At 71.9% G+C, this 115343-nt stretch carries 103 protein-coding genes (2 of these 103 only partly in view); 33 read left to right on the plus strand and 70 right to left on the minus strand.

Annotated features, from left to right (window positions below; genetic code table 11):
- Positions 1-1056, minus strand: partial view of an SGNH/GDSL hydrolase family protein gene (locus L2K70_RS11345; protein ID WP_236401948.1) — the 5' portion only. 69 nt of this gene lie to the left of the window's left edge; the window shows 1056 of its 1125 coding nt (coding positions 1-1056); its start codon is at positions 1054-1056; its stop codon lies beyond the left edge, outside the window.
- Complete coding sequence (locus L2K70_RS11350; RefSeq protein WP_236401949.1) at positions 1053-1631, minus strand: TetR/AcrR family transcriptional regulator; 579 nt, start codon at positions 1629-1631, stop codon at positions 1053-1055. Before L2K70_RS11350 ends, L2K70_RS11345 begins: the two co-directional genes overlap by 4 nt.
- Positions 1632-1745: 114 nt before the next feature.
- Here L2K70_RS11350 and xylB point away from each other — a divergent pair, with 114 nt between their 5' ends.
- The 3 genes from xylB to L2K70_RS11365 all read left to right on the plus strand — a co-directional run bounded on the left by xylB (position 1746) and on the right by L2K70_RS11365 (position 5577).
- Entirely contained in the window at positions 1746-3134 is a 1389-nt protein-coding gene (xylB, locus tag L2K70_RS11355) for a xylulokinase (RefSeq protein WP_236401950.1), read from the plus strand.
- Between the two features lie 86 nt (positions 3135-3220).
- Positions 3221-4387 carry a xylose isomerase gene (gene xylA, locus L2K70_RS11360; protein WP_236401951.1) on the plus strand — a complete coding sequence of 389 codons (1167 nt, stop codon included), beginning with the start codon at positions 3221-3223 and terminating at the stop codon, positions 4385-4387.
- 2 nt (positions 4388-4389) lie between these two features.
- The gene (locus L2K70_RS11365) at positions 4390-5577 is read left to right on the plus strand and encodes an ROK family transcriptional regulator (protein ID WP_236401952.1); all 1188 of its coding nucleotides are present in this window, start codon (positions 4390-4392) and stop codon (positions 5575-5577) included.
- A gap of 20 nt (positions 5578-5597) precedes the next feature.
- Here L2K70_RS11365 and L2K70_RS11370 read toward each other — a convergent pair whose 3' ends face one another.
- The 5 genes from L2K70_RS11370 to L2K70_RS11390 all read right to left on the minus strand — a co-directional run bounded on the left by L2K70_RS11370 (position 5598) and on the right by L2K70_RS11390 (position 11559).
- A complete protein-coding gene (locus L2K70_RS11370) occupies positions 5598-6827 on the minus strand; it encodes an ROK family transcriptional regulator (RefSeq protein WP_236401953.1) in 1230 nt (409 codons plus the stop codon).
- A gap of 11 nt (positions 6828-6838) precedes the next feature.
- Complete coding sequence (locus L2K70_RS11375) at positions 6839-8116, minus strand: sugar ABC transporter permease (RefSeq protein WP_236401954.1); 1278 nt, start codon at positions 8114-8116, stop codon at positions 6839-6841.
- A 20-nt stretch (positions 8117-8136) separates the two neighbouring features.
- A complete protein-coding gene (locus L2K70_RS11380; protein ID WP_236401955.1) occupies positions 8137-8910 on the minus strand; it encodes an ATP-binding cassette domain-containing protein in 774 nt (257 codons plus the stop codon).
- 123 nt (positions 8911-9033) lie between these two features.
- On the minus strand, positions 9034-10131 hold the full coding sequence (locus tag L2K70_RS11385; protein WP_236401956.1) for a sugar ABC transporter substrate-binding protein: 1098 nt from the start codon (positions 10129-10131) through the stop codon (positions 9034-9036).
- Between the two features lie 213 nt (positions 10132-10344).
- Complete coding sequence (locus tag L2K70_RS11390; protein ID WP_236401957.1) at positions 10345-11559, minus strand: hypothetical protein; 1215 nt, start codon at positions 11557-11559, stop codon at positions 10345-10347.
- Between the two features lie 58 nt (positions 11560-11617).
- Between L2K70_RS11390 and L2K70_RS11395 the strand changes: the two genes are divergently transcribed.
- On the plus strand, positions 11618-12052 hold the full coding sequence (locus L2K70_RS11395) for an SRPBCC family protein (protein ID WP_236401958.1): 435 nt from the start codon (positions 11618-11620) through the stop codon (positions 12050-12052).
- A 1-nt stretch (position 12053) separates the two neighbouring features.
- Here L2K70_RS11395 and L2K70_RS11400 read toward each other — a convergent pair whose 3' ends face one another.
- Positions 12054-12536, minus strand: a complete 483-nt coding sequence (locus L2K70_RS11400) for a DUF6328 family protein (RefSeq protein WP_236401959.1) — start codon at positions 12534-12536, stop codon at positions 12054-12056.
- An 85-nt stretch (positions 12537-12621) separates the two neighbouring features.
- Between L2K70_RS11400 and L2K70_RS11405 the strand changes: the two genes are divergently transcribed.
- Positions 12622-12900 (plus strand): DUF7218 family protein, encoded by a 279-nt coding sequence (locus tag L2K70_RS11405; RefSeq protein WP_236401960.1) that lies wholly within the window; start codon positions 12622-12624, stop codon positions 12898-12900.
- Between the two features lie 22 nt (positions 12901-12922).
- On the opposite strand, the gene L2K70_RS11410 is transcribed toward L2K70_RS11405, so the two are convergent.
- On the minus strand, positions 12923-13759 hold the full coding sequence (locus L2K70_RS11410; protein ID WP_236401961.1) for a DICT sensory domain-containing protein: 837 nt from the start codon (positions 13757-13759) through the stop codon (positions 12923-12925).
- 107 nt (positions 13760-13866) lie between these two features.
- Between L2K70_RS11410 and L2K70_RS11415 the strand changes: the two genes are divergently transcribed.
- The 8 genes from L2K70_RS11415 (at position 13867) to L2K70_RS11445 (ending at position 24281) form a co-directional block, all read left to right on the plus strand.
- On the plus strand, positions 13867-14043 hold the full coding sequence (locus tag L2K70_RS11415; protein ID WP_236401962.1) for a hypothetical protein: 177 nt from the start codon (positions 13867-13869) through the stop codon (positions 14041-14043).
- 99 nt (positions 14044-14142) lie between these two features.
- Positions 14143-14316, plus strand: coding sequence for a CsbD family protein (locus tag L2K70_RS11420; RefSeq protein ID WP_236401963.1), 174 nt, complete (start codon positions 14143-14145; stop codon positions 14314-14316).
- Between the two features lie 91 nt (positions 14317-14407).
- The gene (locus L2K70_RS11425) at positions 14408-14887 is read left to right on the plus strand and encodes a CinA family protein (protein WP_236401964.1); all 480 of its coding nucleotides are present in this window, start codon (positions 14408-14410) and stop codon (positions 14885-14887) included.
- Positions 14888-14944: 57 nt separating this feature from the next.
- Positions 14945-15079 carry a hypothetical protein gene (locus tag L2K70_RS21165; RefSeq protein WP_268930482.1) on the plus strand — a complete coding sequence of 45 codons (135 nt, stop codon included), beginning with the start codon at positions 14945-14947 and terminating at the stop codon, positions 15077-15079.
- Positions 15080-15115: 36 nt separating this feature from the next.
- Entirely contained in the window at positions 15116-18478 is a 3363-nt protein-coding gene (recC, locus tag L2K70_RS11430; protein ID WP_236401965.1) for an exodeoxyribonuclease V subunit gamma, read from the plus strand.
- Between the two features lies 1 nt (position 18479).
- Complete coding sequence (locus L2K70_RS11435; protein ID WP_236401966.1) at positions 18480-21851, plus strand: UvrD-helicase domain-containing protein; 3372 nt, start codon at positions 18480-18482, stop codon at positions 21849-21851.
- Between the two features lie 13 nt (positions 21852-21864).
- Entirely contained in the window at positions 21865-23622 is a 1758-nt protein-coding gene (gene recD, locus L2K70_RS11440; protein ID WP_236401967.1) for an exodeoxyribonuclease V subunit alpha, read from the plus strand.
- 62 nt (positions 23623-23684) lie between these two features.
- Positions 23685-24281, plus strand: a complete 597-nt coding sequence (locus tag L2K70_RS11445; RefSeq protein ID WP_236401968.1) for an ACT domain-containing protein — start codon at positions 23685-23687, stop codon at positions 24279-24281.
- A gap of 180 nt (positions 24282-24461) precedes the next feature.
- Here the strand turns inward: L2K70_RS11445 and L2K70_RS11450 are convergent, their stop codons facing one another.
- On the minus strand, positions 24462-25778 hold the full coding sequence (locus tag L2K70_RS11450) for an MFS transporter (RefSeq protein ID WP_236401969.1): 1317 nt from the start codon (positions 25776-25778) through the stop codon (positions 24462-24464).
- A 103-nt stretch (positions 25779-25881) separates the two neighbouring features.
- Here L2K70_RS11450 and L2K70_RS11455 point away from each other — a divergent pair, with 103 nt between their 5' ends.
- Together L2K70_RS11455 and L2K70_RS11460 are read left to right on the plus strand one after the other, a co-directional pair.
- On the plus strand, positions 25882-26064 hold the full coding sequence (locus L2K70_RS11455; protein WP_236401970.1) for a hypothetical protein: 183 nt from the start codon (positions 25882-25884) through the stop codon (positions 26062-26064).
- Positions 26065-26176: 112 nt separating this feature from the next.
- The gene (locus L2K70_RS11460; RefSeq protein WP_236401971.1) at positions 26177-27880 is read left to right on the plus strand and encodes a sensor histidine kinase; all 1704 of its coding nucleotides are present in this window, start codon (positions 26177-26179) and stop codon (positions 27878-27880) included.
- A 192-nt stretch (positions 27881-28072) separates the two neighbouring features.
- On the opposite strand, the gene L2K70_RS11465 is transcribed toward L2K70_RS11460, so the two are convergent.
- The 29 genes from L2K70_RS11465 to L2K70_RS11605 form a co-directional block, all read right to left on the minus strand.
- Positions 28073-30118: a flagellar biosynthesis protein FlhA gene (locus L2K70_RS11465; protein ID WP_236401972.1), complete on the minus strand. Its 2046-nt coding sequence runs from the start codon at positions 30116-30118 to the stop codon at positions 28073-28075.
- 82 nt (positions 30119-30200) lie between these two features.
- Entirely contained in the window at positions 30201-31367 is a 1167-nt protein-coding gene (locus L2K70_RS11470) for an EscU/YscU/HrcU family type III secretion system export apparatus switch protein (RefSeq protein WP_236401973.1), read from the minus strand.
- Between the two features lie 3 nt (positions 31368-31370).
- The gene (locus L2K70_RS11475; protein ID WP_236401974.1) at positions 31371-32135 is read right to left on the minus strand and encodes a flagellar biosynthetic protein FliR; all 765 of its coding nucleotides are present in this window, start codon (positions 32133-32135) and stop codon (positions 31371-31373) included.
- Positions 32136-32138: 3 nt separating this feature from the next.
- Positions 32139-32408, minus strand: a complete 270-nt coding sequence (gene fliQ, locus L2K70_RS11480; RefSeq protein ID WP_236401975.1) for a flagellar biosynthesis protein FliQ — start codon at positions 32406-32408, stop codon at positions 32139-32141.
- 6 nt (positions 32409-32414) lie between these two features.
- The gene (gene fliP / locus L2K70_RS11485; RefSeq protein ID WP_236401978.1) at positions 32415-33326 is read right to left on the minus strand and encodes a flagellar type III secretion system pore protein FliP; all 912 of its coding nucleotides are present in this window, start codon (positions 33324-33326) and stop codon (positions 32415-32417) included.
- Positions 33323-33901, minus strand: a complete 579-nt coding sequence (locus tag L2K70_RS11490) for a FliO/MopB family protein (protein ID WP_236401980.1) — start codon at positions 33899-33901, stop codon at positions 33323-33325. The genes fliP and L2K70_RS11490 overlap by 4 nt, the downstream gene beginning before the upstream one ends.
- A 1-nt stretch (position 33902) precedes the next feature.
- Entirely contained in the window at positions 33903-34661 is a 759-nt protein-coding gene (gene fliN / locus L2K70_RS11495) for a flagellar motor switch protein FliN (protein WP_236401989.1), read from the minus strand.
- Positions 34658-35632, minus strand: coding sequence for a flagellar motor switch protein FliM (locus L2K70_RS11500; protein WP_236401990.1), 975 nt, complete (start codon positions 35630-35632; stop codon positions 34658-34660). Before L2K70_RS11500 ends, fliN begins: the two co-directional genes overlap by 4 nt.
- Before the next feature lie 59 nt (positions 35633-35691).
- Positions 35692-36129 carry a flagellar basal body-associated FliL family protein gene (locus L2K70_RS11505; protein ID WP_236401992.1) on the minus strand — a complete coding sequence of 146 codons (438 nt, stop codon included), beginning with the start codon at positions 36127-36129 and terminating at the stop codon, positions 35692-35694.
- On the minus strand, positions 36126-37028 hold the full coding sequence (locus L2K70_RS11510) for an OmpA/MotB family protein (protein ID WP_236401994.1): 903 nt from the start codon (positions 37026-37028) through the stop codon (positions 36126-36128). Before L2K70_RS11510 ends, L2K70_RS11505 begins: the two co-directional genes overlap by 4 nt.
- A gap of 1 nt (position 37029) precedes the next feature.
- Positions 37030-37800: a motility protein A gene (locus L2K70_RS11515; RefSeq protein ID WP_236401997.1), complete on the minus strand. Its 771-nt coding sequence runs from the start codon at positions 37798-37800 to the stop codon at positions 37030-37032.
- Entirely contained in the window at positions 37800-38075 is a 276-nt protein-coding gene (locus L2K70_RS11520) for a flagellar FlbD family protein (protein ID WP_236401998.1), read from the minus strand. The genes L2K70_RS11515 and L2K70_RS11520 overlap by 1 nt, the downstream gene beginning before the upstream one ends.
- A gap of 116 nt (positions 38076-38191) precedes the next feature.
- The gene (locus tag L2K70_RS11525; protein WP_236402000.1) at positions 38192-39031 is read right to left on the minus strand and encodes a flagellar hook-basal body complex protein; all 840 of its coding nucleotides are present in this window, start codon (positions 39029-39031) and stop codon (positions 38192-38194) included.
- Between the two features lie 24 nt (positions 39032-39055).
- Positions 39056-39532 (minus strand): flagellar hook assembly protein FlgD, encoded by a 477-nt coding sequence (locus tag L2K70_RS11530; protein WP_236402002.1) that lies wholly within the window; start codon positions 39530-39532, stop codon positions 39056-39058.
- Positions 39533-39541: 9 nt separating this feature from the next.
- The gene (locus tag L2K70_RS11535; RefSeq protein ID WP_236402004.1) at positions 39542-40909 is read right to left on the minus strand and encodes a flagellar hook-length control protein FliK; all 1368 of its coding nucleotides are present in this window, start codon (positions 40907-40909) and stop codon (positions 39542-39544) included.
- Positions 40906-41889, minus strand: a complete 984-nt coding sequence (locus tag L2K70_RS11540) for a transglycosylase SLT domain-containing protein (RefSeq protein ID WP_236402006.1) — start codon at positions 41887-41889, stop codon at positions 40906-40908. The genes L2K70_RS11535 and L2K70_RS11540 overlap by 4 nt, the downstream gene beginning before the upstream one ends.
- The gene (locus tag L2K70_RS11545) at positions 41886-42356 is read right to left on the minus strand and encodes a flagellar FliJ family protein (RefSeq protein WP_236402008.1); all 471 of its coding nucleotides are present in this window, start codon (positions 42354-42356) and stop codon (positions 41886-41888) included. The genes L2K70_RS11540 and L2K70_RS11545 overlap by 4 nt, the downstream gene beginning before the upstream one ends.
- Positions 42356-43657, minus strand: a complete 1302-nt coding sequence (locus tag L2K70_RS11550; RefSeq protein WP_236402010.1) for a FliI/YscN family ATPase — start codon at positions 43655-43657, stop codon at positions 42356-42358. The genes L2K70_RS11545 and L2K70_RS11550 overlap by 1 nt, the downstream gene beginning before the upstream one ends.
- Positions 43654-44232: a FliH/SctL family protein gene (locus L2K70_RS11555; protein WP_236402012.1), complete on the minus strand. Its 579-nt coding sequence runs from the start codon at positions 44230-44232 to the stop codon at positions 43654-43656. Before L2K70_RS11555 ends, L2K70_RS11550 begins: the two co-directional genes overlap by 4 nt.
- Before the next feature lie 4 nt (positions 44233-44236).
- A complete protein-coding gene (fliG, locus tag L2K70_RS11560) occupies positions 44237-45247 on the minus strand; it encodes a flagellar motor switch protein FliG (RefSeq protein ID WP_236402021.1) in 1011 nt (336 codons plus the stop codon).
- Complete coding sequence (gene fliF, locus L2K70_RS11565; protein ID WP_236402031.1) at positions 45247-46854, minus strand: flagellar basal-body MS-ring/collar protein FliF; 1608 nt, start codon at positions 46852-46854, stop codon at positions 45247-45249. The genes fliG and fliF overlap by 1 nt, the downstream gene beginning before the upstream one ends.
- Positions 46851-47168: a flagellar hook-basal body complex protein FliE gene (fliE, locus tag L2K70_RS11570; protein WP_236402033.1), complete on the minus strand. Its 318-nt coding sequence runs from the start codon at positions 47166-47168 to the stop codon at positions 46851-46853. Before fliE ends, fliF begins: the two co-directional genes overlap by 4 nt.
- Complete coding sequence (locus tag L2K70_RS11575; protein WP_236402035.1) at positions 47168-47560, minus strand: flagellar basal body rod protein FlgC; 393 nt, start codon at positions 47558-47560, stop codon at positions 47168-47170. The genes fliE and L2K70_RS11575 overlap by 1 nt, the downstream gene beginning before the upstream one ends.
- Entirely contained in the window at positions 47560-47919 is a 360-nt protein-coding gene (locus L2K70_RS11580; RefSeq protein ID WP_236402044.1) for a flagellar basal body rod protein FlgB, read from the minus strand. The genes L2K70_RS11575 and L2K70_RS11580 overlap by 1 nt, the downstream gene beginning before the upstream one ends.
- A 207-nt stretch (positions 47920-48126) precedes the next feature.
- A complete protein-coding gene (locus L2K70_RS11585) occupies positions 48127-48495 on the minus strand; it encodes a hypothetical protein (protein WP_236402046.1) in 369 nt (122 codons plus the stop codon).
- Complete coding sequence (gene fliS, locus L2K70_RS11590) at positions 48492-48875, minus strand: flagellar export chaperone FliS (RefSeq protein WP_236402061.1); 384 nt, start codon at positions 48873-48875, stop codon at positions 48492-48494. Before fliS ends, L2K70_RS11585 begins: the two co-directional genes overlap by 4 nt.
- A gap of 11 nt (positions 48876-48886) precedes the next feature.
- Positions 48887-50221, minus strand: a complete 1335-nt coding sequence (gene fliD, locus L2K70_RS11595) for a flagellar filament capping protein FliD (RefSeq protein ID WP_236402067.1) — start codon at positions 50219-50221, stop codon at positions 48887-48889.
- Between the two features lie 115 nt (positions 50222-50336).
- Positions 50337-51161 carry a flagellin N-terminal helical domain-containing protein gene (locus L2K70_RS11600; RefSeq protein WP_236402068.1) on the minus strand — a complete coding sequence of 275 codons (825 nt, stop codon included), beginning with the start codon at positions 51159-51161 and terminating at the stop codon, positions 50337-50339.
- A gap of 151 nt (positions 51162-51312) precedes the next feature.
- Entirely contained in the window at positions 51313-52236 is a 924-nt protein-coding gene (locus L2K70_RS11605) for a sigma-70 family RNA polymerase sigma factor (RefSeq protein WP_236402069.1), read from the minus strand.
- A gap of 221 nt (positions 52237-52457) precedes the next feature.
- Here L2K70_RS11605 and flgN point away from each other — a divergent pair, with 221 nt between their 5' ends.
- Genes flgN through csrA form a run of 5 tightly spaced genes read left to right on the plus strand, consistent with a single transcriptional unit; the run spans position 52458 to position 55952 of the window.
- Entirely contained in the window at positions 52458-52964 is a 507-nt protein-coding gene (gene flgN / locus L2K70_RS11610; protein WP_236402071.1) for a flagellar export chaperone FlgN, read from the plus strand.
- A 1-nt stretch (position 52965) separates the two neighbouring features.
- Positions 52966-54366, plus strand: a complete 1401-nt coding sequence (flgK, locus tag L2K70_RS11615; RefSeq protein ID WP_236402072.1) for a flagellar hook-associated protein FlgK — start codon at positions 52966-52968, stop codon at positions 54364-54366.
- Positions 54366-55265: a flagellar hook-associated protein FlgL gene (flgL, locus tag L2K70_RS11620; protein ID WP_236402074.1), complete on the plus strand. Its 900-nt coding sequence runs from the start codon at positions 54366-54368 to the stop codon at positions 55263-55265. Before flgK ends, flgL begins: the two co-directional genes overlap by 1 nt.
- An 8-nt stretch (positions 55266-55273) precedes the next feature.
- Complete coding sequence (gene fliW / locus L2K70_RS11625; protein WP_236402075.1) at positions 55274-55684, plus strand: flagellar assembly protein FliW; 411 nt, start codon at positions 55274-55276, stop codon at positions 55682-55684.
- Between the two features lie 31 nt (positions 55685-55715).
- Positions 55716-55952, plus strand: coding sequence for a carbon storage regulator CsrA (gene csrA / locus L2K70_RS11630; RefSeq protein WP_236402076.1), 237 nt, complete (start codon positions 55716-55718; stop codon positions 55950-55952).
- A gap of 27 nt (positions 55953-55979) precedes the next feature.
- Here the strand turns inward: csrA and L2K70_RS11635 are convergent, their stop codons facing one another.
- A complete protein-coding gene (locus L2K70_RS11635) occupies positions 55980-56636 on the minus strand; it encodes a response regulator (RefSeq protein ID WP_236402077.1) in 657 nt (218 codons plus the stop codon).
- Positions 56637-56745: 109 nt separating this feature from the next.
- Positions 56746-57183: a nitroreductase family deazaflavin-dependent oxidoreductase gene (locus L2K70_RS11640; RefSeq protein WP_236402078.1), complete on the minus strand. Its 438-nt coding sequence runs from the start codon at positions 57181-57183 to the stop codon at positions 56746-56748.
- Positions 57184-57324: 141 nt separating this feature from the next.
- Here L2K70_RS11640 and L2K70_RS11645 point away from each other — a divergent pair, with 141 nt between their 5' ends.
- The 3 genes from L2K70_RS11645 to L2K70_RS11655 all read left to right on the plus strand — a co-directional run bounded on the left by L2K70_RS11645 (position 57325) and on the right by L2K70_RS11655 (position 62633).
- Positions 57325-58260: a 1,4-dihydroxy-2-naphthoyl-CoA synthase gene (locus tag L2K70_RS11645; RefSeq protein ID WP_236402079.1), complete on the plus strand. Its 936-nt coding sequence runs from the start codon at positions 57325-57327 to the stop codon at positions 58258-58260.
- A 174-nt stretch (positions 58261-58434) separates the two neighbouring features.
- Positions 58435-58740, plus strand: coding sequence for a hypothetical protein (locus tag L2K70_RS11650; RefSeq protein ID WP_236402080.1), 306 nt, complete (start codon positions 58435-58437; stop codon positions 58738-58740).
- 119 nt (positions 58741-58859) lie between these two features.
- Positions 58860-62633: an adenylate/guanylate cyclase domain-containing protein gene (locus L2K70_RS11655; protein ID WP_236402081.1), complete on the plus strand. Its 3774-nt coding sequence runs from the start codon at positions 58860-58862 to the stop codon at positions 62631-62633.
- 6 nt (positions 62634-62639) lie between these two features.
- On the opposite strand, the gene L2K70_RS11660 is transcribed toward L2K70_RS11655, so the two are convergent.
- Positions 62640-63638, minus strand: coding sequence for a hypothetical protein (locus L2K70_RS11660; protein ID WP_236402082.1), 999 nt, complete (start codon positions 63636-63638; stop codon positions 62640-62642).
- Between the two features lie 275 nt (positions 63639-63913).
- Between L2K70_RS11660 and L2K70_RS11665 the strand changes: the two genes are divergently transcribed.
- On the plus strand, positions 63914-67057 hold the full coding sequence (locus tag L2K70_RS11665; RefSeq protein ID WP_236402083.1) for an MFS transporter: 3144 nt from the start codon (positions 63914-63916) through the stop codon (positions 67055-67057).
- A gap of 22 nt (positions 67058-67079) precedes the next feature.
- Here L2K70_RS11665 and L2K70_RS11670 read toward each other — a convergent pair whose 3' ends face one another.
- Genes L2K70_RS11670 through L2K70_RS11685 form a run of 4 tightly spaced genes read right to left on the minus strand, consistent with a single transcriptional unit; the run spans position 67080 to position 70958 of the window.
- Positions 67080-67913 carry an MBL fold metallo-hydrolase gene (locus tag L2K70_RS11670; protein ID WP_236402085.1) on the minus strand — a complete coding sequence of 278 codons (834 nt, stop codon included), beginning with the start codon at positions 67911-67913 and terminating at the stop codon, positions 67080-67082.
- 32 nt (positions 67914-67945) lie between these two features.
- Entirely contained in the window at positions 67946-68986 is a 1041-nt protein-coding gene (locus L2K70_RS11675; protein WP_236402086.1) for a glutathione synthetase, read from the minus strand.
- Positions 68983-70161, minus strand: a complete 1179-nt coding sequence (locus tag L2K70_RS11680; RefSeq protein ID WP_236402088.1) for a peptidase MATCAP family protein — start codon at positions 70159-70161, stop codon at positions 68983-68985. The genes L2K70_RS11675 and L2K70_RS11680 overlap by 4 nt, the downstream gene beginning before the upstream one ends.
- A complete protein-coding gene (locus L2K70_RS11685) occupies positions 70158-70958 on the minus strand; it encodes an N-formylglutamate amidohydrolase (protein ID WP_236402090.1) in 801 nt (266 codons plus the stop codon). Before L2K70_RS11685 ends, L2K70_RS11680 begins: the two co-directional genes overlap by 4 nt.
- Before the next feature lie 90 nt (positions 70959-71048).
- Between L2K70_RS11685 and L2K70_RS11690 the strand changes: the two genes are divergently transcribed.
- Positions 71049-71747, plus strand: coding sequence for an NAD-dependent deacylase (locus L2K70_RS11690; RefSeq protein WP_236402092.1), 699 nt, complete (start codon positions 71049-71051; stop codon positions 71745-71747).
- On the opposite strand, the gene L2K70_RS11695 is transcribed toward L2K70_RS11690, so the two are convergent.
- Together L2K70_RS11695 and L2K70_RS21675 are read right to left on the minus strand one after the other, a co-directional pair.
- A complete protein-coding gene (locus L2K70_RS11695) occupies positions 71672-73459 on the minus strand; it encodes a sensor histidine kinase (protein WP_236402094.1) in 1788 nt (595 codons plus the stop codon). The two genes, L2K70_RS11690 and L2K70_RS11695, sit on opposite strands and share 76 nt — an antisense overlap.
- Positions 73460-73708: 249 nt before the next feature.
- Positions 73709-75475: a sensor histidine kinase gene (locus L2K70_RS21675; RefSeq protein WP_236402096.1), complete on the minus strand. Its 1767-nt coding sequence runs from the start codon at positions 75473-75475 to the stop codon at positions 73709-73711.
- Positions 75476-75599: 124 nt separating this feature from the next.
- On the opposite strand from L2K70_RS21675, the gene L2K70_RS11705 reads away from it, so the two are divergent.
- Together L2K70_RS11705 and L2K70_RS11710 are read left to right on the plus strand one after the other, a co-directional pair.
- On the plus strand, positions 75600-76745 hold the full coding sequence (locus L2K70_RS11705; protein WP_236402098.1) for an acyl-CoA dehydrogenase family protein: 1146 nt from the start codon (positions 75600-75602) through the stop codon (positions 76743-76745).
- Positions 76746-76909: 164 nt separating this feature from the next.
- On the plus strand, positions 76910-77641 hold the full coding sequence (locus L2K70_RS11710) for a VIT1/CCC1 transporter family protein (protein WP_236402100.1): 732 nt from the start codon (positions 76910-76912) through the stop codon (positions 77639-77641).
- A gap of 97 nt (positions 77642-77738) precedes the next feature.
- On the opposite strand, the gene pntB is transcribed toward L2K70_RS11710, so the two are convergent.
- From pntB to L2K70_RS11725, 3 genes are all read right to left on the minus strand, one after another.
- On the minus strand, positions 77739-79157 hold the full coding sequence (gene pntB, locus L2K70_RS11715; RefSeq protein WP_236402103.1) for a Re/Si-specific NAD(P)(+) transhydrogenase subunit beta: 1419 nt from the start codon (positions 79155-79157) through the stop codon (positions 77739-77741).
- Positions 79158-79161: 4 nt separating this feature from the next.
- On the minus strand, positions 79162-80694 hold the full coding sequence (locus L2K70_RS11720; RefSeq protein WP_236402105.1) for a Re/Si-specific NAD(P)(+) transhydrogenase subunit alpha: 1533 nt from the start codon (positions 80692-80694) through the stop codon (positions 79162-79164).
- Between the two features lie 200 nt (positions 80695-80894).
- Positions 80895-84590 carry a glycosyl hydrolase gene (locus L2K70_RS11725; RefSeq protein ID WP_236402107.1) on the minus strand — a complete coding sequence of 1232 codons (3696 nt, stop codon included), beginning with the start codon at positions 84588-84590 and terminating at the stop codon, positions 80895-80897.
- Positions 84591-84909: 319 nt separating this feature from the next.
- Here L2K70_RS11725 and L2K70_RS11730 point away from each other — a divergent pair, with 319 nt between their 5' ends.
- Positions 84910-85857: a LysR family transcriptional regulator gene (locus tag L2K70_RS11730; RefSeq protein WP_236402109.1), complete on the plus strand. Its 948-nt coding sequence runs from the start codon at positions 84910-84912 to the stop codon at positions 85855-85857.
- A 73-nt stretch (positions 85858-85930) separates the two neighbouring features.
- On the opposite strand, the gene L2K70_RS11735 is transcribed toward L2K70_RS11730, so the two are convergent.
- Positions 85931-89011, minus strand: coding sequence for an alpha-L-rhamnosidase C-terminal domain-containing protein (locus L2K70_RS11735; RefSeq protein WP_236402111.1), 3081 nt, complete (start codon positions 89009-89011; stop codon positions 85931-85933).
- Positions 89012-89222: 211 nt separating this feature from the next.
- Complete coding sequence (locus L2K70_RS11740) at positions 89223-92771, minus strand: glycosyl hydrolase (RefSeq protein WP_236402113.1); 3549 nt, start codon at positions 92769-92771, stop codon at positions 89223-89225.
- A 511-nt stretch (positions 92772-93282) separates the two neighbouring features.
- On the opposite strand from L2K70_RS11740, the gene L2K70_RS11745 reads away from it, so the two are divergent.
- The gene (locus tag L2K70_RS11745) at positions 93283-94248 is read left to right on the plus strand and encodes a helix-turn-helix domain-containing protein (RefSeq protein WP_236402115.1); all 966 of its coding nucleotides are present in this window, start codon (positions 93283-93285) and stop codon (positions 94246-94248) included.
- A gap of 63 nt (positions 94249-94311) precedes the next feature.
- Here L2K70_RS11745 and L2K70_RS11750 read toward each other — a convergent pair whose 3' ends face one another.
- From L2K70_RS11750 to L2K70_RS11805, 12 genes are all read right to left on the minus strand, one after another.
- Positions 94312-94899, minus strand: a complete 588-nt coding sequence (locus L2K70_RS11750) for a LutC/YkgG family protein (RefSeq protein WP_236402117.1) — start codon at positions 94897-94899, stop codon at positions 94312-94314.
- A complete protein-coding gene (locus L2K70_RS11755; RefSeq protein ID WP_236402118.1) occupies positions 94896-96386 on the minus strand; it encodes a lactate utilization protein B in 1491 nt (496 codons plus the stop codon). Before L2K70_RS11755 ends, L2K70_RS11750 begins: the two co-directional genes overlap by 4 nt.
- On the minus strand, positions 96383-97168 hold the full coding sequence (locus L2K70_RS11760; protein ID WP_308195795.1) for a (Fe-S)-binding protein: 786 nt from the start codon (positions 97166-97168) through the stop codon (positions 96383-96385). Before L2K70_RS11760 ends, L2K70_RS11755 begins: the two co-directional genes overlap by 4 nt.
- Positions 97169-97205: 37 nt before the next feature.
- Entirely contained in the window at positions 97206-97430 is a 225-nt protein-coding gene (locus L2K70_RS11765) for a LuxR C-terminal-related transcriptional regulator (RefSeq protein WP_236402119.1), read from the minus strand.
- Positions 97431-97433: 3 nt separating this feature from the next.
- Complete coding sequence (locus tag L2K70_RS11770; protein WP_236402120.1) at positions 97434-98942, minus strand: rhamnulokinase; 1509 nt, start codon at positions 98940-98942, stop codon at positions 97434-97436.
- Between the two features lie 21 nt (positions 98943-98963).
- On the minus strand, positions 98964-101006 hold the full coding sequence (locus tag L2K70_RS11775; RefSeq protein WP_236402122.1) for a bifunctional aldolase/short-chain dehydrogenase: 2043 nt from the start codon (positions 101004-101006) through the stop codon (positions 98964-98966).
- Between the two features lie 45 nt (positions 101007-101051).
- Positions 101052-102233, minus strand: a complete 1182-nt coding sequence (gene rhaI / locus L2K70_RS11780) for an L-rhamnose isomerase (RefSeq protein ID WP_236402123.1) — start codon at positions 102231-102233, stop codon at positions 101052-101054.
- Positions 102230-102616 carry an L-rhamnose mutarotase gene (locus L2K70_RS11785; RefSeq protein WP_236402124.1) on the minus strand — a complete coding sequence of 129 codons (387 nt, stop codon included), beginning with the start codon at positions 102614-102616 and terminating at the stop codon, positions 102230-102232. The genes rhaI and L2K70_RS11785 overlap by 4 nt, the downstream gene beginning before the upstream one ends.
- 204 nt (positions 102617-102820) lie before the next feature.
- The gene (gene rhaS, locus L2K70_RS11790; protein ID WP_236402125.1) at positions 102821-103876 is read right to left on the minus strand and encodes a rhamnose ABC transporter substrate-binding protein; all 1056 of its coding nucleotides are present in this window, start codon (positions 103874-103876) and stop codon (positions 102821-102823) included.
- A complete protein-coding gene (locus L2K70_RS11795) occupies positions 103873-104967 on the minus strand; it encodes an ABC transporter permease (RefSeq protein ID WP_236402127.1) in 1095 nt (364 codons plus the stop codon). The genes rhaS and L2K70_RS11795 overlap by 4 nt, the downstream gene beginning before the upstream one ends.
- On the minus strand, positions 104967-106049 hold the full coding sequence (locus L2K70_RS11800; protein ID WP_236402129.1) for an ABC transporter permease: 1083 nt from the start codon (positions 106047-106049) through the stop codon (positions 104967-104969). The genes L2K70_RS11795 and L2K70_RS11800 overlap by 1 nt, the downstream gene beginning before the upstream one ends.
- A complete protein-coding gene (locus L2K70_RS11805; RefSeq protein WP_236402131.1) occupies positions 106046-107563 on the minus strand; it encodes a sugar ABC transporter ATP-binding protein in 1518 nt (505 codons plus the stop codon). The genes L2K70_RS11800 and L2K70_RS11805 overlap by 4 nt, the downstream gene beginning before the upstream one ends.
- Positions 107564-107721: 158 nt before the next feature.
- Here L2K70_RS11805 and L2K70_RS11810 point away from each other — a divergent pair, with 158 nt between their 5' ends.
- Positions 107722-108762 (plus strand): LacI family DNA-binding transcriptional regulator, encoded by a 1041-nt coding sequence (locus L2K70_RS11810; protein WP_236402133.1) that lies wholly within the window; start codon positions 107722-107724, stop codon positions 108760-108762.
- 15 nt (positions 108763-108777) lie between these two features.
- Here L2K70_RS11810 and upp read toward each other — a convergent pair whose 3' ends face one another.
- A complete protein-coding gene (upp, locus tag L2K70_RS11815) occupies positions 108778-109419 on the minus strand; it encodes a uracil phosphoribosyltransferase (RefSeq protein ID WP_236402134.1) in 642 nt (213 codons plus the stop codon).
- A 93-nt stretch (positions 109420-109512) separates the two neighbouring features.
- Between upp and L2K70_RS11820 the strand changes: the two genes are divergently transcribed.
- The 3 genes from L2K70_RS11820 to L2K70_RS11830 are packed head-to-tail and all read left to right on the plus strand — an operon-like array spanning position 109513 to position 110917.
- Entirely contained in the window at positions 109513-109998 is a 486-nt protein-coding gene (locus tag L2K70_RS11820; RefSeq protein WP_236402136.1) for a tRNA adenosine deaminase-associated protein, read from the plus strand.
- Complete coding sequence (locus L2K70_RS11825; RefSeq protein WP_504928247.1) at positions 109995-110450, plus strand: nucleoside deaminase; 456 nt, start codon at positions 109995-109997, stop codon at positions 110448-110450. Before L2K70_RS11820 ends, L2K70_RS11825 begins: the two co-directional genes overlap by 4 nt.
- Complete coding sequence (locus L2K70_RS11830) at positions 110447-110917, plus strand: GNAT family N-acetyltransferase (protein ID WP_236402140.1); 471 nt, start codon at positions 110447-110449, stop codon at positions 110915-110917. Before L2K70_RS11825 ends, L2K70_RS11830 begins: the two co-directional genes overlap by 4 nt.
- Positions 110918-111025: 108 nt before the next feature.
- Here L2K70_RS11830 and lhgD read toward each other — a convergent pair whose 3' ends face one another.
- The 4 genes in view from lhgD to L2K70_RS11850 are tightly spaced (at most 25 nt apart) and all read right to left on the minus strand, a layout consistent with a single transcriptional unit that may run on beyond the window.
- On the minus strand, positions 111026-112216 hold the full coding sequence (gene lhgD, locus L2K70_RS11835; RefSeq protein WP_236402147.1) for an L-2-hydroxyglutarate dehydrogenase: 1191 nt from the start codon (positions 112214-112216) through the stop codon (positions 111026-111028).
- Between the two features lie 25 nt (positions 112217-112241).
- Positions 112242-113657, minus strand: a complete 1416-nt coding sequence (locus L2K70_RS11840) for a wax ester/triacylglycerol synthase domain-containing protein (protein ID WP_236402149.1) — start codon at positions 113655-113657, stop codon at positions 112242-112244.
- The gene (locus tag L2K70_RS11845; protein WP_236402151.1) at positions 113642-115078 is read right to left on the minus strand and encodes an HAD-IB family hydrolase; all 1437 of its coding nucleotides are present in this window, start codon (positions 115076-115078) and stop codon (positions 113642-113644) included. The genes L2K70_RS11840 and L2K70_RS11845 overlap by 16 nt, the downstream gene beginning before the upstream one ends.
- 7 nt (positions 115079-115085) lie before the next feature.
- Positions 115086-115343, minus strand: partial view of a lysophospholipid acyltransferase gene (locus L2K70_RS11850; protein ID WP_236402153.1) — the 3' end only. The gene runs 1644 nt beyond the window's last position; 258 of the gene's 1902 nt are visible here — the last part of the coding sequence; its start codon lies beyond the right edge, outside the window; the stop codon is at positions 115086-115088.

A 115343-nucleotide genomic window follows, 5' to 3' on the forward strand; every position in this document is an offset into this window, starting at 1 on the left:
GGGGTGCAGGTTGTCGGGCAGCGGGAGCCGCTCGGCGTCCTCCGCGCCGTAGAGCGCGAGCCCGTCGACGTAGGACAGGTGCGGGTCGCCGCGCCGCTCGACCACCTCCGCCAGGACCTCGCGGACCACCTCGAGGGTGAGGGCGCCACCCGCGACCGAGGCCGGGTCACCGGTCGCGAGGAACGCCAGCCGGCCCTCGGCGAGCGCCGTCATGTCCGGGCCGCTCGGCCCGGGCGTCGACTCGTGGATCGCGCAGTGGATCGGCGAGACCAGCCGGAGCGGCGTCTCCGGGTGGCCGTCGCGGATGGTGTCGAGCCACCCGTGGACGGCCGGGCCCAGCGCCCGACGCCGGAGCAGGTCCTGGTTGACGAGGTTGATGCCGAGCTTGACCGAGATCAGGTCGGCGGGGGTGTCCCGGATCGTCCGGGCGACGAACGGGTCGAGCAGCGCGCTGCCGCCGAGCCCGAGGTTGACCAGGTCGAGGCCGGCCAGTCGCGCGGCCACGACCGGCCACGTCTCGCTCGGGTGGGTCGCCATCGACCCGTGGCTGATCGAGCTGCCGTGGTGGACCCACCGGGGCCGGTCGTCGGGCACCGGCCCGACCGCGGCGTCGGCGCGCAGGTCGACCAGCTCGGTCTGCTCGTCGTGGGGCAGCCAGACCTCGACCCGCTTGTCGCCGGCGGGCAGGTCGATGGTGAGCGTCGTCGGGTCGCCGGGGGTGAACGTGCTCGCCCCGGTCATCATCTCGACGTCCAGGACGTTGCCGCCCGGCGCCTGGAGCCGCTGCGCGAGCTCGCCGTCGACCAGGACGTCGTACCACCCGTCGGGGCGCGGCGGCGTGCCGGCGTAGCGGCGCTTCGTGGGCAGCACGTCCAGCTCGAGGCGGGTGGCGGTGGTGCGCAGGGCGAGGCGTACGCCGGCTGGCTGCACCTCGACGAGGTGGAGCTGCGCGTCGTCGGTCTGCGCGCGCGCCCAGGCGGGGAGCCGGTGCGGCAGCAGGCCGCGGTCGGTGCGCTCGAGCTCGAGCGCACCTGTCACGAGGGTCGGGTCGATCATCGGTCCTCCCAGGACGTCAGCAGGGTGTCGAGCCCGTCGACGACGCGCTCCCAGGTCTCGTCGGAGGTCGGCACGCCGTGACCGCCGTGGCCGAAGGCGCCGGCCGCGTCGAGGGCCGCGTAGCCGTGGAAGGTCGCTCCGACCAGCCGCACCGCGTGGGTGGCGTCGTCCTCCGAGAGCGCATAGCCCCGCAGCGACGCGCGGCTCAGCTCCGCGTGGCGCGGGCCCGCGCTCGTCCGCGCGGTGTCGGCGTCGAGCGGCAGCCGGGTCGCGGCGTAACGGCCGGGGTGCGCGACGGCGTAGGACCGCCAGACGCCGCCGACGGCGGCGAGCGCCTCCCGCCTGCTCACGCCGGCGAGTGCAGTGGCGACCAGGTCGGCCGTCTCGTCGAGGGCGAGCAGCGCGACCCGGACCCGGACGTCGGCGGTGCTGCGGACGTGCGAGTAGAGGCTGGGGGCGGCGACGTCGAAGCGTCGCGCGAGCGCGCTCAGGGTGACGGCGTCGAGACCGACCTCGTCGGCGAGCCCGGCGGCCGCTTCGGCGACCCGCGCGGTGGTGAGTCCGGATCTCGGCATTCCCACTCCTTTTGTTAGTAGGTCAAACCCTACGACACATAGGTTCTGGTGTCCATTTCCCAGCCTGACCGCACCGGGCTTGACATTAGTTCGAGTCGCATACTTAATAGTGACGTGGCTCTCACCCTCGGCATCGACTCCTCCACCCAGTCGACCAAGGCCCTGCTGGTGGACGCCGACTCGGGCGAGGTCGTCGAGACGCGCACGGCGCCGCACCCGCCCGGCACCGAGGTCGACCCGCGTGCCTGGCTGGCCGCCGTCGACGACGCGACCGCGGGCCTCCTCGAGCGGGCCGACGCGGTCGCCGTGGGCGGCCAGCAGCACGGCATGGTGGCGCTCGACGAGGGCGGCACGCCCGTGCGCGACGCCCTGCTGTGGAACGACACCCGCTCGGCCCGTGCGGCGCTGGAGCTGATCGAGGAGATGGGCGGCCCGCAGGCGTGCGCCGACGCCATCGGCAGCGTCCTGGTGGCGTCCTTCACCTCCGCCAAGCTGCGCTGGCTCCGCGACCACGAGCCCGACCACGCCGCACGCGTCGCACGCGTGCTGCTCCCCCACGACTACGTCTCGCACCACCTCGCCGCCGACGGCACCGAGCCCTTCACCGACCGCGGCGACGCGTCCGGCACCGGCTACTTCGCGACCGCCGCGGGTGAGTGGCGCCCGGACCTGCTCGAGCAGGCGCTCGGCCACCGGGCCGCCCTCCCCCGCATCGTCGCGCCCGGCGCGGTCGCCGGGGAGACCGGCGACGGCAGGACGATCGCGGGCGGCACCGGTGACAACATGGGCGCCGCGCTCGGCATGGCGCTCGAGCCCGGCGACGTCCTCGTCTCCGTCGGCACCTCAGGCGTCGCCTCGGCGATCAGCAGCGTGCCGGTCGCCGACGGGACCGGGACGGTCACCGGGTTCGCCGACGCAAGCGGCGGCTTCCTGCCGATGGTCACGACCATGAACGCCGCGGGCATCCTCGACCTCCAGGCGCGCTGGCTCGGCGTCGACCACGACGGACTCGCCGAGCTCGCCCTCCAGTCCGCCCCCGGCGCCGGCGGCGTCACGCTGCTGCCCTACTACGGCGGCGAGCGCACGCCCAACCGTCCCGATGCCGTCGGCACCTGGACGGGCCTGACGCCCGCCACCACTCGCGCCGACCTGGCGCGGGCGGCGTACGAGTCCCTGCTCTGCTCGCTCGCCGACGCCGTCGACCGCCTCGTCGCGGCGACCGGCGAGACGCCGAAGCGCGTCCTGATGGTCGGCGGCGCGACGAAGAGCGCTGCGCTGCGCGAGCTCGCCCCGGCGGTGCTCGGCTGCCCCGTCCTGCTGCCCCCGCCGGGTGAGTACGTCGCACTCGGTGCGGCACGGCAGGCCGCGTGGGCGCTCGCCGGGACCACCGAGCCACCGGCCTGGGCGGCGGCCGAGACGACGGTCCTCGAGGCCGACCCCACCCCTCACGTCCGCGAGGCCTACGCCGGCCTCCGCGACCGCACCGCCCCCTGGCACGACTGACACCGAACGACAGATCCAGAACGACAGATCCAGAACGACAGATCCAGAACGACAGATCCAGCACCACCCACACGGAAGGCACCACCATGAGCATCGACGTCCCCACCCCCTCTCCCGAGGACAAGTTCTCCTTCGGCCTCTGGACCGTCGGCTGGCAGGGCGTCGACCCGTTCGGTGGCGCGACCCGACCGCCGATGGACACCGTGCACGCGTTGGAGAAGCTCGCCGAGCTCGGCGCCTACGGCGTGAACTTCCACGACGACGACGTGATCCCCTTCGGCAGCGACGACGCCACCCGCGAGCAGATCATCGACCGCTTCAAGAAGGGCCTGGCCGACACCGGCCTCGTCGTGACCACGGCGACGACGAACCTCTTCAGCCACCCGGTCTTCAAGGCCGGAGGCTTCACCAACAACAACCGCGACATCCGCCGCTTCGCGATCCGCAAGGTGATGCGCAACATCGACCTCGCCGCCGAGCTCGGCGCCAAGGTCTACGTCGCGTGGGGCGGCCGCGAGGGCGCGGAGTACGGCGCCTCGCAGGACACCGCGGTCGCGCTCGACCGGATGAAGGAGGCCTTCGACGTCCTCGGCGACTACGTGACCGAGAAGGGCTACGACCTCCGCTTCGCCATCGAGCCCAAGCCCAACGAGCCCCGCGGCGACATCCTGCTCCCGACGATCGGCCACGCGCTGGCGTTCATCAACCAGCTCGAGCGCCCCGAGCTCGTCGGCGTGAACCCGGAGATCGGCCACGAGGAGATGGCCGGCATGAACGCGGCCGCCGGCTACGCGCAGGCGCTGTGGCAGGGCAAGCTCTACCACATCGACCTCAACGGCCAGAACGGCCCGAAGTACGACCAGGACCTCCGCTTCGGCGCCGGCAACGTCCGTGGCGCCTTCTGGATCGTCGACGTGCTGCTCGCCGGTGGCTACGACGGCCCGGTCCACTTCGACTACAAGCCCTCGCGCATCGAGGACGAGGACGGCGTGTGGGTCTCGGCCGCGGCCAACATGCGCAACTACCTGATCCTCCGCGAGAAGGTGAAGGCGTTCCGCGCCGACCCCGAGGTCCAGGCCGCGCTCGAGGCGGCGCGCCTCCCCGAGCTCGCGCAGCCGACCCTCGGCGAGGGCGAGGGCTGGGAGCAGCTGCTCGACTGGCCGCTGCCCGACCCCGAGCAGCTCGCCACCATCGGCGCGGCGACCGAGCACCTCGACCAGCTGGCGCTCGAGCACCTGTACGGCGTGCGCTGACCGTGCACGTCGTCCCGAGCCCGCGGCCGAGCGCCGGCGGCACCGAAGGACTGCGGCGCGCCAACACCGGCGCCGTGCTCCGGGCGCTGCGCGAGCTCGGACCGTCGACCCGCTCGGAGCTGGCCGCGTACACCGGTCTCGCCAAGGCCACGATCGGCGCGATCGTCGCCGACCTCGAGGCGGCTGGTGCCGTCGCCGAGAGGGGCTCACGACCGGGCGTGCGCGGCCGGCCCGGACGACCGGTCGCGCTGCGCGGGCGGCGGTTCGTCTCGCTCGGCCTCGAGCTCAACGTCGACTACGTGTCGGCGGTGGTGCTCGACCTGGCGGGCGAGGTCGTCTCGAGCACCAGTCGCTCCGGCGGCACGAGCACGGACCTCGGAGACCTGGCGCGGTCCGCGCTCGCCGACCACGTCGGCAGCGGCAGCGTGCTGGTCGGCACCACCCTCGCGGTGCCGGCGCTGGTCCGCGCGGACAACCGGACCGTGGCGTGGGCGCCCAACCTGCGCGTCGAGTGGGACGATCTCGCCGGCGCGCTCGACTCGGTGGTCCCCGACCGGCAGGGCGAGGTCGCGATCAGCAACGACGCCAACTGCGCGGCGTACGCCGAGGCGCACCACGGGGCCGCGCGCGGCACGAGCCACGCCCTCTACGTCACCGGGACCGTCGGCATCGGTGCCGGGATCGTCCAGGACGGCGAGCTGGTCCGCGGCGGCGCCGGGTTCGCGGGCGAGGTCGGGCACATGGCCGTCGGGGACTCGCGCGCCCTGTGCGGCTGCGGTCGCCGCGGCTGCTGGGAGGCCTCGATCGGCCTCCACGCGATGCTCGCCGCGGTCGGCATGCCGGAGCTGGACACGCCTCTGCGTTCGGCCGAGGCCGTCGCCGAGCGAGCCGCCACCGATCCATCGGTCCGCGCCGGTCTGGAGCGGGTGGGTCGCGACGTGGGGCTGGGCATCGCCGTCCTCAGCACCGTCCTGGACCCGCAGGTCGTGGTGATGGGCGGCTACTTCGCCGCGCTGGGCGACCTCGTGCTCGAGCCGGCGCGCCGGACCCTCGACGAGCTCCTCGTGTCCGAGGCCCAGGTCAGGCCCGAGCTGCGCACCAGCACGCTCGGCATCGAGGCCGCCGCGCTCGGCGCGGCCGAGCAGTCCTTCGGCCCGGTGCTGCAGGGCGAGGTCGACCTCCCCGCCTGACCTCCGCTCCGCGGCGGCCGTCAGCCGGCGAGGCGGGAGTGCACGTCGTCGATCGCCGTCCCGAGGGCGGCAACGGGGTCGACGAAGAGAGGCTCCAGCGCGATCTCGGCCGCGCCGAGCAGCGACGAGTCGGCGCCGAGGCCGGGCAGCGCCAGCGTGACCGACTCCAGGGGCGCCGGCAGCGCGCGCTCGGCGAGCCCGGCGTTCACCTCCGGGCCGACGAGCGTGTAGAGGGCGCGGAAGTAGCCGCCGAGGATCACGGTCTGCGGGTTGAACATGTTGACCAGGCTCGCCAGGCCCTGGCCCAGCGCCGTGCCGGTGGCGCGCAGTGCGGGCGACGGCTTGTCGAAGGAGTCGAGCACCTCACCGAGCTGGACGACCTTGTCGGGGGGGCACGCGATCGCGGCCGCGATGGCGTGGGCGCCGACCTCGGTCTCCCAGCAGCCGCGGTTGCCGCAGTGGCAGGTGTGGCCGTCCGGGTCGAAGCGGAGATGGCCGACCTCGCCGGCGTAGCCGCCCGCGCCCTCGAGACGGTGGCCGCCGGTGATGATGCCGGCGCCGACGCCGACGTTGCCGGAGAGGTAGATCAGCTCGTCCGTGCCGACGCCCGAGCCGCGGGTGTGCTCGGCGAGCGCGCCGAGGTCCGCGTCGTTGGCCAGGCACACCGGCACGTCGAGCCCGAGCGCCGCCAGCACGATGCCCCCGAACGACACGTCGTGCCACTCGAGGTTGGGGGCGAGCCGGATCAGGCCGTCGCTGCGTCGCACCAGGCCCGGCACCGAGATGCCCATCCCGACGAGTGGCGCCACGGCCGGCGCGTCCTCGACCACGGCCCGGACCAGCGCGGCCACCGCGGCGCCGACCTGCCATGCCTCGCCCTCGGCCTGCACCGGCGCCTGCGCGCGCTGGAGCACCTGGCCGCCGAGCCCGACCCGGGCCACGACCGCACGGTCCACGCCGAGGTCGACCGCGATGACGTAGGGACCGTCGGCCGCGATCCGGACGCCGGCCGAGGGCCGGCCGGCGCCCTGTCGTACGCCCTCGGCCGGGTCGGCTCGCTCCAGGATGCCCAGCGACTCGAGCTCGCCGACCAGGCCCGCGATGGTGCTGCGGTTGAGCCCCATCAGGCTCGTCAGCTCGGCGCGTGACATCTCGCCGGCGCTGTGCACGTGCCGGAGCACCGTGCCGAGGTTGTGACGCCGGATGGCCTCCTGGTTGGTACCGAGGCCCGTGCGCCGCTGCGGGCTCACGGTCCCGGGCCCTAGACGCCGGCCGAGGAACGACGACGCCGCGAGATGGCGTCGACGCTCGCGGCGAGCAGCAGCACGCCGCCGGTGACGAGGAAGTTGATGTAGCTGGCCTGGTTGAGCAGGCCGAGGCCGTTGGGGATGGTCGCGATGACCGCGCCACCGATGACGGCGTCGATCGCGCGCCCGCGGCCACCGAAGAGGCTGGTGCCGCCGATGACCGCGGCGCCGACGGCGTACAGCAGCACGTTGCCGCCACCGGAGCCCGGCGAGACCTTGCCGACGTAGGACGCCAGCAACAGGCCGCTCAGCGCCGCCATCGAGGAGCAGATGACGAAGGCCGCGATGCGGATCCGCTGGACGTTGATGCCCGCACGTCGGGCGGCCTCGGCGTTGCCGCCGACGGCGTAGAGGTGACGGCCGAACCGGGTCTTGGTGAGCACGAAGGTCCAGAACAGCAGCAGCCCGATCACCACCGGGAGCACCCACGGCACGCCGCGGATCTCGAGGAAGTTCGGGTTGGGCGACCGGTTGGCGTTGAGCAGGGCGACGAGCCCCAGCACGATGACGCCGAGCACGACGATGCGGAGCACGACGAGCCCGAGCGGCTGGTGCACCAGGCCCTTGGAGGACAGCGAGCGGTACTGCCACAGGGACAGCGCGGCGAACGCGGCCACGATCACGATCGCGGCGATCCAGCCGGCCGTCACCGGCACGTTCTTGATGGACAGGCCACGCAGCACGGGGTCGTTGAAGCGGAGGGAGCCGCCGGAGCCGATGAGCTTGAGCGGCACCGCCTGCAGCGCGAGGAAGAAGGCCAGGGTCACGACGAACGACGGGATGCCGAGGTAGGAGACCAGCGAGCCGATCACCAAGCCGATCAGGGCGCCGACCGCGACCCCGGCCAGGGTGGCGAGCGCCCAGTTCAGGTCGTAGTCGATGAGCACCAGTGCCGTGATGGTCGCCGAGGCGCCGCCGGCGACACCGGCGGACAGGTCGATCTCGCCGAGCAGCAGCACGAACACGATGCCCATCGCCATGACGCAGATCGATCCGGCCTGCACGACCAGGTTGGCCATGTTGTAGGTCGTCAGGAACTTGTCGTTGAGCGAGGCGAAGACGATGAAGAGGAAGACGAGGCCGAGGATCGCGGGAAGTGATCCCATGTCGCCGCCGCGGAGGCGGGCGACGTACTCGCGGGCGGAGTCGCCGATCGTGGCGGCCTGCACGTTGTCGTTGTCGAAGCCGCTGCTCGCCGGCGAGGCGGCGGAGGCGGACTGGGTGTCGGTCATGGTGGGGTCTCCAGTCCTGGTCAGACGGTCGCGGTCGCGGGGTTCTCGGAGATCCCGAGGTCGCCGGATCGTCCGGCGGTGATGAGCTCGACCACCTGGCTGTGGTTGACGTCCTTGACCGGTACGTCGGCAGCGACGCGCCCAAGGTAGAGCGCGGTGATGCGGTCGGCGACCTCGAAGACGTCGGTCATGTTGTGCGAGATGAGCACGACGCCGAGGCCACGGTCGGCCAGGCGCCGTACGAGGTCGAGGACCTGGCGGGTCTGCGCGACGCCGAGGGCCGCGGTGGGCTCGTCCAGGAGCACCACCTTGGAGTTCCAGAGGACCGCCTTGGCGATGGCCACCGTCTGGCGCTGGCCACCGGACAGGCTGGCCACGCTCTGGCGCACGGACTTCACGGTCCGCACGGAGAGTGAGGAGAGGGTCTCGCGGGCCCGGGTCTCCATGGCGACCTCGTCGAGGCCGAAGGTGGAGGTCTCCTCACGCCCGAGGAACATGTTCTGGACGATGTCGAGGTTGTCGCACAGCGCGAGGTCCTGGTAGACGACCTCGACGCCGAGCGCGGCGACGTCGCGGGGGCCGTGGACCTCGACCTGCTTGCCGTCGAAGCGGTACTCGCCGCTGTCGCGGCCGTAGATGCCGGCGATGATCTTCACCAGCGTCGACTTGCCCGCGCCGTTGTCGCCGACGAGCGCGGTGACCTGACCGGGGTAGACGGCGAAGTCCACGTCGTGCAGGACGTGCACCACGCCGAAGCTCTTGTTGACTCCGCGCAGCTCGAGCAGAGGTTCCATGGTCGTGCTCCGATCAGGATGAATTTGTTGTGCCGGACGACAGTCTGGACGGAGGTCCGGCGCCCGGGTCGCGACCCGGGCGCCGTTCCGTCCCTACGGTTTCGAGATCTCCTGGTGGGGAGATCAGCCGATGCCGGCCTCTTCGCACAGCTTGGCGAACTTGTCGACGCAGACGTCCTCGGCCTTCTGGCCGCCGTCGTCGATCACGTCACCGACGTTGTCCTTGGTGATCGCCTGGGGCGTCAGCAGGATCGAGGGGACCTCGCTGTTGTCGGAGGAGTCCGTCGTGGTGCCGGTGGTCTCGGCCTCGTCGCCGTTGGCGAGCGCGATGGCGACCTCGGCGAGGGCGCCGGCCTCCTGCGTGGCGGACTTGTAGACCGTCATGCACTGAGTGCCGGCGAGGACGTTCTGCAGGCCCTCGACCGTGGCGTCCTGGCCGGTGACCGGGACCTTGCCGGCCTGGCCGTTGCCCTCGAGGATGCTGATCGCGGCGCCACCGAGGCCGTCGTTGGCGGCGAGCACGCCGTCGACCTTGCCGTCAGCAGCGGTGTAGAGCTGCTGGAAGATCGTGGCGGCCTGCTCGTTGTCCCAGTCCGGGACGGCCTGCTCGCCGACGACCGTGTAGTTGGTCATCGGGTCGAGGACGCTGTGAGCACCCTCGGCGAAGAGCGTCGCGTTGTTGTCGGTGGGCGAGCCGTTGAGGTAGACGATGTTGGCGTCCTCGTCGCCGAGGCAGTCCGCGAGGCCCTGGCCCTGCAGCTCGCCGACCTTGGTGTTGTCGAAGGACACGTAGTACTCCGCCGAGCCACCGAGGGTGAGGCGGTCGTAGTCGATGGTGGCGACGCCCTGCGACTTCGCCTTCTCCTCGATCGCGGCACCCGACTCGGAGTCGAGGTTGACGATCGCGAGCACGGTGACGCCGTTGCCGATCATGGTGTCGGCGATCTGCGTCATCTTCTCCGCGTCGCCCTCGGCGTTCTGGATGTCGTAGTCCACGCCGGCCTCCTTGAAGGCCGCCTCGAGCGCCGGGCGGTCCGCGCTCTCCCAGCGCACCGAGGACTCGGTGTCGGGGAGGATGACGCCGACCTTGCCGGCCTTGTCGCCCCCGCTGCTGCTGCCCGAGTCGTTGCCCGAGTCGCCGCTGTCGTCGCCGCCGCAGGCGGTGAGGGCCATCGAGAGGCCGAGCAGGGGGACGAGGACCAAACTGTGCTTCCGCTTCACGCGAACCGCCTCCTAGCGATTTCTGTCGCACCTCGGCTCGCCGGGACCGTCAAGGCGGGTGCATATGTTGTGTCGGACAACATATGAAGTGACGACAGTCACGTCCAGAGTCGCGGCCCGCTGTGACCTGTTCGTTACAGAAAACCCCGCCCTCCACGCGGGAACGTCACCTCCACGGGTCTGGACCAGTGGACCTTTCGACGTCCCGGACGGTCAGCCGGCCTCGGCCCCGGTCTCGGCCCCGGTCTCGGTCCCCGTCCACACCCGGCCACCGTCGCCGGAGTCGCCCACGAGCAGCAGGCCGTCGGTCCCGTCGCCCGCGACGAGGGTGTGGTCGCCCGCGGTCTCCGGCTCCAGCGGTACGACGACCCGGTCCCAGCCGCGGCCGTCGTCGGTGTGCCAGAGCTCGTAGTGGTCGCCGGTGCTGATCGTGGCCAGGACACCGACCTGGGTCCGCGCGAGCGAGGCGACGTACGGCGCACCGCGCCAGCTGTCCGCGATGTCGCCGAACCTGACGGCGTCGCTCCACTGGTCGCCGTCGCGCACCCAGGCGGCGTACTGCCGCGCGATGCGCCCGACGACGAGCAGCCGCCCGTCGTCGAGCTGCAGGACGCGTTGCGCGTCCTCGATGTCGTCGGTCGCCGGCATCTCCTCCGGCATCCAGGTCAGGCCGTCGGACGACGTCCAGGCCAGCGGGTCGGGGTCGAGGCCCTCCCCCGTCCGGGCACCACCACCGACGACGATCCACCCGTCGCCGGCCCAGCCGCCGCCCTGGGTGATCGACTGGAGGTCGCCGTCGTCGGTGAGGCCGGGCTCGCCCTCGACCCGGGTGAACTCGCGGGGGTCGTCGGTGACCCAGACCCCCGGCCCGGAGATCCGGTTGCCGGTGATCAGCCAGCCGGCGGGGCCTCCGGAGACGGCGTTGACGTTGGTCGCGGTGACGCCCCCGAACTGGATGAAGACCGCGCGCACGTCGGCGATCCGGTCGCCGTCGGCGTAGAACGACGTGACCCGGGGGTTGCCGTGGGCGCCGCCCGAGCGGGCGCCGAGCATCGCGACGCGCCCGCGCGAGCAGGCGACCGAGTTGATGATCGCCCGCCTGCCCCAGTAGGTGCGCGCGTCCACGGGGACCGACGTCCACGTCTCGCGGTCGGAGGAGAACCACGCGGCCGGGCGCGTGTCGCGGGTCTCGGTCGGGTTGTCCAGGAAGACCGCTCCGACGACCCACCAGCCGTCGCCGCACTCCACGGCGTCGCGGACCACGGTGCGCCCGGGCGGCCCGGCGGGCTCCGGCAGCAGGCGCTCGGTCCAGGTGACGTCGATCGACTCCGGCTGCGGGGTCCGGTCGTCCGGCTTGTCGTCGCAGCCGACGAGACCCGCCAGCAGCAGGGCGGCCACCACCGGGGCGAGCGATGCGCGGGACCTCACGCAGAGAGTGTGCCCGTCGCAGTGCCCGGATGGCCCCTCCCGTGGCTAACGTGGCGGGATGCCATCGGTCTCCCGCACTTTCTCGACGGTCGCCACCCCGGACGCTGCCTACCGCTACCTCAGCGACTTCACCCACGCCGAGGAGTGGGACCCCGGCACGCAGTCGTGCGAGCGCATCTCGGGCGACGGCGGCGTCGGCACGACGTACCGCAACGTCTCGAGGTTCCTGGGCCGCGAGGTCGAGGTCACCTACACGACGGCCGAGCTCGCGCCCCCGACCCGCGTCCACCTGCGCGGGACCAACGAGCAGTTCGAGGGCCACGACCTCTTCGAGATCACCGCCGCCGGCCGCGGCTCGCAGGTGCGCTACACGGCGCAGATGTCGTTCCGAGGGGCGTCACGGCTGGCCTCGCCGGTCGTGGCGGCGTACCTCCCCTTCCTGGCGAGGAAGACCGTCGACCAGCTCCGGGCCTGCCTCGACGAGCAGGGCTGACTCAGCCCTCTTCGTCGTCCCGGCTCTTCTTCGACACGCGTCGGGGCAGGACGAGCAGCAGGAGGGCCAGCACCACCACGGAGGCGACCCCACCGGCCGCGGCGGCCTTGCGGTCGAACACCATGTCGACGACCAGGAAGAGGATCCCGCCGAGCAGCAGGCCGATCATGACCAGCGCAGCGGCCGTGAGCCGGTGGCCGGCCTGCACCAGCTCCCGCTTCGCGCCCTCCTGGAAGACGTGGCGATGGATCGCTACCGGCGCGAGCAGCACCGTGACGGTCGCGAAGGCCAGGCACAGCAGCCCGACGTACCAGGCCCGCTGGAAGCCGTCGAGCTCGGAGAACCGCGACTGGAACGGGATCGTGGCGAGGAAGCCGGCCAGCAGCTGGACGCCCGTCTGGCTGACCCGGAGCTCCTGCAGCAGGTCGTTCCAGTTGCGGTCCGCCCGCTCCTGCTCGGTCTCGTCTGGCCGTCCCGGTGACATCCTCCGGACGCTACTCGGCGGAGGACGCCTGACCACGCCCGGACGGGTGAGCACCCGTCGGCCCCACGGTGGCACCGTGGGGGACATGCCTCCCAAGAAGAAGGGCTCGCCCGGGCCGTCGGTCAAGGATCCCGAGGTCTACGAGGCGCTCCGCGACGACGGGGCGAGCAAGGAGAAGGCGGCCCGCATCGCGAACGCTGCCGCCGCCCAGGGTCGCTCGAAGGTCGGCAAGCGCGGCGGCAACGCCGAGGACTACGACGACCGCACGGTCGACGAGCTGCGCAAGCGGGCCGCCGAGCTCGGCATCGAAGGCCGCTCGAGGATGAACAAGTCCGACCTGATCGACGCGCTCCGCAACCACTGAGCCCGTACGCCGTCCGCGATCGCTACCCGCGGTCCACGTGCGTCAGGGCCCGCAGCCAGAGGCGGTCGGCGTCGACGGCCGTCGACTCCGGGCCGGGCTCGTCGAGCAGCTGTCCGACGTGGGCGGGTGGCTCGGCGCCGGCGACCCGGGCCGCCTCGACCAGCACCCGGGCCGCGGCGACGGCAGCGGGACGGTGGGTGCTGACGACCGACTCGTAGACGGGCGCGGCGTGCGCAGCGCCCGGCACCTCCCACGCCGACACCAGGGCGGCTCGCGAGTCGCTGACCGTCACGACCGTCCACTCCCGACGCAGCGGTGAGCCCTCGGCGAGCTGGCACCGCGCCGGCGTCGCGGACGGGTCGGCGGGCAGCGAGTCGTCGAAGTCGGCGATGACGGCCGACCACGCCGCCGTCCGGGCGAGCTCGTCCCACCGGCGGCGCTGGTCCGCGAAGCGGTCGCCGGCCTGGAACGTGCCGAGCACTACCGGGCGCTCGGCGCGGGCGAGCGCCTCGTCCTCGACGGCGTACGACGCCGCCACCAGCGGGCGCCGCCCGAGACGCTGCACGACCAGCTGGGGGAAGTCGCGGGCCAGGACGGCGTGGACGGACTCCCTCGGGCGCTGCCGGCGTCGTCGTACGGCGTCGACGGCCGCTCCCAGGGCGACGCCGCCCGCGCGGAGCTCCTGCACCTGGCGCACGAGGTCGACGTCGGCGTCGGTGAAGCGGCGATGCCCCGAGGACGACCGGGTGCCCGCGGGGAAGCCGAACCGGTTCTCCCACGTCCGCAGCAGGGTGGGCGTGAGCCCGGTCCGGTCCGCGAGGACCCCGATGCTGAAGCCGTCCGACACCGTGCTCGTCATCCGCTCGACCACCTTCCCGCCGCTGTCCACACCTTGTGCAATGTGCGTGGATAACTTATACATGACTGTAGAGGTATTCGCCTCACCCGCCGAGCATTGGAGCAGTCATGGGCACCGTGATCCTCATCAGCACCGTGGCGATCATCGTCGCCGTCGTCGGGTGCTTCGTCATCTGGCGTCTCGATGCCTCCCGGGCGGAGGAGGTCGACCACGTGGCGCCCCCGCCGGTCGCCGGCCCCCAGCTCGAGGAGCGCCCGGCGGCCGCGCCCCGCCCGATCGAGTAGGGAGCGACTCCACCCGCACGGGTGGTCTGTGGCAACCACTCGCGTGGCAGTTTCGACGGTGACCACTCCGGTCGCCACCGACGCACAGGAGGAACGACGATGGGTCTCGACGACAAGATCAGCAACAAGGCCGAGGAGCTCAAGGGCCAGGCCAAGGAGAGCACCGGGAAGGCCACCGACAACGAGCAGCTCGAGGCCGAGGGCAAGGGCGACCAGGCCGGCGCCAACCTCAAGCAGGCCGGCGAGAAGGTCAAGGACGTCTTCAAGGGCTGATCTCCCCCTGGCGCGACGGCCGGTCCCCTGCGGGGGCCGGCCGTCGTGCGCGTCCGGCATGGCTCCGGGTCACCGCGGGTACCGCCGCCGGGTGACTCAGGAACAGTGCCCCAGGGATGACGAGCTGGTGTCGGCGATCGCGGCCTCGGCCGGGGAGAGGAGCCGGACAGTGGCCGTGGCGGAGTCGCTCACGGCCGGCCAGGTCTCCTCGCTGCTCGGCCAGGGGCAGGACGCCTCGACGTGGTACCGCGGCGGGGTCGTGGCCTATGCGCCCGAGGTGAAGTTCGACGTGCTCGGTGTCACCCCCGGCCCCGTGGTGACCGACGCGTGCGCGCGGCAGATGGCGGAGGGCGTACGACGCCTGCTCGGCGCGGACGTCGCCGTCGGTGTCACCGGCGTGGGCGGGCCGGACCCCCAGGAGGGGAAGCGGGCCGGCACGGTCTTCCTCGCCGTCGCCGACGAGCGCGGAACCCGGTCGCGCGAGCTCGTGATCGACGGCGATCCGGAACAGGTCGTGTCGTCGACGACGAGCGGCGTGCTCGCCGAGCTGGCACGAGCGCTCGACGCCTGACGTCCGGACCTGGCACCCGACCTCGCATGCTTGGAACGGCGTCGGGTACGGATGTCCATGGATCCCCGACACGAGCCTGACCGGGTCGACCCGACGAAGCAGAGCGGGCGGCCGCTGATGATCACCCTGGTGCCGATCGGCCTCGTCCTCGCCCTCGCCGTCCTGGTGGGGGTCTTCTTCCTCGCGCGCTGACCCGGGGTGTCGGTCGCCGCTCATAGGGTGGCGCCCGTGACCGTGCACCTCCACACCGCCGAGCGGACGGACGCGCTGGCCGACGGCCTCGCGGACCTGCTGGTCACACCCCTGCCCGACCCGTTCGCGCGCGAGGTCGTCGTCGTACCTGCGCGCGGGGTCGAGCGCTGGCTCACCCAGCGGCTGTCCCACCGGCTCGGTGTCGGCAACCGCGGCGGTGACGGCGTGTGTGCGGGCGTCGACTTCGTGACGCCCCACTCGCTGGTGTCGATGCTGCTCGACCGCGAGGCCGAGGACCCGTGGAGCCCCGACCGGCTGGCCTGGCCGCTGCTCGAGGTGATCGACGGCTGCCTGGACCAGCCCGGGTTCGACGACCTCGCCCGCCACCTCGGCCACGGTGACCCCGCCGACGAGCGGTCGGCGCGGCGCTACGCCGTCGCCCGGCGGCTGGCGGGGCTCTTCGGGTCCTACGCCGTCCAGCGGCCACAGCTCGTGCGCGACTGGCGGGCCGGCGACGACACCGACGGCGACGGGCACGAGCTGGCCCCCGACCTGCGGTGGCAGGCCGAGCTGTGGCGACGCCTCGTCGAGCGGGTCGAGGCACCCGCGCCCGACCTGCGCCACGCGGACACGGTCGAGCGCCTCGAGGCTGGTGCGGAGGGGCTCGACCTGCCCGGCCGGCTGTCGCTCTTCGGGCACACCCGGCTGCCGGTGACCGAGGTCGAGCTGCTGCGCGCGCTCGGCCGGCACCGCGACGTGCACCTCTGGTTCCCGCAGCCCTCCCCCGCCCTGTGGCAGGCACTCGCGCCGACGGCCGCCGTGGGTCCGGTCGCGCGCGCCGACGACGACTCGGCGGCACTGGTCCACCATCCCCTCCTCGCGTCGCTGGGCCGCGACTCGCGTGAGCTGCGACGCACCCTGGGTGAGCTCGAGACCCAGCAGCACAGCGCCGGCCACGCCGACCCGTCGACGCTGCTCGGGTGGCTCCAGGCCGACCTCCGCGCCAACCGCTCGCCCGACGCCGCCACCCTCGCCCCACGCGTGCGCGCGGCGCGCGACCTCTCCGTGCAGGTGCACGCCTGCCACGGCACCGCCCGGCAGGTCGACGTGCTCCGCGAGGTCCTCGTCGGCCTCCTCCAGGACGACCCGACGCTCGAGCCGCGCGACATCCTCGTGATGTGCCCCGACATCGAGACCTACGCGCCGCTGATCTCCGCGGGGTTCGGCCTCGCCGACGTCGCCGACGAGGACGCCGGCCACCCGGCCCACCGGCTCCGCGTGCGCCTCGCCGACCGGTCCCCGGGCGCGACCAACCCGCTGCTGGGCGTGGCAGCCGACCTCGTCGAGCTCGCCGCCGGCCGGATGAGCGCCACGGCCGTGCTCGACCTCGCCGCGACCGAGCCGGTGCGGGCGCGGTTCGGGTTCACCGACGACGACCTCGAGCGGATGACCCGCTGGGTCGACCAGGCCGCGATCCGCTGGGGCTACGACCGCGACCACCGCGCCGCCTTCGGCCTCGACCTCGACGCCAACACCTGGCTCACCGGCCTGCAGCGGGTGCTGCTCGGCGCCGCGATGTCCGGCGAGGGACACCGCTACGTCCGCTCCACCCTGCCGATCGACGACGTCGGTGACAGCGACCTCGAGCTGGTGGGCACGTTCGTCGAGATGGTCGACCGGCTCCACACCTTCGTCCGCGCCGCGCGTGACGCCACCTCGGTCGCCGACTGGACCACGGCGCTCGGGCGCGCCGTGCACGGGCTCACCGCCAGCAGCCCCGACGACGCGTGGCGGGTCGCGCAGTTCGACCGCGAGCTCGCCCGGATCTCCGCCGGGGTCGGCGACCACCAGACCCGCCTGCGTCACGCCGACGTACGCGCGCTGCTGCGGCACCGGCTGCGCGGCCGGCCGACGCGGAGCAACTTCCGCACCGGGACGCTCACCGTCTGCACGATGGTCCCGATGCGGTCCGTGCCGCACCGGGTGGTCTGCCTGGTCGGCCTCGACGACGGGGTCTTCCCGCGACTGGAGTCCGTCGACGGCGACGACGTGCTCGCCCGTCGACCGCTGACCGGCGAGCGCGACATCCGCTCGGAGGACCGGCAGCTGCTGCTCGACGCCATCGGCGCCGCCACCGAGACACTCGTCATCACCTACGCCGGTCGCGGTGAGCACACCAACGACGACAAGCCTCCGGCCGTCCCGCTCGGCGAGCTGCTCGACACCCTCGACCGCACCTGCAGCGGGCCGGTGCGCGACGACGTCGTCCTCCAGCACCCCCTCCAGCCGTTCGACGAGGCCAATCTCGCACCCGGTGCGCTGGTGCGGGCGGTCGACCGGCCGTTCTCCTTCGACCGTACGGCGCTCGCCGGCGCCGAGGCCGCCCGCGCGCCACGGGCCGCGCCACGCTCGCTCGTCCCCGACCCGCTCGTCGTCGCCGACCAGCCGACCGAGGTGTCGCTCAGCGACCTCCAGGACTTCTTCGCCCACCCCGTGCGCAGCTTCCTGCGGCACCGGCTCAGGGTCACCACCCCCTACGACGTCGAGGAGACCAAGGACGCCGTCCCGATCACCCTCGACGGGCTCGAGAAGTGGCAGGTCGGCGACCGGCTGGTGCACGACGTCCTCACCGGCGGCGACCCGCAGGCCGCGATGGTCGCCGAGCAGCTCCGTGGGCTGCTGCCGCCGGAGGACCTCGGCTCGGCGATGCTCACCGACATCGTCCAGAAGGTGAGGCCCCTGGTCGAGGCCGCGCTGCCGCTGCGGTCGGGGCCTGCGCGCACCCTCGACGTCGACATCGACCTCGGCGACCGCCGGCTCACCGGCACCGTCTCCCACGTCTTCGGCAACAACCTGGTCGCCGTCAGCTACTCCAGCCTCGGCGCCAAGCACCGTCTCGCCGCCTGGCTCGACGCGCTCGCGCTGGCCGCCGGCCACCCCGACGAGAACTGGACGGCGCACACCATCGGTCGGTGGGGGCGGTCGGGTCGCCGCGCGCTGGTCTCGCCGATGCCTGACGACGAGGCCCGCACCCACCTGCGCGAGCTCGTCGACGTGATGGAGCGCGGGCAGCGCGAGCCGCTGCCGATGCCGGTGAGGACGAGCCTCGCGTTCGCGGAGGAGTTCCGGATCGGCGCCCAGTCGGGTGGGGGTGGCCAGGCCGACCCCGACCTCAAGGCGCGCGCGGAGTGGGTCACGCCGCGCTTCAACGAGACCGGCTTCCCCAAGGAGGACGGCGACCAGTGGCACGTCCGGGCCTGGGGCGAGGCCGCCCCCTACGAGCTGCTGGCGTCCCCGCTCCTCTCCGACGAGGAGGGTGACGCGCCCCACCGCCTGGGCCACTACGCCCTCCGGGTCTGGGCGCCGCTGCTCGACCACGAGCTGGTGCGGGGGATCTGACGTGGCGTCCGAGCGGGAGCAGATGCAGACCTTCGACATCGCCGGGCCGCTGCCGACCGGCACCACGTTGCTCGAGGCGAGCGCCGGCACCGGCAAGACCTGGACCATCGCCGCGCTCGTCACCCGCTACCTCGCCGAGGGCGTCGCGACGCTCGAGGAGATGCTCGTCGTCACGTTCACCCGCGCGGCGAGCCAGGAGCTGCGCGACCGCGTGCGCCGCCAGCTCGACGGGGCGGCGGCGGTCCTCTCCGACCCGGGCACTGCCGACCCGGCCGACACGCTGCACACCTGGCTCATCGACGCCGACGACGCCGAGCGCCGTGCCCGCCTCGGCCGGCTCACCGATGCGCTGACGTCGTACGACGCCGCGACGATCGCGACGATCCACCAGTTCTGCCAGCTGGTGCTCCGCAGCCTCGGGGTGGCCGGCGACACCGACACCGGGGCGGTGCTGGTCGAGGACCTCGAGCAGCTGACCAGCGAGGTCGTCGACGACCGCTACCTCCAGCTGTTCGCCCGGCAGGAGAAGGCGCCGTGGACCCGGGAGGAGGCCTACGCGATCGCGCGCGAGGTCGTCAACGACCCGCGGGCCCGCGTCGCCCCGCAGGAGGCGCTCACCGAGGACCCCGAAGGGGGTGCGGCCGCGCGCGTCCGCTTCGCCTGCGAGGTCCTCGACGAGATCGACCGGCGCAAGCGCCGCCTGGGCGTGCTGTCCTACGACGACCTGCTGGGCCAGCTCGCCGACGCCCTCGGCCCGGAGGACTCCCCCGCCCGCGCGCGGATGCGCACGCGCTGGAAGGTCGCCCTGATCGACGAGTTCCAGGACACCGACCCCGTGCAGTGGCAGGTCTTCGAGCGCGCCTTCCACGGCGTCTCGACCCTCGTCCTCATCGGTGACCCGAAGCAGGCGATCTACGCCTTCCGCGGCGGCGACATCGTCACCTACCTCAGGGCCGCCGAGCAGGCCACGACCCGGCAGACCCTCGGCGTCAACTGGCGTGCCGACCAGCCGCTGCTCGACTCCCTCCACGTGCTCGTCGAGGGCGCCGCCCTCGGCGACGACCGCATCGCGGTCCACCCGGTGTCCGCCCACCACCCGTCCTCGCGGCTCGACGGCGCCGGACCTCCGTTCCGGCTGCGGGTCGCGCGCCACGCGGAGCTCCGCCGCACGAAGCCGCGCATCGGCGACTGGCGCGAGCACGTGCTGACCGACCTGGCCGCCGACGTGAAGCGGCTGCTCACCGGGGGCGCCACGGTCGAGGTCGACGGCCAGGTGCGCCCGGTCGAGCCGAGGGACGTCGCCGTGCTGGCCGCCCGGCGGGCCGACCTGCTCGCCGCGCAGGAGGCGCTGGCCGCGGTCGGCGTGCCTGCTGTGCTCAACGCCGGCGGCTCGGTCTTCAAGACCGCGGCCGCGACCCAGTGGCTCACCCTGCTCGAGGCGCTCGAGCAGCCGCACCGCGCCGACCGCGTGCGCGCCGCGGCGCTCACCGACTTCTTCGGCCGGACCGCCGAGGAGCTCCAGTCCGAGGACGACCCGACCGACGAGCTGAGCGAGCACGTACGACGTCTTGCGGACGTGTTCGCCGCGCGTGGCGTGGCGGCGGTGCTGGAGAGCGCGGTGCTGGGTGGCCTCGTCGCGCGGGTGCTGGGCCGCGTCGGCGGCGAACGCACGCTGACCGACCTGCGCCACATCGGTGAGGCACTGCACACGGTGACGGTGGCCGAGCGGCTCGGGGTGGTCGGCCTGCTCGGCTGGCTGCGCACCCAGGTGGCCGACGAGAAGGTCGAGGTCGCCTCCGAGCGGACCCGCCGCCTCGACTCCGACGCGGCGGCCGTGCAGCTGGTGACGATCCACGGCAGCAAGGGCCTGGAGTACCCGATCGTCTACCTCCCGACGCTGTGGGACCGGTGGGTGCGCGACGAGGACGTGCCGCTCTTCCACGACGCCGACGGCGAGCGGTGCCGCGACGTCGGTGGACCGAGCCGGTGGCGCGACGCGGCCGTCACCCGCAGCCGCCACGAGGACGCGGGCGAGTCGCTCCGCCTGCTCTACGTCGCGCTCACCCGGGCCCAGTCGCAGGTCGTGGCGTGGTACTGCCCGACCGCCAACAACACCGCGTCGGCCCCGCTCCACCGGATGCTCTTCGGCCGGGCGCCCGGCCACGCGTCGGTCAACGACGTCCAGCCGGTGCTCGGCGACGACGAGGTGGTGGAGATCCTCGCCCGCTGGAAGGCCGCCGGCGGGCCGCAGCCCGAGCTCGCCATCCCCGGCACCGTCGACACCACCCCGATCGACCGGGCGCTGCCGCCGTTGTCCGTGAGGTCGTTCGACCGCGAGGTCGACACCGCCTGGCGCCGCACGTCCTACTCCGCGCTCGCCGCGGCCGGCGCGCCGCACGCGAGCACGGCCGACCGGGTGCTGTCGGAGCCGGACGACGCCCCGGAGGTCGACGACCTCGAGCTCGACGAGCTCGACGACCCGGCCGATGCGTCCGCCCACGCGGTCGACGCTGCCCTGACGGCGGTCGCCTCGCCGATGGCCGACCAGCCGGTGGGGGCGGCGTTCGGCTCCCTCGTCCACGAGGTCCTCGAGCACGCCGACCCGGCGGCCGACGACCTGCGCGCCGAGCTGCTCGCCCTGGTCGAGGAGCACCGCGCGTGGTGGGCCGTCGAGGTGGACGCCGAGGGCCTCGCGGACGCACTGGTGCAGGTCTGCGACTCGCCGCTCGGGCCGCTCGCCGGCGGCCTGACCCTGCGGGACATCCACGTGCCCGACCGGTTGCGCGAGCTCGACTTCGAGCTGCCGCTCTCCGGCGGCGACCTGGCGCCGCCCGCTGCGTCCGCCGCGGCCCACGTGGTGCTCGGCGACCTCGGCCCGCTGCTGCGGGCGCACCTCCCGGAGGGCGACCCGCTGCTCGCCTTCGCCGACACCCTCGAGGGCGATGCCGACCTGGCCGCCCAGCGGCTGCTCGGCTACCTCACCGGCTCGATCGACGTCGTGGTGCGGGTCCCGGTGGACGGACGGCTGCGCTACCTGACGATCGACTACAAGACCAACTGGCTGGGCGACCGTGCCGCGCCGGCGACGGCCTGGGAGTACCGCCCTGCCGTCCTCGACGAGGCGATGGGCCACTCCGACTACCCGCTCCAGGCCCTCCTCTACACCGTCGTGCTCCACCGCTACCTCCGCTGGCGGCTGCCCGACTACGACCCCCACCAGCACCTGGGCGGCGTGCTCTACCTCTACCTCCGCGGGATGTGCGGCCCGCAGACCCCGCTCGTCGCCGGCCGGCCGTGCGGCGTCTTCTCGTGGCAGCCACCGGTCGCCCTGGTGACCGCACTGTCCGACCTCCTCGACGGGGCCCGACCATGACCAAGCACCCCGCATGACTGATCTCTTCGAGCCCGTCGACGCCACCGACGCCCGCCTCGCGCTGGGCGCCACCGGGCTGCTCGCCGACCTCAACGCCGCCGGCGTGCTCACCAGTGCCGACGTGCACGTGGCCCTCGCGCTCGGGCGCCTCGGGGGCGAGGACGACGAGCGGGTGCTGCTCGCCGTGGCACTGGCCGTGCGGGCAGTGCGCAGCGGGTCGGTGTGCGTCGACCTGGCGACCGTCGCGGATCCTGCGGACCTGCCCTGGCCGGACCACGACGCCTGGGTCGCGGCGGTCGCGGCGAGCCCCCTCGTCGGGCTGGGTCTGGTCCGCTGGGACAACGACCTGCTCTACCTCGACCGCTACCACGAGCAGGAGACCCAGGTCGTCGACGACCTGCGCGCCCGCGCCGCGACCGCGCCCGCCGTGGACGGCGGGCTGATGGAGTCGTCGATGTCGCGCGTCGTGGCTGCGATGCAGCGGGCCCGTCCGGGGTCGTCGTACGACGAGCAGGTGGCCGCGTGCCTCGCCGCGGCCGGGCAGTGGACGACCGTGCTCACCGGTGGGCCGGGCACGGGCAAGACGACGGCGGTCGCGAGCCTCCTCGTCGGTCTCCTCGACCAGCACCCCGGCGGGCTGCGCATCGCCCTCGCCGCGCCCACCGGCAAGGCGGCCGCCCGGCTGCAGCAGGCGGTGCACCAGGAGGCGGAGGCGTTCGACGAGTCCGACCGGGCCCGGTTGGCCGGCGTCACCGCCTCGACCCTCCACCGGCTGCTGCGGCCCGACCCGGGCAACTCGACCCGCTTCCGCCACAACCGCGGCAACCGCCTGCCCCACGACGTGGTGGTCGTCGACGAGGCGTCGATGGTGTCGCTGACCCAGATGGCCCGGCTGCTGGAGGCGGTGCGACCCGACGCCCGGCTGGTCCTCGTCGGCGACCCGCACCAGCTCTCGTCCGTCGAGGCCGGGGCGGTGCTGAGCGACGTGGTGCGCGGCTTCCAGGGCCGCGGTGACTCGCCGGTCGCGGCGCTCGAGTCGACGCACCGCTTCGGCGCCGAGATCCACGAGCTGGCCGAGGCGCTGCGCACGGGTGACGCCGACGCGGCCCTCCACGTGCTGTCCGCCGGGCACGACGCGGTCGAGTGGGTCGACGAGGACGACCCGTCCTCGCGGATCCGGAGCACGGCGCTGGCCGCCGCGCTGGCGGTCCGCGACGCGGCCGAGCACGGCGAGGTCGAGGGCGCCTTGCGGGCGCTCGACCAGCACCGGCTGCTGTGCGCGCACCGCGACGGCCCCTACGGCGTGCGCCACTGGAACCGTCGCATCGAGCAGTGGCTCACCGCGGAGACCGGCGACCCGCTGTTCGAGCGCGCCTACATCGGCCGCCCCCTCCTGGTGACGGCCAACGACCACCAGCTCGGCGTCTACAACGGCGACAGCGGGGTCGTCGTACGGACCCCGGGTGGGCCACGCGCGATCATCGCCGCGAGCGACGGCCCGCGCGACCTGGCGCCCTCGCGGCTCGGCGACGTCGAGACCATGCACGCGCTGACGATCCACAAGTCCCAGGGCTCGCAGGCCGACGTGGTGACCGTGCTCCTCCCCGACGAGGAGTCGCGGCTGCTCTCGCGCGAGCTCTTCTACACCGCCGTCACCCGAGCGCGCTCGCGCGTGCGGGTGGTCGGGTCGGAGGCGTCGATCCGCGCGGCGATCGGCCGGCGGGCACAGCGTGCGAGCGGGCTCGCCGTACGCCTGGCGGCGGCCCCGTGACCGCGTCCCACGAGGCGGCCAGTGGAAATCTCCGCGACACAGAGTCCCGCTAGCCTCGTCGCATGCCCTACCTGATGCGTGTCGAGCTCCCGGACGTCCCGGGATCGCTGGGCCGCGTCGCGAGCGCGATCGGTGAGGCCGGCGGGGACATCGACGCGATCGAGATCGTCGAGAAGCGCGACGGCTACGCGGTCGACGACGTCCTGCTCGAGATCCCGCACGGCACGATGCCCGACTCGATCGTCTCCGCGTGCGGCGTGCTCGACGGCGTGAGCGTGCTGTGGATCAACCGCTACGCCGCCGGGGGCAACCTCTTCCTCGACCTCGAGGTCGTCGAGTCGCTCACCGAGGACCCCTCGACCGCCCGCGACCGGCTGGTCGACCTGCTGCCGATCGCGTTCCGCGTCGACTGGGCGGCGCGCGTCACGGCCGACGGCGGCCGTGTCGTCCACGCGACCGACGCCGCACCCACGACGTTCTCGTTCGAGCCCGTCACCGAGCCCGTACGGCTCCCCGGCGACGACGTCTACGTCGAGTGCGCTGCCCCCTTCGGCGACGACGTCGTCCTGATGGGCCGCCGCGGCGGTCCGGAGTTCCTCGACTCCGAGCTCGCCCGGCTCGAGCACCTCCTCGGCCTCGCGATCACGATCTCCCGCTGACTCCTACCTCGGGCGCCGTACGACGCGCAGATGGGCGGTGACCGCCGGGCGGTGAGCACAGCAGGTTCCGGACGGTCAGAAGGCGCGCTGCTCACCGCCACCCGGCGCAGCGGTGAGCAACGACAGGTTCCCGACGGTCAGAACGTGTGCTGCTCACCGCTGCCCGGCCGACCGGAGCGCTCAGGCGACCGAGCGGATCCGGGTGACGAAGACCGAGCCGAGGACGCAGAGCACGAAGCCGACCGCGTAGACCACGCCGTAGCCGACCGAGAACGACTCGCCCTGGGTGGCCACGCTCCCACCCGCGGCCCGTACGACGACCAGGATCAGGCCCGCGACCGCCGGGGCGATCACCTGCGGCAGCGCGGAGGCGATGTTGATCACGCCCAGGTCCTTGGCGCGGTCGCTCGCGCCGGGCAGCACCTGGGTGATGAGCGCGAAGTCGACGGCCTGGTAGACGCCGAACCCCGCGCCGAGGACGACCGCGGCGAGCAGCGCGCCGGGCCAGGCCTGCCACGTCCCGAGGACGAGCATGCTGAGCCCGATGAGCAGGCCGGAGCACGTCACGAAGATCTTGCGGCGACCGACGCGGTCGCTCCACGCACCCACGACGACCGTGGTCGCGACGGTCGTGCCGCCGTAGATCAGCACGAGCAGGCCGAGCTTGGCGGTGGCGTCGTCGTCGGTGAAGCCGAGGCCGTCGGTGAGGTAGTAGAAGAGGTAGTTCAGCGCGATCCAGTTGCCGAGGTTGACCAGGAACCGGGTCACCCAGGCCCACGCGAAGTCCGGGTGCTCCTTCGGCGAGACCCAGAAGGACCGCAGCAGCTGCTTCCAGTCCATCGGTGCGAGCTCGTGGTCGCTTGGCAGCGGGATGTCGCGGGAGCCGAGGACGTAGGGCACCGACAGGACCAGCATCACGACCGCGATCACGACGTAGCCCTGCGCGATCGAGCCGGTCCACTCGGCGATCTTGATCCCGAGCAGGACGCCGACCGTTCCGGCGATCGCGATCATCCCGCCGATCAGGCCCCGCTGGGGCACCGGCACCTGGTCCGGCACGGCCGCGGTGCCGCCGGCCCAGGCCGCGTTGAGGGCGAGCTGCACGAGGCTCCAGCCCAGGATCATCGCCGCTGCACTGTCGGCGCCCGACAGCAGCAGCAGCCCGACCGCGCCGATGAGGACCCCGCCGATGACCCACGGCACGCGGCGGCCGAGGCGCGAGCGCGTACGGTCCGAGAACGCGCCCCAGACCGGGTTCGCCAGCAGCGAGATCATCGCGCCGACGAACAGCACGACCGAGAGCAGCAGCTCCTTGCTCAGGCCGCCGGGCTCGGCGTCCGCCACCCGGGCGGCCTGCTGCGCGAGCAGCACCTGGATCGGACCGAACCACCCGGCCATCAGACCGAGGTTGAGCATCACCAGGGACGCGGTCCAGCGCACCGGCGGCGCGTCGACGGGTTCGTCGAACGCCGAGCGGGACGTGGTCGCGGTGGTCACGGCGTCATTGTGCCCGTGACGTGCACGAGTCGACCGAGCCGCGGACGCATCCCTCGCGCCGAGCCGGGGTACGACCGGGTCACGTCCGCGAGAGGAGTGCACCATGAGCGCGCACGACGCCCAGCCCGACATGCCCGGCGAGGCCGGCACGCCCCAGCCCTCGGACCCGTTCGAGCCCGAGGCACCGGCGCACGTCGACCCTGATCCCGAGACGTCCGCGCACCGCGACGAGGACGACGAGGCGACCGTCGACGGCGCGGACCCGTCCCCGCCGCAGCCGAGCTGACAGCCCCGCCCGGCAGCGACCTCGCAGCCGGGCGGCGCGGCCCTCCTTCCCCTCGTCGAAGCGCAGCTCGAGAAGCGCCACAGAGCCCGAGCCGGCTGCTTGAATGGCCGGCATGGTCTTCTCCGGCGATCCGGCGCTCCGCCGGTCCGACCTGCTGGCCATCGTCTCGGTGCTGGACGTCGACGCGGTCCTCGAACGGGCTGTCGACATCGGGGCCGACCGGACGGGCGCGTTGGCCGCCGCCCTCGCCGTCGTGGACGAGGGACCCGAGGAGGACCTCCTCGAGGGTGACCCCGCCGAGGACGAACCGGCCCGTGCCCTCCTGCGCACCTACGGGATCGACGGCGACGCCGCGGCCGCGCTGCGCGAGCGCCTCGGCGCCGCCGGCCTGATGGGAGAGCCCGGACACCCGCCGCAGGAGCACCTGTCGAGGGTGCGTGACCCGGAGACGGGTGCCGAGGTCCTGCGCGTGCCGGTGGTCGTCCACGGCCGGCTCTACGCCGACCTCCTCCTCCTCGAACCGGAGGGCGGGACGTTCGCGACGGAAGGGGTCGAGGCCATCGAGGTCCTCGGCCGGGTCACCGGCGTCGCCGTGCGCAACGCGCTGAGCTACACCCTCAGCGAGCGTCGCCGCGAGTCGCTGCGGCTCGCGGCAGCGGTCGACCAGTCGGTGCAACCGCCGTTCCTCCTCACCGCTCCGACGGAGCGCATCGCCGACGGGGCACATCGCATCGCCGGCGCGCGTGCCGCGGCGGTCGTGTCGTCCGGCCCGGACGGCATCGACGTCATCGCCTCGGCGGGTGTGGTCGACGACTTCCTGGCACGGACCCTCGCCTCGGTCACCGACGAGGTCCGACGGGCGCAGGACGACCAGCGCGAGTTCGCGGTCCGGCGCGAGGCCCACACCGTCTGGGGCATGCCCCTGCAGTCCAAGGTCGCCGACGCCGGCATCGTGGTGATGGTCCTCGACCACGCGCGACCGCGCCGGTCCACCGATGACCGCGAGCTTCTCGGGGACTTCGTACGGCACGCGTCCCTGGTCCTCGACCACGCCGTCCTGCAGCAGGAGCGCCATCACGCGGTCCTGGCCGCCGATCGAGACAGGATCGCCCGCGACCTCCACGACGTCGTGATCCAGCGCCTCTACGCCACGTCGCTGAGGCTCCGGGCCGGAGCGGCGAGCGGTGAGGACGTCGGCGAGCACGTCGACGAGGCGATCCGGGAGATGGGCGAGTCGATCAGGGACATCCGCGGCACCATCTTCGAGCTCGAGCGCGGCCGCTCGCGGTCCGTGCGGAGCGACGTGCTGGCCCTCGCCCGGGAGTACGACGCGGTGCTCGGGTTCTTCCCCGTGGTGCGGTCCCGGGGAGCGGTGGACTCCCTGGTCGGGCCCGAGCTCGCCGACCAGGCGACGGTCGTGCTCCGTGAGGCGCTGTCCAACTGCGCGCGGCACGCCGCCGCGGGGCGGTGCGAGGTGGACGTCTTCGTCGACTCGGGCTGGTTCAACCTCGTGGTGACCGACGACGGCCGGGGGATGTCCGCGTCCGACCTGCCGGGCAACGGCCTGCGCAACCTGCGCTCCCGGGCCCGGGAGCTCGGCGGAGACCTGGTCGTCGAGGCCGCCGAGCCTCGCGGCACGCGGCTGAGCTGGAGGGTGCCGCTCGGGGCTCAGGAGGCGGTGACGTCGTCCTCGGGCACGGGGGCCGACTCGGTGACCGACGCCGCCGTTCCGGTGACCGGGGTCGAGGAGTCCGACCACAGCCACTCCGAGGCGAGCGACAGCACCACCCAGCACAGGCCGGCCACGACGAGGTAGCGCACCAGCGCCACGTCGACGGGAAGGTCACCGGCGGCAGCCTCGGCGAGCGCCGGCGAGGTGAGGAGTGCGGCGACGACGAGCATCGCGCCCGATATCGGCTTCATGCGGGATCCCTTCGCGGACGTGGACGTGGACGGGGGCGAGGACGGGAACGGGACTGGCGCAGGCGCACGGGAGCGCGGCTCGGGGTCACGCCGTCACCGCCAGCCGGTCGCCGGTCACGGTGCCGACCGAGCGGACCTGCGCGGCACCCACGAGCTCGGTGTAGGAGAGCACCGCCGTGGTCTGCAGCACCGGAGCGACCATGCGTCGCACGGCCGCCCGCAGCTGCGGCGCACAGACGACGACGGGGCGCAGGCCACGCTCCTCGGCGGCGGTGCGGAGGTCGGAGAGCTCGCCGAGCACGCTCTGGCCGACCAGTGGGTCGAGCGCGACGACCGAGCCCTGGTCCCCCGGGCGGACCGACTCGAGCATCCGCTGCTCGAGGCCCGGTTCGAAGCTGATGACGTGCACCGCCCCGTCGATGAGGTGCGGGGCGGCGATGGCCGGTCCGAGCGCGGCGCGGGCGGACTCGACGAGGAGGTCGGGGTCTTTCGTGACCTGCGCGCGCAGCGACACCGCCTCGAAGATCCGGACGAGGTCACGCACGGCGACGCCCTCGACCAGCATCCCCTGCAGCACGCGCTGGACCTCGCCGAGGCTGAGCTGCTGCGGCGTGAGCTCCTCGACCACGACGGGGTGGCTGCGTCGGACGAGATCGGTGAGCGTCTTGACGTCCTCGCGTCCCAGCAGCCGGGCGGCGTGCTGCCCCACCACCTCGGCGAGGTGGGTCGTGATCACGGAGGCGCGGTCGACCACGGTCGCGCCGTTGAGCTCGGCCTGCACCCGCAGCTCGGCGGGGATCCAGGACGCCTCGAGGCCGAACACCGGCTCACGCGTCGGCTGGCCGGGCAGGGCGGCCACGTTGTCCCCGATGGCCAGGACGGTGCCACGCGGCGCCTCGCCGCGCGCCACCTCGATCCCGAACAGACGGATGGCGTAGGTGCTCATCGGCAGGTCCGCGCTGTCACGGGTGCGCACCGGCGGGACGATGATGCCGAGCTCACCGGCGATCTTGCGCCGCAGCGCCCGTACGCGGTCGAGCAGGTCGCCGCCGCTGGCCGCGTCCACCAGGTCGATGATGTCGGGCGAGAGCTCCAGTCCGAGCGGGTCGACCTGGATCTCGGCGGCGAGCAGCTCGGGCGAGTCGGGCGCGGGGCCGGCCACCTGCTCGACGAGCAGGCTGTCCTCCGCCTCCACCGGCGCGGGCACCCGCGTCGAGGCCAGCAGCATGATCCCGCCGGCACAGATGAAGGGCAGCTTGGGCAGGCCCGGGATGAGGCAGATCCCGAGGGCGCCGAAGCCGGCGATCTGGAGGGGGAGCTTGTTCGAGGTGAGCTGCCGGACGATGTCGGAGCCCATGTCGGAGTCGCCGGTGTTGCGGGTGACGATGAGGCCGGTCGCGGTCGAGAGCAGCAGGGCCGGGATCTGGGAGACGAGGCCGTCGCCGACCGACAGCAGGCTGTAGGTCGAGACGGCGTCGCCGAGCGAGAGCCCCCGCTGCGCCATGCCGACCGCGAAGCCACCCAGCAGGTTCACCAGGGTGATGATGATCGCCGCGATCGCGTCGCCCTTGACGAACTTCGACGCACCGTCCATCGCACCGTAGAAGTCCGCCTCCGCGTGCACCTCGTGGCGGCGCCGACGCGCCTCGTCCTCGTCGATGAGACCGGAGTTGAGGTCGGCGTCGATGGCCATCTGCTTGCCGGGCATCGCGTCGAGGGTGAACCGGGCACCGACCTCGGCGACGCGCTCGGCACCCTTGGTGATCACGACGAACTGGATCACCAGGAGGATCGCGAAGACGATGAGCCCGACGATGAGCGAGCCGCCGACGACGAAGTGGCCGAAGGTGTCGATCACCTTGCCGGCGTAGCCGTCGAGCAGGACCAGGCGGGTGGCGCTGACGTTGAGCGCCAGGCGGAACAGGGTGAGCACCAGGATCACGGCGGGGAAGGCCGCGAACTCCAGCGGACGGTGGACGAACATCGCGACGAGCAGGACGAGCAGGGCGCTGGTGATGTTGAGCGCGATGAGCATGTCGAGCACCACCGCAGGCAGCGGGACGACCAGCATCACGATGATCATCACGATGCCGCCGGGCACGCCCAGCTGGAGCAGACGCTTGGGAACCACGGAGTGCCTCTCGGGGGTCGAGCGCGTAGCGCGGGGCGCGCCGTCCGTGGCACCGGTGACACCGTCCTGGTCTCATCCGTCCTCATCGGCCGGGCGCGAGCGCTCCTGAGGAGTTCGGCGCGTCGAGCGCAGGGGTACGACGGCGGCGGCCCGCGACCGGCACTTGCGGCAGGTCGGCCTCGTGACGTGGGCTGCGGTGCTCGCCCCCGCGAGCCCCGCCCGAACGGCGCGAGATGACGAAGGCGAGGACCTGGGCCACGGCGGCGTACAGCTCCGGGGGAATCTCCTGCCCGACGACGGTCGAGCGGTGCAGGGCCCGCGCGAGGGGGATGTCGCGCACCAGGGGGACGTCGTGCTCGGCCGCCTGCTCGCGGATCCGCTGGGCGACCAGGCCGGCCCCGCGCGCCACCACCCGCGGCGCGCCGCGCTCGGCGTCGTACCGCAGGGCGACGGCGACGTGCGTCGGGTTGACCAGCACGACGTCGGCGCTCGGCACGTCGGCCATCATGCGGTTGCGGGAGGCGGCGAGCTGGCGCGAGCGGATGGCGCCCTTGAGCATCGGGTCACCCTCGGTCTGCTTCGCCTCCTGCTTGACCTCGTGCTTGGACATGCGGGTCTGCTTGCCCATCCGGCGGCGCACCATCGCGTAGTCGACGAAGGCCATGACGAGCCCGGCCACCGCCACGCTGCGCACGAGCGAGAGCACCTGGTCGCGGACCGCCTGGAGCACCGCCGCCACGGGGACCAGCCCACCGATCAGCGGCATCAGCGACGTCACCGCGCCGTAGACCATGAACCCGACGACCGCACTCTTGAGCAGCATCTTCGCGCCCTCCCAGAGCGCCTGCGGCCCGAAGATGCGCTTGAGGCCCTGGAGCGGGTTGAGCTTCTTCAGCGACGGCTTGACGCTCTTGGTGGCGAGGAAGAACCCGCCCTGGGCGACGGCGGACCCGACGCCCACGAGCATCACCCCGGTGCCGAGGGCGACAAGGGTGACCATCACGTGGCGGGCGCCCCGGCCGAGCAGGGTGGTCGCGTCCGAGACCTCGACGTGCCCGCGCAGCGTGAAGCACTGGTGCATGAGCTCCGCGATCGCGGCGAGCTCGCGGCCCAGCAGCGACGGCAGCAGCATGCCCACGAGCAGGAGCGTCGCCCACCCGCCGATCTCCTGCGTGCGGGGGACCCGACCCTCCTTGCGCGACTCGCGTCGCCGGCGCGCTGTCGGTTTCTCGGTCTTCTCCTCCGACATCGCTCACCCGCTCACGAGCGCGAACTGGGCCTCGTTGGCCAGGTCGACCAGACGTGAGACCACCTCCGGGAGGACCGGGAAGGACAGGCCGAGCAGCAGCAGGGTGAGGCCGATCTTGGCCGGGAACATGACGTTGAGGGCGTTCAGGTGCGGCGCCACCTTGGTGAGCAGCGCGAGCCCGAGGTCGGCGACGAAGAGCACCGCGATCAGGGGCAGCGCGATCTGGACCGCGGTGACGAAGAACATCCCGACGGCCGTGACCAGCACGTGCGAGGCGCCGTCGATGCGCGGCGTCTCACCCAGGGGCAGCACCTCGAAGGTGCGCAGCAGCCCGCCGAGGACGAGCAGGTGGCCGCCGGTCGCGAAGAGGATCATCACAGCGAGCATCTGGTGCAGCTTGCCGAAGACGGTGTTCATGTTCATCGACAGCGGGTCGAAGCCCTGCGCGAGCTGGAAGCCGCCGAAGGTGTCGATGAGGGAGCCGGCCGTCGCGACGGCCGCGAGCAGCACGTACGTCACCAGGCCGAGCGCGGAGCCGATGACGACCTGCGTGAGTGTCGTGACGAGCAGCTCACCGGTCGTGACGGGGACGGAGCCGCGCTCCACCGTGGGGACCACGGCGAAGGCGAGGCCCAGGGAGAGCACGACCTTCGCCGCCACGGGGACCGCGCGGCCGGCGAACGGCGGGACCAGCGCCAGCCACGCGATGATGCGGATCGAGGCCAGCAGGTAGGCCAGGAGCGGCTCGCCCGCGACGGTCAGGGTCACCGCTCAGCCCAGGAGGGTCGGGACCATCGCGAACAGGTCCTGGGTGAAGTCGATGAGGGTCTGCAGCATCCAGCCGCCCGAGACGACCAGGGCCACGCCGACCCCGACGAGCTTGGGGACGAAGGCCAGCGTGAACTCCTGGATCTGCGTCATCGACTGGAACAACGAGATCGTGAAGCCGATGACGAGCGAGGTCAGCAGGATGGGCGCCGACAGCTTGAGCGCGACCACCATGGTCTGGAGGGCGATGTTGATGACGGTGGTGTCGGTCACGGTGGCCTACCGGTAGCTCGAGACGACGGACGTGATGACGAGCCCCCAGCCGTCCACCAGGACGAACAGGAGGAGCTTGAAGGGCAGCGACACCATGACCGGCGGCATCATCATCATGCCGAGCGCCATGAGGGCGCCGCTGATCACGATGTCGATGACCAGGAAGGGGATGAAGATGATGAAGCCGATGATGAAGGCCTGCTTGAGCTCGCTCAGCACGAATGCCGGCACCAGCGTGGCCATCGAGACGTCCGCCCGGTCCTTCGGCAGGTCGCGCTGGGCGACGTTGGTCAGCAGCCTCAGCTCGTCGTCGCCGGTCTGCTCCAGCATGAAGTCGCGCAGGGGCTGCACCCCGTCGCCGTACGCCGCCGAGGCGGTCTTGTCGCCCGCGAGATAGGGCTGGAGCCCGGTGTCGTTCATCTGGCCGAGCACCGGGGCCATGATGAACAGGGACAGGAAGAGCGCGAGCCCGGCGAGCACCTGGTTGGGCGGGATCTGCTGCAGCCCGAGGGCGTTGCGGGTCAGGCCCAGCACGACGAGGACCTTGGTGAAGCTGGTGCAGGTCAGCAGGATCGCCGGGAGCAGCGAGAGCAGCGACAGCGCCAGGATGACCGTGACCGGCGTGCTCGGCTTGTCGGTGATCCCGTCGAGGTCGATGGTGACCGAGCTGTCGGAGCCGGGACCGGCCGGACCCTGCGGCGCCTTCGGGCCGCGCGGCCCGTCGGGTGCCATCGGCAGCGCGGCCGGGGACAGGACCGCCGGACTCGCGCTCACGAGGCCCGGCGTGACCGGGGCCGCGGACGCCGGGGCGAGGAAGAGGCCGAGGACGACGGCGAGGCCGAGCGCGGCCGCGGCGAGCGCACCGCCGATCAGCCGGACCAGCCGGACGGACCGGGGCCGGCGAGCCGGGGCCTTCACGACGCCTTGCCCGTGGCGGCGGCCAGTGCCTGCCGCCAGGTCTGGGGGGAGAGCACGGAGCCGGCGAGAGCGCCGTCGGCGACGCTCGCGCGCATCGACGAGCGGGCGGCGGAGCGGGACGCCGACCGGCTGGCGGCCGCCCGCGGCGTCACCGCGCGGTGGGCACCGCGAGGGGACGGCGACGGCGCTGCCGCCACGACGGGCGGCGCCGGAGCGACGTCCGCGGCGAACGCGGACGCGAGGTCCTCGGTGATGACGGCGGTGAGCCCGGCCTCGTCGGCCTCGTCGGCCGCGACGCCGTCGGGGTCCCCGGGCGTCTCGAGGTCGGCGAGCTCGTCGGGATCGAGCTCGGTGAGCAGGCTGACCTGCTGGTCGGTGGCGCCGACGAGCAGCACCCGCGAGCCGACGCTGATGACCGTGACCGACGCGCCGCGGGAGAGCGCCTGGCGGTGCAGCACCTGCACCGGCGCGCCGGCGCGGGCGCCGTAGCGCCTGCCCACCACGCGGGCGAGCAGCAGCATCAGTCCCACGACGACCGCCAGGGAGGCGACCAGTCGCACGGTCAGCTCGAGCACGTCAGCCCGCTGTCGTCTCGTCGACGATCTCGGTGACGCGCAGCCCGAAGTCCTCGTCCACGACGACGACCTCGCCCCGGGCGATCAGGCGGCCGTTGACCAACAGGTCGGCCGGGCTCCCGGCGGCGCGGTCCAGCTCGAGCACCTCGCCCGGGGAGAGTGCCAGCAGCTCGCGCACGGTGAGGCGGGCCCGGCCGAGCTCGACCGTCACCTCCATGTCGACACCGTGGAGCATCTCGATCCCGCGTGCGGCGACCGGTGTGGACACAGCGGGCGAGCCCGGGGCGGAGGTGTCCGACCCGCGGACCGCGTCGATGGCGGCCGCGGCGCCGTCGGAGACCAGGAAGGCGCCCGCCGGTGCGGCGTCGCCCACGAGCGGGACGAGGGTGAAGGCGTTGCCCAGGTCCGCGGGGACGGCGTCGAGCGCCACCTCGCGGGCGGCTCCGCAGCCGACCCCGAGGGCGGCGGCGGCCGCGTCGAGCGCGGGCTGGGTCGCGGCGGCCAGGTCGAGGCCGCCCATCGGGCTCTCGGCCAGGGCGGCGACGAGGTCGGCGCCGACGAGGACCGCGATGCGGGGCGATCCCGGCAGGTGCAGGTCGGCCACGCTCGCACCGGCGAAACCGGCACACCCGGCCACGTCACCGGCAGCCGGCTCGCCCGCGACGAGGGGCGTCGGGGCGGGGAGCACCTCCGCGGCGGCGGTCGCGGCGGGGAGCAGGCGAGCCCCCAGGGCGGCGGGCAGGTCGGTCACGGCGGTCATGAGCTCTCCTTGGTGTGGGCACTGGTGCTGGCGCTGCCGACGACCAGGGCGGCGAGGCGTGCGCCGTGGACGCCTGCCGTCGCGTGGGCGAACGTGGCGTCGCCGACGACGACGTCCAGCGGCGCGCCGGCCCCGTGCGCGAGGCGTACGACGTCCCCCACCGCGAGGTGGGTGAGCGTGCCGGGGTCGAGGCGGGTGGGGCGGAACCGGACGACGGCGTCGACCGGCACGTCCTGGAACCGGCGGTCGACGAGCTCTGCGGCCCGCGAGCGCAGGGCCCGCTCGCGCTCGGAGACGGCCGCGGGCGCGGCTGCGCGGGCCAGGAAGGGGTGGAGGCCGGTGAAGGGCAGGCACAGGGTGATGCGGTGCGAGCGCTCCTTGATCAGGAGGTCGAAGGTCGCCACCACGACGACGTCGCCCGGCGCGGCGGCCTGGGCGAGCTGGGGGTGGTACTCCGTGCCGACGTGGGTCGGGGTGATGTCGACGATGCCGGCCAGGCCGGTGCCCAGCTCGGCGAGCAACCGACCGATGACCTTGTCGACGACGGCGCCCTCGATGTCGCTCAGGGGGCGTTCGGGCTGCGTCTCCGAGCCCGGGCCGCCGAGCATGAGGTCGAGCGCGCTCATCACGGCCGGGAGCGGCACGTCGAGCAGCGCGAGGCCCGGCACCGGGTCGATGCCGACCGTGACCGCGTAGCTCATCGCGTCGAGGGAGTCGACGTGCTCGGCGTAGGTCTGCTGCGCCACCCCGTCCAGCTCGACCGTGCACACCGAGCGCAGCGCCGCGGTGAAGACCGTGCCCATCTGCCGCGCGAAGCCCTCCAGGCTCACCTGCAGCAGCCGGGTGTGCTCGCGCGAGAGCTGGATCGGGCGTCGGAAGTCGTAGGCCGCGGGCGCGGAGCCGCTGCGGGCGCGCCGACGACCCCGGGCACCGGGGTGCGCGGGTCCGCGAGGCGGCTGCAGCGTCGTCACGACAACCGGTATCGGCCTGCCGGCCGGGGACCTGAGGGTTCGGTGCGACGCGAACCCGGCTACTGGGTGACGAACTCGGTGAAGTACACCTCCATCACGGCGCCCTCGTAGTCGTGGTCGAGCGTCTCGGTGAGCTCGTCCTTGAGCTTCTGGCGCTGTCCAGGCTTCATCAGCTCGGCCTGGTCCACCCCGCTGAAGAGGTCGATGGTGGCGTCGAGCGCCTCGCTGCCGTCGGCCTCCTTCGCGTCGGCGGTCAGCTGCAGCGCCAGGCCGATCCGCAGGTAGTGACCGTCGGCGAGGTTGACCTGGATCGGCTCCAGCGTCAGCACCTCACCCGGCTCCGGCTCCTTCGGGCCGGAGGGCTTGAGGAAGAAGAACCAGCCCGCGGCGCCCGCGACGAGGAGCACCACGACGATCAGGACCAGCTTCTTCTTGCCGCCCTTGGCCGGCACCTCGTCGGCGCCCGCGGCGGGCTTCTCGAGCGTGGCGGTACTCATGACTCTCCTCCAGTGGACGGGTTCTTCTCGGGGGTGGGCCGGGCCGCGGCGACGTCGTCGAGCAGCTCACGGGACGCGGCGGGCAGCGCGGAGAGGACGACGATGTCGACCCGCTTGTTGATGCGTTGGGAGCCCGGCTTCGACGGGTCGACCAGCGGCCTCTCGTGGCCGTACGCCGCGGCGCTGAGGCGGGTGCCGGGGATGTGGCCGACCTCGCTGAGGTAGCGCAGGACGGTGATCGCGCGGGCCGAGGACAGGTCCCAGTCGGTGGCGAAGAAGCGCGGCTTCACTGGCACCTGGTTGGTGTGGCCGTCGATGCGCAGGTCCTCGGTCGTCCCCCGCAGCACCGGAGCCACGACCTGCAGCACGCGCTGGCCACGCGGGCTCAGCTCGGCGCGGTCGGGCTCGAAGACGACGTGCCGCGAGGTCAGGCTGAGCACCAGGCCGCGGTCGTCGACGCTCCGGGTCACGTCCCCGGCCAGGCCCGACCTGCGCAGGGCGCGGGCGAGCTTCTTGCCGAGCTCGTCGAGCCGGGCGACCTCGAGCTGCGCGTCGGCGTACTCACGGTCCTGCTGGGCCACTGCCTGCTCGGCACGCTGCTGGGAGGGGGTGGGTCCGGAGCCCATGAAGTTCTCCGCGCGCACCGGCGCGATGGCGGCGACGCCGGGCTGGTCGAGCGTGGACTCCGAGCCGGTCATCACCGACGTCGAGTCGCCGAAGCCGGCGGCGAGGCCGTCCTTGAGGGCGTTGAACTTCTTCTGGTCGACCGAGCTCATCGCGAACATGACGATGAACAGCACCATCAGCAGCGTGACCATGTCGGCGTAGGTGACCAGCCACCGCTCGTGGTTCTCGTGCTCCTCGTGCTCCTCGCGGCGCCGCCGCCCCCCGCCGGACACCTCAGGCCGCCTTCGCGGCGGGCTGCTCGCCGGCGGGCAGGAGCGAGGACAGCTTCTGGGCGATGACGCGCGGGTTCGCGCCGGCCTGGATGGCAGCCACGCCCTCGATGACCAGCTCCATGCGGGCCGCCTCGAGCTCGGTGAGGCGCTTCAGCCGGTTGCCGATGGGCAGCCAGATGACGTTGGCGGACATCACGCCCCACAGGGTCGCGATGAAGGCCGCGGCGATGAGGTGGCCGAGCTCCTCGGGCTGGGCCAGGTTCTCCAGGACGTGCACCAGTCCCATGACCGTGCCGATGATGCCGATGGTCGGCGCGTAGGCTCCGGCGTCGGCGAAGAACTTCGCCGAGTGCTTGCCCTGCGCCTTGGTCGCGTAGACCTCGGCCTCGAGGATCTCGCGCACCTCCTCGGGGTCGGTGCCGTCGATGGCGAGGGTGACGCCCTTGACCAGGAACGGGTCGTCGACCGTCTTCAGCTCGTCCTCCAGGGCCAGGAGCCCCTCGCGGCGCGCGCGCTCGGCGAGCGCGACGATCATCGGGACGACCTCGCCCGCCGGGCGCACGCCGCCGGCGAAGGCGGTCTTGAGCGAACCGAGGGCGTGCTTGGCGTCGGCGATCGTCCCGCCGGCCAGGGTCACCATCATCGTGGTGCCGAAGACGAGCAGCATCGGGGCGATGAGCATCAGGCTCATCGGGTTGCCGCCCTCCATGATCTGGGAGACGAAGATGATGACGAGGCCGACGACGATGCCGATCGCGGTTGCCGGGTCCATCAGGCCTCTCCCTCGACGTCGCGGCGGGTCGACACCGCGGTGAGGTGCGCGCGGTGGGACGACGAGGGGGCCTCCACGCCGCCGATGCCGCTCGCGGCGATGATGCCGCTGCGCCAGGCGCGTACCTCGTCGACGACCTCGAGGAGGTCCTCGGCCACCACGTACTTCTTGCCGTCGACGAGGGTGACCACCGTGTCGGGCGTGCTGTCGAGTCGCTCGATCAGGTCGGCGTTCAGGACGAACGCGGTCCCCGAGAGTCGGGTCAGCAAGATCATGTCAGTGCACCATCCCTGTGCTTGGACGCGAGGCCCGTCCGTGGGCCTCTTCCGGTAGTTCGGCCGCCGGTCCCCCGACCTGAGGGGAACCGGCGGCCTGGACGCCGACCGGTCGGTCAGCGCTTGATGTTGACGAGCTCCTCGAGGACCTGGTCGGACGTGGTGATCACGCGCGAGCTGGCCTGGAACCCCCGCTGGGCGAGGATGAGGTTGGTGAACTCGGCGGCGAGGTCGACGTTCGACATCTCGAGGGTGCCGACCATGAGGGACCCGCGGGTCCCCTGACCGGCGACGCCGAGGTCGGGGGCGCCGGAGTTGGAGGTGGCGCGGAACGCCGTCTCGCCGACCCGCTCGAGACCGGCCGGGTTGGTGAAGTCGGCGACGGCCACAATGGCGATGTCGCGCTGCACGTCGTCGGAGAAGGTGCCGCGCAGGACCCCGTCCGCGCCGATGGAGTACGACGTCATCTCGACGCCCGCCGGGAGGGTCGCGGCGAGGGAGTCGAGGTTGATGTCGATCAACGTGCCACCGGCGTCGCCCGGGGCGTACCCCTGCACCTTCTTGCCGGTGGACGAGACGAGGTTGCCCGCCTCGTCCCACGTGAAGGCACCGGCGCGGGTGTAGACGCGCTCGGCACCCGAGCCGAGGATGAACATCCCGTCGCCCTGGATCATCAGGTCCGTGGGTGCGCCGGTGGCCTGCGCCGAGCCCTGGTTGAAGTTGCCGCGGGTGGCGGCCACCTGGACGCCGAGGCCCACCTGGAGGGGGTTCGTGCCGCCCGTGGTGGGGGTCGCGGCACCGGCGCCGCGCATGACCTGGCTGAGGGTGTCCTGGAAGACGGTCGTGGTCGACTTGAAGCCGACGGTGTTGGCGTTGGCGATGTTGTTGCCGGTGACGTCGAGCATCGTCTGGTTGGCGCGCAGGCCGCTGATGCCGGAGAAGAGTGAGCGGAGCATGGTGGATCCTTTCGATGACGGCCCTCAGGCCGCGGGAGTGGTCGAGCCGGTGGTCGGGGGCGGGGTGACCGGGGTGGTCGTGCCCACCGAGAGGAGCTGGGCGAGCGGGACCTGGGCTCCGTCGATGTCGAAGACGGGTCCCTCGGCGCCGAAGGTGACGCCGCCGATCGAGCCGGTGTGCGTGGTGGCGCCGTCGGCGTCGATCCACGAGACCTGCTGACCGACCATGGCGCCGGCGCCGAAGGCCATCTGGGTGCCGAGCAGGGCACCGACGCGGTCGGAGACGTCCTGCATCTTCTCCAGCGAGGTGAACTGCGCGGACTGGGCGAGGAACTCGCCGGAGTCCGCCGGGTTCAACGGGTCCTGGTAGCGCAGCTGCGCCACCATCAGCTCGAGGAACATCTGCTTGTCCTTCGAGGTCCCCGACGTGGTCGAGGGCGTCGGGAACGCGGTGGTCGTGCCGGTCGTGCCGGTCATGGCTTCGTTGGCCGAGATCGTCACGTGTCCTCCTCACATGGTCAGGTCGACACCCGGGCGGGCGACGCTGACCGGTTGGGGACGCAGCGGGTCCGCTGCGTCGGTGAGGCCGTCCCTGGCTCCTGCTCCACCACGCGTCCGTGCGTGCTGGTCCTGCTGTCCGCCGTCGCCGCGCGACGACTCGGCGCCGCCTCCGCCACGAGGGTCGTACGTCATGTCGGGCGAGCCCCCTGCGGAGTCGCCGGTGCCGGCCTGCTGGCCGGCGAGGTCGCGCACCACGACGCGGGCGTCGGACGCGCCGGCGAGCTCGAGGACGCGGCGCAGCTCGGGCGCCCCGTCGGCGAGGGCGCGGGCCGCGTCGTCTCCGCTGGTGAGATGCACCCGGACCGCGCCGTCGCGCACGGTGAGGGTCACCCGCACCTCGCCGAGGGCCTCGGGCTGCAGCCGCATGGTCAGCCGGTGCACCCCGTTTCCACGCGAGACCAGGCGCGTCACCTCGGGCGTCAGCTGCGCGACCGGGGTGGGTGCGGCGCCGGTGGTCGCGGCCGGACGGTGCGCGGCGGCGGAGGGCGATGGCGCCTGCGTGGCGAGGAGGTGGGGACTGCCCGGCTGACCGGGTTCGGGAGCGGGCCCCGGGGCGGCGCTCGCGGTGGGCACAGGCGCGTCGGGCGCTGCGGCGTCGGGCGCAGGAGCGCTCGGGGCCGGCCCGCCCGACAGGTCGGTGGGCTGCTCGTCCGTGCCGCGGTCGTGTCCGGGCGACGGACGACTGGGGCCTCCCGGCGTCGCCTCGACGTGTGCCGGGGTGGCGGGGGTGGCGGGCATGGCCGGAGTCGCGGCCTTGTCAGCGGGGGTGGCTCGCATCGCCGGGGTGGCCGGCGTGGCAGGTGCGGCCGGGCCGGCCGGTGTACCCGGCGTGGCCGGAGTGGCGGGCGTCGCTGCTGCCCGGTCGACCACGGGGGCGGCGGGTCCGGCGTCGGCTGCGGCCGTGGCGGGGGGCGTGGACGTGGCGACGACGTCGGGCACGACTGCGAGGGCGGCGAGCCCGGCGGCGAGCGGGTCGATGGCGGTCGCGCCGGACTCGCGAGATGCGTCGGTGGACGGATCGGTGGACGGATCGGTGGACGGATCGGTGGACGGATCGGTGGACGGATCGGTGGATGGACCGGTGGACTCGGTCTCGTCGGAGCCCTCCGGGCTGGTGCCTGTCGCTGGCCCCGCGGATTCCGGCGCGGCGGACGCGGCCAGCAGGCCGGCCACCAGGGCGGCGAACGCGTCGCCCGGGGCCGCCTGTCCGGACGCCGCCGTCGTCCCGGCGACGTCCGCGCCGGTGAGCGGGACGGGGGTGGGGACAGTGGTCGGGACGGGTCCGGGGACGCCGGTCGGCACCGGGGCGATGGTCATCGGGGCTCCTGCGACGTGGGGTGGAGGTCGGACATGATCGAGGCGACGTAGTCCTGGGTCTCGGGGTAGGGCGGGACGCCGTCGTAGCGCAGGACGGCACCGGGACCGGCGTTGTAGGCGGCGAGGGCGAGCTCGACCGAGCCGAACCGCCCGATCAGGTCATCGAGCAGCCGGGCGGCCCCGTCGACGGACTGGACGGGGTCGAACGGGTCCTGCACACCCAGGCCACGGGCGGTGCCCGGCATCAGCTGCATGAGGCCGCGCGCACCGGCCGGGCTCACGGCGCCCGGGTCGAAGCCGGACTCCTGGCGCGCCACCGCGGCGAGCAGAGCCGGGTCGACGCCGTGCGCGGCCCCGGCGGCGCGGAACACGTCGGCGTACGGCGTGCCGGCGGGCACGGTGCCCCCGGTGGTGCGCGCGGACGGGAGGGAGGTGGGGGCGTACGTCGTGGCGGACGCGGGGTCGGGGAGCACGCGCCGGATGTAGTCGGGGGGCGTGGTGACCTTGACGATCTGGACGTAGCCACCGGGCCGCGGCGCCTCGATCATCCGGCCGTCGCCGAGGTAGATGGCGATGTGGTCGGCGCCGTCGTTGCGGCTGGAGTTGTCCCACGCGATCAGGTCGCCGGGGCGCGCCTGGTCCATGCTGGGCACGGCCGTGCCGGCACGGGCCTGGTCGGCGGACAGGCGCGGCAGGTCGATGCCGAAGGACCCGTAGACCGTCTGCACGAGCCCGGAGCAGTCGACACCGCGCTGCGGGTCGGTGCCGCCCCACACGTAGGGCAGGCCGACCAGCTCGAGGGCCTTGAGCGAGACCTGCTCGCCAGTCACGCGGGTGGTGGCGCCGGTGGGCGACGTCGTACGGCTGAGGACGTCCGAGAAGCCGCCGGCACCTGTCACCGAGGACGAGGTCGAGGCGGGGAGCATGGCCAGCTGGGCCTGGATCTGGGAGATCCGGGCGGTGACGTCGGTGATGCTCATGGCGTCCCACCCGTCGTGGGAGCCGCCGGTCGGCCGCGGAGCCACCGCGCGGCGGTGAGGTCGTCGACCTCGACCCGCTCCCGGCGCGCGCGCTCGGCGCGTCGCTGCTCGGCTCGTCGCTCGAGCAGGAGCTCGACGGCGGCCAGGCGGGTGCGGTCGTGCTGCCAGTGCTCGCGAGCCGCGACGGTCACCGTCTCCGCCGTGGCGAGCGCGGCCCGGGAGGCGCTGACCTCCAGCGCGAGACCGGCGGCGAAGGTGCGCGCCGAGGCGAAGGTGGCGGCGTCGCACTGCTCGGGGTCGCGGCTGGCGGCCAGCTGTGCGCTCGTGGCGTGGAGGCGACGGTCCGCCTCGCGCTCGTCCGCGGCGGCACGGGACAGACCGAGCCGGCTGTCCTGCTCGCGCACGCCGCGCACGCGGGCGACGGCGTTCATCCCGGCGTCGGGATCGTGGTCGGAGGTGCGCGCCATCAGGCCACCAGCTCGTGCAGCAGGCGCCAGGTGTCGGCGAGGTCGGTGGACTCGTCCATGTCCTGGCGCAGGAAGGCATCGATGGCGGGCATCCGGGCGAGCGCGACGTCGGCGTCGGGGTCGGCGCCGCGGACGTACGCCCCGATCTCGACGAGCTCACGCACCGAGCGGTGCGCGGCCAGCAGCCGGCGGAGCCTGGTCGCGTCGGCGCGCTGCTGCGGGTCCGTCACGGCACGGGTCACGCGGGAGATCGACTCGAGCACGTCGATGCTGGGGAAGTGGCCGGCGGTCGCGAGCCGGCGCGAGAGCACGACGTGGCCGTCGAGGATGGATCGCGCGGTGTCGCCGATCGGGTCCTGCATGTCGTCGCCCTCCACCAGCACGGTGTAGAGGCCGGTGATGCTGCCGTTCGCCGAGGTGCCGGCGCGCTCGAGCAGCTGCGGGAGCAGGGTGAAGACACTCGGCGGGTAGCCACGGGTGGCGGGCGGCTCGCCGGCCGAGAGGCCGATCTCGCGCTGGGCCATCGCGACACGGGTGAGGCTGTCCATCATCAGCACGACGTGCTTGCTCGCGTCGCGGAAGTGCTCGGCGATGCGCGTGGCCACGCCCGCGGCACGCAGCCGTTCGACGGGCGGCGCGTCCGAGGTGGCGACCACGACGACCGAACGGGCGAGACCCTCGGGACCGAGGTCGTTCTCGATGAACTCGCGCACCTCGCGGCCGCGCTCGCCCACGAGCGCGATCACGGAGATCTCGGCGTCGGTGCCGCGTGCGACCATCGACAGGAGGCTCGACTTGCCGACGCCGGAGCCGGCCATGATGCCGATGCGCTGGCCGCTCCCGCACGGGGTCAGGGCGTCGAGGGCACGCACCCCGAGACCGACCTGGTGGTCGATCGGCGGCCGGCTCAGCGCGGCGGGCGGGGTGCGGGAGACCTCCACCTTCGGGAGGTGGTCGAGCCCCGGTCCGCCGTCCACCGGGCGACCGAGGCCGTCGAGCACGCGCCCGCGCAGCTCGTCGCCCACCGGCACGAGGAGCGGCCCGCCCGTGGGCCGTACGACGTCGCCGACCCGCAGGCCGGTGGTGCTGCCCAGCGGGAGGCAGGTCAGGCCGGTCGGGTCGCTGGCCGCGACCTCGGCGAGCACGGTGCTGGCACCGTCGACCGCGAGCAGGTCGCCGACGGCGGCGGACAGCCCGGTGACGCGGATCCTGAGGCCGAGCACCTCGGCCACCAGGCCGAGACGCTGCGGTGCCACGGCAGCGAACGCACTCGCGGCGAGGTCGGCGGTCAGGGTGGTCATCGCAGCACCTCCGCCAGCCGGGACAACGCCTCGTCGACGCGCAGGTCGACGACGTGGTCCTCGGCGTGCGCGATCGCGTCGCCGCGCCCCAGGGTGGGGTCGGCCACGACGACGACCCCCTGCTCGCGCAGGTCACCCGCCACGGCGGCCACGTCCGGGTGCAACCGCACCGAGACCACGGCGTGCTCGGGCAGGAGGCCCAGGACGCGGTCGAGGACGACGTCGTGGGCCGGCTCGGTGGCACCGACCAGGCTGCGGGTGAGCTCGACCACCAGCGCGGTGGCCTGCTCGTCGACGCGGCGGCACGACGCGGCGAAGCGCTCGTGCGCTTCCCGGGCCGCGGCACGCAGCGCGGCGACGGCGTCGGCGACCTCGGCGTCGCGGCGGGCCTCGCGCAGCGCAGCGGCGCGGGCACGCTCGTCCGCCTCGGCGCGGGCTGCCGCCTCGGCCTCGCGGCGGCCCTGGGCCCAGCCCACGGCGTAGCCCTGGGCCTGGGCCGACTCGTGCGTGGCCTCGATCGTGCGCAGCTCGGGGAGCCGCACCGTGGCGAGCTCGGGCATCGGAGCCGTTCGCATGGCCTCAGTCGACAAACTCATCGTCGCCTCCCCGGCGGATCACGACCTCGCCGCGCTCCTCCATCGTCCGGATCGTGGCGATGACGGCCTGCTGGGCCTCCTCGACCTGGGTGAGGCGGACCGGTCCGAGGATCTCGATCTCCTCGAGCACGTTCTCCGCGGCACGCTCGGACAGGTTGTTGGTGATCTTGTCCCGCACCGGCACCGGGACGCCCTTGAGCGCGAGGGCGAGGACCGCCCCGTCCACCTGGCGCAGCACCTGCTGCACGTCCCGGTCGGAGAGCCCGACGACGTCCTCGAACACGAACATCCGGCTGCGGACCTCCTCGGCGAGCGCGGAGTCCAGCGACTGCAGGCCCTCGACGATCTGGCGCTCGGTCGAGCGGTCGGCGCGGTTGATGATGTCGACCAGCGGGCCGAGGCCGCCGACGCGGGAGGAGTTGCTCGGCTGCAGCACGGAGGCGAGCCGGAGCTCGAGCAGGTTCTCGACGACGCGGACGGCCTCGGGGTTCGCGCGGTCCATCACGGCGATCCGGTGGGCGACCTCGGCCTGCAGGTCCTGCGCGAGGCCGGAGAGCACGAGCGAGGCCTTCTCCGCGGTCATGTGGGCGAGCACGATCGCGATCACCTGCGGGTGCTCCTCGCGGATGAAGGAGCGCAGCTGGGAGGGGTCGGCCCGGGCGAGGAACTGGAACGGCAGCTGGACCGCCCGCGCGTGCAGGCGCTGGAGCGCCTCCTCGGCCCGCTCGTCGCCGAGCGAGCGCTGCAACAGGTCGCGAGCCAGGTCCATGCCGCCCTGCAGCATGTGCTGGCGGGCACCGAGGAGCGCGCCGAACTCCCCCATCACCGTCTCGGTCTCGCGCGCCTCGACGGAGGCGAGCTGGGCGATCTCGGCCGACACGGCCTCGATCTCCTCGTCGCTCATGTGGGCCATCACGTCGGCCGCGAGCTCCTTGCCGAGGCGCACCAGCACGATGGCGGCCTTGCGGACGCCGTGCCCGGTCATCACTGCCATCAGGGACGCTCCACCAGCCAGCCGCGGAGCAGGCCGGCGACCTCGTCGGGCTGCCGCTCGACGAGCGCGACGAGCTCGTCGTGCATCTCGTCCAGCGCGTCCGGAACTGGCGCGACGGCCAGCGCGGTGGGCGCGTCGTCCAGGAGGGGCGCGGCCTGCAGGGCGGCACGGGCGGCCTGCTCCTGGCGCAGCTGCTCGACGACGTACGACGTGGCGTCCACGCGGGCCTTGGCGTTGCGACGCGAGCGGAGCCACGCGAGCAGCACGAGGAGGAGCACCAGCCCACCGAGCACGCCGTTGCGGATCCACCCGTTGCGCTGGGCACTCGCCTCGTCGGCGGCGGCGGCCTTGAGCGCTGCAGCGTCCGCGTCGGCGAGCGTGGTGTCGAAGGGCAGGGTCGTGGTCTCGATCGTGTCCCCGCGCTTGGGGTCGATGCCGATGGCCGAGGAGATGATCGAGTCGATCACGGTCGGGTCGACGGCGACCTTCGAGTTGGTGTCGAGGACGACCGCCGCGTGCAGTGACTTCACCGACCCGGGAGCGGTCTCGGACTGCTGCACGACCTTGTCGACCCCGTTCTCGCGCACGGTCGAGGAGTTGCTGTAGCTGCCGTCGGTGCTCGTGGTGCCCGTGGCTCCGGTGCCGGTCTCGAGCTGGGTGTCCGGGCCGACGACGCCGCTCGCGGTGCCGGGCGCACCGGTGCCGGAGTAGACCTCCTCCTGCAGCGACTCGGAGAGCACCGGGGCCTTCTTGCGGCCGTACGTCGTGGTCTCGGTGCTGGTCTTGTCGAAGTCGAGGACCGCGGTCACCTGGACCGAGGAGTGGCCGGGGCCGACCACGCGGTCGAGCATCGCCTGGGCCTTGGCCGCGAGCTGGTCCTGGTACTCACGCTGCTGCTCGTTCTGGCTGCTCGCGGTGCCACTGCCGTCGGCGCTGCCGTCGGACAGCACGCGACCCGAGGAGTCCGCGACCGTGACCTTGCTGGGGTCGAGGCCGTCGATGCTGGAGGCGACGAGGTGGACGATCGCCTGCACCTGGTCCTGGGTCAGCTCGACGCCGGCGTGGGTGGCGACCAGCACCGAGGCGGTCGCGGGGTCCTGCTCGTCGGCGAAGACCTGCTTCGGCGGCAGCGCGAGGTGGACCACGGCGGTGTCGACCCCGTCGATCGCCTCGATGGTGGTGGCGAGCTCGCCCTCCATCGCGCGCTTGAAGTCGGTCTGCTCCTTGAACTGCGAGGTCGAGATGTCCTGGCCGTCGAGCAGCGAGTAGCCGGTGCTCCCGCTGCTGCTGGAGGGGATGCCCTCCCCGCTGAGCGAGATGCGGGTCGCGTAGACCTGGTCGCGCGGGACGGAGATGGTGCCGCCGCCGGCGCCGATCTCGTAGGGGATGCCGTCGGCGTCGAGCTGCTCCACGACGGCCGAGGCGTCCTCGGCGGACAGGTTGGAGTAGAGCGGCGCGTAGGACGGGGCGGAGGCCCAGCGGAAGACCATGAACGCCGCGAGCAGCAGCGCACCGGTGCCGACGACGGCCACCACCTTCTGGCCCGCCGAGAACTGCGAGAACGTCTGACGGTGACGCTCGAGCGAGCGTGTGATCCCGGACCTCATCCGACCTGCATCCTCATGATCTCCGAGAAGGCCTCGATGGCCTTGTTGCGCACCGCGACGGTGAGCTTGGTGGCGACGTCGGCCTCAGTGGCGGCGAGCGTGTAGTCGTGGATGTTGGGCAGCGTGCCGGAGGCCGCACGCACCGCGAGGGTGTCCGCGGTGTCCTGGACGTTCTCGAGGCGCTCGATGCCGTTGAGGACCATGCTGCCGAAGTCCCCGCCGGCCGCGGGTGCCGCCGCCGTCGGCGGTCGCGTGACGGCCGGGGCAGCGAGCGGCACGAAGCCGCTGACGGACTCGATCCCTCCGATGCTCATCAGCGCTGGCCGATCGAGAGGGCCGCGCCGTACGTGTCCTGCGCGGTCTTGGTGACCTGCACCGAGGCCTGGAAGCCGCGCTGCGCCTGGACGAGCGAGGTCATCTGCACCGACATGTCCATGGCGGGCATGCGGACCATGCCGTCGGCGTCGGCGAGCGGGTGGTCGGGCGAGTAGGTGAGGATCCCGGCCGCGTCGCCCTCCTCGATCCGGGTGACGTCGACGCCACCGGACGGCAGGGAGCTCGCCACCACCATCTGGGCCTGGAACGCGTTCTCGCTGGTGGCGCGCACCGTGTTGGCGTTGGCGATGTTGTGGGCGAGCGCGTCGAGCCAGGTCTGGTGCATGCCCAGGCTGCTGTTGGCGATGCGCAGCATGTCGAAGGCGCCCATCAGAAGGAGCCCGCCGCGGTCGTGACGAGGGCGAAGTGGTCGGACACCGCGCGGCTCATCATCTGGTACTGGAACTGGGACTGCACCGCCGACAGCGACTCCTGGCGCAGGTCGACGTTGTTGCCGTCGGCACCGGCCGGCGCGTTGGTGGCCTGCGTCACCGGGGCGATGCCCGAGGCGGGCATCACGCCCCGCTGGAGAGCCGCGGACAGGGACGTCTCGAAGTCCACGCTGCGCGCACGGAAGCCGGGGGTGTCGACGTTCGCGATGTTGTCGGCGATCACGTTCTGCCGGGTCGCGAGGCCGTCGAGCGCCGTGGTGAGCACGGAGGTGACGGCGTCGGGCATGCCGAGGGACACGGGGCCTCCTGCAGGAGAAAGCGGTGCCGGTCCGTCGGCGAAGGGGTGAGCAGTCCGTGCTCCCCCTCTGCATCGGCGTCCTTGCCCGGACCTTGAGGAGATCTGGATGATCTCTTCGAGCCGTCACGCGGGGTCGGGACCACTGGTCCTCACGTCACCACCCGGACGGGCCATGCCGGCACCACCCGGTCGGTCGCGGCCCGTGGCTCAGGCCGACACGTCGACGTACGACGACGCCTGCGCACGGTGCTGCGGGCCGAGCCGCCTGGTCCGGGCGAGGTCGTCGCGCGACTGCTCGAGGGCCGACTCGAGCCGCACGCGCACCACGGCCTGGCGCTGCAGGAGGTGCCGGGCGCGGGCGACGAGCTCGGCAGGCACGGGACCCTCGAGGGGGGGCGGCGCCCACGGCTCGAGGACCTCCGGCTCCGCGTCCGCGGTGGCAGCCGGGTCCGGGGAGGTCGCGAGCCGCTCGACGACGTCGACCATCTGCTCGAGGTGGGTGATCGCCTCCTCCCACGTCACCGGGACGGTGCCGGAGCCGGCGCTCTGCTCGCGCGCGGGAGGGCGCCCGGTCACGACGCCGCGACTGCGGTCTCGGCGGCCGCCTCGCGCCACGCCGCGCCGAGGCCTTCGACGAGCTCGAGGCAGTGGGCGGTCTTCTCCACGTCGCGGTCCACGTTGGCCCGCACCAGGTGGACCAGCAGGTGCGAGTAGAGGCTGCTGAGCGCCGGGCCGCCGGCCCAGAGCTCGGGACGCAGCGAGGACTGCAGGTGCGCGACGATCTCCTGGGCGTGCAGGAGGTTCGAGTGCGCGCTGGCGTGGTCGGCGCCCTCCTGCGCGGCGAGCGCGCGACGGCAGTCGAGCGCGAGCCGGTCGTAGAGCATGACGAGCAGGCGCGCAGGGCTCGCGGTCTCGACGGACGCCTGCAGGTAGGCGCCGGGGTTCGGGTAGCTCATGGGAGTGTCCTTCAGCCTTGGGAGCTCGGGAGCGAGGAGATCTGGCCCGCCAGCCACGAGGACTGGCTGTTCATCTGGTTGAGGGCCGTCTCGAGGGCGGTGAACTGCCGGGTGAGGGTGGCGCGACGCAGCTCCAGACGCAGGTCCCAGGCGCTGATGTCGTCGTCGAGGCGGCTGAGGGAGTCGTTGCGGCCCTTGACGGCGGCGGTCAGGGTGCCGTCGAGCCGGTCGCTGGCTGCCGTGGCGGCGGCCTTGACCTTCGTGACGAAGCCGGTGCCGGCCGCGGTCAGGCGCGTCTGCACCCCGCCCGGGTCGGCGGCGTACGCGGTCTTGAAGGCCGCCTCGTCGAGGACGAGCTTGCCGTAGCGGTCGGTCTGGATGCCGAGGGACGCCAGGCTGGTGCCGTCGCCGGGGAACACGCTGGAGATCAGCTGGTCACGGACCGTGAGGATCGTGCCGTCGCCGCTGAGCACGCCGCGGGTGCCGCTGGCGCTCGACCTGGTCGCGGTGTCGATGTCGGCGATGGCGGCGTTGACCGCGTCGACCAGGCCCTTGAGGGTCGTCGAGGCGGCACCGGCGTCGCGGGTCAGGCCGACCTGGGCGGTTGTTCCGGCGGCGGTGTCGGCCGCGACGGTGAGGGTCACACCCGGCACGAGGTCGGCGAAGGTGTTGGAGGACGAGGTGGCCACGACGGTGTCGCCGACGGTGATCTGGGCGTCGCGACCCGCACGCACCGTCGCGCCGCCCAGCAGCGCCGAGCCGTCGGTGGCAGTCAGGGTGAAGTCTCCGGCCGCCCCGGACGCGGCGGACTCCACCACGAGCCGGTACTGGTCGGTGCCGACCTTGACCGCGGTGGCGCGGAGGCCGGTGGCGTTGGCGGAGCTGTTGATCGCGTCGACCAGGCCGCCGAGGGTGCCGTCGGTGGCCAGGTCGACAGGAGCGGTGCCGTCGAGCCGGTCGAGGCGCACGGTCGTCGGCACGCTGCCGGCGACGCGCATGCCCACGGCGGCGGCGTGCTCCAGGCGGTGGGTGGCCGCGGTCTGGTCGACCCGGACCGTGAACGATCCCGGCCCGGCCGACGTGGTCGCGGTGACCGCGACCTTCGCCTCGGAGCTCGTGGCCGTGACGACGTTCCATGCCGCCACCTTCGACAGCTCCCCCGACCGCGTGGCGAGGGCGGCCAGCTTGGTGTTGAGCGACTGGAGCGCGGTGAGGACGGCCTTCTCGGAGGTCTGGCGGGACTTGAGCCGCGTCTGCGGTGCCGCCTCCAGCTGCATGAACTGGTCGATGATCGAGGCGGTGTCCAGGCCGCTGCCCAGTCCGCTGATGCTCGCGCTCGATGCCATGGTGCCCCTCCGTCCTCGCTCGTCGTGGTTGCAGCGTGCCCCGAGGGCAGCTCCGGGTGGGCCGCGGAGTCCGCGACCCACCCGGGGTGGTCATGCAGGGTGTCGGTCAGCGACCTCAGCGCAGCAGCGAGAGGACGCCCTGCGAGGCCTGGTTGGCCTGCGCGAGCATGGCCGTGCCGGCCTGGGAGAGGATCTGCGAGCGGGTGAAGCTCATCATCTCCTGCGCCATGTCGGTGTCGCGGATGCGCGACTCCGACGCCGACAGGTTCTCGACCGCCACGTTCACCGAGTTGATGGTGTGCTCGAAGCGGTTCTGCGAGGCACCCAGGTTGGCTCGGGTGGTGGAGATCGACGCGATGGCGGTGTCCACGTCCTCGATCGAGGCCTGCGCCGTGGCGTTGTCGGTGACCTTGAGGGCCTTGATGCCGGCCACGGTCGTCGCCACGTTGTCGAGCGTGACCGAGATGAGGCTGTCCGCGTCACCCTGGGCGCCCACCTGGAAGTTGAGGGTGGTCGTCGAGCCGTCCAGCAGCTTGGTGCCGTTGAAGTCGGTCGAGGCGGTGATCCGGTCGAGCTCCTCGCCGAGGCTGGTGATCTCGGCCTCGATGTTGAGCCGGGCGTCGGCACTGTTCGAGTCGTTGGCGCCCTGGACGGTCAGGTCACGCACGCGCTGGAGGATCGAGTGCACCTCGGTGAGCGCGCCTTCCGCGGTCTGGACGACCGAGACGCCGTCCTGGGCGTTGCGGACCGCGACCTTGAGGCCACCGACCTGCGAGCGCAGGCCCTCGGAGATGGCCAGGCCGGCTGCGTCGTCGGCAGCGCGGTTGATGCGGAAGCCGGAGGACAGCTTCTCGAGCGACTTGGACATCTGGCCCTGCGTCACCGACAGGTTGCGGTACGAGTTGGCGGCGTCGATGTTCTGGTTGATGCGAAGACCCATGATGGATTCCTTCCGTGGTTGAGTGGTGCTGGAGTCCGTCCGTGGACTCCGTCGAGGTCCTGATCGGCGGGCACGTCACCCACCTGAGGCAATCAGGGAGAAGTTTTTCCGGGTGCGTCCCCGGCATCCCGGGGATCGCGGCGCGGCGGGATCAGGCGCTGGTCGCGATGCGGGGCGAGAAGACCGCCGCGGCGGCGTGGCGCTCGGCCACGGCGGAGAAGTAGGCCTCGCGGCGGCGCGCCGCCACGCCCTCGGGACGGTCGTGCGCCGGGACCAGCGAGGGGTCGAGCTGGGAGTTGAGGGCGTCGCGCAGCAGCACCATCGCCTCCGCGCGCAGCTGGGAGATGCGCGACTCGGTGACCCCGAGCTCGGTGGCCAGCTCGGCCATCGGCTGCTCCGCCAGGAAGTAGCCCTCGACCACGCGACGCAGCCGCTCGGGCAGCTCGGCGATGGCCTCGGAGAGATAGGTGAGCAGCTCCGCGTGCTCGATGGCCTGCTCCGGGGTGGGGGTGGAGCAGACCAGCGACCCCGCGAGCCCGCCGGCCGCGTCGACCGCCTGCAGCGACGCGACCTGCGCACGGGCCAGGTCCTCGCGGTTCGACAGCACGTCCTCCAGCGGGACACCCTGCGCCGAGGCGACCTCGGCATCGGTGGGCACCCGACCGAGGTCCTGGGTCAGCCGACCGCGGGTCTCGTCGAGGCTGCGCGCCGTGCGCCGTACGGAGCGCGTGGCCCAGTCGATGCCGCGCAGCTCGTCCAGCAGCGCTCCCCTGATGCGGGTCGAGGCGTACCGCGCGAACGGCACGCCTCGAGCCGCATCGAATCCCTGCGCCGCCTGCACCAGCGCGGTCAGGCCCGCTGAGGTGAGGTCGTCGCGATCCACGTGCCCGGGGACCCGCGAGAGGACCTCGCGGACCAGGTGACCCACAAGCGGGATGTGGGAGGTGACGAGCTCGTCGGGCGTGGGGACCGACTCGCTGGTCTGCTCGGGGGCGGGGGTGGACGGCGGGATGATGTCCAGCGGCACGACTGAGGGGGAGACGGCCGTTCCGATGGATCCTGTGTGGGGGTTCACGGTCGGAGCGTTTCCGATTTGTGGATCTCTCGTTACCGAATGCGAGGCGTTGGCCCGTGTGGTCGCGACATCGGGGACCTCGGTCCCGAGCGGCATGGTCCCAACGGGCCATGGTCCGCCCATCCCCGTGGGGACGCCGGGATGGCCCAGCCCGCACCGACGAGCGATCGACGACGCTGAAAACCCCTCAGGTGCCACCGACGACGGTCGATCTGACCTGCATGACCGTCACCGACACCCGCACTGCGACCATGGAGCGCCTCTCCCTGGTGCTGTGGCGCGAGCGTGAGCTCCTCGCCGAGCTGCACTACCGGCTCGAGGTCGAGCAGCTCGTCCTCGCGAGCGGTCGCAGCCGATGGCTGGCACACGCCACGCGCGACATCGACGTCCTGCTGGCGACCATCCGCGAGACGGAGGTGCTGCGCGCGGTCGCCGCCGACGAGGCCGCCGCGGCAGCCCACATGAGCGCCAACCCCAGCCTGGCCGCGCTGGCGGAGGCGTCGGGCGAGCCCTGGAGCTCCATCCTCACCGAGCACCGCGAGGCGTTCGTGGTGCTGACCAGCGAGATCACGACCCTGGCCGACTCCAACAAGCACCTCATCTCGGCCGGTTACCGCTCGGCGCGCGAGACCCTGCTCTCCCTCGGGGACACGGTCGACGGCTACGACGCGGCCGGCACCGCGACTGCCGACACCTTGCGCAGCCGGCTCTTCGACGGGGCGTTGTGACATGACCGGGAGCTTCGGGTCGCTCAACACGGCGCTCAGCGCGCTGCGCTACCACCAGTCGGTGATGGACGTGGCGAGCGGCAACATCGCCAACGTCGCCACTCCCGGGTTCACCCGGCGGCGCGTCGTCGGGGTGTCCGTGGGCGCCCCCGCGCAGCCAGCGATGTGGAGCCGGTACGACGGCCACGGGGACGGGGTCGGCATCGGGTCGGTCGACCGGCTCGTGGACCCCCTGCTCGACGCCCGCGCCCGCCACGAGCACGGCACGCAGTCCTACCTCGACACCCGCGCCGCCGCGCTGGGTCGGGTGGAGGCGTCCCTCGGGGAGCCCGCCGGGGACGGCGTCTCGAAGGCACTGACCGAGATGCGCAAGGCATGGCACGACCTGTCGAACAACCCCGACTCGCCCGCCGTACGGGCCCAGGTGATCGCCACGTCGCAGACGCTCGTCGACGCCGTGGCCGCGCAGCGGCGCAACGTGGAGGCCGAGGAGTCCGACCAGCGCATGGGGCTGGTCGTGGACCTCGACGAGACCAACGCGTTGGCCGTGCAGCTGGCCTCGACCAACGAGGCGATCACCGCGGCCCGGCTCTCGGGCAACGACCCGTCGAGCCTGCAGGACGTGCGCGACCAGGTCGCGCTCCGCCTCGCCGACCTCACGGGTGGCACGGCCACGGAGAACGGCAAGGGCGGTCTCGACGTCACCGTCGGCGGCGTCAGCCTCGTCGTCGGCAACCAGGCCGGCCGGCTGGACGCGACGTCCGGGGTGAACCCCGACGGCACCGCCGACGGCCTCCCGCTCGTGCTCGCGGTGACCCCGCCCGGTGGCGCACCCACCACCGTGACCGGCCTGCGGGGGGAGGTCGGCGGCGCCGCCGAGCTCCTCACGACCAGCCTCCCGGCCGTCCGAGCCGGGATCCAGGCCGTCGCGCAGTCGCTCGCCGACGCCGCGAATGCCGCCCACCAGGCCGGGTTCGACGCGAGCGGAGCACCGGGACAGCCGCTCTTCGCCGTCGACCCCGCCGCCCCCGGTGGCCCTCTGGTCCTGCTGGTCACTGACCCGCAGGACCTGGCCGCGTCCGGCATCGGCGGCGGACCCAACCTCGACGGCGGCGGTGCCACCGCCATGGCCAACGCGCTCGGCGCTCCCGAGCAGGACTACCAGAAGTTCGTGACCGTGCTGGGCCGTGACGTGGCGCTCAGCCGACGGCTCGCCGCCACCCAGCAGAACCTCACCCAGCAGGTGGACGGCGCCCGCGAGGAGCTGTCCGGGGTCAACCTCGACGAGGAGACGGTGACGATGATGCAGTCCCAGCGCGCCTACGAGGCCGCCGCCCGGGTGATGTCCACCCTGGACTCGGTGCTCGACACGCTCATCAACCGGACGGGCCTGGTGCGCTGATGAGCCGCATCGGACGCGTCACCCAGTCCATGCTGACGGAGCGGTCGGTGACCCGGATGCAGAGCAGCCTCGCGCGGCTCGGCGAGATCCAGGAGCAGCTCTCCACCGGTCGCGTGCTCAACCGCGCGTCGGACAACCCGGCCGACGCCGCGACCGCGATGCGCCTGCGCTCGTCCCTCGGCGGGCAGCAGCAGTACGGCCGCAACGCCGACGACGGGGCGGCCCGGCTGGCCACGATCGACAGCGCCCTCGGCTCGGCGACCGACATCGTCCGACGGGCCCGCGAGCTCGGCCTGCAGGGCATCAACGCCGCGATGGGCCCGCAGGCCAGGGAGGCGCTGGCGACCGAGGTCGAGCAGCTGCGCTCCGCGCTCGTCGGGACGGCCAACACCACCTACCTCGAGCGTCCGGTCCTCGGCGGCACCACCGCGAGCGGCAAGGCGTTCACCGAGACGGCCGGAGTGGTGACCTTCACCGGCGACGGGAACCCGGTCAACCGCACCGTCGGGGACGGGGTCGTCGTCGACGTCTCGCTCGACGGCAGTGCCGTCTTCGGCCCCGACGGCGACAACGTCTTCGACCACCTCACCGCCCTGGCCGCCGCGCTCCGCTCCGGCAGTACCGCCACCATCCAGGCCGGGATCGGCGAGCTCGCCGACGACAGCAACCGCCTCGTGGTCGCCCGTGCCGACGCCGGTGGACGTGCCTCGCGCATCGAGCAGGCCGGCGCGCGCGCGGCCGACATCGAGCTGTCCCTCACGAGCTCGCTCTCGGAGATCGAGAACACCGACCTGCCGAAGGCGTTGGTCGACCTCAAGATGCAGGAGGTCGCCTACCAGGCCTCCCTGGCGGCGACGTCCCGGGTTCTCCAGCCGAGCCTCGTGGAGTTCCTGCGATGATGACCGTCATGGAGACCACGTCGCCGGCGAGCGCACCCGAGATCCCGGTGATCGAGCTCGTCCGCCCCCTGCCGGGCTTCCCCGGCCTGGAGCGCTTCGCCCTGGTCCAGGTCGACGACGAAGGCGTGCTGTGCAGCCTCACCTCGCTGGAGCAGCCCGGCCTGCGCTTCCTGGTCGTCCCGCCCGCGCCGTTCTTCCCCGACTACTCCCCGGAGGTCGACGAGAGCGTCCTGGACGACCTCCGCTCGGCCTCGGTGGACGACCTCGTCCTGCTCTGCGTGCTGACCGCGGGAGAGTCGCTGGCCAGCACCACCGCCAACCTCGCGGCCCCCGTCGTCCTCGACACCGCCACCCACCGCGCGGTGCAGGTGGTGCTCGACGACCCGGGCCTGTCGATCACCGCGCCGCTCGTCGCCTGATCCGACGCGCGCGCTCGGGTAGCGTGGACCCATGCTGGTCGTGAGTCGTCGTGTGGGTGAGAGCGTCGTGATCGGTGACGACATCACCATCTCGGTCCTCGAGGTGCGGGGAGACGTGATCCGCATCGGCATCGACGCGCCGCGCTCGGTCGCGGTGCACCGCAGCGAGCTGCTCGAGCAGCTTGCGCAGTCCAACAAGGAGGCCGCCTCGCCGAGCGCCGATGCGGTCGACTCACTCCTCACCGCGTTCCGCGATCGCGACGCCTGAGCGTCCTCGGGGAGGGCCTCCGGCCCGTCAGCTCGTGCGCTCGCGCCGCTGCTGGGAGGCCAGCACCGCCGCCTGCGTACGGCGCTGCACCCCGAGCTTGGCGAGCAGGCTCGTCACGTGGTTCTTGACGGTCTTCTCCGCGATGTAGAGCCGCTCGCCGATCTGCTTGTTGGTCAGCCCCTCGGCGATGAGGTCGACGATCTGGGACTCCACGTGCGTCAGCTGACCGAGTCCGTCGGCGGGGATGCCGTTACGCATCCGGTCGACCACGCGCATGGCCACGACCGGGTCGATGAGGGACTGGCCGCGCCGGACCGCACGGATGCCGTTGACCAGCGCGCCCTCGTCGACCTGCTTCAGCACGTAGCCGCTGGCGCCGGCGAGGATCGCGTTGACCAGCGCCTCGTCGTCGTCGTAGCTGGTCAGGATGAGCGCCCGGATGTCCGGGTTCTCCGAGCGGACCTGACGGCACACGTCGATCCCGCTGCCGTCGGGCAGGCGCCCGTCGAGGACGGCGATGTCGGGTGCGAGCTCGAGGATCTGGGGGATGGCCTCGGCGACCGTGCCCGACTCGCCGACGACCTCGATGTCGTCCTCGAGCTCGAGGACCGCACGCAGCCCGCGCCGCACGATCGTGTGGTCGTCGAGGAGGTACACCCGGATGACGGGGGTGGGCTGGCTCATGCAGTCACCGTCATCGTGGTACGTCTCCTCCGCGTCGCGACGTGCACACCCTAGGCGTCACCAGGCGTCCCCGGGCCGGAACGGAGCAATGCGCGAGCGTCGGCGGTCGTCACCGCTCGAGCAGGAAGAGCGGGATCTTGCGGTCGGTCTTCTTCTTGTAGTCGGCGTACGTCGACCAGGTGGCCACCGCGTGGTCCCACCAGTCGTCGTACTCCGCACCGTCGAGCTCGCGCACCCGGTAGGTGTGCTTCTCGGCCCCGTCCTGCAGGTCGACCTCGGGGTGCGCGCGGAAGTTGTGCGCCCACTCCGGGTCCTCCGGCGCGCCACCCTTCGACGCGACCGCGAGGTAGCTGCCGTCGCGCTCGACCCGCATCACCGGGTTCTTGCGGAGGTTGCCGGACCTCGACCCGACCGAGGTGATGACCACGATCGGGTAGCCGGTGTCGCGCAGGGTGTTCGCCTTCGTGCCGTCCGATGCCTCGAACTCGGCCACCTGGTTGCGGACCCACTCGGCGGTGCTCGGGACGTACGTTCCAGTCAGTGCCATGTCGGCCACAACACCACGGCCGCGCCCGATCTTCCAGCGCCCCACGGATACGCTCCCGGCCATGAGCGAGCGCAGCGAGCGAGTCATCCAATTCCGTGTGCAAGGTGCCTCATGCGCGCACGGAGCGAAGCGAGTACGTGCATGAGTGCGATCGAGGGCGTCAGCGAGATCTTCGACCCCGCGGCGTGGGACGTCGTGCCCGGCTTCGAGGACCTCACCGACCTCACCTACCACCGTGCCCGCGAGCACGGCACGGTCCGCATCGCCTTCGACCGCCCCGACGTGCTCAACGCGTTCCGGCCGCACACCGTCGACGAGCTGCTGCGCACCCTCGACCACGCGCGCACGACGGCCGACGTCGGCTGCGTCCTCCTGACGGGCAACGGCCCGAGCGCCAAGAACGGCAAGTGGGCCTTCTGCACCGGCGGCGACCAGCGCATCCGTGGCCGGGCCGGGTACCAGTACGAGACCGACGGCCACGACGACGCCGGGGCGCGACCGAACCCCATCGACAAGGCCAAGCTCGCCCGCCTGCACATCCTGGAGTGCCAGCGCCTGATCCGCTTCATGCCCAAGGTCGTCATCTGCGTCGTGCCCGGGTGGGCCGCGGGCGGCGGGCACAGCCTCCACGTCGTCGCCGACCTCACCCTCGCCAGCCGCGAGCACGCCCGCTTCAAGCAGACCGACGCGGACGTCGGGTCCTTCGACGGCGGCTACGGCTCGGCCTACCTCGCGCGCCAGGTCGGGCAGAAGTTCGCCCGCGAGATCTTCTTCCTCGCCGACGAGTACGACGCCGAGGAGATGCACCGGATGGGTGCGGTCAACCGCGTCGTCGAGCACGCCGAGCTCGAGAGGGTCGCCCTCGACTGGGGCAGGAAGATCAACGGCAAGTCGCCGACCGCCCAGCGGATGCTCAAGTACTCCTTCAACCTCCTCGACGACGGCCTCGTGGGCCAGCAGCTCTTCGCCGGCGAGGCCACCCGCCTGGCCTACATGACCGATGAGGCGCAGGAGGGTCGCGACCAGTTCCTCCAGAAGCGCGACCCCGACTGGTCGCCGTACCCCTGGTACTACTGAGCCCACTGCTGAGGGAGCGACCCCGGGCGCACACGTGTCCGACGTATGGCCCCTGGACGACGCTCTCGAGGGCCACTTCTCGGACACGTGTACGCCGCGGGGGCGGGCCCGGTGTTCGCCGCCAGGCGTCCCGCGGCCGGGGTCGCGTGATCGGCCACGACCTAGGCTGGAGGCATGACAGCCACCCTCGAGCCCGCGACGGCCGACGAGGTCTACACGGCTGACGTCGAACCCCGCCGCCGCGACCGTCTCGGCCGGGTGGCCGCCGGTGCACTGGACCTGTGGTGCGCGATGTCGGGCGGGCGCTTCGACCTGACCAACGAGGGCGTGGTCGTCGTACGGCGACGGCGGGACGGCGGGCTCGAGCTCCGCGTGCCGGCCGGCGGACCTGAGGCTGCCGCCGTCCTGCTCGAGGTGATGCGGCGCCAGCTCGAGACGATGACGCCAGAGGAGTTCCGCGAGGGCTGGGGGATTGCCTGAACCGGACGGCAGCACGTCGGGACGAGGCCGCAATGGTCCAGACCTCCGACGAACTTGCGGTCGAGCACGGGGTCGCGTTCCCCTAAACTCGTCGCCGGGCACGGCACCTGGGGAGGGCCATGACGAGCGGCGCGCCACAGGACGACGCCGACGTGCTCGCGCCCTACGTCCCCCGTCTCCTCGGTCGCTGGGAACCGTCCCGGCACGACGAGCGCCACATGCGCATCGACGGCACCGTCGCCTTCGTCGACATCTCGGGCTTCACCCGGCTCACCGAACGCCTGGCACGCAAGGGCAACGTCGGCGCCGAGGAGATGAGCGACATCCTCGACGCCACGTTCGCCGGGCTGCTCGACGAGGCGCGAGAGGACGGCGCCGACCTCATCAAGTGGGGCGGTGACGCCGTCCTGCTCCTCTTCGAGGGTCGCGACCACGCCCCGCGGGCGGCACGCGCGGCACACCGGATGCGGGCGCGGCTGCGGGTGATCGGTCACCTCCCCACGACCTCGGGGACCGTGGTGCTGCGCATGTCCGTGGGCATCCACAGCGGGGACTTCGACTTCTTCCTCGTCGGTGATGCCGCGATCCACCGCGAGCTGCTCATCAGCGGGCCGGGTGCCAGCACGACGGCGGTGACCGAGGCGGCCGCCGACGCCGGGCAGATCGGGCTGAGTGCCGCCACGGCCTCGCTCCTCGACCCTCGCCACCTGGGAGCGTCCCTGCTCGACGGCCGCCTGCTGCGGTCGGCGCCACCGCGGATCGCCACCGCCGACCACCACGTCCCGGCCCGTCCCGTCGATCCTCGTCAGGTGCTGCCACCGCCGATCCGCGAGCACCTGCTGAGCCGCTCCGTCGAGCCCGAGCACCGGCTCATCACCGTGTCGTTCGTCCAGTTCTCCGGCACCGACGACCTGATGGCCGCCGCCGGGCCGGCCGCTCTCGCCGAGGCGCTCGACGATGTGGTCCGCAACGTCCAGCACGCGTGCGCCGACCACGGAGTGACCTTCTTCGAGACCGACATCAACCGCGACGGCGGCAAGATCATGCTCACCGCAGGCGCGCCCCGCAGCGCCGACCACGACGAGGAGCGGATGCTCCGGGTGGCGCGGCAGGTGCTGGATCGCTCGGGGCGCCTGCCGCTGCGGATAGGCGTCAACCGTGGCCACGTGTTCGCCGGCGACTTCGGCCCGGCATTCCGGCGCACGTTCTCGGTCAAGGGTGACGCCATCAACCTCGCCGCTCGGGTGATGGGCAAGGCGCGGCCAGGCACGGTCCTGGCGACCACGCAGGTCGTCGCCCAGTCGCACGCCGTCTTCCGCACCACCGATGTGGCCCCCTTCATGGTCAAGGGGAAGTCGCAGCCCGTGGTCGCGGAGGAGGTCGGAGAGCTGCTGGGCGCCCGCCGGGAGGACGGTCTCGCGCCGCTGGTCGGGCGCGAGGAGGAGAAGCGCGCCGTCGACCGCTGCCTGGCCGACCTGCGCGACGAGCGCGGAGCCGTGCTCGAGATCGTGGGCGAGGCCGGGATCGGCAAGTCCCGACTGCTTGCCGAGGCGCTGGCCGGCACGGAGGTCGAGGTCGCGCACGTGCTGTGCGAGCAGAACACCTCCGCGTCGGCGTACTCGGCCGTACGACACCTGCTACGGGAGGTGATGGGGCTCGCCCCGGACGCGTCACCGGTCGAGGTCGCCCGCATGCTGCTCGACCGGGTGGCCGGCGACGCACCGTCCCTGGTCCCGTGGGTCCCGCTCGTGGGAGTCGCGATGGACGTTGACGTGCCGATGACCCGCGAGGTGGAGGAGCTCGACGAGCTCTACCGCAAGACGAGGCTCGAGGAGGTGGTCACGGAGCTGCTGGGGGCGATGCTGCACCGGCCGACGATCCTCCTGGTGGAGGACGCCCACGCGATGGACGACTCGTCCGCCGACCTGCTGCACCGGCTCGCGGTCGAGGTCGCCCACCGGCCCTGGCTGCTCGCCGTCACGCGGCGCGACGAGGACTCCGGCTACGTCCCGCGGGCCGGGATGCATGTCACGACGATGCGTCCCGGGCCGCTCGGGCACGAGGCGTCGGTCCAGCTGGTGCGCGACGCCCTCGACCTGCCCCTCCCGGACCTGGCGGTCGACGAGCTGGCGCGGCGCGGCGGCGGCAACCCGATGTTCCTCCACGCGCTCGCTCGGGCGGCCGGGCGGACGACCTCGATGGAGGAGCTGCCCGGCTCCGTGGAGGCCTTGGTCACCAGCCAGATCGATCGTCTCGACCCCGCCGACCGGTCCGCCCTGAGGTATGCGTCCGTGCTCGGCACGATGGTCGACGAGTCGGCTCTCGACTCACTGCTCGAGGAGCACGACGTCCGGGTGCCACCCGGAGCCATGGACCGGCTCCGGGACTTCCTCGTGCGCGACGAGCGCGGTGCGCTCCGCTTCCGCAGCGGCCTGATGCGGGACGTCGCCTACGAGGGGCTCCCCTTCCGGCAACGCCGGATCCTCCACGACCACGTCAGCCGCGCGATCGAGCGGGTAGCCACGTCGCCCGAGAGCCACTGCGAGTCCCTGTCGCTGCACTGCTTCCACGCAGGTCGCCACGAGGCGGCGCGTCGCTACTCCCAGCTGGCAGGTGAGCGGGCGATGGCCAAGTACGCACCCGGCGAGGCAGCCGAGTTCTTCGATCGCGCCGCCCGGTCGTGCACCAGCACCAGCACGGAGCCCGCCGTGGTGGCACAGGTCTACGAGAAGCTGGCTGACTGCCGGTGGTTGATCGGCCTCACGCAAGAGGCATCGGACGCGTACGCCGTCGCACGCCGGCACCTGCGCGGCGACCCGGTCGCCACCGCGGGCATCATCGAGAAGCAGACGCGCATCGACCAGCGTCGGCGCAAGCACCCGCTGGCCATGCGCCGCATCTCGGGCGGCCTGCGCGAGCTCGAGGGAGTGACCGGACCACCAGCCGACGCGGCCCGGTCCAAGCTCGCCCGACGCTACGCGGACAGCCGGTTCCGGCAGGGACGCGTCGACCAGGCCCTCGAGTGGGCGGAGCGCGCAGCCAGGTACGCCGAGGACTCGCTCGACAAGGAGACGCTGGCCGCCGCCTACGAGGTGCTCAACCACATCTATGCCGGGTCCGGTCGCGACGAGCCGCTGCCCTACGGCCGCCTGGCGCTGCAGGCCTACACCGAGCTCGGTGACCTGCGGCACCAGGGCTGGTGCCTCAACAACCTCGCGGCGCAGGACGTCACCGCGGGCCGGTGGGCCCAGTCGCTCGCCGACTTCCGCAGGGCCGCCGACCTGTTCCGGCGCACGGGTGACACCGCCGCCGAGGTGAACACCGTGTACAACCAGGCCGAGATCCTCGTGAGGCAGCGACGGTACGACGAGGCACTGGACCTGCTGCCCGTCGTGCTGCGCACCGCCCGCGCGGTCGAGGACGAGGAGCTCGTCGCCCTCGCCGAGCGGGAGCAGGCCCGCGCACTGGCGGGGACCGGTGCTCTGGACCGCGGCCTCGCCGTGCTGGCCCTGGCGCGCGCCCGATTCGCCGACCTGCACGAGCTCGAGGAGGTGGCGGGCACGGACCTCGTGCTCGCCGAGGTGCTCCAGGACGCCGGTCGCCACGACGACGCGCGAGACGTGCTCGACCAGGTGGACGATGCCCGACGCGACGCGGCGACCTACCACCGCCTCGTCGGCCGCGACCACGCCGACGCCGGACGCGTGGGTGCCGCGCGCTCGGCGTGGGCGACCGCGGTGGAGCTGGCCGACCGGGACGGCGACCGCCTCGAGCACGCGCTCTCGCTCGAGGCGATCGCGTCGCTCGCCGGCCCGGCGGACCTGGTCGAGGACTCGCCCGTCCGTCGCGCGCAGGAGGCCCTGGACTCGCTGGGCGTCCTGCCCGCCCGCTGACGGGTGTCAGCCGATGCCCGTCCGGATGTCGCGGTCGGTCAACAGGTAGAGGTGCGTGTCCCCCGAGCCGTCGCGCTTGCTCTGCACGTAGTCCACGCACGGGGTGGCTGCTGCGGCCATGGTGTTCTTGGCCGGGCACGGCAGGGCGTCCGTCAGGTTGCCGTTGCCCGCCAGCGACCAAGCAACGGTGAGGTCGCTGACCGCGCCGCCGCCGCACAGGGTCTTGTCGCACTTGACGATCACGGTGGCGGGTGACGCAGTCGTGTACTCCTGGGTCGGCTCGGCGAACAGTGCCTGGAGGACCGCACCGTCGACCCGTCCACCGACACCAACGAAGCAGGGGGCGTAGGTCGAGCTCGCGTCGGTGTCGCAGACGCCCGAGGAGAGCACCACCTGGGAGCCCGCACCGCGCGGCAGCACCACGACCTGGCACACCGGTTGCGACGCGGTCGCCTGTGTGCAGCCGCCCTCACCCCCGAAGCCGGCCGAGAAGGCCGCGCCGTTCGTGGCCGTCAAGGGGGCGCTGATGTCCGTGAGGACGTCGAAGGGTGCGGACGTGCCACCCGTCGGAGCCTTCGGACCCGTGCCGGCGTCGACGCCGAGGACGACCTTGTTGACCGCCTTGGTCACGGACGTGGTGATGTCCACGGTGGTCTTGCCCTTGGGCGCGATCCCGGTCGCCTGCGACAGTGAGCCGACCGAGCTCGAGATGCGCAGCGTCGTGTCCTTGGTGAACGACGCCGGGGCGCCGCTGGCGTCGAGGAAGCTCACCGTGATGGTGATCCTTCCGCCGGCCTGCACGAGAGCCGACGGCGCCGCGGACGACGGCACGCCGGTGGGGACGGCGACGCCGGCCACGCGATCGATCACGATCACCACCGGAGCGCTGGGGGCTGCCGGCGCCGCACTGGTCAGGGCACCGACCAGTGCGGTCAGCAGACCGACGACGATGGCCAGGACGACTCGCACTCGACGTGCGGCCCGTGGCGAAGCGATGCGAGACACGGTGGAACCCCCTCCGACGACTGGGGACGATCGTCCCCACGCGACCATGCGCGTCGGACCAGCGACGGTCAAACGTTCGACGAAGCCTGTCTAGACCCACCCCCGAACGAATCGTATGGATTCGGCGCGGGACCCCCTCATCCGCTTGCCTGACCGCGCCGAGCGGCGAAATGTCCCAAGCCTGCGTCCTATGGGAGGGATGCGCTCGTTGGGGAGGGGTGGGGTCCGTGGCGCGCTCTGCGTCCGCTCGTGTCGCGCCGTCGAGGGTCCTGCTGGTGTCGGCCTTCGGTGCCTTCCTGGCGTTCCTCGACGCCACCATCGTGAACGTCGCCTTCCCCTCGATCCGCGAGTCGTTCCCGGGCACCTCGATCGGCGGGCTGTCGTGGGTGCTCAACGCCTACAACATCGTCTTCGCGGCGTTCCTGATCGTCTTCGGCCGGCTCACCGACCTGCTCGGCCGCCGCCGCGCGTTCATCACCGGCGTCCTCGTGTTCACCGTGGCGTCGGCCCTGTGCGGCGCGGCACCGACCCTCGAGCTCCTGGTGGCGTCCCGGGTGCTGCAGGCCCTCGGGGCGGCGCTGCTGGTGCCGGCGTCGCTCGCGCTGGTCGTCGAGGCCTTCCCCGAGCAGCAGCGCGCGCACGCCATCGGGCTGTGGGGCGCGACCGCCGCCGTGGCAGCCGGGCTCGGCCCGCCGCTGGGCGGCGCCCTGGTCGAGCTCGGCGGGTGGCGGTGGGCGTTCTTCGTCAACCTCCCGTTCGGCCTGGTGGCGTTCTGGGTCGCGCGGAGCCAACTGGTGGAGAGCCGCGCTCCGGGGGTGCGCAGGATCCCCGACCTCCGCGGAGCGATCCTGCTCATCTTCGCCCTCGCGGCGCTCAACCTCGGCATCGTGAGGGGCAACGACTGGGGGTGGACCAGCTCGGACACCGTGCTCACCCTCGCCGTGAGCGCGGTGCTGCTGGTGCTGTTCGTGCTGAGCTCGCGCGCACACCGCTCACCTCTGCTCGATCCCGCGCTCCTCCGGATCCCGTCCTTCGGCATCGCCAGCCTCGGCACGGTCGTGGCGGGCGTGGGCTTCTACGCCTACCTGCTGACCAACATCCTGTGGCTGCAGTACGTCTGGGGCTACACCGTGCTGGAGGCGGGACTGGCGCTCGTCCCCGGAGCGGTGGTCGCCGCAGTCGTCGCCGCCCGGCTCGGCCCCCTCGCCGATCGGCACGGCTACCGGACCTTCGTGGTGCCCGGCGCCGCCATCTGGGCCGGTGCCTACCTCTGGTACCACCAGCAGGTCGGGGTGACGCCGGCGTTCTGGGAGGAGTGGCTCCCGGGCCAGGTCATCAGCGGGATCGGCGTCGGCGCGACCCTGCCCCTGCTCGGCAGCGCAGCGCTCGCCGCGGTGCCGGGGGCGCGGTACGCCACGGCGTCCGCACTGATGTCCAGCGCCCGTCAGCTCGGCGGGGTGCTGGGCATCGCGGTCCTCGTGGTCATCCTCGACGACCCCACCCCGGCGACCGCCGTCGACGCCTTCCGCGACGGGTGGATGTTGTCGATCGGCGCGTTCCTCGTCGTCGCCGTGCTGGCGCTGCCGCTGGGCCGGATCCGCACCCCCGTCGAGGAGGCCACCGAGGACGACAGTCGTCCGGCCACCGTCCACCCGCCCCTCGCGGTCGAGGCCGGGCCGTCGATGGCCAGGACGGAGGACGCGGCCGGCGACCTGTCCGGCGTACCGATGCTCGCGGCCCTGCCGACTGCTGCGCGACGCCGGCTGGAGCTGGCGTCGCGTCACGTGGTGGTGCCTGCGGGGCACTGGCTCATCCGGGCCGGCGACCCACCCGGATCGGCGTACGTCGTCCGACGCGGTCGGCTGGAGGTGACCGTCGGCGCCGCAGTGGTGCGCGAGCTGGGGCCGGGCGAGGTGATCGGCGAGCTGGCCCTCCTGACCGGCGAACGGCGTTCGGCCAGCGTCCGCGCGAAGAGGGACTCCACGGTGCTGGAGGTGCCGCGCCCCGAGTTCGAGGAGGTGCTGGCCGCGGATCCGGATGCCTCGCGCACGATGCTCAGCCAGATGGCCGAACGGCTCCGCACGGCCGGAGGGCCGACGGGTGAGCGGCGGGCGACCCGGCCGACAGTGGTGTCCGTCGTCGCGCTCCACGACGGAACGGGTGCCGGCGACGTCGCGCACACGCTGGTCCGCCGCATGTCCGAGACCCTCCGGGTGTCCGCCCCCGGCGTCGTCGACCCCGAGGGGCTGGACCGGGCCGAGCGCGGCCACGATCGGGTCGTCCTCGTGTCCGACGACGCTGCGAGCGCGACGAAGGCGTGGCGGGACTTCTGCATCCGTCAGGCCGACCTGGTCGTGCTGGTCGGACGCAGCGACGGTCCCGTGCCGTCGGCTCCGCTCGACCCGGCCCCGGGCGCCGGCCCCGAGGTCGTGCTCGCCGGCGGTGGGGTCGATCAGTCCCGCTGCGCGGCCTGGGCCGCCGCGACCGACGCCTGGCAGGTGTCGGTCGTCGACGGAGACCTGGCCGCTGGCCTGCGCCCCCTGGCCGACCGGCTGTCCGGCCGCTCGTTGGGCCTGACCCTCGCGGGAGGCGGTGCCCGGGCGTTCGCGCACGTCGGGGTGCTGCGTGAGCTGGAGGAGTCCGGGCTGCACGTGGACCGGGTGGCGGGCAGCAGCGTGGGCGCGATCATCGCCGCGCTGCACGCCACCGGTCGCGACGGCGCCGAGATCGAGGAGCTGTGCTACGCCGAGTTCGTCCGGAGGCGGCCGTTCAGCGACTGGACCGTCCCGACCCACTCGCTCGCCAGGGGCCGCCGCATGCACGACGGACTGGTGCGCGCCTTCGGCGACTCCGTCATCGAGGGCCTGCCGCGGCAGCTGCACGTGGTGAGCACCGACCTGGTGACCAGGCAGCGCCAGGTGCACCGGCGAGGCTCGCTCGTGCAGGCGGTCCAGGCGTCCGCCTGCCTGCCCGTCCTCCTCCCCCCGGTGCCGGACGACGACGGGCGGCTGCTCGTCGACGGCGGCATCCTCGACAACCTCCCGGTCGACCTGCTCACCGAGCGCGACGAGGGCCCGGTCGCGGCGATCAGCATCTCCATGGGCGGGGGAGCCGGCAGTGGGACGCCCCGGACCGGCCGGCCGCGCGTTCCCGCGCTCGGCGAGACCCTGCTTCGCACGATGATGATCGGGAGCGGCGGCGCCGTCGCCACCGCGCGGGCCCGCGGGGCGTGGGTGGTCACCCCGCCCACGCGGGGTGTCGGGCTGCTCGAGTTCCACCAGCTCGACCGGATGATCGAGGCCGGACGGAGCGCGGCGCGCACCCTGCTCGAGCAGGCCGGTGGCGACCTGGGTGGGTACGTCGCTCGCGAGGCGGAGGACGAGGCGCCCGCTCCCTACGACACCTCCGAGACCGGCTGACCGGCTGACCGGCGACCGGCCGTCAGGCCGGGCTGCGACCGACGTCGAGGGTCGCGCCCTCCCGGGCGACGACGACCTCCACCGCGGAGGAGAGCCCTGCCGACCAGCCGGCGATGTCGTCCAGCGCCGCGTCGGTCCGAGCGGGCGAGTGGTGGAACAGCACGACCGTGGCCGCACCGCACTGCTCGCCGAGCCGGACCGCGTCCTGCACGGTCGCGTGCCCGTAGTCGACGGCGACGGGTCGCTCGCCCTCGAGGAACTGGGCGTCGTGCAGGAGGACGTCGACGCCCTCGAGCATCTCCAGCAGCTCGTCGGCGACACCGGCGGCAGGCGCGTGGTCGGGGAGGTAGGCCACCGAACCGCGCTCGTCGTCCACCCGGATGCCGTACGTCCGCCCGCCCTTGTGGGCGATCTCGGCAGCACGCACGGTGAACCGCTCGATCTCGTGGGTGCCGGGCTCGAGGGCGTGGAAGCCCCACGTCCCGCGCAGCCCCTCCGGCGTGATGGGGAAGGCCGGCGGCGCGAAGGACTGCGCCAGCAGGTCGCGTCCCGAGCGGCCCTCCTGGGCCGGGACGTAGAGGTCTGCCCGGGCGTCGTCGCGGTCGCCCGCTGCGAAGAAGGGGATGCCCTGCATGTGGTCCCAGTGCAGGTGGCTCAGCACGATCGAGCCGTCGAACGACGCCCCGGCGAGCAGGGTGGTGAGGCTCCTCAGGCCGGTGCCGGCGTCGAGGACCAGCGTCGGACGGTCGTCGCCGTCGGCCGTGACGGCCACGCACGAGGTGTGCCCGCCGTAGCGTGAGAAGTCGGCCCCGGGGGCGGGCGTCGAGCCGCGGACTCCCAGCAGGTGGAGCTTCATCCGGCCGTCACAGCCGGACTGTAGCGCGAAGGTCAGCTCGTCGCGAGGGTGTGGTTGTCGATCTCGGGGTAGTGCTGGCGGATCGCGACCTTGCGCTCGAGCTCGGCGATGATCGCCGGGGCGAAGTTGACCTCGTAGAGCGACTGGGCGCTGCCCAGGCCGCCGGGGCTGAAGACGTTGATCTCCATCAGCTTGTCGCCGACGATGTCGAGCCCGACGAGGAACATCCCGTCCGCGACCAGCTTGGGCCGCACGATCTCGACCATCTCGAGCATCGCGTCGGTGACGTTGACCTTGGTCGCCTTGCCGCCGGCGGACATGTTGGAGCGAATGTCCTTGGTGGTGTTGGTGCGGCGGAAGGCGGCGTACTTGCCGTCCACCACCAGCGGCTGGCCGTTCATCACGAACATCCGTACGTCGCCCTTGACCGCCTCGGGGAGGTACTCCTGCGCGACGACGTAGCCGTCGCGGGAGATCGCCTCGATGATCTGCTTGAGGTTGGGCGACTCCTTGCGGTCGACGAGGAAGACGCCCGTGCCGCCGGAGCCCTGGAGCGGCTTGAGCACGGCCTTGCCGCCGAGATCCTCGATGAACGACTCGATCATGCCCTCGTCTCGCGAGATGAGGGTGCGCGGCCGCACGATCTCGGGGAAGTGCTGGAAGTAGGCCTTCGACAGGGCGTTGGCGAGGCTGGTCGGGTCGTTGACCACGAGCACCCCCGACGAGGCGAAGAGCTGGCCGAAGGCGACGCCGGCGTTGTTGCGCCAGGGGTCGCTGTCGGCGTCGTCGGCGGGGTCGTTGCGCAGCATCACCACGTCGAACTCGTCGATCGGGATGAGCTGCTCGACGTCGGGCTTCTTGATGTCGGCGAGGTGGCGCTCGAGGGAGCGGTACGTCTTGGCGTGGCCGGAGCGGGCCTTGGTGCTCAATGACCCGTCGGGCTCGTAGGCGAAGTCGCCGATGCCCATGTACCAGGCCTCGTGGCCCATCTCCTTGGCCGCCATGGCCAGGCGGTTGGTCGTGTACTCCGCCTTCTCCGTCTCGATGTCGTTGACGACGAATCCGATCTTCATGCGTGTCCCTCCAGGAGTGAGCCGAGATCATCGGTGGCCGCCGCCCGCGCGAGGTTCGCGTGGGCCTGCGGGTCGTGCAGGTAGCGGGGCAGGACGCGTGCCGGCCGGAGCAGCCCGCGGTCCTCGAGGTCGCCGATCAGCGGCAGGTCGCGCAGCGCGAACTTGCCCAGCCAGAGGCGGTCGAGCGAGCCGCCACCGCTCAGGTGCTCCAGCAGCTCGACCAGGCCACGCAGGTAGATCGCGTCCTTGGTCATCCCGCCCGAGCGGTAGACGCGCATGACGGTCGTCCACGCGCTGCCCTCGGGGAAGTCGTCGGCGACCAGTGCCTCGTGGGCCTCCTCGAAGCTCGCACCGCCGATCATCCGGTGGACGGTGACGACGCGACCGGCGAGCTGGCGCAGCCGGAAGGCGGTCAGCCCGCCGCAGGCGATCTCGCCGAGCACGGCGAGGCCCTCCTGGGTCTCGTCGTAGCCGGCCAGCCCGACCCCCATCACCTTGATCGGCTGGTGGCTGCCGTTGGCCTGGGTCACCAGGTGCGTGCCGACCTCGTGGTGGAGCAGCGCCTGCGCGCGGGCACGCTGCACCTTGGTCTCCGGGCCGATGAGCAGCACGTCCCCCGAGACCATCACCCCGTTGACGTCGGCCCGGAGCTCGGCGTGCATCGCGAGGTCGGGGTCGGCGTCGCGGTAGAGCGCGATCTCCGCCTCGGCCATCGCGAGGAACTCCTCGGCGTCGAGCGCCTCATCGCTCGGCTCGGTGCGGGTGATGCCGGCCAGGAGTTGCTCGGCCTGTCGGCGCAGGGAGGGCGACACGCCGCCGTACAGCTCTACGCTGAGCGGCAGGAAGTCCTCGGTGTCGCGCGCCTCGAGCATGTCGAGCTGCAGCTCCATCTCGCGGTGCTTGGCACGCAGCAGCTGGCCGAGCACGGGGTCCTCGACCGAGCCGAGGTCGACGGCGGCCAGCTGGGTCCGTACGACGTCGGGGTCGGTCTCGAGCTCGCGATAGGTGAAGCCGGGCTCGGGCGCACGGCCCGCCAGGAAGTCGTCGCGCAGGTCGTCGGCGTCGACGGGCGTGATGTCGAGCAGGAACCGGAAGCTCCCCGCGAGCAGCGCGAGCTGGTGGTCGACCGCGAGGTCGCTCGCGCTCAACCCCTCCGACTCGGGGTCAGCGCTCACCGGAGCTTCTCCAGCTCCTCGCGCATCCCGGGCAGGGTCGACGCGAGCGCGCTGCGCAGGCAGGCCAGCCGTTCCTCGTCGACCTCGGCCGTCCACTCGTCCATCCAGACCTTCTTGAACTCGAGCGCGAGCACGCACCCCACGCCGGGGTAGCGGTCGTGGACGAACCACGCCAGCGCGCGGCCCTCGAAGGCGACGTTCTCCCGCGCGTCGATCGGTCCGCAGCCACCTCCCTGACGGATGTCGGCCAGGAAGCGCTCCACGAGCGGCCCGAACGTCTCGCGGTCGATGCTGCCGGTGCCGACGTTGACCTCGGGGTTGTCCTCGGCGGGCGCCGGCGGTGCGTCGGCGCCGTCACGGCGGTGGTTGTAGGAGTGCACGTCCAGCAGGACGAACGGACCTCGCTCGGCCAGCGCGTCGAGCCGGGGTGCGAGCGCCTCGTAGAAGGCGTCGTAGGTCGCGAGGCTCCCCGCGAACAGCTCGCGCGACAGCGTCCCGCCGTGCCAGACGTCGAGGCCCCAGCAGTCCTCGGGACGCCGGTAGACCGCCTCGCGTCGCGGCCGGTTGAGGTCGGCCTCGAAGCGCGAGCGGTGCGTGATGGCGCGGTCGGGCACGACCTCGGCGATCCGGTCGGTGAACGGGTCCTCCTCGCGCAGCCGCACCTGCTCGTCGAGCACCATCGCGTCGGCGATCTCCGGGCGCAGCCCGTGGCCGGCGTGCACCGACGTCGCGACGACCGGTCCCTCCCAGTCGCCTGCGAACGCGACGATGCCCGACGTCCCTCCCAAGTCCGTCATGCCCGACTGTCTACCGCACCGACGGGTGCCCGCCCACCCCGTCGGGCACCCCTGCGGGTGGACGGGTGGCGCCGGTGCTACTACTGGACCATGCGGATCGTCGTCCTGACCGGCGCCGGGATCTCGGCGGAGAGCGGGCTCTCCACCTTCCGCGACGCGGACGGGCTGTGGGAGGGCCACGACCCGATGCAGGTCGCCACCCCGGAGGCGTACGACGACGACCCGGCGCTGGTGCAGAGGTTCTACGACGAGCGGCGCGCGGCACTGTCGACGGTCGAGCCCAACGCCGCGCACCGCGCGCTCGCGCGGCTCGAGACGGCGCTCGGCGACGACCTCCTCGTCGTCACCCAGAACGTCGACGACCTCCACGAGCGGGCCGGCTCCACCCGGGTGCACCACCTCCACGGACGCCTCAGGTCCGCCTGGTGCACGTCGTGCGACCAGCGGCACGAGTGGGACGGTCCGCTCGCCGACCGGCCACCGTGCCCGGCCTGCGGCGAGCGCACCCTGCGTCCCGACATCGTGTGGTTCGGCGAGATCCCCTACGGCATGGACGTCGTCGAGCGTGCCCTGTGGTCGTGCGACCGTTTCGTGTCGATCGGGACGTCGGGCGTGGTCTACCCGGCGGCGGCGTTCGTGCAGTGGGCGCGCGGACGGACCCTCGAGCTCAACCTCGAGCCCAGCGTGGGCGTGAGCGACTTCGAGGAGTCCCGTCAGGGACCCGCGACCCACCTCGTGCCGGCCTGGGTCGAGGAGGTCCTCGGCGACGGCGGACCGAAGTCGTCCTGAGGCGGCGGCGCCGGGAAGCGCAGCCGCATCGTCGTGCCGCGGCCCAGCCGCGACTCGACCTCGACCGACCCTCCGTGGCGCTGCATGATCTCGCGCACGATGCCGAGGCCCAGCCCGGTGCCGGGGCGCTGGAGCGCGTCCTCGTTGGTCGAGCGGAACAGCGGCGCGAACAGGTTGGCCTGGTCGGCCTCGGAGATGCCGATGCCCTCGTCTCGGCAGATGAAGGTGACCGAGCCGTCGGCGCCGCGGTCGACCCCCAGCCAGATCTCGTCGCCGGCGTTGGAGTACTTCACGGCGTTGTCGACGAGGTTGCTGATCGCGCCCGCGACCTCGCGGGCGTCGGCGTGGACGACCGCCGGGCCGGTCTCGCCGACGAGCTGCAGCGTGACACCGGCCTTCTCGGCGACGGCCGTCATCGCGACGAGGGTCTGGTCGACGATCGCCATCAGGTCGATGCGCCTCATGGTCGGCGGGTGCTGCGGGTCGCTGACGCGCGAGAGCATCGCGAGGCCCTCGAGCAGGTCGCTGAGCCGCTCGGTGCCGCGGAGGATCGCCTGTGCCCGGCGCCGGTCGCGCTCGTCCATGTCCTCACTGGTGGCGAGGAACTCCGCGTTGGCGGCGATCACGGTCATCGGGTTGTTGATCTCGTGGGTGAGCTCGCGCAGGAAGCGGTGGCGTGCCTCCTCGAGCTCGCGCAGCTCCTCCAGCAGCCGGCGCTCGCGCTGCGTCGCGCGCGCGTTGGCGATCGCGCGGCCCAGGTCGTGGCCGAGCTCGAGGACGGCGACGCCCTCGCCGTCGGTCCAGCGCCGCGAGCCGGTGCGGCGGGCGGCCATCAGCATCCCGAGCACCTCGTCCTCGACCCCGACGGGCGCGACGACGACGGCCTCGAAGCCGGCCTCGTCGAGGGCACGCGCGAACCAGTCGGCGTGCGCGGCCTCCAGCACCGGGTCTCCCCAGATCTGCTCGGGCTCGATGATGAGGACCCGCTGGTCCGCCCACGCCCGCGCGGCAGCGGCGTCCAGCGCCTGGCGCACGTCGGGTGCCATCTGCAGGCCCAGGCTGTCCGGGGTCTCGACGTCCTCGTCGAGGAAGGTGTGGATCTCCAGCTCGTCGACCGACAGCGCACCGAGCAGCGTCACGCGGGCCTCGCGCAGGAGGTGGTGCACGTCGTGGCGGGCCGGGTTGGACCGGGCCAGCCGGCGGGTGGCGCGGATGACCCGCATGTGGTCGGCGAACTCCTCGCGCTCGACCGCGGTGACCACCGAGCGCAGCGTCATCGCCAGCTCGTCGGAGATCTCGAGCAACCGGTCCTTGTCGGGCCGCTTGAGGTCGGTCGGCACGTCGAGGTACAGCAGCGCTCGCAGGTCGCCCCGCTCGTCCGCGATCTGGGCGACCAGCATGTCCATCGGGTGCCAGTCGTCGGGGTTGCCGGTGGTCGGGATGTCGGGCACGAGGACCACGCCGTCGATGAGGTCGCGGGTGCTGTCGGCGAAGCCTTCGTCGGGCATCCAGACGAAGTGGCCGAACTGCTCGCCGTCGGCGAACGCGGCCTGCATGTCGGCGAGCCGCGAGGCGGTGCCGAGGCGCTCCTCGGCGCTGGTCAGGTCGCCGTAGATCGCGACGAACTCCAGCAGGCCCTTGGGGCGGACGACCTCGATGGCGCAGACCCGGAACCCGGCGCGGGTGGCGGCGTCGCGCGCCAGGGCGTGCATCAGCGCCCGAGCACGTGCATCACCCCAACTCAGGTCGCGCGTCCGGCGCTCCCCTGGTCGCCCCTGGTCCATGGCGGTCTCGTCCTCCTGTCGCGGATCGTAGGCGGGGGGCCCAGGCTCCGGGCGCTTTTCCCCCCGTCTTGCCGGATGCTGGGGAGGAACTGTTGAGAAGGGGTATGTCTAGACCGATTCAGGTGGCCCGGACGGGTGGTGCCGGCCTGGTCACAACGGTCACGACGGTCACGGCGGTCACGACGACTCGTCGGCGGACGCCACCGGCAGCCGTGCGACGAACGTCGTGCCGACCCCGACCTCCGAGGTGACGTCCACTCGCCCGCCGTGGGCGGCGACCACGCTCTCCACGATCGAGAGCCCGAGCCCGGTGCCGGGCCTGGTCCGGGCGGCCGGGTCGCCCGCGCGGAAGAAGGGCGTGAACACGTGGGGGAGGTCGGCGGGGGCGATGCCGATGCCTGCGTCGGCACAGGTCAGCACGGCCTCGCCGTCGGCCACCTCCAGCGTGATCGAGACCCAGCCTCCGGACGGGGTGTACTTCACCGCGTTGGAGAGCAGGTTGGCGACCATCCGCTGGAGCGCCGCCTCCTCGCCGGCCACCACGACGCCCTCGGTGACGTGGCTGGTCAGGTCGACACCGCCGCGCGCGGCCACCGTCTCGAGGAACTCGTGGCACTCGCGCACGGCCGCCGAGAGGTCGACCGGGACGCTCGGGACGGCGCGGTCGGGGTCGCTGACCGCGGCGAGCGCCATGAGCGCCTCGACCATGTCCTCGATCCGGCGGGCCGCCCGGTCCATCGCCTCGAGCGACTCACGCGCGTCCGGGGTCGGCTCGTCCAGTGCGAGCAGCTCGAGGTGGGTCCACAGCACGCTCACCGGGTTGCGCAGCTCGTGGGCCAGCGTGGTCACCATGTCGCGGCGGTGGTCGTTGACCTCGCGGAGCTCGGCGTTGAGGCGGCGCTCGCGCTCCATGATGCGGGCGTCGAGCACGACGCCGGCGAGGTCGTTGGCTACGGCGGCCGCGGCGTTGATCTCGGAGTCGATCCACCGGGCGCCGCCGACGGCCCGGCCGAGCCCCATCGTGCCGAGGTACTCCTCCCCCATGCCGATCGGGACGAGCAGCAGCGAGCCGAGGCCGTGCGTCTCCATCGCCGCGGCCATCACGTCCGGGGTCGGGGTCGCCCACTCCTCGAGGCCCCACGTCCGGTCGGGCTCGACCACGAGGTGGCCGCGCCGCAGCCACACCTCGCGCATCTGCGCCTCGAGCTCGGCGGTGTGCGGCTCGAGCAGCGGCTCGACGTCGCCTGCGAGCAGCACGTCGAAGAAGTCGATCGGCATCCCCGCGACCATCGCCTCCGACAGCTCGCGCATGAAGTCGTCGACCGCGAGGCCGGGGCGGACGCTGCGCACCGCCGTACGGGCCCGGGTGACCATGCGGACCTGCTCGCCGTAGAGCTCGCGCTCCACGATGCTGACGATCGCCTCGTAGAGCACGCCGATCTCGTCGTTGATCGACGCCATCTGCTCCGCCGTGGGTCGCAGGCCCGAGTGCGGCTCGTCGAGCCAGAGCACCGCCCGGCGCTCGCCGTCCTCGCTGGTGAGCAGCTTCATCAGCAGGTCCTCGGGGTGCCAGCCGTCCTGGCCGTCGCCGCCCGGCACGTCCGGCGTGTGGCCGTAGCGGTCGACCCACTCGCGGGTCTCGTCGTCGATGGCCTCGAACGGGAGGTGCACCCAGCCCGCGAGGTCCGTGCCGCGCTCGACGATGCGGTCGATCATCACGTGCGGCGTGGCCTCGCCCATGAGGCGTTCGTGGCCGTCGAGGCTGCCGGCGATGGCGACGTACTCGAGGTTGCCGTCGGAGCGCAGCGCCTCGATCACCGCGACGCGGTGGCCAGAGCGTCGCGCGACGTCGTCGGCGATGGCGTGCAGGACCGCGCGCTGGGCCTCGTTGCCCCACGCCTGCCCGCGTGGACGTGCGTACGTCCGGTCGTCGTCCCTCGTCACTGCTCCCACTCCCGCTCCCGATAACGAGATGGCCGAGGGCACGTTACGCGGCACCGGGCCTGTCGGGGAGCGACCTTTGGTCAAGATTTCAGCGACTTTGGTGACTCGTCGGTAACATAGCCGCATGAAGCGCGAGATCTACGACGAGGACCACGAGGCCTTCCGGGCCTCGGTGAAGCAGTTCCTGGACCGCGAGGTGGTGCCGCACCTCGACACGTACGCCGCCCAGCACGCGCTCGACCGCGACTTCTGGATCGCGGCCGGCAAGCAGGGCCTCCTCGGCCTCGAGATCCCCGAGGCGTTCGGCGGCTCGGAGGCCGGCGACTACCGCTTCAACGCGGTGCTCACCGAGGAGCTGGCCAAGGTCAACATGACCCTGCCGAGCTGCGTCGGGATCCACGCCGACATCACCGTGCCCTACCTGGTGCACCTCACCGACGACGACCAGAAGGCCCGCTGGCTCCCGCGGGCCGCGTCCGGCGAGCTCGTCACCGCCATCGGGATGACCGAGCCGGGCGGCGGCTCCGACCTCGCCAACCTGCGTACGACGGCGGTGCGCGACGGCGACGACTGGATCATCAACGGCTCCAAGACCTTCATCACCAACGGAGGTTCGGCCGACCTCGTGCTGGTCGCGGCGCGCACCAGCCCGGAGAAGAAGGCCAAGGGCATCTCGCTCTTCGCCGTCGACACGACCCTGGACGGCTTCAGCGTCGGCCGGGTGCTCGACAAGGTCGGCCAGGACGAGTCCGACACCGCCGAGCTGTCCTTCGAGGACGTCCGCGTCAGCAACGCCGACCTCGTCGGCCCGCTCGACACCGGCTTCATCTCGATGATGCAGTTCCTGCCGCAGGAGCGGCTCGGCTCGGCGATCACCAACCTCGCCCACGCCCGGCAGATCCTCGACGAGACGGTTCAGTACGCCAAGGACCGCCAGGCCTTCGGGCAGCCGATCGGCTCGTTCCAGAACACCCAGTTCCTGCTCGCCGACCTCGTCACCCGCGTCGACGTCACCCAGGCGTTCGTCGACCAGTGCGTGCTCGCGCACAACCGGAAGGACCTCACCCCCGTCGACGCCGCCAAGGCGAAGTGGTGGACGTCGCAGGTGCAGAACGACGTGCTCGACCACTGCGTGCAGGTGCACGGCGGCTACGGCTACATGAACGAGTACCGCGTCGCCCGCGCGTGGCGCGACGCCCGCGTGACGAAGATCTGGGCCGGCTCCAACGAGATCATGAAGATGCTGATCGGACGCGACCTCGGCCTGTGACGAGGGGCCTGGTGATCGCCGTCGTGCGCGCATGAACTTCCACTCGTACGGGTGGAAGTTCATCGGGGCGGGCCACTCGCCGCATGAGCACAGGCTCACCTTCGTTGAAACGTCCCCCGCGGTTCACGAAGATCGGTGCATGAGCGAGCGAAGCGAGTACGTGCATGAGCTTTGAGATCGGCACCGACGAGAAGCCGCACCACTTCCACTCCGACCTCGGCGAGGTCGGCACCCGGCTCAACTGGCTGCGCGCGGCCGTCCTCGGCGCCAACGACGGCATCGTGTCCACCGCGGGTGTGGTGATGGGTGTCGCCGGCGCCACCGACGACCGCGGCGCCATCGTGATCGCCGGCATCGCCGCGCTGACCGCGGGTGCGCTCAGCATGGGCGCCGGCGAGTACGTCTCGGTCAGCACCCAGCGCGACTCCGAGAAGTCCATCCTCGAGCTCGAGGCGACCGAGCTGCGGCAGATGCCGGAGACCGAGGAGCGCGAGCTGGCCAAGATGTACGTCGAGAAGGGCCTCTCGCCGGAGACCGCGACGCAGGTCGCCCGCGAGCTCACCGAGCACGACGCGCTGCGTGCGCACGCGGACATCGAGTTCGGCATCGACCCCGACAACCTCACCAACCCGTGGCACGCCGCGTGGGCCTCGATGGTCGCCTTCACCGTCGGCGCGCTGCTGCCCTTGCTCGTCGTGGCCTTCGTCGCCGACAGCCTCCGCGTGCTGGTCACCGTGCTGAGCGTCGCGGCGGCCCTCGCGCTCACCGGCTTCGTCAGCGCCCGGATCGGTCTCAGCCCGCGCCTGCCAGCCGTACTGCGCAACGTGGGGGGCGGCCTGCTCGCGATGGGCGTCACCTACGCGATCGGCGCGTTCGCGGGCGTCCACCTCGGCTGACCCGGGCCCCGCTGGTCGAGGAAGGCGACCTGGCGCCTGTCACGAGACCCCGGTCTCGTGACGGGACTTCGTCCCTCCTCGACCACCGGGACGAGGCTCAACCGAGGGCGGCGACGATCTCGTTGACCTTGTCCTTGGCGTCACCGAAGAGCATCTGGCTGTTCTCCCGGAAGAACAGCGGGTTCTGCACCCCGGCGTAGCCGGTCGCCATGGACCGCTTGAAGACGATGACGTCCCTGGCCTTCCAGACCTCGAGGACCGGCATGCCGGCTATGGGCGAGTTGGGCTCCTCCATCGCGGCCGGGTTGACGGTGTCGTTGGCCCCGATCACCAGTACGACGTCCGTGTCGGGGAAGTCGTCGTTGATCTCGTCCATCTCGAGCACGATGTCGTAGGGCACCTTGGCCTCGGCCAGCAGCACGTTCATGTGGCCGGGCAGCCGGCCCGCGACGGGGTGGATGCCGAAGCGGACGTCGACGCCCTTTTCGCGCAGCTTGCGGGTCATCTCGGCGACCGGGTACTGCGCCTGGGCGACGGCCATGCCGTAGCCGGGGGTGATCACGACGGACGACGCGTCCTTGAGCATCGCCGCGACCTCGTCGGCCTGGATCTCGCGGTGCTCGCCGTAGTCGCGGGCCTCCCCCGAGACGGCACCGTCCGAGCCGAAGCCGCCGGCGATGACGCTGACGAACGAGCGGTTCATCGCCGTGCACATGATGTAGCTGAGGATCGCACCCGAGGAGCCGACGAGCGCGCCGGTGATGATCAGCAGGTCGTTGCCGAGCATGAAGCCCGCCGCGGCCGCCGCCCAGCCGGAGTAGCTGTTGAGCATCGAGACGACCACGGGCATGTCGCCGCCGCCGATCGCGGCGACGAGGTGGAAGCCGAGCACGAGCGCCAGGACGGTCATGACCACCAGCGGCGCCATGCCGACCCAGCCGTCGCTGAGCATGAACCAGACCATCAGCAGCGCGGAGACCACGAGGATCGCCAGGTTGAGCTGGTGGCGGCCGGGCAGCGTCAGCGGGGCGGACTTCATCCGCGCGCTGAGCTTGAGGTTGGCGACGATCGAGCCGGTGAAGGTGACGGCACCGATGAAGACGCCGATGAAGACCTCGGCGTTGTGCACCGAGTCGGAATGACCGAAGTCGGCGGTCTCGATGTAGGTGTTGTAGCCGACGAGCACGGCGGCGAGGCCGACGAAGCTGTGCATCATCGCGATCAGCTCGGGCATGCCGGTCATCTCGACCCGCTGGGCAAGCCGGAGGCCGATGACCGCACCGATCGCGCCCGCCACGACGATGATGACCAGACCCACGACGACCGGTCCCTGATCGAAGTAGTCGGTGCCGAGGTAGTCGAGCACCAGCAGCAGCGTCGCGACGAGCGCGAGGCCCATGCCGGCCATCCCGAACTGGTTGCCGCGGCGAGCGGTCTCGTGCTTGCTCAACCCGGCGAGCGCGAGGATGAAGAGGAGCGCGGAGAGGATGTAGGCGCCCTGCACGAACTGGACCACGGGCTCAGCCCTTCTGGAACATGTTGAGCATCCGCCGGGTGACCGTGAAGCCACCGACGACGTTGATGCTGGCGAGCAGGATGGCCACCCCGGCGAGCAGCTGGACCGCGAGGTTGTCGGTCGGCGCCTGCAGGATCGCGCCGACCACGATGATCCCGCTGATGGCGTTGGTGACGCTCATCAGCGGGGTGTGCAGCGCGTGGTGCACGTTGCCGATGACGTAGAAGCCGATGACGACCGCGAGCACGAAGACGGTGAGGCTCGGCAGGAACGACGCCGGGGCGATGGTCGCGAGGACCAGGAAGAGCACCGCGGCCAGCCCGGCCGCGTAGAGCCGGCGGCGCGGGTCGGGCGGTGTCGGCGGGGCCTGCTCGACCGGCAGCACGGCGGTCTTCTCGGCCGCGGGTGCAGCGGAGACCTGCACCGGCGGCGGCGGCCACATCACCTCGCCGTCACGGGTGACGGAGATGCCGCGCTGGATCACGTCGTCCATGTCGAGCGTGAGCCGGCCGTCCTTCTCCGGAGTGAGGAGCTTGAGGAGGTTGACGATGTTGGTGCCGTAGAGCTGGCTCGTCTGGGCGGCCAGCCGGCCCGCGAGGTCGGTGTAGCCGAGGACCGTCACGCCGTTGTCGGTGACGACGCGCTCGTCCTTGACCGTGGCCGCGACGTTGCCGCCGTTGGCGGCCGCCATGTCGACCACGACCGAGCCGGGCTTCATCCCGGCCACCGTCTCGGCGGTCACCAGCAGCGGCGCGGGGCGGCCGGGGATCAGCGCCGTGGTGATGACGATGTCGGCGGCACGCGCCTCCTCGTCGTACATCGCGGCGGTGGCGGCCTCCTGCTCGGCGGTCATCTCCTTGGCGTAGCCGTCAGCCGAGACCTCCTGCTCCATGTCGACCGTGACGAACTGGGCGCCCATCGACTCGACCTGCTCGGCCACCTCGGGGCGTACGTCGAACGCGCGGACGATCGCGCCCAGCGACCCGGCGGCACCGATGGCGGCGAGCCCGGCGACGCCCGCCCCGACGACGAAGACCCGGGCCGGCGGCACCTTGCCGGCCGCGGTGACCTGGCCGGTGAAGAGCCGGCCGAACTCGTGGGCGGCCTCGATCACTGCGCGGTAACCCGCGACGTTGGCCATCGAGGAGAGCACGTCCATCGACTGCGCCCGCGAGATGCGGGGCACGGCATCCATCGCCAGGGCAGTGACCCCGGCAGCACCGAGCCGCTCGACCAGCTCGGGGCTGCGGGCCGGCGCGAGCAGCGCGACCACGGTCGCGCCGCGCAGCAGCAGGCCGATCTCCTCCTCGGTCGGCGCGTTGACCTTCACCACGATGTCGCTGGCCCACACGTCGGCGCTCGGGCCGACCCGGACGCCCGCCTCCTCGTAGGCGGTGTCGGGCTGGTCGGCGGCCGCTCCGGCGCCGTGCTCCACCACGACGTCGTAGCCGAGCGCGGCGAGCTGCGCCGCCGTCTTCGCCGTGGCCGCGACGAGGGTCTCGCCGGGTCGTGACTCGCGCGGGATGCCGATGCGCACTGCTGCCTCCTGGGTGGGGGCTCCGACCGGTTCGAGCCGGAGCGGCGTGCGGGCCGCGCACAACCTACCGAACGCGGAGCCCGCTGGCCGCCGTCTCGTGTGGCGTGGGACACATCCATCCCGGGCGGTCCCCGGACATGCCACAGGGGGCCACGCCCGCACGGCGTGGCCCCCTGCTGCTCAGCGGCTCGGACCCGCTCCTAGGCCGCCTTCCTCTTCAGCACCTTCACGGTGGCCCGGACGAGCACGTCGCCGGTGCGGTCCAGCACCCGCAGCACCGCCTTGCCGGAGAGGTTCTTCGGCACCTTGCGGACGACGACGAACCTGCCGTCCTCCACCTTCGCGGTGCCGAGCTTCTTGCCACCGAGAGTGATGCTCACCTTGTTCACCGCGAGGTCGCGCCCGCGGATCTTGAGCATCTTCCCGGCGCGGACCTTGTCCTTGACCCGGACCTTGGCGGCTGCCTGCGGGGGCAGCGTGACCGGAGGAACCGTGGTCGGCGGCGCCGTGGTCGGCGGACCGGTCGTCGGCGGGACCGGCGGGACCGTCCGGGTCGCGTACTCGACGTCGACGAACGGCACGATCTTCGCCTGCTGAGGACCGAACGACAGGTACTTCTGGTCGTTCATCCACCACGGGTTGTTGCGGGCGATCCGCGGGATCTGGACCTGGACGATCCCGCGGTCGAGCTGCACGTTGGACAGCGCCGACGAGTACTCGATCCTGATCTCGTTCTCGCCGTCGACGAGGTAGTCGCTCACGTCGGCGACCGGGGTGCTCCAGTCGATGCCGCCCGTGTAGAGGTCGGTGCCCACGAGGGGGACCTGGTTGCCCCGGCCGTCGTCGATGGTCGGCTTGCCGACCCCTCCGACGTCCTTGCGGACCTTGGTCGGGTTGGTGGACACCTCGCCACCGACCTTCTCACCGTTGATCCACACGACCATGGAGTCCTCGAGGTCCTTGCCGAAGTCGATGTACGCACCGGTCGCCGAGTCGGCATCCCAGTCGAACGTCGCCTCGTAGTAGCCCTTGCCGGAGACCGCCTTGCCGACCTCGGGGATGTTGTCCCAGGTGGTCAGCTTGTCGAGCTGGACGTCGATGTCGGTGACGACGGTCGACGTCTTGCGGTTGGTGGTGGTGAGGCCGTCGATCGTCTCGGTGCGGACGAGGTCGCCGGCCGTCGGGTTCGGGCGCCAGGACTTCACGTTCAGGTCCCAGCCGGTGATGTCGTAGGCCTCGGGGACCTGGACGGGCTGGCTGACCGTGGCGCCGTTGCTGAGCTCAGCGGTGACCGTGCCGCTGGACGAGGTGCGCATCGCCAGGCCGTCCTCGGTGGTGTACGCCGAGTCCGCGTTCGTGTCGACGATGTGCAGCTGCTGCTGCGCCTCGCCCGGGTTGACCTTCTCGAAGGCCAGCAGGGCGATGTTGTCGTAGTCCAGGTCGATCGGGACGATCGTCTTGCCGTCCTCCCAGCGGAAGTCGGCGAGCTGGGTGGTCTCACCGGTCCAGGAGTCGATCGTGTACGGGATGAACAGACCGTTCTGGACGATGTCGGTCTTGATGTTCTGCCCGTGCGTCGCCGCGCGGATCACGGCCCGGTTGCTCTTGTCGAGGTAGTTGGCCGGGTCGTAGTTGTAGACGTAGAGGTACTGGTTGCCCTCGTCGTCCTCGCGGGTCTGCGTGAGCAGCTGCAGGTTGGGCTCGGAGTAGCCGCTGTAGGGCTCGACGCCGAGCTCCTGGAGCTTCTCCAGCACGTTGTCGTCGTAGCCGCCGGCCTGGGCGCTGAAGTAGTCGATGTCGTCGTAGACCGTGGCCTGACGGACGGTCGGGAGCGTCTTGAGCTCGTCCATCACCTTCTTGAGCGCCTTGTCCTTGCCGTCGTTGAACGGCGTCCGGTTGCCGGCGTTCTCGAGCACGACGACCTTGAGGCCCTGCTTGGCCCACTTGAGGAGGCGGTTGGCCGCCTCGAGGTCGAGCCAGTCCTGGTAGAGCACGACGGCCTTGTAGCCGGCCTTCTCGATCGTCTTCGTCTGGGGGTCGAACCGGACGTCGTCGTCGAAGAGGAACTTCGGGCTGAAGTAGTCGTAGGTGTAGCCGTTGTCCTGCAGCTCGGTGGACCGGTAGTAGACGCCCTGGTGCGCGTACTGCCAGTTCATGTTCGCGTTGTCGCTGCCGATGCCGGCGTTGTAGGCGACGCCGTGGATCCACTTCTGGTTGATGAAGCCGACGTCGGTGCGGCTCTTGCCGGTCTGCATCAGCTGCTGGACGCGACCCATGTGGGCGTTGAACTCGTCGTAGTCCGAGTAACCCGGGTTGCGGGTGCCGAGCTGGCGGAAGCCGGTCGAGTTGTGACCGGGCCAGTTGAAGCTTCCGTAGCTGTAGCCCGCACCCCACACGTGCCAGACGATGCGCTGGAAGCCGGCGGCGTACTGGGCGTAGGCGTCGTGGAGGTCCATCTGCCGGGTGCCGTTGTAGGCCGGGAGCTGCGCGCCCGTCTCGGTCGAGAGGACCTTGTTCTCCAGCTTGGCGCCGCCGGTCCAGAGACGAAGGATGTCGACGTTGTTGTACTGGTTGTAGTTCTCGGCCTCGGGGTAGTCGACGTCCATGATGGGCTCCGACATCTCGATCGGACGTCCGTAGGAGATCTGGGCGCGGGTCTCGATGCCCACCGAGTTCAGCCAGGTCTTGAGCGGGCGCAGCATGCGCTCGCGGTAGAGGCTGGTCAGCACGTCCTGGTAGTCGTTGATGATGCCCTGCCGCTTGATCTCGGCGCCGGCCATCTTGTAGGTGCCGGTGTTGCGCACCTCGTGGTACGGCGTGAACGGGCTGGCGTTCGTGCCCTGGAAGAGGAACAGGTAGGGCGTGATGTCGTAGCCCTTGCGGCGCTTGAACTCCGCCGCCATGTCCTCCGACCACCACGTCGCGCCGCCGGTGCCGAAGTTGATCTCGAGGGAGTCCATGAAGAGCTGGACGTCACCCTCGGCGATCTTCGCGCGCAGCGCCGGGTCGGCGAGGTAGTGCTGCTCCCAGTAGGCGCGGAGCGCCTGCACGCCGCGCGTGTCGAAGTAGTTCGTCGCGTAGGCGGGCTGGGCCGACGGGCTGGACGAGTGGTAGGTGCCCTCGGTCCACACGCCGAAGATCCGGTAGGTGCCGTCGCTGGGCGCGGTCCAGCTGAGGTTCTGGGTCCACACGTCGGCCCCGGGGGTGACCTGCGCCTTGAGGTCGATGTAGCTGTTCGGGTCGACCTCGTCGCCCTGGGTGACCTTGTAGGCGTAGGCGGTGATGAACTTCGCGCCCGCCCGGCGGGCGTTGGCCGGCGGGGCCGGGACGACGGTGGCGGCCTGCCCGGCCGCCACGGTGCCCGTGCCGAGCGTGATGTTCTGCATCGCCTGCTGGCTGGCCGGGTCGAGGCCCGGCACGTTGGACGTCGCCCAGTTGGTGCCCGACGTGAGGTAGACCGCCATGCCCAGGTCGAGCAGCTTGTTCATCATCAGGTTCCACTTGTGCGTCCACATCTCCGACCCGTAGGCGTAGGTGGCGTCAGGAGCTGCGTTGTCGCTCTGCATGCACAGCTCGACACCGCGGTAGCCGGCGTCGTAGAGGGCCTGGATCTCCTCCAGCAGCGACTCGTCGGTGTTGGCGGCCTCGCCGAGCCACCACCGCACGTCGGTGCTGTAGACCCGGTCGGGGTCGATGTACTTCGCCTCGAGCTCCTGCGCGAACTCGGACGACTTCTTCACCGCGGGCGACTGCAGGGCGGTCGTGGTGGTCGACGTCGTGTCGTTGGCGTACGAGCTCGCGCTGGTGGCCAGGACCGCGGCCGGTGAGGCCAGTCCGAGCGCCAGGGCTGCTGTGAACAAGCAGGTCGCGGACCTGTTCGTCAGGGTGGATCTCACGTGGGTGCTCCTTCGGCTGTGCATGGTTCCGAGCGAGGCATCGCGGCGCGATGAGGGTCCCCGGACTCGATCGGGGCCGCTCGTTCCTGAAACGATTCAGCGGGCGGCCCCCACACTGTGGTCGGCGTCACACCTCGACGGCAATGGGTGCGTCCGGTTCCGGACACCTGCGAGAGCCGATACGGGGTATCCGCGGATCACATGGACGGGACAGGTGCCCTCCGCCGATGGGCATTGATACGTTCCGCAACCACCGCCGGTTCCGCGTCGGCTCTCGACGTGGTGCCGCGGACGCGGCAGAGTCGACCAAGGAGGACCCGTGATCGACCATGCCCGCCTGCGGCGGCTCGACCTGAACCTCGTGCACTCGCTGGACAGCCTGCTGCGCGAGCGGAACGTGTCGAGGGCGGCCGCGTCCGTCGGTGTCAGCCAGCCCGTGATGAGCGCGGCGCTCGCGCGGCTGCGGAGGCACTTCGACGACGAGCTGCTGGTTCGTCGTGGCAACGCCTACGAGCTCACGTCCTTCGCGAAGCAGCTGCAGCCGGCCGTCACGGATGCGCTCCGGGCCGTCGACCGCGTCGTCGCGGCGAAGACGACGTTCGACCCCGACGTGGAGCACGAGTTCACGGTCGTGTGCGGCGAGGTCCTGGCAGCCATGCTCCTCCCCCGTCTCTGCCTCGCGATCCAGGAAGCAGCGCCCGCCAGCAGGATGCGCGTCGTCGAGCCCGGCCAGCTGCGCAACGTCGACATCGCCGACCACCTCGCGGCGAGCGTGGACGGCGTGTTCCTCCCCCATGGCTGGTTGTCCGGGCTCGAGAGCATCGACGTCCTCGAGGACCAGTGGGTCTTCGTCGTCGCCGCGGATGATCCTGCGGAGCGGCTCGACGTCGACGACCTCAACACCCGTCCATGGGTTGTCGCCCAGGTCGGCGAGCGGGACGTCGCGCGGGGGATGCAGCAGATCCTCGCCGCCGGCGTCCGGCCGCGGACCGAGGTCATCGTGAGCGGCTCGATGAGCATGCCCTTCTTCCTGCGGGACAGCTCGCGGGTGGCGGTCATGGGTCGAAGGCTAATTACCGAGATGGGGCACCTATACGGCATCCGCGAGATCCCAGGGCCGTGGGAGCTCGACACCCTGCGCACGGCCTTCTGGTGGCACGCGAGCCGCCGCGACGACCCCGCCCACCTCTGGCTGCGCCAGATGGTGGGCGGGCTGCTCGAGTCCGACGTCCGCTCTGCAGCAGACGACACCGGGCAACGGCCCTAGTCCATCCGGACATGAGACAGGGGGTCACGCCCGCACGGCGTGACCCCCCGCTGCTGGCGGCTGGGACCCTCTCTCAGGCCGCCTTCCTCCTCAGCACCTTGACGGTGGTCCGGACGAGCACGTCGCCGGAGCGGTCCAGCACCCGCAGCACCGCCTTGCCGGAGAGGTTCTTCGGCACCTTGCGAGTCACGGCGAACCTGCCGTCCTCCACCTTGGCGGTGCCGAGCTTCTTGCCACCCAGGGTGATGCTCACCTTCGTCGCCGACAGGTCACGCCCGCGGATCTTGAGCATCTTCCCGGCGCGGACCTTGTCCTTGACCCGGACCTTGCCGGCTGCCTGCGGGGGCAGCGTCACCGGCGGGACCGTGGTCGGCGGAACCGTGGTCGGCGGACCGGTCGTCGGCGGGACCGGGGTTGCGCCGGGCTTGGAGGTGAAGGTGAAGGTGCCGGCGTCGACGGCGTACACGTCGTACCCGGGCTCCCTGCGCCGCAACGTGGCTCCGGGGGTGGTGGCGGCGCTCGTGGCGTTCTCGGTCCCGAGCGGGACCCACACCTCGCCCGATGCGCCGTCGGGCGCGGTCACCTCGAGCTCGTACGCCTTGCCGTCTCGCGACCAGGACACCTCGATCGGTCCCTGAGGCGTGGGGACTTGTCCCTTGCTCCACTCCAGGCCACCGGACGTCGGCTTGACCCGCCAGGTCTTGTAGCCGGGGTCCACCGGCTGCACGCCGAGCACGTAGGTGGAGAGCTGCCAGGTAGGCCCGGTGGCCCACCCGTGGGCCAGACTGGTGTTCGAGTCCTTGATCGTGCCGTCCGGGGAGAAGTTCTCCCACAGGGCGCCGGAGTAGAACGGGTTGTCGCGGTCGACCATCTTGTCCCACACGTTGTGCATCAGGTCGATCGCCTCGTCCGCGTCCCCGGACTCGAACCGCGCAGCAGTCTCGAACCCGGTTACGAACGGACTCACGAGCGAGCTGTAGTTGGCGTCAGCGGTGAAGGGCTGAGGGCCCTCCTCCCCCCTCAGGTTGTCTCGCAAGAAGCCGAGCACCCCGGCAGCCTTGGTCGGGTCGACGACTCCGTACAGGACCGCCAACGCGTTGGCGTCCTGCGCGGTCGCGCTGCCCGAGTGCGTCCCGTTGTCGACGGTGCTCAGGCGGTAGACGCCGCGCGCCTGGTCGAACAGGCGGTTGTTGATGGCGGTGCGGGTGCGGGCGGCCTTTGCCGACCACGCGTCGGCGTCTGCCTGCCAGCTGACGCGCTGAGCTCCAGTGGCGCCGTTAGCAAGGGACTGTGCCAGCCACGCCGCCTCGCTGAGCGCCCGGTAGTAGACGATGTTGGTGGAGGCCACGGCGCCAGGCTTGCCGCCGTCGTAGTAGTCCCAGTCGCGGCCGTCGTTACCCGCGGTGGTGACCACGAGCCCGTCGTCGTTCTCGAGGGTGGCATTCCAGCCGAGCTGGTTCTTGACCTCGTCGTACTGGTCGATCGCGAACGGACGGTCGCCGCTGTGACGGAAGTAGTCGACCAGGTTGAGCACGTGGTACATCGAGTACGACGTGGAGTAGAAGCCGGATACGGGCGGCGTGGACGTCCAGTTGCCGGAGTCGCCGTTGACCGAGCCGTTGGCGTTCTCCGAGTCACCGAAGACCTTGATCGAGTTCCTCATGTAGTCCGACCCGAGGGCTCCGTAGCCGAACGCCGCGTAGGTCGTGCGCCCTTGGGGCAGGAGGTCGCCGATCCAGATCCGACGGTCCCGCTTGGCGCCGTCGAGCACCACGCCGATCGTGCTACCCGGCTGGACTCCGGCGGGGGCCATGTTGGTGTCCAGCGTGTAGGCCCCGCTGTACCACATGTCGTTGAGCTGCTCGTCGTTCGACAGGAACCAGCCGGCGTAGTCGTCCGCGTCGTAGTTGGGGAACTTCGAGTCGATGCCAGCGGCGGAGATCTCGATGGTCCCTGGAGTGGTCAGGGTCAGTGCGTGGAAGCGCACGCCGCCCTGCAGCTGGTTGGCGGGCGTGGTGAACCGGCCCGGGGCAGAGACGTTGGTCGTCCGGTTGCGCGCACTCGCGGTGCCCGTGCCGGCGAACTGCACGCTGTCACCGACGACGTTGCCGGGCGATCCGGTCACCGAAGACCCGAGGTCCTGCGCGGCAGTGAGCGGCGAGCTCAGCGTGAGGCCGGTGCCCGGGGTCATGACCGGGGCTCCCTTGGGGAAGCTCCGCGAAGCTGCCGGGGTGAAGCCGATGCCCGGCCCGTGGAACTCGACCGGAGCAGCGTTGGCGTGGGCGGAGGCGAGGGCGGTGACCCCGATGCCGGTCCCGTTGGCGCCAGGCGTGCCGACCGAGGTGACGGTGACGGTCTCTCCGTCGAGGACGAGCTGGTCCCCGACCTGGAACGCCGCCTGACCGAAGCATCCGAAGCCCTCGTAGCACTGCTGGCCGTTGCCCTCGACCTTGATGTTCGTCGCACCGGCGGTTGCCGGGGTGGCCAGGACCGTGGCGAACGAGGCGCGGCCGACCGAGGCGATCGTCACCTTCTCGCGGTCAGCGCCCTCTCCGAGGTAGAGGTCGTTGCCCACCGTGTAGCCGGCGACGCTCGAGACCTCGACCCGGGTCGCGCCCGCAGGCACCGGCGCGAAGGCAGGGTTGACCGTGGCGGCGGTGCCGACGGCGGAGATCTGCACCGTCTGGGCAGCCGCGCCGGTCCCGACCGTGAGGTCCTGCCCGCGCACGAAGTTCGCGACGCTGTCGACCTTGAGGTTGGCGGCACCGGCCGGAGCCGTGAGGACCAGGCGCGTGGAACCCTTCCGGAGCAGGAAGTCGAGGGACTCGCTGTAGGCCGCCCGGACACCGACGGACGTCGATCCGGTGGCCGGGGTGACGGAGGTGGCCTCGAGGAACGGGAGACCGTTGACCACGCGCCCGTAGTCCAGGATCACCGTCGGCGCGAGGCCCTGCCCATCCCAGGTGAGGGTGGCGGACCCCGGGGTCTCGCCGACCAGCCTGTCGGCGTTGGTCACTCCCCCGAAGGTGGTCGTGACGACAGCGGGGTAGAGGGTGGTGGCACCGTTGCCGAGCACCTCTGCGTGCCAGGCTGCGTCGTCGGGCGCCGCCTGGGCGGCCGCGACCAGTGGCGAGCCGATCAGTGTGCCGGGCATTGCGAGGACGGCCACACTGGCCGTCAACCGCGTGAGACGACGCGTGCGTCGCCTTCCCCGGGTCTGGCGGTCGCGCACGACCGCTGATTGGTGAGACATCTTTCTCCTCGTTCTCTCAGAACATCTGATGACATGTGCTTGCGCGTCTGCCGACGCCGTCGACCGCCCGGGAACGCGTGATCGCTCAGGCGAGCGGCCACGCGGTCCCGTCTCAGCCCTTGCTCCTCAGCACCTTCACGGTGGTCCGGACGAGCACGTCGCCGGAGCGGTCCAGCACCCGCAGCACCGCCTTGCCGGAGAGGTTCTTCGGCACCTTGCGAGTCACGACGAACCTGCCGTCCTCCACCTTGGCGGTGCCGAGCTTCTTGCCACCGAGGGTGATGCTCACCTTCGTCACCGACAGGTCACGCCCGCGGATCTTGAGCATCTTCCCGGCGCGGACCTTGTCCCTGACCCGGACCTTGGCGGCGGCCTGTGGGGGCAGCGGCACCGGCGGGACCGTGGTCGGGGGGACCGTGGTCGGCGGAAGAGTGGACGGCGGGACCGTGGTGGGCGGCGTGGTGACGTCCGGCGAGTACTCGACGTCGACGAACGGGACGATCTTCGCCTGCTTCGGACCGAAGGCGAGGTAGTCGTTGTTGTAGCCCCACCACGTCCCCCCGTAGCCCGAGATCGGCCCCTGGGCGATGACACCGCGGCTGAGCTGGACGTTCGCTAGTGCCGAGCTGTACTCGATGACGATCGAGTTCTTCCCGTCCACCAAGTAGTCGCTCACGTCGGCCACGGGCTTGGTCCAGCTGACGCCGCCGGTGTACTGGTCATGTCCGACCAGCGGGACCTGCTGTCCCGTTCCGTCGTCGATCGTGGGTCCGTCCACCCCCCCGACGTCGCGCCGTACCTTCGAGGGGTTGGTGCTGACGTGCCCGCCGACCTTGGTCCCGTTGATCCAGACCTCCATCGACTCCTCGAGGGTGTCGCCGAAGTCGAGGTAGGCACCGGTCGCCGATCCGGCATCCCAGTCGAAGTCCGCTTCGTAGTGCCCGGTGCCGGACACGTTCTTGCCGATCTCCGGGATGTTGTTCCAGGTGGTCAGCGTGTCCAGCTGGACGTCGATCGGCCTCTTGACCGTGGAGGTTTTGCGGTTGGTGGTCGTGAGGCCGCCGATGGTCTCCGTCCGGGTCAGGTCGCCTGCCGTCGTGTTCGGGGTCCAGGACTCCACCGTCAGGTCCCAGTCGGTGATGTCGTACGTGCTGGGCACCTCGACGTCCTGGGCCACGTCCGCTCCGTTGCTGAGCGCAGCGGTGACGGTGCCGCTCTCGTCCGTTCGCAGCGCGACACCGCGATCGGTGGCGTACGACGAGTCAGCATTGGTGTCCAGGACGTGCAGCTGCTCGTCGTCGACCTTCTCGAAGGCGAGGAGGTCGATGTTGTTGTAGTCGACGTCCACCGGCACGATCGTCCGGCCGCCCTCCCAGCGGTAGTCCGCCAGCTCGGTGACCTCACCGGTCCACGCGTCGATCCGGTAGGGCACGAAGCGACCCTCGACCTCGACGTCGGTCGTGATGTTCTTGCCGAACTTGACGTTCCGGACAGACGGCTTGTTGGAGTACTGGTGGTAGCTGTCGTCGCCGTAGTTGTAGAGGTAGACGTAGCGGTTCCCGTCGGCGTCCTCACGCGTTTGGTTCAGCAGCTGCAGGTTGGGCTTCGGGTAGGCCGTGTAGGGCTCGACCCCGAGTTCCTGCAACTTCTCCATGACGTTGTCGTCGTACCCGCCCGGGGTGGACGAGAAGTAGTCGATGTTGTCGTAGACGGTGGCGGTACGGACCGTGCTGAGGGTCTTGAGCTCGTCGGTGACCTTCTTGAGGGCACCGTCCTTGCCGTCGTTGTAGGGGGTAGTGGACGCAGCGTCCTCCAGCACGACGACCTTCAGGCCCCTCTTCGCCCAGGCGAGGATGCGCTTGGCGCCCTCGAGGTCGAGCCACTTCTGGTAGAGCACGACCGCCTTGTAGCCGGCCTGCTCGATGGTCTTGGTCTCGTCGTCGAAGCGCACGTCGTCGTCGAAGAGGAACCGAGGACTGAAGTAGTCGTACGTGTAGCCGTTGTCCTGCAGCTCGGTGGAGCGGTAGTAGACGCCTTGGTGCGCCTTCTGCCACTGCATCTGGGTGTTGTCGCTGCCGACACCGCCACCGAAGCGGACGCCCTGGGTCCAGTTCTGGTGGATGAACCCCACATCGGTGCGCGACACCCCGGTCTGCATCAGCTGTTGGACGCGCCCGAGGTGGGCGTTGAACTCGTCGTAGTCGCGCTTGCCCGGGTTGCGGTCACCGAAGTAGTGGAACTGGATGAAGGTGTTGCCGAACGGGTTGAACCCGGGCCAGGCGTAGTTGCCCACGCCGTAGTCCGCGGCCCACACGTGCCAGATGATCCGCTGGAAGCCGGCGGCGAACGTCGAGTAGGCGTCCTCGAGGTGCTTCTGGGGCGTGTAGTTGTAGGGGAAGTTGAAGGTGGCGCTCGTCTCGGACGACAGCACCTTGTTCTCCAGCTTCGCCGCACCGGTCCACAGCCGGAAGATGTCGACCTGGTTGTACTGGTTGAGGTTCTCGGCCTCGGGGTAGTCGACGTCCATGGCCGGCTCGGAGATCTCCAGGGGCTTTCCGTACGAGATCTGCGCGCGGGTCTCGATGCCGACCGAGTTCAGCCACTCCTTCATCGGCCGCAGCATGCGCTCCCGGTAGAGCTGGGTCTGCACGTCCAGGAGGTCGTTGATGATGCCCTGACGGCGCTTCTCGTCACCCTCAAGTCGGTAGGTGCCGGTGTCGTTGAGGCGGTGGTAGGGGTTGGCGACGCTCGCAGAGACACCGCTCGCGAGGAACAGGTAGGGCGTGATGTCGTATCCCTTGCGCTTCTGGAACTCCGTCGCCATGTCCTCGGACCACCAGGTCATCCCACCCGTGCCGTAGGTGATCTCGAGCGAGTCCATGAACAGCTGGACGTCACCAGCCTTGATCTTCGCGGCCAGCGCGGGATCGCTGAGGTAGTGCTGCTCCCAGAAAGTCCTGAGCGCCTGCACACCCCTCATATCGAAGTAGTTCGTCGCGTAGCTGGGCTGCGCGGCCGGGGCGGACGTCTGGTAGGTGCCTTGCGTCCAGAGCGAGAAGATCCGATAGGTCCCATCCGCCGGAGCGGTCCAGTTGAGGTTCTGCGTCCACACGTCCGCCCCCTGCGTGACCCGTGACTTCAGGTTCACGTAGCTGGAGGGATCCACGTTGTTGCCCGTGGTGACCCGGTAGGCATAGGCCGTCACGAACTTCGCGCCTGCACGGCGAGCGTTGGCCGCGGGGGCCTGGAGGGTCGTCACGCTCTGGCCCGCCCCCACCGTGGAGGTCGCCATGGTCAGGTTCTGCATGGCGGCCTGGCTGCTCGGGTCGAGACCGGGCACGTTGGACGTGGCCCAGTTGGTGCCCGAGGTGAGGTAGACGCTCATCCCTAGGTCGAGCAACTTGTTCATGAGCAGGTTCCACTTGTGGGTCCACATCTCGGAGCCGTACGCGTAGCTGGCGTCAGGGGCGCCGCTGTCGCTCTGCATGCACAGCTCCACGCCGCGAAAACCCGCGTCGTACAACGACTGCACCTGCTCGAGAAGCACCTCGTCGGTGTGCGCAGCCTCGCCGAGCCACCACCGCACGTCGGTGCTGTAGACCCGGTCGGGATCGACGTACTTGGCCTCGAGCTCCCTCGCGAAGGCGGAGCTCTTCTCCACCGGCGGCGCCATCAGGACCACAGCGGCAGGCGGTGTCGGCTCGGCCGACGCCGTGAATGGGACCAGCGCAGACGCGGCCAGTGCGGTGGCGACGAGCAGGACGGCTGGTCGACCTCGTCGTGGCGATCTCGGTGTGGTGGGCACGTCTATTTCTCCCTGGACGGACGGACGAGCGGCACCGTGACTGCGCTATCCGTGAAAGGTTTCAATCGTGAGGAGTGTCACATCGTCGGGCCCCTTCCGCAAGAGAGACTTCAATCAAATTCTCAGATGTCCGGAAGCGGTCACGACGCTATGGAGCAGCGCAGATCTCAGAGACAACGGTCAAGCGATAACCCGGGCTCCGGCCCACGACGTCCGCGCTGTCAGAGTCCCTGACCCCGCCTGTGCCTGCACGTGGACACCGTTCTGCGCGGGGTGCGCGGTGGTGAGCGTCCGACGATCCAAGGCCCGCGGCCAGTCGAGGCCGGGCGTGGCTGACCGGCTTGGTGAGGTTGAGCGAGAATGGGGCGTGCACTCGACAGACGCGCTGGCTGGCTCGACTCGTGCCTCCACCGTGGACCTCCTGGTGGCCATTCGGGAAGCGGCCATCGGACGCGGCCACCGGCGCAGCCTGTGGGACGTCACGGGCTTCGATCTACCCGGTACGGAGCGCTGGGTGCTGCACGCGGTTCCGGGCGACTTCTTCGTGCCGCTGGCGCACGTGGCACGCTCCGTCGGATCCCCACTGCCTGTCGTGAGCCGGGCGTGCGCGAACCTGGCCGACCGCGGCCTGCTCGTGCGGCTTCCCGACCCGCGGGACCGCCGTCGCATGCTCATCGGCCTGACCGACGAGACCGTCGATGCCCTGGCGAGCTGGGCCGAGGCGTGGCCGAGCAGGTACGTCCAGGCGGTCGCGGACTGGCCCGCCGAGCACGTCCGCTCCCTCGACGAGTGGCTCAGGCTGGTGGCGGCATCCTTGGCCGACCAGCACCCCTCGTCCATGTCCCCGATGAGGAGACACGTGGTCGAACCCGCAACCGACCGCGGCCTCCCCTCTCACCTCAGACACTTCAGGTCGACGATCGAGCTGCTCGTTCCCGTTGCAGGACGACTGGACCTGCAGAGCTCCGCCAAGCCTCGACTACCGACTCCCATCCAGACTGCGCTGCTGCACCTGCTGCTGGCCGTCCGAGCGGAGCCGGCCACCGCGGCCGAGCTGTCGGTCGCCAACGACATCGATGCCAGCCTCGTCCGCCGCAGGCTGGATGCGCTGATCGGGCTCAGGCTCGTGACCGCCGAGAAGCGCGTAGCAGCCGGCGGCAGGCAGACGGTCTTCAGCCCCAGCGACGAAGGACGGGAGGTGGCCTCTCAGTTCCTCGCCGACCTCGCCTCCGCACTTCCCGACGTGCCAGACCGGCTGGTCAGCGACGGCCTCGCACCGTTGATCGCGGACTTCACCGCGACGTTGGTGAGCGGGTCCGGCTACTCGTCATAGACGTCGTCGATCGGTCCCAGCCGCGGTTTGTTGCGCGCCATCCGGACCGTGTCCTGCACGAACTCAGGCAACGACCACCACGTGCAGGGTCCGCGGGCCGTGGACGCCCTCGACCCGGTCGAGCTCGATGTCGCTGGTGGCGGACGGGCCGCTGATCCAGGTGAGCGGTCGCGCAGGGTCGAGAAGTGCGATGGCGTCGGGGACGTCTGCGACGACCTGCGAGGAGTCGACGATGCAGACGTGGAGGTCGGGCACGAGGCTGATCACGCGGCGGCCCTGGTCGGGCTGGTGGTCCAGCACGATGGTGCCGGTCTCGGCGATGCCGACGGCGGCCCGGGTGACGACGGCGTCGATGCCGTCGAGCTCGATCGAAGTGAGGCCGTGGTCGACGACGGAGCCGGCGACGTCGAGGCCGAGGCCGGGAGGGACGACGGCCTGCGCGCCGTTCAGCACCTCGGCCACGAGGCCGTCCAGCTCGGCGGGCGTGCAGCGTGTCACCTCGGCGCGGTAGTCCTCGACCCGCTCCACGAACAGCGCCACGAGGTCGCCGCGATCGGGAGCCCGTGGGGCCGGAGGTACGGCGACCGCGGGCGACACGCCGTCCAGCGCGGACCGGACACGCCGGAGGATCTCGTCCCGTGCGCTCGTCATCGGCCCTCCCCGAACTGGCCACCGTCGGTGCGGTCCCACCACGCGCGGAAGGACTCCTCGGGCGGTGCGGGCAGGTCGCGCGCGCCGGTCCAGCCGGCGGCCGGCCCGGGCAGGCGGCCCGCGGCGGCACGGCCGCCGGGCAACGTCGTACGGGAGAAGCGGGACATGACCCGGCCCGCGAGCCCGGACGCGCGCTCGGCCCAGGCCAGCCGGCGCGAGTCGGAGAACGCCCACGCGGCGGCCTTCATCGCCACCGCCTCGGCCTTGGGCCGGCGGTCGTCGCGATGCGAGTCGACCACCGCCGCGCGCTGGTCGACGAGCACCGACGGGATGTCGATCCGCACCGGGCAGACCTCGAAGCACGCGCCGCACAGCGAGGAGGCGTAGGGCAGGGAGGCGGTCTGCTCGTCCGAGACGCCCTTGAGGAGCGGGTTGAGGATGGCGCCGATCGGGCCCGGGTAGACCGAGCCGTAGGCGTGACCGCCGGTGCGCTCGTAGACCGGGCAGACGTTGAGACAGGCCGAGCAGCGGATGCACCGCAGCGCCTGGCGGCCGACGTCGTCGGCGAGGGCGCGGGTGCGGCCGTTGTCGAGCAGCACGACGTGGACCTCCTGCGGCCCGTCGCCGGGGTGCACCCCGGACCACGTCGAGGTGTAGGGGTTCATCCGCTCGCCGGTGGACGAGCGCGGCAGCAGCCGGAGCATCGGGTCGAGGTCGGACCAGGTGGCCACGACCTTCTCGATGCCGACCACGCTGATGAGCACTTCGGGGAGCGTCAGGCACATGCGGCCGTTGCCCTCGGACTCCACCACGACGAGGGTCCCGGTGTCGGCAACGGCGAAGTTCGCGCCGCTCACCGCGACCTTGGCCCGCAGGAACTTCTCGCGCATGTGCTCGCGCGCGGCTCCGGCGAGGGCCGCGGGGTCGTCGCTGAGGTCGTCGGGGGCCGGTCGGCCCGAGGCGGCCATGCGGGTGCGGAAGATCTCGCGGATCTCCGCCCGGTTGCGGTGAATGGCCGGCACGAGGATGTGCGACGGGAGGTCGTCACCGAGCTGCACGATGAGCTCGGCGAGGTCGGTCTCCCAGGCGGCGATGCCCTCGCGCTCGAGGTGGTCGTTGAGGCCGATCTCGAGGGTGGCCATCGACTTCACCTTGACGACCTCGTCGACCTGGTGGGACTTCGCGACCTGCGCGACGATCTCGCACGCCTCCTCGGCGTCGCGGGCCCAGTGCACGACGGCACCCGCCCGGATCAGCGACTCCTCGAGCGTCTCGAGGTGGGTCGCGAGGTCGCGCAGCGCGGCCTCCTTGACGCCGGCGCCGGCGAGCCGGAGCGCCTCCCACTCCTCCACCTCCCCCACGACCTGCGCCCGCTTGTCACGGATCGTGTGGGTGGCATGGGCGAGGTTGCGCCGCAGCTGGGTGTTGCCGAGCGCGGCGCGCGCGGCGGTCGGGAAGGCCGGCATGCCGACGAAGGTGCCGCTCATGCAAGGTCACCAGCCCGCTCGCCGACGACGGGCCCGTCGGACTCGCCCTCGGTCTCCTCGGTGCTGGCGAGGATCTCGGCGAGGTGCATGACGCGTACGCCGGCGCGCTGGCGCGACAGCATCCCGCCGATGTGCATCAGGCAGGAGTTGTCCCCCGCGACGAGCACCTCGGCTCCGGTGTCGCGGACGTGGCGCGCCTTGTCGGCACCCATCGCCACCGACGTGTCGGCGTTCTTCAGGGCGAAGGTGCCGCCGAAGCCGCAGCACTCGGTCGCGTGCGGCAGGTCGACGAGCGTGAGGCCCCGCACCGCCTCGAGCAGGCGCTGCGGCCGGTCGCCGACCCCGAGCATCCGCAGGCTGTGGCAGGTGGGGTGGTAGGTCACCCGGTGCGGGAAGTAGGCGCCGACGTCCGTGACGCCGAGCACGTCGACGAGGAACTCCGACAGCTCGTAGGTCCGTGGCCCGGTCTCGGCGACGGCGGCCTGCAGCACGGCGTCGCCGGACCGCTCGGCGACGATGGAGTGCTGGTGGCGGGCGGAGCCGGCGCACGAGCCCGACGGCGTGACGATGGCGTCGTACCCCGCGAACGCGTCGACGAAGGTCCGCACCACCGGCACTGCCTCGTCGAGGTAGCCGGTGTTGACCATCGGCTGCCCGCAGCAGGTCTGCGCCCGCGGGAAGTCGACGTCGACCCCGAGGCGGCGCAGCAACCGCACGACGGCCTTCCCCGTGTCGGGGAACATCGCGTCGTTGACGCAGGTGACCTGGAGGGCGACCCTCACGTCCCTGCTCCTCTCGTCTCGTTCGTTCGTGGCCTGCTCAGAACAGTCCGTGCCGCACGGCCCACACGATCGCCTCGATCGTGGTCTCGCACCCCACCTTGTCGCACGCACTCCGCGCCTTGCGGCGCACGGTCCGCTCGGACACCTCGAGCTTGCGGGCCACGACGTCGATCGTGTCACCCTCCGCCATCAGGCGCAGGACGTAGACCTCCACCGCCGTGAGCCGGTCGTGCGCGGCCTCTCGCTCCTCGGTGGCCCCCATGCCCTACCCCGCGGGTTCCGGTCCGACGCGCCGGTCGGCGGCGTCCCAGTCGAGGCCGGGGCGCGGGTCGTGTCGTCGTACGTCGTGGGTCTCACGGACGAGGGCGCGCATCGCGGCGAGGTCGGGCAGGTCGGCGCCGAGGGCGCGCGCCTGCACCAGCGCGTTGCCGAGAGCGGCGGCCTCGCCCGGACCGGCGAGCACGGGGACGCCGAGGGCGTCCGCGGTGAGCTGGCAGAGCAGGTGGTTGTGGGAGCCACCCCCGACGACGTGCACGACCTCGAGGTCGCGACCAGCCAGGCGCGCAGCGGTGCGGAGGTGACGCCGGTAGGCCAGGGCGAGGCTGTCGAGGACGCAGCGGGTGATCTCGCCCGGGGTCTGCGGCAGCGGCTCGCCGGCAGCGCGGGCCAGCCCGACGACGCGCTCCGGCATCGGGTCGGTCGCGCTGCCGGGACCGAGCAGCGAGGGGTGATTGATGTCGACCACCGTGCGCAGCGGTGCGGCTGTGCTCGCCCCCGCGAGCAGGGAGGCGAGGTCGGTGGCCGGGGTGCCCCGGTCACGCCAGGCCCGCAGGCACTCCGAGAGCACCCAGAGACCCATCACGTTCTTGAGGAAGCGCACCGTGCCGTCGACGCCGCCCTCGTTGGTGAAGTCGGCGCGGCGGGCGTCCTCGGTGAGCACCGGCGCGTCGAGCTCGAGGCCGACGAGCGACCAGGTGCCGGACGAGATGTAGCCGAACGACGAGCCGGCCTCCGCGGGTACAGCGACCACGGCGGAGGCGGTGTCGTGCGACCCGACCGCGACGACGGGGACGTCGGGTGCGAGCCCGAGGTCGGCGGCGACCTCCGGCCGCAGTGGACCCACCACGCTCCCGGCGTCGCGCAGCGGCGGCAGGATCGACCAGGGCAGCTCGAGGCGGCGGGCGAGGTCGCTCGACCACTCGCCCGTCGTCACGTCCAGCAGGCCGGTCGTGGACGCGTTGGTGCGCTCGGCCCCGACCTCGCCGGTCAGCCAGTAGGCGAGCAGGTCGGGGAGCAGCAGGAGGGTGTGGGCCGACTCGAGCGCCGCGGTGCCGCGCGCGGCCACGAGCTGGAACACGGTGTTGAACGACAGCTGCTGCAGCCCGTTGACGGCGTACTGCTCCTGCACCTCGATGGTCTTCGCGACGAGCTCGGGCACGTCGCGGGTGCGGGGGTCGCGGTGGCTGTGGGGGTTGCCGAGCAGCTCGCCGTCACGGTCGAGCAGCCCGTAGTCGACAGCCCACGAGTCGATGCCGATGCCGTGGAGCTCGCCTGTGCGGGCGACCTCCGCGATGCCGGAGAGCACCTCGCGGTGGATGCCGAGGACGTCCCAGAACAGCGAGCCGCCGACCGGCACGCCGCCGTTGGGGAACCGGTGCACCTCCTTGAGGGAGAGGTGCCCCGGTCCCACGCCGGCGGCCATCACGCGGCCGCTCGTCGCCCCGAGGTCGACGGCAGCGACGCGGTGGGGTTTCGAGGCTCGCTTCGCTCGCACCTCAACCACCGAAGGAGAGGCTCATCGCAGGAAGGCGGCGGCCACGCCGGCGTCGACCGGGATGTGCAGGCCGGTCGTGTGGCTGAGCTCGTCGCTGCAGAGGACGAAGACGGCGTTGGCGATGTTGTCCGGCAGCACCTCGCGCTTGAGGATCGTGCGCTGGGCGTAGAACTTGCCGAGGTCCTGCTCCTCCACGCCGTAGACCGCGGCGCGGTTCGCGCCCCAGCCCGAGGCGAAGATGCCGGAGCCCTGGACGACGCCGTCGGGGTTCACGCCGTTGACCTTGATGCCGTGCTCGCCGAGCTCGGCGGCCAGCAGCCGCACCTGGTGGGCCTGGTCGGCCTTGGCCGCGCCGTACGCCACGTTGTTGGGGCCGGCGAAGATCGAGTTCTTCGACGAGATGTAGACGATGTCGCCGCCGATGCCCTGGTCGATCATCGCCTTCGCGGCAGCCTGGGCGACGAGGAACGAGCCCTTGGCCATCACGTCGTGCTGGAGGTCCCAGTCCTTCTCGGTGGTCTCGAGCAGCGAGCGCGACAGCGACAGGCCGGCGTTGTTGACGACGAGGTCGACGCCGCCGAACGCGAGGACGGTCGCGTCGACCGCGGCCTGGACGGCGGCGGCGTCGGAGACGTCGACCTGCACGCCCACGGCGACGTCGGTGCTCCCGATGTCGGCCGCCGCAGCCTGCGCCTTCTCCAGGGACAGGTCGGCGATGACGACGCAGGCGCCCTCGGCGGCCAGCTTCTTCGCCGTGGCGAGGCCGATGCCGGACGCGGCGCCGGTCACGAGCGCGACGCGGGTGGCGAGCGGCTTGGGCTTCGGCATCCGCTGGAGCTTGGCCTCCTCCAGCGCCCAGTACTCGATGCGGAACTTCTCCGACTCGTCGATGGGGGCGTACGACGACAGGCCCTCGGCGCCACGCATCACGTTGATCGCGTTGACGTAGAACTCACCGGCGACGCGGGCGGTCTGCTTGTCCTTGCCGTAGCTGAACATCCCGACGCCGGGCACCAGGATGATCAGCGGGTCGGCGCCGCGCATCGCGGGCGAGCCCTTCACCTTGTTGCGCTCGTAGTAGGACGCGTAGTCCGCGCGGTAGGCCCCGTGCAGCTCGGCGACGCGGGCGCGCACCTTGTCCATCGGCGTGCCGGGAGCCACGTCGAGCACCATCGGCTTGACCTTGGTGCGCAGGAAGTGGTCGGGGCACGACGTGCCGAGCTCGGCCAGGCGCGGCATGTTCTTGGAGGCGAGGAAGTCGAGGACGACCTTGTCGTCGGTGAAGTGGCCGACCATCGGCCGGTCCTGCGAGGCGACGCCGCGCAGCAGCGGGGCGAGCTCGGCCGCGCGGGCGCGGCGCTTCGAGGGCGACAGCGGCTCGAACTTCTTCACGCGCGCGCCGAACGGCAGCTTCTTCGAGTGCTGCTTGATGTAGCGCTCGGCCGTGCGGATGATCCACAGCGAGTTCTTCTCGGCCCGGGCGCTGGTGTCGCCCCACGCGGTGATGCCGTGGCCACCGAGGATGCAGCCGACGGCCTGCGGGTTGGCCTCCTTGATGGCGGCGATGTCGAGACCGAGCTGGAAGCCCGGGCGCCGCCAGGGCACCCAGACCACCTTGTCGCCGTAGATCTCCTTGGTCAGCTGCTCGCCGTCGGCGGCGGTCGCGATCGCGATGCCTGAGTCGGGGTGCAGGTGGTCGACGTGGGCCGCGTCGACGAGGCCGTGCATCGCGGTGTCGATCGACGGGGCAGCGCCACCCTTGCCGTGCAGGCAGTAGTCGAACGCCGCGACCATCTCGTCCTCGCGGTCGACGCCGGGGTAGACGTCGACGAGCGCCCGCATCCGGTCCAGCCGCAGCACCGCCAGGCCACCCGGCGTGAGGGTGCCGAGGTCACCGCCGGAGCCCTTCACCCACAGCAGCTCGACGTCCTCGCCCGTGACGGGGTCGGTCTCGGTGCCCTTGGCAGAGGTGTTGCCGCCGGCGTAGTTGGTGTTCTTGGGGTCGGCGCCCAGCCGGTTGGAGCGCTCGACGAGCTCGGCAACGGTGGGGTTGAGGTCACTCACGGTGCGGGTTCCTGTTCTTGTTCGGTGGTCGAGGAGGTCGAGAGGTCAGTTCCAGCCGGCCTGCGAGCCGCCGACGCGGTCCGCCTCGATCTGCTCCTGGTAGCCGGACTCGAGGTAGGCGCGCATCGGGTCGGCGGGGAGGTCGCGCTCCTCGCGCCAGGCCGCCAGGTCGCGTCGTACGTCGGTGTAGAAGGCGTCCATGAAGATCTCGTTGGCGCGCAGCACGTCTCCATCGGACCTGGCCTGGTCGAGGGCGTCGGTGTCGAGGAGCAGCGCGCGGGCCGTCATCTCCTGGACGTTGAGGACGGACCGGATCTGGCCCGGCACCTTGGCCTCGATGTTGTGGCACTGGTCGAGCATCAGCGCGACGTCGTTGGGCGTGCCGTCGGCCTTCGCGCCGTAGCCGCCCCCGCGGATGACCTCGACCATGATCCGGAACAGCTGGAACGGGTCGGCCGCGCCGACCATCAGGTCGTCGTCGGCGTAGAAGCGGCTGTTGAAGTCGAACGAGCCGAGCTTCCCGAGCCGCAGCAGCTGGGCGACGATGAACTCGATGTTGGTGCCGGGGGCGTGGTGGCCGGTGTCGAGGCAGACCATGGCGCGGTCGCCGAGGGCGGCCACGTGGACGTACGACGTGCCCCAGTCCGGGACGTCGGTGTGGTAGAACGCCGGCTCGAAGAACTTGTACTCCAGCACGAGCCGCTGCTCCTCCGACAGCGCGTCGTAGATCGTGCGGAGGCTCTCGGCGAGGCGGTCCTGGCGGGCGCGCATGTCGCCCTGGCCCGGGTAGTTGGTGCCCTCGGCCAGCCAGATCTTGAGGTCGCGCGAACCGGTCTGGTGCATCACGTCGATGCACGCGAGGTGGTGGTCGATCGCCTTCTGCCGGACGCGGGGATCGGTGTGGGTGAGGGCGCCGAGCTTGTAGTCGTCGTCCTGGAAGGTGTTGGAGTTGATGGTGCCGAGCGCGACGCCCTGCTCCTTGGCGTACGTCGCCAGGGCGGCGTAGTCGTCCACCTGGTCCCACGGGATGTGGAGCGCGACGGTGGGTGCGAGCCCGGTGAACCGGTGCACAGCGGCGGCGTCGGCGATCTTCTCCTCGACCGTGCGCGGCGTACCGGCCGATCCGAAGACCTTGAAGCGGGTGCCGGAGTTGCCGTAGGCCCAGGACGGCACCTCGATGGCGAGGTCGCCGAGCCGGTCGCTGATGGCGGGGAAGCTGGTGGTCATGGGAGGTCCTGAGCTCTGGGTGCGGGAGGGTCTGAGGGCGGTGCGGTGTCGAGCGCGGCGAGCTGGTCCTCGAGGTGGAAGACCTCGTCCAGCTGCCAGAAGCCCTGGTCGGGCGGCAGGTCGAGCTCCTCGAAGAACTCGGCCATCTCGGCCTGCCAGCGGGCGTTGACGTCGGTGCGAGCCATCCCGGCCTGTGCGGCGGCCAGGTCGTCGGTCACGAGGTAGCCGACGAGCAGGCCGTCCTCGCGCAGGAAGAGGGAGTAGTCGTGCCACCCGGTGTCGTGGAGTGCGCGGAGCATCTCGGGCCACACGGCCGCGTGGCGCTCGACGTACTCCGCCATCCGGTCACGACGGACCTGCAGGGTGAAGCAGACGCGGGGCATCGCACTCTCCTTGCTGGCCCGGTGGGTGGGTGGTGGGTTCCGCTGGTGGGGGGGGGCCGCGGCCCCCCCCCCCCCCCCCCCCCGGGGGGGGGGGGGGGGGGGGGTCGACGAAGAACTACGAGTGGGGGGGGGTCCGGGGGGGGGGGGGGGCCCGGGCCCCCCCCCCCCCCGCGAAGCGGGGGTGCGGTGCGGGACGGTGACGACTCAGAAGTCGAAGTCGTCGATGTTGTCCGCGTTGAAGGTGAACGGCTCGCCCAGCAGGACGGTGCCGTCGGCGCCGACCTCGAACTCGCCGAGCTCGCCGGCCTCGAAGGAGTCGCCCTCCTCGCCGGAGATGGTGCCGTCGACCAGCGCAGCAGCGGCGTACGTGGCCAGGTAGCCCAGGTCGCCCGGGTTCCACAGCGCGAACGAGCCGACGGTGCCGTCCTTGACGAACTCACGCATCTGGTTCGGGGTGCCGAGGCCGGTCAGCGCGACCTTGCCCTTGTACTCCGAGTCCGACAGGTAGCGCGCCGCGGCGGCAATGCCGACCGTGGTCGGGCTGATGATGCCCTTGAGGTCGGGGTGGTTCTGCAGCAGCGCCTCGGTCTGGTCGAAGGACTTCTGGTCCTCGTCGTCGCCGTAGACCGTGTCGACGAGCTTGATGTCGGCGTAGTCCGGGTTGTCGGCGAGCTCCTTCTCCATCATGTCGATCCACGCGTTCTGGTTGGTCGCGTTGGCCGAGGCGGACAGGATCGCGATCTCACCCGAGCCGCCGATCTCGTCGGCGATCAGCTCGAGCTGCTTGGACGCGATGCCCTCGGCGGTGGCCTGGTTGATGAACAGGTCGCGGCAGTCGGGGTTGGTGTCGGCGTCGAAGGTGACGACCTTGACGTCCGCGCTGCGGGCCTCGTCGATCGCGTCGCACAGCGCGTCGGGGTCGTTGGCCGAGATGATCAGCGCGTCCTTGCCCTGCTGGGCCACGGTGTTGATGTAGGACACCTGCGCGTCGGGGCTGCCGGTCTCCGGGCCGACCTCCTCGAAGTCCGCGCCGAGCTCGTCGGCGGCCTTCTCCGCACCGTCGGTGCTGGTGTCGAAGTAGGCGTTGCCGAGGTTCTTCGGGAGCATCGTGATGGACAGGTCGCCACCGCCGCTGCTCGAGCCGCCGTCGCTGCCGGAGCCGCCGTCGCCGCCGTCGTCGCTGCCGCAGCCGGCGAACGCGAAGGTCGCGGTGAGCAGGAGCGCGGCCAGGGCCGTGGGCTTCCTGGTGGGGAACTTCATGAGTCACTGCCTCTCGTTGTGACGCCGGCGGATGCCGCGTTCTCGTGGGTGTGGGACTCCCGAGGAGCCGCCGGTGCCGCCTTGCGGGGGAGCCTCGACGAGGCCGCAGCAAGGACGTTGGGGAGGATCACCGAGGCCACCAGGAGCAGGCCGACGATGATGTTGGTGACGTTGACCGTCACGCTCTCCAGGCGCAGGGCGCTGGAGATGACGCCGATCAGCACGACCCCGGCGAGCACGCCGTGGAGCCGGCCGCGGCCGCCGAAGATCGAGACGCCGCCAAGGAGCACCGCCGCGATGACCTGGAGCTCGTAGCCGGTGGCGTTGTCGCCGCGGGCCGAGCCGAACCGCAGGGTGAAGTAGATGCCGGCGAGCGCCGAGACGACGCCGGAGAGCAGGAAGAGCACCATCTTGGTGCGGGCCACGTCGACGCCGGTGAAGTGCGCCGCCTCGTCGTTGAGCCCGATGTCGTAGACGCCGCGGCCGAAGGTCGAGAAGTGCAGCAGGACCACGAAGCCGATCGCGAGGACCGCGAAGGGGATCATCACCAGCGGGATCTTGGTCTCGCCGATCGTGCCGGTCGCGAGGTCGGCCCACTTCTCGGTGAAGTCGGTGATCGCCTTCGTGCCGAGCAGCCCGACCGCGATGCCGCGGAAGAGCGCGAGGGTGCCGATGGTGACCGCGAGCGACGGCAGGCCGACGTACGCGATGAGGAAGCCGTTGAGCGCCCCGCAGGCCAGGCCCGCGAGGAGGGCCAGCAGCGCGGCCGCCGGCACGGACATCCCGCCCTCGTGCAGCACGCCGAGGAGGACGCTGCTGAGCCCCATGATGCTCGCGACCGACAGGTCGATCTCGCCGGTGATGATCACCAGCGTCATCGGGAGCGCGATCAGCAGGATCGGGGCGATGTCCTGGAGGAGGAACTTGATGGTGAGCGGACCGTCGAAGTTCGGCACGTTGGCGATCGAGTAGAGGATCACCGCCGCGGTGAGGGCGATGACGGCCGTCTCGCGGGTCAGCAGCAGCCGCTGCCACAGCGGTGCGGAGTACGCCGAGTAGGTGCGGGCGGGTGCCTGCGTCGTCGTGCTCATCAGCGGTCCCTCGATTCGGCGAGCTTGCGGGCCTGCCTGGCGGCGAGCACCCGGTCCAGGACGATCGCGCCGAGGATGAGCGCACCGACGACGGCGCGCTGCCAGAAGTCCTCGATGCCCAGGCTCGGGAGCGCGCGGTTGATGGTGACGAGCAGGAACGCGCCGATCGCCGCGCCCCACACGGTGCCGCTGCCGCCGAAGATCGCGATGCCGCCGATCACCGCGGCCGCGACGGCCTGCAGCTCGATGCCGCTGCCGACGCTGGAGCTCACTGTTCCGTAGCGGGCGGTGTAGAGGGCGCCGGCGAGGCCCGCCAGCGCGCCGCTGAGGACGAACGCGGCCAGGAGGCGACGCCGTACGGGCAGGCCGTAGAGGACCGCGGCGTCGGGGTCGGATCCGATCGCGTAGAGCTCGCGGCCGCCGCGTGCGGTGTGCAGGTAGTAGCCGACCGCCGCGAGGACCAGCACCGCGATGATCGTCAGCATCGGCACGCCGAGCACCGAGCGGGTGCCGAGGCGGAGGAACTCGCGGGGCAGGTCGCCGGCGTTGATCCGGTCGCTGCCCGCCCAGGTCAGCATGATGCCGCGGTAGATGTAGAGGGTGCCGAGCGTGATCACAAGCGCCGGCACCTTGCCGTACGCGACCAGCAGGCCGTTGACGAGACCGAGGACTGCGCCGAGCAGGAGGCAGGCGGCGACCACCGCGATGATCGGCAGCCCGGGGTGGTCGATGAAGAGCCGGCCGGTGAGGTAGGCGGTCAGCGCCATCACCGAGCCGACCGACAGGTCGACGTTGCGGGTGATGATCACGACGCCCTGGCCGACGGCCAGCAGCACGAGGATCGACGGGTTCAGCAGGAAGTTGCGCCAGCCGTCGGAGCTGAAGAGGAAGCTGTTGTTCTTCGTGGTGGCGAGCACGACGACGGCGACGAGCACGAGGAAGATCGACAGCTCGCGCGAGCGGAGCACGGTCGTGATTGCGCGCCGGGTCGGCGAGAGCCGGCTCGGCTCGACGAGGAGCGCCTCGCCGGTGCTGACCTCGGCGCCGTGCGCGTCGTGGGGGGTCTGGGTGGGGGTGCTCAACTCGCGTCCTCGAGGTGGTGGGTGGCCGCGTGCATGACGGCCTCGGGGGTGGCGTCGGCGCGGTCGAGCTCGGCGGTGATCCGGCCCTCGCAGAGGACGAGCACGCGGTCGGCCATGCCGAGGACCTCGGGCAGCTCGGAAGAGATCATCAGGATCGCGAGGCCCTGGCCGGCGAGCTCGGAGAGGAGCCGGTGGACCTCGGCCTTGGTGCCGACGTCGATGCCGCGGGTGGGCTCGTCGATGATCAGCAGCGCGGGGTTGGTCGCGAGCCACTTGGCGATGACGACCTTCTGCTGGTTGCCGCCGCTCATGGTGGCCGCGTTCATGTCGAGCGCGCTCGTCTTGACCTCCAGGCGTCCGGCCCACGGGCCAGCCGCCTTGTTCTCCATCGAAGAGGTCAGCAGCCCGGCCTTCGCGATGCTGCGGCGGATGACTCCGGCGACGTTGCGGGTGACCGACGAGTCGATGACCAGGCCCTGCTTGCGGCGGTCCTCGGGGATGAAGGCCATGCCGGCGCGGATGGCGGCGCGCGGGTCGTGGGCCTTGACGTCCTTGCCGCCGATGCGGACGGACCCGGAGTCGTAGGGATCGACGCCGAAGACGGCGCGCGCCACCTCGCTGCGACCGGCACCGACCAGGCCGGCCAGGCCGACGATCTCGCCGGCGCGGACCTCGAGGTGGACGTCGTGGAACACACCCGCTCGGCTGAGGCCGCTGACCTGGAGGACCGGCTCGCCGATCGTGGCGGCGACCTTGGGGAAGAGCTCGTCGACGTCGCGACCGACCATCAGCGAGACCAGCTCCGACGGCGAGGTCTCGTCGATCCGCAAGGTGTCGATGTAGGAGCCGTCGCGCATCACGGTGACGGTGTCGGCGAGGGCGAAGACCTCGTCGAAGCGGTGGGAGATGAAGACCAGCGCGCGGCCCTCGTCGCGCAGGCTGCGGGCGACGGCGAAGAGGCGGTCGACCTCGACGCCGCTGAGCGCCGCGGTGGGCTCGTCCATCACGAGCAGGCGCGCGTCGAGCGAGATGGCCTTGGCGATCTCGATGATCTGCTGGTCGGCGATCGAGAGGCCGGCCGCCGGGCGGCGGGGGTCGATGCGGACGCCGAGCCGGTCGAACAGCCGCTCCGCCTCGTCGTACATTCCCTGGCGGTCGATGCGACGACCGCGGGTGAGGGGCTGACGGCCCATGAAGATGTTCTCGGTCACCGACAGGTCGGGGAAGAGCGTCGGCTCTTGGTAGATCACCGCGACGCCCGCTGCCTTGGAGTCGGCCGTGGACGAGAAGTCGACGGACTCGCCCCCCAGCTCGAACACGCCGGAGTCGCGGCGGTGGACGCCGGCGACGACCTTGACGAGGGTCGACTTGCCGGCGCCGTTCTCGCCGATCAGAGCGTGGATCGAGCCGCCGTCGACTCGGAGGCTGCCGGACCGCAGCGCGACCACGGGACCGAACGACTTGGACACGTCGCGCAGCTCGAGCACCGGTACGGCGGTGTCGGTGGCGGTCATGATTCAATCCCTGCTGTCGGAGTTGAAAGGTTTCAGGTCGCCAGAAAACTAAGTGGCAGGCGTCACATCCGTCAAGGACCACCGCGGATTTTCTTGTGTCGTTTCATCGAGGCCGCGCGTGGACTAGTCTCCGAGGGTCAGCCAGCCCGAGGAGTCCGATGTCCATCAGCACCCCCGCGGCGCGCAACGGACGTCGGCCGTCGGTCAAGGACGTCGCCGAGCGCGCGCAGGTGTCCCTCGGGACCGTGAGCAACGTGCTCAACCGGCCCGACCGCGTCAGCGCCGGCACCCGGGAGCGCGTCGAGCGCGCGATGGCCGACCTCGGCTTCGTGCTCAACGAGTCGGCCCGGCAGCTGAGGATGGGGCGCAGCAACACCTTCGCCTACGTGATGCTCGACGCCACCAACCCCTTCTTCACCGACGTGGCCCGCGGCATCGAGCTCGCGGCCGAGAAGGCCGACCTCTCGCTCTTCCTCTGCAACAGCGACGGCCGCGGTCCGCGCGAGGCGGCGCACCTCGCCCACCTGCAGCAGCACCGCGTCGACGGCCTGCTGATCACGCCGGTCGACCCGGACTCGCCCGAGCTGGCGCGGGTCGTGCAGCACGGCACGCCGCTCGTGGTGGTCGACCGCGCGACCACGAGCAGGTCCTTCTGCTCCGTGACCGTCGACGACCGGCTCGGCGGCCGCATCGCGATCGAGCACCTCCTCGACCAGGGCCACACCAAGGTGGCCTTCATCGGCGGGCCGTCGTCCATCGGCCAGATCCGCGACCGCTTCGACGGTGCGTGCGACGCCTGGCGCGAAGCAGGACTGCCCGAGACCGACCTGCTGCGGGTCGAGACCGAGACCCTCTCGGTGCAGGAGGGACTGGTCGCCGGCGAACGGCTGGCCGGCCTGCCGCGCCGCAAGCGGCCCACCGCTGCCTTCTGCGCCAACGACCTCGTCGCCCTCGGCCTTCTGCAGCAGGCGATCTCGAGCGGCCAGCGCGTCCCGGAGGACATCGCCATCGTCGGCTACGACGACATCGCCTTCGCAGCGGGCGCCGCCGTACCCCTCTCCTCGGTCCGCCAGCCGCGGCAGAACCTCGGCCGCGCCGCCGCCGACCTGCTCATCGACGAGGTCAACAACCCCGAGCACGAGCACCAGCAGGTCGAGTTCACCCCCGAGCTGATCGCCCGCACCTCGACCCTCGGCTGAGCCGTTCGCGGCTGGTCAGTGGGCGACGCCGTACAACCGGTCTCCGGCGTCGCCGAGGCCGGGCACGATGTAGCCCTTGTCGTTGAGCTTCTCGTCGAGCGCAGCGGTCACGACGGTGACCGGTACGTCGAGGCCCTCGAGGCCGGCCTCGAGGTTGGCGACGCCCTCGGGGGCGGCGAGCAGGCAGATGGCCGTGATGTCGTCGGCGCCGCGGTCGGTGAGGAACGTGATCGCCGCGGCGAGGGTGCCGCCGGTCGCAAGCATCGGGTCGAGGACGTAGCACTGGCGGCCGGACAGGTCCTCGGGCAGCCGCTCGGCGTAGGTCGACGCCTCGAGCGTCTCCTCGTTGCGGACCATGCCCAGGAAGCCGACCTCGGCCGTCGGCAGGAGGCGCATCATGCCGTCGAGCATGCCGAGGCCGGCGCGGAGGATCGGGACGACCATCGGCTTCGGCTGGGCGAGGTAGACGCCCGTCGTCGGGCCGACCGGGGTGGTGATGTCGAGTGGGTCGACGCGCACCTCCCGGGTGGCCTCGTAGGCGAGCAGGGTGACCAGCTCGTCGGTGAGCCGCCGGAAGGTCGGCGAGTCCGTGCTCTCGTCGCGCAGGACGGTCAGCTTGTGGGAGACGAGCGGGTGGTCGACGACGTGCAGGCGCATGGGGCGACCCTAGTGGGCTTCGCGGCAAACAGGGTTGGCGGACCTGCGGCTTTCTGGGACATTGGAACGGTCCGATCGGTTGGGGAGGCCGGCATGTCCGAGCAGAGCGGCGGGATCGACTTCGCGCTGGCTGCCTTCGTCGAGGACGGCGAGTGGGAGGTGCAGGACATCGCCTCGCCCGCCTTCGACTCGGTCAAGTCCCTCGCCCACGGCCTCCGCCAGGTGTCGGGCGAGTCCGGCGCGGTCGGCATGGTCGCGGTCGACGAGGACTTCTTCGTGCTGGTCCGGGTGCTCGGCTCGTCGACGCGCGTGCTGCTCTCCGACGTCACGGCCGCCGACGAGTGGGAGATCGCCCAGTCCGTCATCGACTTCCTCGGCCTGCCCGCCCCGGAGGACGACGACGTCGAGGTGCCGGCCGGCGACCTCGACCTGCTCGCCGACCTCGGGATGCATGCGATCGACATGGGCGCGCTGCTCGACGACGTCGAGCTCTACCCCGACGAGATGCTTTCCGACATCGCGCGTCGGCTCGGCTTCGGCGACCTCTTCGACGACACGGTCGGGCTCGCTCCAGCATGAGCTACGAGGATCCGATGCGCCTGGCCCTCGCCGAGGCGCAGGCGGCCCTCGCCGGCGACGACGTACCGGTCGGTGCCGTCGTGCTCGACGAGACCGGCACCGTGATCGGGACCGGTCGCAACACGCGCGAGTCCGAGGGCGACCCGACCGGGCACGCCGAGGTGGTCGCGCTCCGAGCCGCGGCCTCCGCGCGTGGCGAGTGGCGGCTCACCGGCTGCACCCTCGTCGTCACCCTCGAGCCCTGCACGATGTGCGCCGGCGCCCTCGTGCTCGCCCGCGTCGACCGCCTCGTCTTCGGGGCGTACGACGACAAGCTCGGGGCCGTCGGCTCGCTGTGGGACGTGGTCCGTGACCGCCGGCTCAACCACCGGCCCGAGGTCGTGGCCGGCGTGCTGGCCGCCGAGTCGACGGCGCTGCTGGACTCCTTCTTCGCTCGTCACCGCCTCCCATGACCATCGTCCGCCGCGCGGCGACCGCCGACGCCGAGGTGCTGGCCCGGCTGCTGTGGGACTTCAACACCGAGTTCGAGACCGAGGTCGACGACGTCGACGTGCTGACGGGCCGGTTCACCCGGCTGCTCGGGCTCGACGAGGTCGTCGCGGTGCTGGCCGAGGACGACCGCGCCGCGGTCGGCTTCGCCCTGGTGGTGCTGCGACCGGCCATCTGGTTCGACGGCCCGGTCGCCCAGCTCGACGAGCTCTACGTCGTACCGCACCTCCGCGACCGGGGCATCGGCACGCAGGTCCTCGACCTCTGCCGCGGCCTGGCCGCCGAGCAGGGCGCGCCCGAGATGCACATCAACGTCGACGAGGTCGACGCCGACACCAGGCGGTTCTACGAGCGGCACGGGTTCGTGAACGTCGAGGACGGCACGGACTACCGGATGCTCTGCTACGTCGGTCCGACGTCCGCGTCGTGAGCCGGCCGCAACGCCGACACGTGTCCGGGAGATGGCCCCCGATCGGATGATCCGGGGGCGACATCGCGGACACGTGTACGCCGGCGGGCGCCGGCGACGGTGGTGGGCTCAGGCGCCGAGCTCCGCCGCGACGTGCCTCGCGATCTCCAGCGACGCCGTCGCGGCCGGCGACGGCGCGTTGAGGACGTGGAACTGGCGGGCGGACCGGGCGAAGTGGAAGTCGTCCACGAGACGGCCCGACCGGTCGATCGCCTGGGCCCGCACGCCCGCGGGCGCCGGTCGCAGCGCCTCGGTCGGGAGCTCGGGCACGAGCCGGCGGAGCGCGGCCGCGAAGCGGCGCCGCGACACCGACCGTGCCACCTCGGCGGCGCCGGTCCTCCAGTAGGTGCGCGCGAGCGGCCGGAACCCCGACCAGGTGACGGTCTCGAGGAGGTCGCGCCCGCTCACCGTCGTCCAGCCGTAGCCCTCGCGCGCCGCGGCCAGTACGGCATTCGGGCCGGCGTGGACGGTCCCGTCGAGACCGCGGGTCAGGTGGACACCCAGGAACGGGAGGTCGGGGTCGGGGACTGGGTAGACCAGGCCCTGCACCAGGTCGGCGTGTGCCTCGTCGAGCTCGTGGTACTCGCCGCGGAACGGCACGATCCGCACGCCGGGGTCGAGACCACCGAGCCGGGCGACGCGGTCGCTGTGGAGCCCGGCGCAGTTGACGAGCAGGTCCGCGTGGAGATCTCCGTGGTCCGTGCCCACGACGACGCCCGACGAGGTCTCGTCGATCCAGGTGACCTGCCGTCCCAGCAGCACCTCCCCGCCCTGCGAAGCGACCAGGTCGGCCAGCGTGCGGGTCACCGCGGCGTAGTCGACGCGCCCCGTCGAGTGCACGTGCAGGGCGGCGACGCAGCGCACGTGGGGCTCGACAGCCCGGGCCTCTGCCGGTCCGAGCCACGTGGACGGGACACCGTTCGCGTCGCCCCTGCGCTGCAGCTCACGCAGCGCACCCACCTGCCGGTCGTCAGTGGCGACGACGAGCTTGCCCGGTACGTCGTACGCGATCCCGTGGTCGGCCGCGAACCGCTTCATCGAGTCAGCACCGGCCACGCACAGCCTCGCCTTGAGGCTGCCCGGCTTGTAGTAGAGCCCGGAGTGGATCACGCCGGAGTTGCGTCCGGTCTGGTGGGCGGCGACCGCCGTCTCCTTCTCGACCACCCGCACCCGGTTCCCGCTCCCGGCGAGCTCCCGCGCGACGGCCATCCCGACGATGCCACCACCGACGACGACGACCGAGGTGTCGGTGCGGCTCATGGAGATCCTTTGAGACCGGACCTCGTCACGGTGCTGACGCCATCTCCTCGACACCCTCGGCCAGGCACTCCTCGAGCTCGCGGAGGTCGGCGACGGCGCTGGCGTCGACGTTGACGCCGATGCAGGCGGTGTCGCCGACGGTGACCAGGCAGACGGTGAGGGCAGCACCGGGGAGGGGGCCGAGGACGTACATCCCCTGCACCTCGGCGCCGGCCATGTAGCGCCGGCGGGGAGGGCCGGGCAGCGTCAGCACGAACGCGTCGGGGACCGCAGCGGTCTGCAGCGCGCCCGCGCCGACGAAGGCGGGCATCCGGTTCAGCAGAGGCGCGGCCGCCTCGAGCACCTCGAGCGCGCGCTCGGTGTGGAGCGACAGCACCTCACCGCGCACGGCCGCGACCCGGTCGACCGGGTCCTCGATCGCGAGGGGACCGGAGATGATCGCGCCGGCGAAGCGGTTGCCCAGGTCGTCGGCCCGGTCGAGGGACACCCGTACGCCGACCGGGATCTCGGGCACGGGGCCGCCCCGGCGCTCGTGGTAGCGGCGCAGCCCGCCGAGGACCAGGGCGACGGCGGCGTCGTCGAGGGTGCCGCCACCCTGCTTCGCTACCGCGCGCAGCCGGTCGAGCGGAGCCTCGAGGGTGAGGAAGGACCACATCCGGCCGGTGCGCGGCGACAGCTCCGGTGACGGAGGCGCCGCCTGCGAGACCAGGCGGCGGACGGACGCGCCGTAGCGGAGGGTCGCCGCGACCGCGGTCGACGGTCGCGTCGAGACCAGGGTGCGCGCGGTCGAGAGCGCGGAGGCCGCGAGGTTGGCAGAGCCCGCACGCAGCCCGGAGACGGCCAGGTCGACGGGATCGACCACGGCCGGCGCCCCGACCTCCGCACCCACGGGCTTGCGCGCCGTGTGCGCCCGCCTGCCCGACTGGAGCATCGACAACAGCTGCACCGTGCCGAGCGGGTCGGCCAGCGCGTGGTGGATCTTGAGGACGTACGCCGCGCCCGCTCCGCCCTCTCCTGCCAAGCCCTCGAACAGCACGCCCTCCCACAGCGGGCGCGTGCGGTCGAAGGGCCGCAGCGCGATCTGGGCGGCCTGCGCGAGCATCTCCTCGCGACTCGCGACGTGCTCGCGGCGCAGGTGGTAGCCGAGGTCGAAGGTCGGGTCGTCGGCCCACCTCGGCGCGGCGGTGGGGACGACCGGCTCGACGACGCGCTGGCGCAGGCGTCGTACGAGCCCGGTACCCCACTCCGTGGCGGCGACGAAGCGCTTCCAGTCGGGCGCGCGGTCGAGGTCGATGACGACCGTCGACGTGGACGACTGGACGGGGTGCCGCTCGGCGCGCCACATCAGCGTCTGCATCGGGGTCAGCTCCTCGCCCGACGCCCACGCCGCCGCTCCGCCCCAGCGCTCGAAGTCCTCGCTCGTCGTCATGTGGACGGCCACCTCGCGAGCGTCTCCTCGAACTTCGTGTGCAGCGCCGCGATCCGGTCGCTGAGGTCGTCCTCGTTCCAGTCGGTCTCGGGCTCGAGCACGCACACGTCGACGGTGCCTGGGTTGAGCACGAGCGAGCTGCGGCGCATCAGCTCGCCGGAGTTGCGCAGCACGACGGGTACGACGGGCACGCCGGCCTGCGCGGCGAGGTGGAAGGCGCCCTTGCGGAACGGTCCGAGCACGGGAGTGGCCGACCGGGTGCCCTCCGGGAAGATCATCAGCGAGGTGCCGCCGCGGATCCGGTCGACGACGCCGTCGAGGGTGGCGCGGGCGGACGCCGAGTCGGAGCGGTCGATGTAGGCCGGGTCGATGACGACCGAGCCGACCATGGCCCGCGGGTCCCACTTCGCCTCCTTCTTGGCGACGATCGTGAAGTCGCGCTCGAGGAGGTTGCCGAGGACGGGGATGTCGAGCGCGCTCTGGTGGTTGGCCACGAAGATCGCCGGCCGGTGGGTCCAGAGCCGCTCGCGGTGGAGGACGTCGACCTTCACTCCGGCCAGCGCCATCGGCAGGGAGGTCGCGAGCTTGATCGCGGCGTTGCGGCCCTCCTTGAGGTTGCCCGACAGCAGGCCGTAGGAGAGTCCGGCGACGACACCGGTGTTCATGCCGGCCAGCGCGGCCGCCGTACGACCCGCAGCGAGCAGCGAGCCGCCGACCGGGTCGCTCAGGTCGAGCACCGGCCAGCCGAGCCGGGCAGCGGCGGAGCGCAGGTCGCGGTGCGGGTTGAGCGCGGTGGGGTGGCCGACCGAGGACAGGAAGGCGACGTCCTCGTAGCCGTTGCCGTAGGCGTAGGACGTCGACAGGTCGATGCCGTGCTCGCGGGCGAAGGCGCGTACGCCGCTGGCCTTGTGCCGGCCCCACAGCATCGGGCCGTCGGTCGCGCCGGTGAACTGTCCGTCCTCGACGACCAGCTGGGTGCAGACGAGGTGCTCGACGCCGAGGTCGCGGGCGACCGGAGCGATCTGGTACTTCGTCGCCGCCGACGCGACCGCGACCGTGTGGCCGACCCGCTGGTGCGCCATCACCAGCGCCCGGGACTCGCGGCGGATGGTGCCGGCGATCTTGGAGCGGAACAGCCGCTCGCCGAGGTCGGCGAACGCCTCCTCGGACTCGCCGCGCATCGCCGAGAACGCGACGTGGGCGATCCGGGTCGGGTCGCCCCCGAGCTCGCCGTCGACCGCGGTGACCACGGTGCGGAGGAACTCGGCGGGCGAGACGTCGCGGCCCTTGAGCCGGTCGCCGTAGAACGTGGCTGCGGTGTAGCCCGCGACCAGGGTGCCGTCGAGGTCGAAGAACGCACCCACCGCCGGTCCCTGCGGTCCGGCCTCGATCGCGTCGATCGCGGCGAGGACCTCGTCCGAGAGCCCGCTCACGGCCTGATCACCCGGCATCCTGGCGGTCGGGCTCGGGGAGCACGACCTGCGCCTGGGACTTCTCTCCGGCGATCTCGCCGATGATGTTGACCCGGCGCACCGCCTCGCGCAGCTCGGCCGCGAAGGCCTCGCGCGCGGAGCCGACGCCGTCCCCGCCGTCGAGCAGACCCTTGTGCCGCGCCAGCGCCATCGCCGTGCGGAACAGCTCGAGCGAGATCGACTCGGCGCTCGCGACCCGACGCTGGAGCGCCCACTGCTGGCCGAC

The sequence above is a fragment of the Nocardioides potassii genome (genome assembly GCF_021648885.1).
Lineage (GTDB): Bacteria > Actinomycetota > Actinomycetes > Propionibacteriales > Nocardioidaceae > Nocardioides > Nocardioides potassii.

Excerpts from the sequence above, each read along its gene's own strand:
- L2K70_RS11705 (WP_236402098.1), top strand. The coding sequence starts at position 75,600 with ATGAAGCGCGAGATCTACGACGAGGACCACGAGGCCTTCCGGGCCTCG.
- lhgD (WP_236402147.1), bottom strand. The coding sequence starts at position 112,216 with ATGAGCCGCACCGACACCTCGGTCGTCGTCGTCGGTGGTGGCATCGTC.
- L2K70_RS11400 (WP_236401959.1), bottom strand. The coding sequence starts at position 12,536 with ATGTCACCGGGACGGCCAGACGAGACCGAGCAGGAGCGGGCGGACCGC.
- L2K70_RS11810 (WP_236402133.1), top strand. The coding sequence starts at position 107,722 with ATGTCCATCAGCACCCCCGCGGCGCGCAACGGACGTCGGCCGTCGGTC.
- fliG (WP_236402021.1), bottom strand. The coding sequence starts at position 45,247 with ATGGCAGTGATGACCGGGCACGGCGTCCGCAAGGCCGCCATCGTGCTG.
- L2K70_RS11805 (WP_236402131.1), bottom strand. The coding sequence starts at position 107,563 with ATGACCGCCACCGACACCGCCGTACCGGTGCTCGAGCTGCGCGACGTG.
- L2K70_RS11445 (WP_236401968.1), top strand. The coding sequence starts at position 23,685 with ATGCCCTACCTGATGCGTGTCGAGCTCCCGGACGTCCCGGGATCGCTG.
- L2K70_RS11670 (WP_236402085.1), bottom strand. The coding sequence starts at position 67,913 with ATGAAGCTCCACCTGCTGGGAGTCCGCGGCTCGACGCCCGCCCCCGGG.
- fliF (WP_236402031.1), bottom strand. The coding sequence starts at position 46,854 with ATGAGGTCCGGGATCACACGCTCGCTCGAGCGTCACCGTCAGACGTTC.
- fliS (WP_236402061.1), bottom strand. The coding sequence starts at position 48,875 with ATGAGCTACCCGAACCCCGGCGCCTACCTGCAGGCGTCCGTCGAGACC.
- xylA (WP_236401951.1), top strand. The coding sequence starts at position 3,221 with ATGAGCATCGACGTCCCCACCCCCTCTCCCGAGGACAAGTTCTCCTTC.
- recD (WP_236401967.1), top strand. The coding sequence starts at position 21,865 with ATGACTGATCTCTTCGAGCCCGTCGACGCCACCGACGCCCGCCTCGCG.
- L2K70_RS11830 (WP_236402140.1), top strand. The coding sequence starts at position 110,447 with ATGACCATCGTCCGCCGCGCGGCGACCGCCGACGCCGAGGTGCTGGCC.
- L2K70_RS11675 (WP_236402086.1), bottom strand. The coding sequence starts at position 68,986 with ATGAAGATCGGATTCGTCGTCAACGACATCGAGACGGAGAAGGCGGAG.
- rhaI (WP_236402123.1), bottom strand. The coding sequence starts at position 102,233 with ATGACCACCAGCTTCCCCGCCATCAGCGACCGGCTCGGCGACCTCGCC.
- L2K70_RS11820 (WP_236402136.1), top strand. The coding sequence starts at position 109,513 with ATGTCCGAGCAGAGCGGCGGGATCGACTTCGCGCTGGCTGCCTTCGTC.
- L2K70_RS11410 (WP_236401961.1), bottom strand. The coding sequence starts at position 13,759 with ATGACGAGCACGGTGTCGGACGGCTTCAGCATCGGGGTCCTCGCGGAC.
- L2K70_RS11505 (WP_236401992.1), bottom strand. The coding sequence starts at position 36,129 with ATGAGTACCGCCACGCTCGAGAAGCCCGCCGCGGGCGCCGACGAGGTG.
- L2K70_RS11515 (WP_236401997.1), bottom strand. The coding sequence starts at position 37,800 with ATGGACCCGGCAACCGCGATCGGCATCGTCGTCGGCCTCGTCATCATC.
- fliE (WP_236402033.1), bottom strand. The coding sequence starts at position 47,168 with ATGAGCATCGGAGGGATCGAGTCCGTCAGCGGCTTCGTGCCGCTCGCT.
- L2K70_RS11375 (WP_236401954.1), bottom strand. The coding sequence starts at position 8,116 with ATGACCGACACCCAGTCCGCCTCCGCCGCCTCGCCGGCGAGCAGCGGC.
- L2K70_RS11460 (WP_236401971.1), top strand. The coding sequence starts at position 26,177 with ATGGTCTTCTCCGGCGATCCGGCGCTCCGCCGGTCCGACCTGCTGGCC.
- fliN (WP_236401989.1), bottom strand. The coding sequence starts at position 34,661 with ATGACCGCCGTGACCGACCTGCCCGCCGCCCTGGGGGCTCGCCTGCTC.
- L2K70_RS21165 (WP_268930482.1), top strand. The coding sequence starts at position 14,945 with ATGGATCCCCGACACGAGCCTGACCGGGTCGACCCGACGAAGCAGAGC.
- L2K70_RS11685 (WP_236402090.1), bottom strand. The coding sequence starts at position 70,958 with ATGACGGACTTGGGAGGGACGTCGGGCATCGTCGCGTTCGCAGGCGAC.
- L2K70_RS11350 (WP_236401949.1), bottom strand. The coding sequence starts at position 1,631 with ATGCCGAGATCCGGACTCACCACCGCGCGGGTCGCCGAAGCGGCCGCC.
- upp (WP_236402134.1), bottom strand. The coding sequence starts at position 109,419 with ATGCGCCTGCACGTCGTCGACCACCCGCTCGTCTCCCACAAGCTGACC.
- L2K70_RS11695 (WP_236402094.1), bottom strand. The coding sequence starts at position 73,459 with ATGCACGCCCTGGCGCGCGACGCCGCCACCCGCGCCGGGTTCCGGGTC.
- fliD (WP_236402067.1), bottom strand. The coding sequence starts at position 50,221 with ATGGCATCGAGCGCGAGCATCAGCGGACTGGGCAGCGGCCTGGACACC.
- L2K70_RS11825 (WP_504928247.1), top strand. The coding sequence starts at position 109,995 with ATGAGCTACGAGGATCCGATGCGCCTGGCCCTCGCCGAGGCGCAGGCG.
- fliW (WP_236402075.1), top strand. The coding sequence starts at position 55,274 with ATGGAGACCACGTCGCCGGCGAGCGCACCCGAGATCCCGGTGATCGAG.
- L2K70_RS11655 (WP_236402081.1), top strand. The coding sequence starts at position 58,860 with ATGACGAGCGGCGCGCCACAGGACGACGCCGACGTGCTCGCGCCCTAC.
- L2K70_RS11550 (WP_236402010.1), bottom strand. The coding sequence starts at position 43,657 with ATGACCACCCTGACCGCCGACCTCGCCGCGAGTGCGTTCGCTGCCGTG.
- flgK (WP_236402072.1), top strand. The coding sequence starts at position 52,966 with ATGACCGGGAGCTTCGGGTCGCTCAACACGGCGCTCAGCGCGCTGCGC.
- L2K70_RS11755 (WP_236402118.1), bottom strand. The coding sequence starts at position 96,386 with ATGAGCGGCACCTTCGTCGGCATGCCGGCCTTCCCGACCGCCGCGCGC.
- L2K70_RS11650 (WP_236402080.1), top strand. The coding sequence starts at position 58,435 with ATGACAGCCACCCTCGAGCCCGCGACGGCCGACGAGGTCTACACGGCT.
- L2K70_RS11415 (WP_236401962.1), top strand. The coding sequence starts at position 13,867 with ATGGGCACCGTGATCCTCATCAGCACCGTGGCGATCATCGTCGCCGTC.
- L2K70_RS11555 (WP_236402012.1), bottom strand. The coding sequence starts at position 44,232 with ATGCGAACGGCTCCGATGCCCGAGCTCGCCACGGTGCGGCTCCCCGAG.
- L2K70_RS11395 (WP_236401958.1), top strand. The coding sequence starts at position 11,618 with ATGCCATCGGTCTCCCGCACTTTCTCGACGGTCGCCACCCCGGACGCT.
- L2K70_RS11535 (WP_236402004.1), bottom strand. The coding sequence starts at position 40,909 with ATGACCATCGCCCCGGTGCCGACCGGCGTCCCCGGACCCGTCCCGACC.
- L2K70_RS11575 (WP_236402035.1), bottom strand. The coding sequence starts at position 47,560 with ATGGGCGCCTTCGACATGCTGCGCATCGCCAACAGCAGCCTGGGCATG.
- L2K70_RS11420 (WP_236401963.1), top strand. The coding sequence starts at position 14,143 with ATGGGTCTCGACGACAAGATCAGCAACAAGGCCGAGGAGCTCAAGGGC.
- L2K70_RS11750 (WP_236402117.1), bottom strand. The coding sequence starts at position 94,899 with ATGACGAGCGCACGGGACGAGATCCTCCGGCGTGTCCGGTCCGCGCTG.
- L2K70_RS11405 (WP_236401960.1), top strand. The coding sequence starts at position 12,622 with ATGCCTCCCAAGAAGAAGGGCTCGCCCGGGCCGTCGGTCAAGGATCCC.
- L2K70_RS11735 (WP_236402111.1), bottom strand. The coding sequence starts at position 89,011 with ATGCCCGGCACACTGATCGGCTCGCCACTGGTCGCGGCCGCCCAGGCG.
- flgN (WP_236402071.1), top strand. The coding sequence starts at position 52,458 with ATGACCGTCACCGACACCCGCACTGCGACCATGGAGCGCCTCTCCCTG.
- L2K70_RS11520 (WP_236401998.1), bottom strand. The coding sequence starts at position 38,075 with ATGATCTTGCTGACCCGACTCTCGGGGACCGCGTTCGTCCTGAACGCC.
- L2K70_RS11600 (WP_236402068.1), bottom strand. The coding sequence starts at position 51,161 with ATGGGTCTTCGCATCAACCAGAACATCGACGCCGCCAACTCGTACCGC.
- L2K70_RS11540 (WP_236402006.1), bottom strand. The coding sequence starts at position 41,889 with ATGAGCATCACCGACGTCACCGCCCGGATCTCCCAGATCCAGGCCCAG.
- L2K70_RS11470 (WP_236401973.1), bottom strand. The coding sequence starts at position 31,367 with ATGTCGGAGGAGAAGACCGAGAAACCGACAGCGCGCCGGCGACGCGAG.
- L2K70_RS11785 (WP_236402124.1), bottom strand. The coding sequence starts at position 102,616 with ATGCCCCGCGTCTGCTTCACCCTGCAGGTCCGTCGTGACCGGATGGCG.
- L2K70_RS11640 (WP_236402078.1), bottom strand. The coding sequence starts at position 57,183 with ATGGCACTGACTGGAACGTACGTCCCGAGCACCGCCGAGTGGGTCCGC.
- L2K70_RS11635 (WP_236402077.1), bottom strand. The coding sequence starts at position 56,636 with ATGAGCCAGCCCACCCCCGTCATCCGGGTGTACCTCCTCGACGACCAC.
- flgL (WP_236402074.1), top strand. The coding sequence starts at position 54,366 with ATGAGCCGCATCGGACGCGTCACCCAGTCCATGCTGACGGAGCGGTCG.
- L2K70_RS11455 (WP_236401970.1), top strand. The coding sequence starts at position 25,882 with ATGAGCGCGCACGACGCCCAGCCCGACATGCCCGGCGAGGCCGGCACG.
- csrA (WP_236402076.1), top strand. The coding sequence starts at position 55,716 with ATGCTGGTCGTGAGTCGTCGTGTGGGTGAGAGCGTCGTGATCGGTGAC.
- L2K70_RS11525 (WP_236402000.1), bottom strand. The coding sequence starts at position 39,031 with ATGCTCCGCTCACTCTTCTCCGGCATCAGCGGCCTGCGCGCCAACCAG.
- L2K70_RS11545 (WP_236402008.1), bottom strand. The coding sequence starts at position 42,356 with ATGGCGCGCACCTCCGACCACGATCCCGACGCCGGGATGAACGCCGTC.
- rhaS (WP_236402125.1), bottom strand. The coding sequence starts at position 103,876 with ATGAAGTTCCCCACCAGGAAGCCCACGGCCCTGGCCGCGCTCCTGCTC.
- L2K70_RS11765 (WP_236402119.1), bottom strand. The coding sequence starts at position 97,430 with ATGGGGGCCACCGAGGAGCGAGAGGCCGCGCACGACCGGCTCACGGCG.
- L2K70_RS11710 (WP_236402100.1), top strand. The coding sequence starts at position 76,910 with ATGAGCTTTGAGATCGGCACCGACGAGAAGCCGCACCACTTCCACTCC.
- L2K70_RS11380 (WP_236401955.1), bottom strand. The coding sequence starts at position 8,910 with ATGGAACCTCTGCTCGAGCTGCGCGGAGTCAACAAGAGCTTCGGCGTG.
- L2K70_RS11645 (WP_236402079.1), top strand. The coding sequence starts at position 57,325 with ATGAGTGCGATCGAGGGCGTCAGCGAGATCTTCGACCCCGCGGCGTGG.
- L2K70_RS11690 (WP_236402092.1), top strand. The coding sequence starts at position 71,049 with ATGCGGATCGTCGTCCTGACCGGCGCCGGGATCTCGGCGGAGAGCGGG.
- L2K70_RS11795 (WP_236402127.1), bottom strand. The coding sequence starts at position 104,967 with ATGAGCACGACGACGCAGGCACCCGCCCGCACCTACTCGGCGTACTCC.